Source organism: Pseudomonas sp. SK2, from assembly GCF_016772395.1.
In the GTDB taxonomy this organism is placed as follows: domain Bacteria; phylum Pseudomonadota; class Gammaproteobacteria; order Pseudomonadales; family Pseudomonadaceae; genus Aquipseudomonas; species Aquipseudomonas taiwanensis.
This window is the reverse complement of record NZ_CP061944.1, coordinates 3,598,852-3,714,194: the sequence shown is the minus strand read 5'-3', so window position 1 is coordinate 3,714,194 and position 115,343 is coordinate 3,598,852. Positions and strand designations below refer to the sequence as shown.

Annotated in this window: 96 protein-coding genes, 1 other RNA gene and 11 pseudogenes (2 of these 108 only partly in view); 71 read left to right on the top strand and 37 right to left on the bottom strand. The window is 61.0% G+C overall.

Annotated features, from left to right (window positions below; translation table 11 throughout):
- From flhF to IF103_RS16560, 13 genes are all read left to right on the top strand, one after another.
- Positions 1 to 35, top strand: the 3' portion of a protein-coding gene (flhF, locus tag IF103_RS16620; RefSeq protein WP_023381511.1) for a flagellar biosynthesis GTPase FlhF. The gene continues 1,273 nt to the left of window position 1, outside the view; 35 of the gene's 1,308 nt are visible here — the last part of the coding sequence; the start codon falls outside the window, past its left edge; it ends in the stop codon at positions 33 to 35.
- A 93-nt stretch (positions 36 to 128) separates the two neighbouring features.
- Positions 129 to 962 carry a flagellar synthesis regulator FleN gene (fleN, locus tag IF103_RS16615; protein ID WP_016393812.1) on the top strand — a complete coding sequence of 278 codons (834 nt, stop codon included), beginning with the start codon at positions 129 to 131 and terminating at the stop codon, positions 960 to 962.
- Entirely contained in the window at positions 959 to 1,699 is a 741-nt protein-coding gene (fliA, locus tag IF103_RS16610) for an RNA polymerase sigma factor FliA (RefSeq protein WP_023381510.1), read from the top strand. Before fleN ends, fliA begins: the two co-directional genes overlap by 4 nt.
- 103 nt (positions 1,700 to 1,802) lie before the next feature.
- Positions 1,803 to 2,177 carry a chemotaxis response regulator CheY gene (locus tag IF103_RS16605; protein ID WP_104881405.1) on the top strand — a complete coding sequence of 125 codons (375 nt, stop codon included), beginning with the start codon at positions 1,803 to 1,805 and terminating at the stop codon, positions 2,175 to 2,177.
- Between the two features lie 19 nt (positions 2,178 to 2,196).
- Positions 2,197 to 2,985 carry a protein phosphatase CheZ gene (locus IF103_RS16600; protein ID WP_023381508.1) on the top strand — a complete coding sequence of 263 codons (789 nt, stop codon included), beginning with the start codon at positions 2,197 to 2,199 and terminating at the stop codon, positions 2,983 to 2,985.
- Positions 2,986 to 2,997: 12 nt separating this feature from the next.
- Positions 2,998 to 5,238 (top strand): chemotaxis protein CheA, encoded by a 2,241-nt coding sequence (locus IF103_RS16595; RefSeq protein WP_202675497.1) that lies wholly within the window; start codon positions 2,998 to 3,000, stop codon positions 5,236 to 5,238.
- Positions 5,239 to 5,283: 45 nt separating this feature from the next.
- Entirely contained in the window at positions 5,284 to 6,417 is a 1,134-nt protein-coding gene (locus IF103_RS16590) for a protein-glutamate methylesterase/protein-glutamine glutaminase (protein WP_023381506.1), read from the top strand.
- Positions 6,417 to 7,157, top strand: a complete 741-nt coding sequence (locus IF103_RS16585; protein ID WP_023381505.1) for a flagellar motor protein — start codon at positions 6,417 to 6,419, stop codon at positions 7,155 to 7,157. The genes IF103_RS16590 and IF103_RS16585 overlap by 1 nt, the downstream gene beginning before the upstream one ends.
- A gap of 3 nt (positions 7,158 to 7,160) precedes the next feature.
- Positions 7,161 to 8,018, top strand: a complete 858-nt coding sequence (gene motD / locus IF103_RS16580) for a flagellar motor protein MotD (RefSeq protein WP_023381504.1) — start codon at positions 7,161 to 7,163, stop codon at positions 8,016 to 8,018.
- A 92-nt stretch (positions 8,019 to 8,110) separates the two neighbouring features.
- Positions 8,111 to 8,899 carry a ParA family protein gene (locus IF103_RS16575; protein WP_023381503.1) on the top strand — a complete coding sequence of 263 codons (789 nt, stop codon included), beginning with the start codon at positions 8,111 to 8,113 and terminating at the stop codon, positions 8,897 to 8,899.
- Positions 8,899 to 9,804, top strand: a complete 906-nt coding sequence (locus tag IF103_RS16570; protein ID WP_202675496.1) for a CheW domain-containing protein — start codon at positions 8,899 to 8,901, stop codon at positions 9,802 to 9,804. Before IF103_RS16575 ends, IF103_RS16570 begins: the two co-directional genes overlap by 1 nt.
- 40 nt (positions 9,805 to 9,844) lie before the next feature.
- Positions 9,845 to 10,324 carry a chemotaxis protein CheW gene (locus tag IF103_RS16565; protein ID WP_003254393.1) on the top strand — a complete coding sequence of 160 codons (480 nt, stop codon included), beginning with the start codon at positions 9,845 to 9,847 and terminating at the stop codon, positions 10,322 to 10,324.
- 1 nt (position 10,325) lies between these two features.
- Positions 10,326 to 10,721 (top strand): DUF2802 domain-containing protein, encoded by a 396-nt coding sequence (locus IF103_RS16560; RefSeq protein ID WP_027908246.1) that lies wholly within the window; start codon positions 10,326 to 10,328, stop codon positions 10,719 to 10,721.
- 34 nt (positions 10,722 to 10,755) lie between these two features.
- On the opposite strand, the gene IF103_RS16555 is transcribed toward IF103_RS16560, so the two are convergent.
- The 3 genes from IF103_RS16555 to fliK all read right to left on the bottom strand — a co-directional run bounded on the left by IF103_RS16555 (position 10,756) and on the right by fliK (position 15,491).
- A complete protein-coding gene (locus IF103_RS16555) occupies positions 10,756 to 13,518 on the bottom strand; it encodes a dermonecrotic toxin domain-containing protein (protein ID WP_104883419.1) in 2,763 nt (920 codons plus the stop codon).
- Positions 13,519 to 13,599: 81 nt separating this feature from the next.
- Positions 13,600 to 13,938, bottom strand: a complete 339-nt coding sequence (locus tag IF103_RS16550) for an EscU/YscU/HrcU family type III secretion system export apparatus switch protein (protein ID WP_202675495.1) — start codon at positions 13,936 to 13,938, stop codon at positions 13,600 to 13,602.
- Positions 13,935 to 15,491, bottom strand: a complete 1,557-nt coding sequence (gene fliK / locus IF103_RS16545) for a flagellar hook-length control protein FliK (protein ID WP_104881409.1) — start codon at positions 15,489 to 15,491, stop codon at positions 13,935 to 13,937. Before fliK ends, IF103_RS16550 begins: the two co-directional genes overlap by 4 nt.
- 203 nt (positions 15,492 to 15,694) lie before the next feature.
- Here fliK and ccmA point away from each other — a divergent pair, with 203 nt between their 5' ends.
- The 18 genes and pseudogenes from ccmA to IF103_RS16455 all read left to right on the top strand — a co-directional run bounded on the left by ccmA (position 15,695) and on the right by IF103_RS16455 (position 33,095).
- Positions 15,695 to 16,327: a cytochrome c biogenesis heme-transporting ATPase CcmA gene (ccmA, locus tag IF103_RS16540; protein WP_023381496.1), complete on the top strand. Its 633-nt coding sequence runs from the start codon at positions 15,695 to 15,697 to the stop codon at positions 16,325 to 16,327.
- The gene (gene ccmB, locus IF103_RS16535) at positions 16,315 to 16,992 is read left to right on the top strand and encodes a heme exporter protein CcmB (protein WP_371263234.1); all 678 of its coding nucleotides are present in this window, start codon (positions 16,315 to 16,317) and stop codon (positions 16,990 to 16,992) included. Before ccmA ends, ccmB begins: the two co-directional genes overlap by 13 nt.
- Positions 16,993 to 17,038: 46 nt before the next feature.
- Positions 17,039 to 17,803, top strand: a complete 765-nt coding sequence (locus tag IF103_RS16530; RefSeq protein WP_023381495.1) for a heme ABC transporter permease — start codon at positions 17,039 to 17,041, stop codon at positions 17,801 to 17,803.
- Positions 17,803 to 17,979 (top strand): heme exporter protein CcmD, encoded by a 177-nt coding sequence (gene ccmD / locus IF103_RS16525; RefSeq protein WP_104881412.1) that lies wholly within the window; start codon positions 17,803 to 17,805, stop codon positions 17,977 to 17,979. Before IF103_RS16530 ends, ccmD begins: the two co-directional genes overlap by 1 nt.
- Positions 17,976 to 18,431, top strand: a complete 456-nt coding sequence (gene ccmE, locus IF103_RS16520; protein WP_104881413.1) for a cytochrome c maturation protein CcmE — start codon at positions 17,976 to 17,978, stop codon at positions 18,429 to 18,431. The genes ccmD and ccmE overlap by 4 nt, the downstream gene beginning before the upstream one ends.
- Positions 18,432 to 18,442: 11 nt before the next feature.
- Positions 18,443 to 20,416 carry a heme lyase CcmF/NrfE family subunit gene (locus tag IF103_RS16515; RefSeq protein ID WP_177429864.1) on the top strand — a complete coding sequence of 658 codons (1,974 nt, stop codon included), beginning with the start codon at positions 18,443 to 18,445 and terminating at the stop codon, positions 20,414 to 20,416.
- Complete coding sequence (locus tag IF103_RS16510; protein WP_202675494.1) at positions 20,413 to 20,949, top strand: DsbE family thiol:disulfide interchange protein; 537 nt, start codon at positions 20,413 to 20,415, stop codon at positions 20,947 to 20,949. Before IF103_RS16515 ends, IF103_RS16510 begins: the two co-directional genes overlap by 4 nt.
- Complete coding sequence (locus IF103_RS16505) at positions 20,946 to 21,422, top strand: cytochrome c-type biogenesis protein (protein ID WP_023381490.1); 477 nt, start codon at positions 20,946 to 20,948, stop codon at positions 21,420 to 21,422. The genes IF103_RS16510 and IF103_RS16505 overlap by 4 nt, the downstream gene beginning before the upstream one ends.
- Complete coding sequence (ccmI, locus tag IF103_RS16500) at positions 21,415 to 22,596, top strand: c-type cytochrome biogenesis protein CcmI (RefSeq protein ID WP_202675493.1); 1,182 nt, start codon at positions 21,415 to 21,417, stop codon at positions 22,594 to 22,596. Before IF103_RS16505 ends, ccmI begins: the two co-directional genes overlap by 8 nt.
- A gap of 12 nt (positions 22,597 to 22,608) precedes the next feature.
- A complete protein-coding gene (locus IF103_RS16495) occupies positions 22,609 to 23,025 on the top strand; it encodes a hypothetical protein (RefSeq protein ID WP_023381488.1) in 417 nt (138 codons plus the stop codon).
- Between the two features lie 108 nt (positions 23,026 to 23,133).
- The gene (locus IF103_RS16490; protein ID WP_023381487.1) at positions 23,134 to 24,072 is read left to right on the top strand and encodes a 2-hydroxyacid dehydrogenase; all 939 of its coding nucleotides are present in this window, start codon (positions 23,134 to 23,136) and stop codon (positions 24,070 to 24,072) included.
- 50 nt (positions 24,073 to 24,122) lie between these two features.
- Positions 24,123 to 24,911 (top strand): PhzF family phenazine biosynthesis protein, encoded by a 789-nt coding sequence (locus tag IF103_RS16485; RefSeq protein ID WP_023381486.1) that lies wholly within the window; start codon positions 24,123 to 24,125, stop codon positions 24,909 to 24,911.
- Between the two features lie 509 nt (positions 24,912 to 25,420).
- Complete coding sequence (locus tag IF103_RS16480; RefSeq protein ID WP_023381485.1) at positions 25,421 to 25,939, top strand: Hcp family type VI secretion system effector; 519 nt, start codon at positions 25,421 to 25,423, stop codon at positions 25,937 to 25,939.
- A gap of 81 nt (positions 25,940 to 26,020) precedes the next feature.
- Positions 26,021 to 26,239, top strand: a pseudogene (locus IF103_RS16475) (type VI secretion system tip protein VgrG); the annotation flags it as partial.
- A 50-nt stretch (positions 26,240 to 26,289) separates the two neighbouring features.
- A complete protein-coding gene (locus IF103_RS16470; RefSeq protein ID WP_202675492.1) occupies positions 26,290 to 31,005 on the top strand; it encodes an RHS repeat-associated core domain-containing protein in 4,716 nt (1,571 codons plus the stop codon).
- On the top strand, positions 31,002 to 31,589 hold the full coding sequence (locus IF103_RS16465; RefSeq protein ID WP_202675491.1) for a hypothetical protein: 588 nt from the start codon (positions 31,002 to 31,004) through the stop codon (positions 31,587 to 31,589). Before IF103_RS16470 ends, IF103_RS16465 begins: the two co-directional genes overlap by 4 nt.
- A 193-nt stretch (positions 31,590 to 31,782) precedes the next feature.
- Positions 31,783 to 32,271, top strand: a pseudogene (locus IF103_RS16460) (RHS repeat-associated core domain-containing protein); the annotation flags it as partial.
- A 242-nt stretch (positions 32,272 to 32,513) separates the two neighbouring features.
- Positions 32,514 to 33,095, top strand: coding sequence for a hypothetical protein (locus tag IF103_RS16455; protein WP_202675490.1), 582 nt, complete (start codon positions 32,514 to 32,516; stop codon positions 33,093 to 33,095).
- On the opposite strand, the pseudogene IF103_RS24955 reads toward IF103_RS16455, so the two are convergent.
- A pseudogene (locus IF103_RS24955) lies at positions 33,092 to 33,269 on the bottom strand (IS5/IS1182 family transposase); the annotation flags it as partial. The gene IF103_RS16455 and the pseudogene IF103_RS24955 overlap by 4 nt on opposite strands.
- Before the next feature lie 45 nt (positions 33,270 to 33,314).
- On the opposite strand from IF103_RS24955, the gene IF103_RS24950 reads away from it, so the two are divergent.
- From IF103_RS24950 to IF103_RS16335, 22 genes and pseudogenes are all read left to right on the top strand, one after another.
- Positions 33,315 to 33,428: a toxin C-terminal domain-containing protein gene (locus tag IF103_RS24950; RefSeq protein ID WP_252189408.1), complete on the top strand. Its 114-nt coding sequence runs from the start codon at positions 33,315 to 33,317 to the stop codon at positions 33,426 to 33,428.
- Positions 33,429 to 33,698, top strand: a complete 270-nt coding sequence (locus IF103_RS16445; protein WP_202675489.1) for a hypothetical protein — start codon at positions 33,429 to 33,431, stop codon at positions 33,696 to 33,698.
- 410 nt (positions 33,699 to 34,108) lie between these two features.
- Positions 34,109 to 35,926, top strand: a pseudogene (locus tag IF103_RS16440) (RHS repeat-associated core domain-containing protein); the annotation flags it as partial.
- 80 nt (positions 35,927 to 36,006) lie between these two features.
- Positions 36,007 to 36,381, top strand: a complete 375-nt coding sequence (locus IF103_RS16435; protein WP_202675488.1) for a hypothetical protein — start codon at positions 36,007 to 36,009, stop codon at positions 36,379 to 36,381.
- Positions 36,382 to 36,580: 199 nt separating this feature from the next.
- Complete coding sequence (locus IF103_RS16430; RefSeq protein ID WP_202675487.1) at positions 36,581 to 36,811, top strand: hypothetical protein; 231 nt, start codon at positions 36,581 to 36,583, stop codon at positions 36,809 to 36,811.
- Between the two features lie 366 nt (positions 36,812 to 37,177).
- Positions 37,178 to 37,990: pseudogene (locus tag IF103_RS25440) on the top strand (RHS repeat domain-containing protein); the annotation flags it as partial.
- 4 nt (positions 37,991 to 37,994) lie between these two features.
- Positions 37,995 to 38,258, top strand: a complete 264-nt coding sequence (locus IF103_RS16420; protein ID WP_104881424.1) for an immunity protein TriTu family protein — start codon at positions 37,995 to 37,997, stop codon at positions 38,256 to 38,258.
- A gap of 44 nt (positions 38,259 to 38,302) precedes the next feature.
- Positions 38,303 to 38,674: pseudogene (locus IF103_RS25435) on the top strand (RHS repeat-associated core domain-containing protein); the annotation flags it as partial.
- Between the two features lie 354 nt (positions 38,675 to 39,028).
- Complete coding sequence (locus IF103_RS16410; RefSeq protein WP_202675485.1) at positions 39,029 to 39,619, top strand: hypothetical protein; 591 nt, start codon at positions 39,029 to 39,031, stop codon at positions 39,617 to 39,619.
- Positions 39,620 to 40,545: 926 nt separating this feature from the next.
- Positions 40,546 to 42,009: pseudogene (locus IF103_RS16400) on the top strand (RHS repeat-associated core domain-containing protein); the annotation flags it as partial.
- A gap of 344 nt (positions 42,010 to 42,353) precedes the next feature.
- The gene (locus IF103_RS16395) at positions 42,354 to 42,683 is read left to right on the top strand and encodes a hypothetical protein (RefSeq protein WP_202675484.1); all 330 of its coding nucleotides are present in this window, start codon (positions 42,354 to 42,356) and stop codon (positions 42,681 to 42,683) included.
- Between the two features lie 429 nt (positions 42,684 to 43,112).
- Positions 43,113 to 44,456: pseudogene (locus IF103_RS16390) on the top strand (RHS repeat-associated core domain-containing protein); the annotation flags it as partial.
- 11 nt (positions 44,457 to 44,467) lie between these two features.
- Positions 44,468 to 44,851 carry an Imm10 family immunity protein gene (locus IF103_RS16385; RefSeq protein ID WP_104883426.1) on the top strand — a complete coding sequence of 128 codons (384 nt, stop codon included), beginning with the start codon at positions 44,468 to 44,470 and terminating at the stop codon, positions 44,849 to 44,851.
- A 133-nt stretch (positions 44,852 to 44,984) separates the two neighbouring features.
- Positions 44,985 to 45,710 (top strand): annotated as a pseudogene (locus IF103_RS16380) (RHS repeat-associated core domain-containing protein); the annotation flags it as partial.
- Between the two features lie 349 nt (positions 45,711 to 46,059).
- Positions 46,060 to 46,389: a hypothetical protein gene (locus tag IF103_RS16375; RefSeq protein ID WP_023381482.1), complete on the top strand. Its 330-nt coding sequence runs from the start codon at positions 46,060 to 46,062 to the stop codon at positions 46,387 to 46,389.
- 383 nt (positions 46,390 to 46,772) lie between these two features.
- Positions 46,773 to 47,999, top strand: a pseudogene (locus IF103_RS16370) (RHS repeat-associated core domain-containing protein); the annotation flags it as partial.
- Between the two features lie 353 nt (positions 48,000 to 48,352).
- On the top strand, positions 48,353 to 48,952 hold the full coding sequence (locus tag IF103_RS16365; RefSeq protein ID WP_202675483.1) for a hypothetical protein: 600 nt from the start codon (positions 48,353 to 48,355) through the stop codon (positions 48,950 to 48,952).
- Between the two features lie 580 nt (positions 48,953 to 49,532).
- Positions 49,533 to 49,943: an Imm44 family immunity protein gene (locus IF103_RS16355; protein ID WP_202675481.1), complete on the top strand. Its 411-nt coding sequence runs from the start codon at positions 49,533 to 49,535 to the stop codon at positions 49,941 to 49,943.
- Between the two features lie 201 nt (positions 49,944 to 50,144).
- Positions 50,145 to 50,630: pseudogene (locus IF103_RS16350) on the top strand (RHS repeat-associated core domain-containing protein); the annotation flags it as partial.
- An 81-nt stretch (positions 50,631 to 50,711) separates the two neighbouring features.
- On the top strand, positions 50,712 to 51,119 hold the full coding sequence (locus tag IF103_RS16345; protein WP_023381474.1) for a GFA family protein: 408 nt from the start codon (positions 50,712 to 50,714) through the stop codon (positions 51,117 to 51,119).
- Between the two features lie 86 nt (positions 51,120 to 51,205).
- Positions 51,206 to 51,544: an FKBP-type peptidyl-prolyl cis-trans isomerase gene (locus IF103_RS16340; RefSeq protein ID WP_023381473.1), complete on the top strand. Its 339-nt coding sequence runs from the start codon at positions 51,206 to 51,208 to the stop codon at positions 51,542 to 51,544.
- A 49-nt stretch (positions 51,545 to 51,593) separates the two neighbouring features.
- Positions 51,594 to 52,787 carry a D-amino acid dehydrogenase gene (locus IF103_RS16335; RefSeq protein ID WP_027907564.1) on the top strand — a complete coding sequence of 398 codons (1,194 nt, stop codon included), beginning with the start codon at positions 51,594 to 51,596 and terminating at the stop codon, positions 52,785 to 52,787.
- A 94-nt stretch (positions 52,788 to 52,881) separates the two neighbouring features.
- Here the strand turns inward: IF103_RS16335 and IF103_RS16330 are convergent, their stop codons facing one another.
- The 3 genes from IF103_RS16330 to IF103_RS16320 all read right to left on the bottom strand — a co-directional run bounded on the left by IF103_RS16330 (position 52,882) and on the right by IF103_RS16320 (position 56,132).
- Positions 52,882 to 53,622: an aspartate/glutamate racemase family protein gene (locus IF103_RS16330; protein ID WP_202675480.1), complete on the bottom strand. Its 741-nt coding sequence runs from the start codon at positions 53,620 to 53,622 to the stop codon at positions 52,882 to 52,884.
- Positions 53,623 to 53,638: 16 nt separating this feature from the next.
- Positions 53,639 to 55,171, bottom strand: coding sequence for an NCS1 family nucleobase:cation symporter-1 (locus tag IF103_RS16325; protein WP_023381470.1), 1,533 nt, complete (start codon positions 55,169 to 55,171; stop codon positions 53,639 to 53,641).
- A gap of 523 nt (positions 55,172 to 55,694) precedes the next feature.
- A complete protein-coding gene (locus tag IF103_RS16320) occupies positions 55,695 to 56,132 on the bottom strand; it encodes an Lrp/AsnC family transcriptional regulator (RefSeq protein WP_023381469.1) in 438 nt (145 codons plus the stop codon).
- A gap of 133 nt (positions 56,133 to 56,265) precedes the next feature.
- On the opposite strand from IF103_RS16320, the gene IF103_RS16315 reads away from it, so the two are divergent.
- Together IF103_RS16315 and IF103_RS16310 are read left to right on the top strand one after the other, a co-directional pair.
- Positions 56,266 to 57,162 (top strand): DMT family transporter, encoded by an 897-nt coding sequence (locus IF103_RS16315; RefSeq protein ID WP_104881428.1) that lies wholly within the window; start codon positions 56,266 to 56,268, stop codon positions 57,160 to 57,162.
- A 110-nt stretch (positions 57,163 to 57,272) separates the two neighbouring features.
- On the top strand, positions 57,273 to 58,199 hold the full coding sequence (locus IF103_RS16310; RefSeq protein WP_104881429.1) for a class I SAM-dependent methyltransferase: 927 nt from the start codon (positions 57,273 to 57,275) through the stop codon (positions 58,197 to 58,199).
- Positions 58,200 to 58,221: 22 nt separating this feature from the next.
- On the opposite strand, the gene IF103_RS16305 is transcribed toward IF103_RS16310, so the two are convergent.
- Together IF103_RS16305 and IF103_RS16300 are read right to left on the bottom strand one after the other, a co-directional pair.
- A complete protein-coding gene (locus IF103_RS16305; protein WP_023381466.1) occupies positions 58,222 to 59,220 on the bottom strand; it encodes a sulfate ABC transporter substrate-binding protein in 999 nt (332 codons plus the stop codon).
- Between the two features lie 217 nt (positions 59,221 to 59,437).
- Positions 59,438 to 60,259 carry an ion transporter gene (locus IF103_RS16300; RefSeq protein ID WP_023381465.1) on the bottom strand — a complete coding sequence of 274 codons (822 nt, stop codon included), beginning with the start codon at positions 60,257 to 60,259 and terminating at the stop codon, positions 59,438 to 59,440.
- Between the two features lie 145 nt (positions 60,260 to 60,404).
- On the opposite strand from IF103_RS16300, the gene IF103_RS25430 reads away from it, so the two are divergent.
- Positions 60,405 to 61,151 carry an RHS repeat-associated core domain-containing protein gene (locus IF103_RS25430; protein ID WP_081669699.1) on the top strand — a complete coding sequence of 249 codons (747 nt, stop codon included), beginning with the start codon at positions 60,405 to 60,407 and terminating at the stop codon, positions 61,149 to 61,151.
- On the opposite strand, the gene IF103_RS16290 is transcribed toward IF103_RS25430, so the two are convergent.
- The 6 genes from IF103_RS16290 to gcl all read right to left on the bottom strand — a co-directional run bounded on the left by IF103_RS16290 (position 61,136) and on the right by gcl (position 68,582).
- Entirely contained in the window at positions 61,136 to 62,011 is an 876-nt protein-coding gene (locus IF103_RS16290) for an urea transporter (RefSeq protein WP_104883430.1), read from the bottom strand. The two genes, IF103_RS25430 and IF103_RS16290, sit on opposite strands and share 16 nt — an antisense overlap.
- Before the next feature lie 174 nt (positions 62,012 to 62,185).
- The gene (gene pyk, locus IF103_RS16285; RefSeq protein ID WP_023381462.1) at positions 62,186 to 63,601 is read right to left on the bottom strand and encodes a pyruvate kinase; all 1,416 of its coding nucleotides are present in this window, start codon (positions 63,599 to 63,601) and stop codon (positions 62,186 to 62,188) included.
- Positions 63,598 to 64,872 (bottom strand): glycerate kinase type-2 family protein, encoded by a 1,275-nt coding sequence (locus IF103_RS16280; RefSeq protein ID WP_023381461.1) that lies wholly within the window; start codon positions 64,870 to 64,872, stop codon positions 63,598 to 63,600. The genes pyk and IF103_RS16280 overlap by 4 nt, the downstream gene beginning before the upstream one ends.
- Positions 64,873 to 65,027: 155 nt before the next feature.
- On the bottom strand, positions 65,028 to 65,918 hold the full coding sequence (locus tag IF103_RS16275; RefSeq protein WP_023381460.1) for a 2-hydroxy-3-oxopropionate reductase: 891 nt from the start codon (positions 65,916 to 65,918) through the stop codon (positions 65,028 to 65,030).
- A gap of 51 nt (positions 65,919 to 65,969) precedes the next feature.
- Positions 65,970 to 66,752 (bottom strand): hydroxypyruvate isomerase, encoded by a 783-nt coding sequence (hyi, locus tag IF103_RS16270; RefSeq protein ID WP_104883431.1) that lies wholly within the window; start codon positions 66,750 to 66,752, stop codon positions 65,970 to 65,972.
- Positions 66,753 to 66,806: 54 nt separating this feature from the next.
- On the bottom strand, positions 66,807 to 68,582 hold the full coding sequence (gene gcl, locus IF103_RS16265; protein ID WP_023381458.1) for a glyoxylate carboligase: 1,776 nt from the start codon (positions 68,580 to 68,582) through the stop codon (positions 66,807 to 66,809).
- Between the two features lie 257 nt (positions 68,583 to 68,839).
- Between gcl and IF103_RS16260 the strand changes: the two genes are divergently transcribed.
- On the top strand, positions 68,840 to 69,280 hold the full coding sequence (locus IF103_RS16260) for a GlcG/HbpS family heme-binding protein (RefSeq protein ID WP_023381457.1): 441 nt from the start codon (positions 68,840 to 68,842) through the stop codon (positions 69,278 to 69,280).
- A gap of 91 nt (positions 69,281 to 69,371) precedes the next feature.
- Here IF103_RS16260 and IF103_RS16255 read toward each other — a convergent pair whose 3' ends face one another.
- A complete protein-coding gene (locus tag IF103_RS16255; protein WP_023381456.1) occupies positions 69,372 to 69,983 on the bottom strand; it encodes a TetR/AcrR family transcriptional regulator in 612 nt (203 codons plus the stop codon).
- Between the two features lie 132 nt (positions 69,984 to 70,115).
- Between IF103_RS16255 and IF103_RS16250 the strand changes: the two genes are divergently transcribed.
- On the top strand, positions 70,116 to 71,030 hold the full coding sequence (locus IF103_RS16250) for a DUF808 domain-containing protein (protein ID WP_104883432.1): 915 nt from the start codon (positions 70,116 to 70,118) through the stop codon (positions 71,028 to 71,030).
- A 96-nt stretch (positions 71,031 to 71,126) separates the two neighbouring features.
- On the opposite strand, the gene IF103_RS16245 is transcribed toward IF103_RS16250, so the two are convergent.
- From IF103_RS16245 to puuE, 7 genes are all read right to left on the bottom strand, one after another.
- A complete protein-coding gene (locus tag IF103_RS16245) occupies positions 71,127 to 71,909 on the bottom strand; it encodes an outer membrane protein OmpK (protein ID WP_104881434.1) in 783 nt (260 codons plus the stop codon).
- A 355-nt stretch (positions 71,910 to 72,264) separates the two neighbouring features.
- Positions 72,265 to 73,050, bottom strand: a complete 786-nt coding sequence (locus IF103_RS16240; RefSeq protein WP_104881435.1) for an outer membrane protein OmpK — start codon at positions 73,048 to 73,050, stop codon at positions 72,265 to 72,267.
- 135 nt (positions 73,051 to 73,185) lie between these two features.
- Positions 73,186 to 74,541, bottom strand: coding sequence for a nucleobase:cation symporter-2 family protein (locus IF103_RS16235; protein WP_104881436.1), 1,356 nt, complete (start codon positions 74,539 to 74,541; stop codon positions 73,186 to 73,188).
- 198 nt (positions 74,542 to 74,739) lie between these two features.
- Positions 74,740 to 76,068 (bottom strand): urate hydroxylase PuuD, encoded by a 1,329-nt coding sequence (locus IF103_RS16230; RefSeq protein ID WP_027907559.1) that lies wholly within the window; start codon positions 76,066 to 76,068, stop codon positions 74,740 to 74,742.
- 43 nt (positions 76,069 to 76,111) lie between these two features.
- Positions 76,112 to 76,615, bottom strand: a complete 504-nt coding sequence (locus IF103_RS16225) for an ureidoglycolate lyase (RefSeq protein WP_012315446.1) — start codon at positions 76,613 to 76,615, stop codon at positions 76,112 to 76,114.
- A 107-nt stretch (positions 76,616 to 76,722) separates the two neighbouring features.
- A complete protein-coding gene (uraD, locus tag IF103_RS16220; RefSeq protein ID WP_023381448.1) occupies positions 76,723 to 77,238 on the bottom strand; it encodes a 2-oxo-4-hydroxy-4-carboxy-5-ureidoimidazoline decarboxylase in 516 nt (171 codons plus the stop codon).
- Positions 77,238 to 78,164 (bottom strand): allantoinase PuuE, encoded by a 927-nt coding sequence (gene puuE / locus IF103_RS16215; protein WP_023381447.1) that lies wholly within the window; start codon positions 78,162 to 78,164, stop codon positions 77,238 to 77,240. Before puuE ends, uraD begins: the two co-directional genes overlap by 1 nt.
- 397 nt (positions 78,165 to 78,561) lie before the next feature.
- On the opposite strand from puuE, the gene uraH reads away from it, so the two are divergent.
- Positions 78,562 to 78,915, top strand: coding sequence for a hydroxyisourate hydrolase (gene uraH, locus IF103_RS16210; protein WP_023381446.1), 354 nt, complete (start codon positions 78,562 to 78,564; stop codon positions 78,913 to 78,915).
- A 562-nt stretch (positions 78,916 to 79,477) separates the two neighbouring features.
- Here uraH and IF103_RS16205 read toward each other — a convergent pair.
- The gene (locus tag IF103_RS16205; RefSeq protein WP_023381445.1) at positions 79,478 to 80,827 is read right to left on the bottom strand and encodes an NCS2 family permease; all 1,350 of its coding nucleotides are present in this window, start codon (positions 80,825 to 80,827) and stop codon (positions 79,478 to 79,480) included.
- A gap of 282 nt (positions 80,828 to 81,109) precedes the next feature.
- Between IF103_RS16205 and IF103_RS16200 the strand changes: the two genes are divergently transcribed.
- The 3 genes from IF103_RS16200 to IF103_RS16190 all read left to right on the top strand — a co-directional run bounded on the left by IF103_RS16200 (position 81,110) and on the right by IF103_RS16190 (position 87,891).
- Positions 81,110 to 81,865, top strand: coding sequence for a GntR family transcriptional regulator (locus IF103_RS16200; protein ID WP_023381444.1), 756 nt, complete (start codon positions 81,110 to 81,112; stop codon positions 81,863 to 81,865).
- A 192-nt stretch (positions 81,866 to 82,057) separates the two neighbouring features.
- Positions 82,058 to 82,756, top strand: a complete 699-nt coding sequence (gene aqpZ, locus IF103_RS16195; protein ID WP_023381443.1) for an aquaporin Z — start codon at positions 82,058 to 82,060, stop codon at positions 82,754 to 82,756.
- A gap of 113 nt (positions 82,757 to 82,869) precedes the next feature.
- A complete protein-coding gene (locus tag IF103_RS16190; RefSeq protein WP_202675479.1) occupies positions 82,870 to 87,891 on the top strand; it encodes a dermonecrotic toxin domain-containing protein in 5,022 nt (1,673 codons plus the stop codon).
- Positions 87,892 to 87,898: 7 nt separating this feature from the next.
- On the opposite strand, the gene guaD is transcribed toward IF103_RS16190, so the two are convergent.
- From guaD to xdhA, 4 genes are read right to left on the bottom strand one after another with little or no spacing between them, the layout of a single operon-like run.
- Positions 87,899 to 89,203: a guanine deaminase gene (gene guaD / locus IF103_RS16185; protein ID WP_023381441.1), complete on the bottom strand. Its 1,305-nt coding sequence runs from the start codon at positions 89,201 to 89,203 to the stop codon at positions 87,899 to 87,901.
- A 10-nt stretch (positions 89,204 to 89,213) separates the two neighbouring features.
- Complete coding sequence (gene xdhC, locus IF103_RS16180; RefSeq protein WP_104881439.1) at positions 89,214 to 90,059, bottom strand: xanthine dehydrogenase accessory protein XdhC; 846 nt, start codon at positions 90,057 to 90,059, stop codon at positions 89,214 to 89,216.
- A gap of 45 nt (positions 90,060 to 90,104) precedes the next feature.
- Entirely contained in the window at positions 90,105 to 92,501 is a 2,397-nt protein-coding gene (gene xdhB / locus IF103_RS16175; protein ID WP_023381439.1) for a xanthine dehydrogenase molybdopterin binding subunit, read from the bottom strand.
- Positions 92,494 to 93,948, bottom strand: a complete 1,455-nt coding sequence (xdhA, locus tag IF103_RS16170; protein WP_023381438.1) for a xanthine dehydrogenase small subunit — start codon at positions 93,946 to 93,948, stop codon at positions 92,494 to 92,496. Before xdhA ends, xdhB begins: the two co-directional genes overlap by 8 nt.
- Before the next feature lie 269 nt (positions 93,949 to 94,217).
- On the opposite strand from xdhA, the gene IF103_RS16165 reads away from it, so the two are divergent.
- From IF103_RS16165 to IF103_RS16140, 6 genes are all read left to right on the top strand, one after another.
- Positions 94,218 to 94,877 carry a GntR family transcriptional regulator gene (locus IF103_RS16165; RefSeq protein ID WP_023381437.1) on the top strand — a complete coding sequence of 220 codons (660 nt, stop codon included), beginning with the start codon at positions 94,218 to 94,220 and terminating at the stop codon, positions 94,875 to 94,877.
- A 3-nt stretch (positions 94,878 to 94,880) separates the two neighbouring features.
- On the top strand, positions 94,881 to 98,369 hold the full coding sequence (gene smc / locus IF103_RS16160; RefSeq protein WP_104883435.1) for a chromosome segregation protein SMC: 3,489 nt from the start codon (positions 94,881 to 94,883) through the stop codon (positions 98,367 to 98,369).
- A gap of 204 nt (positions 98,370 to 98,573) precedes the next feature.
- A complete protein-coding gene (gene zipA, locus IF103_RS16155; RefSeq protein ID WP_104881441.1) occupies positions 98,574 to 99,455 on the top strand; it encodes a cell division protein ZipA in 882 nt (293 codons plus the stop codon).
- Positions 99,456 to 99,518: 63 nt separating this feature from the next.
- Positions 99,519 to 101,849 carry an NAD-dependent DNA ligase LigA gene (gene ligA, locus IF103_RS16150; RefSeq protein WP_202675478.1) on the top strand — a complete coding sequence of 777 codons (2,331 nt, stop codon included), beginning with the start codon at positions 99,519 to 99,521 and terminating at the stop codon, positions 101,847 to 101,849.
- 183 nt (positions 101,850 to 102,032) lie between these two features.
- Positions 102,033 to 102,129, top strand: an RNA gene (gene ffs / locus IF103_RS16145) — signal recognition particle sRNA small type.
- A 231-nt stretch (positions 102,130 to 102,360) separates the two neighbouring features.
- Positions 102,361 to 102,864, top strand: a complete 504-nt coding sequence (locus tag IF103_RS16140) for a hypothetical protein (RefSeq protein ID WP_202675477.1) — start codon at positions 102,361 to 102,363, stop codon at positions 102,862 to 102,864.
- 102 nt (positions 102,865 to 102,966) lie between these two features.
- Here the strand turns inward: IF103_RS16140 and IF103_RS16135 are convergent, their stop codons facing one another.
- Positions 102,967 to 103,734, bottom strand: coding sequence for a substrate-binding periplasmic protein (locus IF103_RS16135; RefSeq protein WP_023381420.1), 768 nt, complete (start codon positions 103,732 to 103,734; stop codon positions 102,967 to 102,969).
- A gap of 125 nt (positions 103,735 to 103,859) precedes the next feature.
- Here IF103_RS16135 and dnaX point away from each other — a divergent pair, with 125 nt between their 5' ends.
- From dnaX to recR, 3 genes are all read left to right on the top strand, one after another.
- Positions 103,860 to 105,872 carry a DNA polymerase III subunit gamma/tau gene (gene dnaX / locus IF103_RS16130; protein WP_027907554.1) on the top strand — a complete coding sequence of 671 codons (2,013 nt, stop codon included), beginning with the start codon at positions 103,860 to 103,862 and terminating at the stop codon, positions 105,870 to 105,872.
- 64 nt (positions 105,873 to 105,936) lie between these two features.
- Complete coding sequence (locus tag IF103_RS16125; RefSeq protein ID WP_023381418.1) at positions 105,937 to 106,272, top strand: YbaB/EbfC family nucleoid-associated protein; 336 nt, start codon at positions 105,937 to 105,939, stop codon at positions 106,270 to 106,272.
- Positions 106,273 to 106,361: 89 nt separating this feature from the next.
- On the top strand, positions 106,362 to 106,964 hold the full coding sequence (gene recR / locus IF103_RS16120; protein WP_023381417.1) for a recombination mediator RecR: 603 nt from the start codon (positions 106,362 to 106,364) through the stop codon (positions 106,962 to 106,964).
- A gap of 98 nt (positions 106,965 to 107,062) precedes the next feature.
- Here recR and IF103_RS16115 read toward each other — a convergent pair whose 3' ends face one another.
- The 8 genes from IF103_RS16115 to ccoG all read right to left on the bottom strand — a co-directional run.
- Positions 107,063 to 107,611, bottom strand: a complete 549-nt coding sequence (locus IF103_RS16115; RefSeq protein WP_023381416.1) for an adenine phosphoribosyltransferase — start codon at positions 107,609 to 107,611, stop codon at positions 107,063 to 107,065.
- A gap of 55 nt (positions 107,612 to 107,666) precedes the next feature.
- The gene (gene fnrA, locus IF103_RS16110) at positions 107,667 to 108,401 is read right to left on the bottom strand and encodes a Crp/Fnr family transcriptional regulator FnrA (protein ID WP_015271145.1); all 735 of its coding nucleotides are present in this window, start codon (positions 108,399 to 108,401) and stop codon (positions 107,667 to 107,669) included.
- Positions 108,402 to 108,585: 184 nt separating this feature from the next.
- Positions 108,586 to 109,968 carry an oxygen-independent coproporphyrinogen III oxidase gene (hemN, locus tag IF103_RS16105; protein WP_023381415.1) on the bottom strand — a complete coding sequence of 461 codons (1,383 nt, stop codon included), beginning with the start codon at positions 109,966 to 109,968 and terminating at the stop codon, positions 108,586 to 108,588.
- Between the two features lie 161 nt (positions 109,969 to 110,129).
- A complete protein-coding gene (locus tag IF103_RS16100) occupies positions 110,130 to 110,813 on the bottom strand; it encodes a sulfite exporter TauE/SafE family protein (protein WP_027907552.1) in 684 nt (227 codons plus the stop codon).
- Complete coding sequence (gene ccoS, locus IF103_RS16095; protein ID WP_202675476.1) at positions 110,806 to 111,018, bottom strand: cbb3-type cytochrome oxidase assembly protein CcoS; 213 nt, start codon at positions 111,016 to 111,018, stop codon at positions 110,806 to 110,808. The genes IF103_RS16100 and ccoS overlap by 8 nt, the downstream gene beginning before the upstream one ends.
- Before the next feature lie 13 nt (positions 111,019 to 111,031).
- A complete protein-coding gene (locus tag IF103_RS16090; protein WP_202675475.1) occupies positions 111,032 to 113,476 on the bottom strand; it encodes a heavy metal translocating P-type ATPase in 2,445 nt (814 codons plus the stop codon).
- Positions 113,477 to 113,598: 122 nt separating this feature from the next.
- The gene (locus IF103_RS16085) at positions 113,599 to 114,126 is read right to left on the bottom strand and encodes a FixH family protein (protein WP_023381411.1); all 528 of its coding nucleotides are present in this window, start codon (positions 114,124 to 114,126) and stop codon (positions 113,599 to 113,601) included.
- 15 nt (positions 114,127 to 114,141) lie between these two features.
- Positions 114,142 to 115,343 carry the 3' portion of a cytochrome c oxidase accessory protein CcoG gene (gene ccoG, locus IF103_RS16080; RefSeq protein ID WP_104881444.1) on the bottom strand. It continues 214 nt past the right edge of the window, so 1,202 of the gene's 1,416 nt are visible here — the last part of the coding sequence; the start codon falls outside the window, past its right edge; the stop codon is at positions 114,142 to 114,144.

The following is a 115,343-nucleotide window of genomic DNA, read 5'->3' as shown; positions in this document are numbered from 1 at the left end:
CTGATCTCTATCACAACCCTCGGCGAGCGGGTTGATGATGCAGCGTGTGCACAGTACCTACACCAAGGGGCCCGCAGAATTGCCTCCCGTGGGGTTTGGGTCCAAGCGAGACAAGGTAAACAACAGACATGGGTAGCATGCATCCCGTACAGGTGATCGCCGTAACCGGTGGCAAAGGTGGCGTCGGCAAGACTAACGTTTCAGTGAACCTGTCCCTGGCGCTGGCTGAGCTTGGTCGGCGGGTCATGCTGCTGGACGCCGACCTGGGCCTTGCCAATGTCGACGTACTGCTGGGCCTGACGCCCAAGCGCACCCTGGCCGATGTAATCGAGGGGCGTTGCGAGCTGCGCGATGTCCTGCTGCAAGGCCCAGGCGGTGTGCGGATCGTGCCAGCGGCCTCAGGCACGCAGAGCATGGTGCACCTGGCGCCTGCCCAGCATGCAGGGCTTATCCAGGCATTCAGCGAGATCGGCGACAACCTCGACGTGCTGGTGATCGACACTGCTGCGGGTATTGGTGACTCGGTAGTCAGCTTCGTGCGCGCCGCCCAGGAAGTGCTGCTGGTGGTGTGTGACGAGCCGACCTCGATCACCGACGCCTACGCGCTGATCAAGCTGCTCAACCGTGACTACGGCATGAACCGTTTCCGTGTGCTGGCCAACATGGCGCAGAGCCCGCAGGAAGGGCGCAATCTGTTCGCCAAGTTGACCAAGGTCACCGATCGCTTCCTTGACGTCGCCCTACAATACGTCGGCGCCGTGCCGTATGACGAATGCGTGCGCAAGGCAGTTCAGAAACAGCGCGCCGTGTATGAAGCCTTCCCGCGGTCCAAGTGCGCCCTGGCGTTCAAGGCCATTGCGCAGAAGGTCGACAGCTGGCCGCTGCCGGCCAACCCCCGCGGGCACCTGGAATTCTTCGTCGAGCGTCTGGTGCAGCCCACCAGCGCAGGGCCGGTCCTATGAACGCGAGCGGTTTCAAGATGTACAGCAGGGCGTCCAAGGATGCCCAGTACGAACTGGTGGAGCGGTATGCGCCACTGGTCAAACGCATCGCCTACCACCTGCTGGCCCGTCTGCCAGCCAATGTCCAGGTGGAGGACCTGATCCAGGCCGGCATGATCGGCCTCCTGGAAGTGGCCAACAAATACGACGCCAGCAAGGGCGCAAGCTTCGAAACCTATGCGGGTATTCGAATCCGTGGCGCGATGCTCGACGAGGTGCGCAAGGGCGATTGGGCGCCGCGTTCCGTGCACCGAAACACGCGCATGGTCAGTGACGCGATGCGGTCTGTTGAAGCCAGAACAGGTCGCGACGCTAAAGATCACGAAGTTGCTGCCGAACTTCAATTGAGTCTCGATGATTACTACGGGATTTTGAACGATACCCTGGGCAGTCGCCTGTTCAGCTTCGACGACCTGTTGCAGGACGGCGAGCACGAAGGGTTGCACGAGGATGGCGCCAGCGGCCAGATCGAGCCGTCGCGCGATCTGGAGGACGAACGCTTCCAGGCTGCCCTGACCGATGCGATCGCCAACTTGCCGGAGCGTGAGCGGCTGGTGCTGGCGCTGTACTACGACGAAGAGCTGAACCTCAAGGAAATCGGTGAGGTGCTTGGGGTCAGCGAATCGCGTGTCAGCCAGCTGCACAGCCAATGCGCGGCGCGCCTGCGCAGTCGTCTTGGGGAATGGCGGGCACGTTGAGCCTGGGGTCGTTGCAGTCGTTTCACGTTGTACCGAATTGATTGAATGCGTGCTCGGGGCCGAGCGCGTTTGAGACTGCTTGGAGGTCTAATTGAACAAAGACATGAAAATCCTCATCGTTGACGACTTTTCGACGATGCGGCGGATCATCAAGAACCTGTTGCGTGATCTGGGTTTCACCAATACCGATGAAGCCGACGACGGCACCACGGCGCTGCCGATGCTCGAAAGTGGCCATTACGATTTCCTGGTGACCGACTGGAACATGCCGGGCATGTCCGGAATCGACCTGTTGCGCAAAGTGCGCGCCCATGATCGCCTCAAGGGTATGCCGGTGCTGATGGTGACCGCCGAAGCCAAGCGCGACCAGATCATCGAAGCGGCCCAGGCCGGCGTCAATGGCTACGTGGTCAAGCCTTTCACTGCCCAAGTGCTCAAGGAAAAGATCGAGAAAATCTTCGAGCGCGTTAACGGCTGAGGCACGTAAGGGGGGCGCCATGGAACCATCACATACGTCTTTGGGCGAGTTCGAATCGACCCTGAAGAAACATGCCGAGGAGTTGGTCGAGAGCCTGGAACGGGGACGTTTCGGCGATGCGGTGCAGCTGATCCATCAGCTGAACCAGACCCGCGACCGTGGCTTGTATCAGGAAGTCGGCAAGCTCACCCGCGAGCTGCACAGCGCGATCGTCAGCTTCCAGATCGACCCGCGCATGCCGCAGGCCGAGGAGGTCTCGCAGATCACCGACGCCACCGAGCGCCTGTCCTACGTGGTCAAACTCACCGAGGGTGCGGCCAACCGCACCATGGACCTGGTGGAGCAGAGCACGCCGGTACTCAACGAGCTGTCCGCCGAGGCCCAGGCCCTGAGCGTTGACTGGCAACGGTTCATGCGCCGCGAGGTGGCAGCACCGGAGTTTCGTGAGCTGGTCAAGCGCGTCGACAGTTTCCTGACGCATAGCGCCGACGGGAACCGCAAGGTCGCCGGCCACCTCAACGATATCTTGCTGGCTCAGGACTATCAGGACCTGACCGGCCAGGTGATCAAGCGGGTAACCGCGCTGGTCACCGAAGTAGAAAGCAATCTGCTCAAGCTCGTGCTGATGGCCAGTCAGGTCGACCGTTTTGCCGGTATCGAACATGACCACCAGCAGCTGCGCGCTGAAAAAGATCAAGAAAAACATCCAACCCGGGGTGAAGGTCCGCAGATTCATGCCGATAAGCGTGAAGACGTCGTGTCCGGTCAGGACGATGTCGATGATCTGCTGTCCAGTCTGGGTTTTTAGGGAGCACGTTTAATGAGCTTCGGCGCCGATGAAGAAATCCTTCAGGATTTCCTGGTAGAAGCCGGCGAAATTCTTGAGCAACTGTCCGAGCAACTGGTCGAGCTGGAAAGCCGGCCTGACGATGCTGACCTGCTCAATGCGATCTTTCGCGGTTTTCACACTGTAAAAGGGGGCGCCGGCTTCCTTCAGCTCAATGAGCTGGTGGAGTGCTGCCATATCGCGGAGAACGTGTTCGACATCCTGCGCAAAGGTGAGCGCCGGGTCGATGCGGAACTGATGGACGTGGTCCTGGAAGCCCTGGACACGGTCAACAGCATGTTCGGCCAGGTGCGCGAGCGCAGCGAGATCACGCCAGCCACGCCTGAACTGCTGGCGGCGCTCTCGCGCTTGGCCGAGCCGGCCGGGGCCGAGGTCGCCGCGCCGGTGGTCGAAGCCGCGCCGGTGGCCGAACAGGCCGTCGCCGAAGCCGATATCACCGACACCGAATTCGAACAACTGCTCGACTCGCTCGATGCCGTGAAAGCCCAGGCCGAGGCCGCTTCCGAGCAGCTGCAGGGCGAAACGCTGACCGGCAGTGGCGATGAAATCACCGATGCCGAATTCGAATCGTTGCTCGATCAGTTGCACGGCAAGGGCCAGTTCTCGCCCGAGCTCGCCGCCACCGAGCCGCAAGCGGCGGCCAGCGCACCGGCGAGCGATGAAATCACCGACGAAGAATTCGAGTCGCTGCTCGATCAGTTGCACGGCAAAGGCTCGTTCCAGGCCGACGCTTTGCCTTCGGCAGCCGCGCCCGCAGCCCAGCCCCCAGCGGCATCGGCAACTGCCAGCGGTGACGAGATCAGCGAACACGAGTTCGAAGCGCTGCTCGATCAGTTGCACGGCAAAGGCAAGTTCTCGGGTGAAAGCGTCGCCGCAGAGGCACCTGCCGCTGTCGCAGCGCCGGTAGCGGCCAAGGCCGAGAGCCAGCCGGCAGCCAAGCCGGCCCCGGCTGCTGCGCCCGTCGCTGCACCTGCGGCGGCCGCCAAGCCTGCAGCCCCTGCCCGCAGCCCAGCGCCTGCCGCCGACAAGCATGCGGCCAGCGAAGCGGAGACCACCGTGCGGGTCGACACGGCGCGTCTGGACGAGATCATGAACATGGTCGGCGAACTGGTACTGGTGCGTAACCGCTTGGTGCGCCTGGGCCTCAATAGCGGCGACGAAGCCATGTCCAAGGCCGTGTCGAACCTCGACGTGGTCACCGCCGACTTGCAGACCGCGGTCATGAAAACCCGCATGCAGCCGATCAAGAAAGTCTTCGGCCGCTTCCCGCGCCTGGTCCGTGACCTGGCTCGCCAGCTCAAGAAAGAGATCAACCTGGAGCTGGTCGGCGAAGAGACCGACCTGGACAAGAACCTGGTCGAGGCCCTGGCCGATCCGTTGGTGCACCTGGTGCGCAACGCCGTCGACCACGGCGTGGAAATGCCCGACGAACGCGAGGCCGCAGGCAAGGCCCGGACCGGCCGGGTGGTGTTGTCCGCCGAGCAGGAAGGCGACCACATCCTGCTGTCGATTTCCGATGACGGCAAGGGCATGGACCCGAGCATCCTGCGTGCCAAGGCCGTGGAAAAGGGCCTGATGGACAAAGACGCGGCCGATCGCCTGAGCGAGTCGGACTGCTACAACCTGATCTTCGCCCCAGGCTTCTCGACCAAGACCGAGATCTCCGACGTGTCCGGCCGTGGCGTGGGCATGGACGTGGTGAAGACCAAGATTTCCCAGCTCAACGGCTCGATCAACATCTTCTCGGCCAAGGGCCAGGGCTCGAAGATCGTCATCAAGGTGCCGCTGACCCTGGCGATCATGCCGACCCTGATGGTGATGCTGGGCAACCAGGCGTTCGCCTTCCCGTTGGTCAACGTCAACGAGATCTTCCACCTCGACCTGTCGCGTACCAACGTGGTCGACGGCCAGGAAGTGGTGATCGTGCGCGACAAGGCATTGCCGCTGTTCTACCTCAAGCGCTGGCTGGTCCAGGACCAGGTGCACGAGGAGCAGCGCGAAGGCCATGTGGTGATTCTTTCGGTCGGTACTCAACGTATCGGCTTCGTGGTCGACCAGTTGGTGGGCCAGGAAGAGGTGGTGATCAAGCCGCTGGGCAAGATGCTGCAGGGCACACCGGGCATGTCCGGTGCCACCATCACCGGTGACGGGCGCATTGCGCTGATTCTCGACGTTCCGAGCATGCTCAAGCGTTACGCCGCCCGGCGTTATTGATTTCGGTGGCGCCGCCTGGCGGTTGCGCCACCTAATGGAGTGTTTATGGCAGTCAAGGTCCTGGTGGTGGATGATTCCGGTTTCTTCCGCCGCCGCGTTTCGGAAATCCTTTCGGCGGACCCGACGATCCAGGTCGTCGGTACCGCGACCAACGGCAGGGAAGCGATCGACCAGGCACTGGCGCTCAAACCCGATGTCATCACCATGGACTATGAAATGCCCATGATGGATGGCATCACCGCGGTACGGCACATCATGCAGCGTTGCCCGACGCCGGTGTTGATGTTCTCCTCGCTGACCCACGAAGGCGCCCGGGTTACCCTCGACGCGCTGGATGCTGGCGCGGTGGATTACCTGCCGAAGAATTTCGAAGACATTTCCCGCAATCCGGAAAAGGTCAAGCAACTGCTCTGCGAGAAGGTCCATACCATCTCGCGCAGCAACCGCCGCCTTGGCAGCTACGCAAGCCAGGTGCCGGTCACCGCGCCAGCCCCAGCAGCCATTGGCCACGCGCCAACCAGCAGTCTTGCCAGCCCCACGCCGGCACGTCCCGCTGCGCCAGTCCGTCCAGCCGCGACGGCACCCGCAGCTGCCCATTCGCCAGCGCCCAAGCGCAAGCCCTACAAGCTGGTCGCCATCGGCACCTCCACCGGTGGACCGGTCGCGCTGCAGCGGGTGTTGACCCAGCTGCCGGCCAGCTTCCCGGCACCGATCGTGCTGATCCAGCACATGCCGGCCGCCTTCACCAAGGCGTTCGCCGAACGTCTGGACAAGCTGTGCAAGATCAGCGTCAAAGAGGCCGAGGACGGCGACATGCTGCGCCCAGGCCTGGCTCTGCTGGCCCCAGGCGGCAAGCAGATGATGATCGACGGACGTGGCACGGTGAAGATCCTGCCGGGCGACGAGCGTCTGAACTACAAGCCCTGCGTGGACATCACCTTCGGTTCGGCGGCCAAGTCCTATGGCGACAAGGTGCTCTCCGTGGTGCTCACCGGCATGGGTGCCGACGGTCGCGAAGGGGCGCGCCTGCTCAAGCAGGGCGGCAGCACGGTGTGGGCCCAGGATGAAGCCAGCTGCGTGATCTATGGCATGCCAATGGCCATCGTCAAGGCCAATCTGGCTGATGCGGTGTACAGCCTGGATGAGATCGGCAAGCACTTGGTCGAGGCCTGCGTCTGATGGATGTTCTAAGCCTGATCGGCCTGATCCTGGCCTTCGTCGCCATTGTCGGCGGCAACTTCCTCGAAGGTGGCCATGTTGGTGCCCTGCTCAACGGCCCGGCGGCGCTGATCGTGTTGGGCGGCACCCTGGCGGCGGCGTTGCTGCAGTCGCCATTGTCGGCATTCAAGCGGGCGCTGCAGATCCTGCGCTGGATTTTCTTCCCGCCTCGGGTCGACCTGCCTGGCGGTATCGACCGTGTGGTGAACTGGAGCCTGACCGCGCGCAAGGAGGGCCTGCTGGGCCTGGAAGGCGTGGCTGATGCCGAGCCGGACCCTTATGCCCGCAAAGGGTTGCAGCTGTTGGTGGATGGCGCCGAGCCCGAGTCGATCCGCAGCATCCTGGAGGTGGACTTCCTGACCCAGGAAAGCCGCGATATCCAGGCCGCCAAGGTCTACGAAAGCATGGGTGGCTATGCGCCGACCATCGGTATCATCGGTGCGGTGATGGGCCTGATCCATGTAATGGGCAACTTGGCCGACCCGTCGCAGCTGGGCAATGGCATCGCGGTCGCGTTCGTCGCGACGATCTACGGTGTGGCCAGCGCCAACCTGATCCTGTTGCCGATCGCCAACAAGCTCAAGTCCATCGTCATGCGTCAGTCGCGCTATCGCGAGATGCTGCTCGAAGGCTTGCTGTCGATTGCCGAAGGTGAAAACCCACGCTCCATCGAGCTGAAGCTGCAAGGCTTCATGGAGTAACCCATGCGTCGCCGTCGTCATACCGAGGAACACGAGAATCACGAACGCTGGTTGGTGTCATACGCCGACTTCATCACCTTGCTGTTCGCTTTCTTCGTGGTCATGTATTCGATTTCCTCGATCAACGAGGGCAAGTACAAGGTCATCTCGCAAGCGTTGCTGGGGGTGTTCAACGACCCTGAGCGGAGCATGAAGCCGATCCCCATCGGCGACGAGCAACCGCTGAGCGTCAAGCCTGCCGAACCGCTGATCAAAGACAGCGAGCAGACCGATGCGGGCCTCGCGCAGACCAACAGCGACCCGCTCAAGACCATCAGCGACGATGTGCGTGATGCCTTTGGCGACTTGATCAAGTCCGACCAGATGACGGTGCGCGGCAACGAACTGTGGGTGGAGATCGAGCTGAACTCCTCGCTGCTGTTCGGCAGTGGCGATGCCATGCCCAGCGACAAGGCCTTCGACATCATCGAGAAGGTGGGGCGCATCCTCAAACCGTTCGCCAACCCGGTGCATGTCGAGGGCTTCACCGACAACCAGCCGATCCGTACCGCGCAATACCCGACCAACTGGGAACTGTCGTCGGCCCGGGCGGCCAGCATCGTCCGGCTGTTGGCCATGGAAGGCGTCAATCCCGCACGCATGGCCTCGGTAGGCTATGGCGAGTATCAGCCTGTGGCCACCAACGACACCGCCGAGGGGCGTGCGCGTAATCGTCGGGTGGTATTGGTGATTTCCCGCAACCTTGAAGTGCGTCGCAGCCTGACCGGTTCAGGCAGCGCCAACGCCACGCCGGACGCTGCGTTGCGCCGCGCTGGCACACAAAGTGCACCGGCAACACCAGTAACGGCGGCGGGGCAGTGAATCGTCAATTCTCTGTCACCGCTAGCCCTGTAGGAGCCGGCGAGCCGGCTTCCACGGGGTTTCTGCGGCATCAATGAGTCTAGAGTTGTCCTATGAGAGTCTGGGCAGTAGCCAATCAAAAAGGTGGCGTCGGCAAGACCACCAGCACCATTGCCCTGGCCGGCCTACTGGCCGAGGCGGGCAAGCGCGTGGTCGTGGTCGACCTCGACCCGCACGGCTCGATGACCAGTTACTTCGGGCACAACCCCGATGCGCTGGAGCACAGCTGCTACGACCTGTTCTTGCACAAGGGCACGGTGCCTGAGGGGCTGCCGGGGCAATTGCTGCTGCCGACCAGCGACGAGCGTATTTCGCTGCTGCCATCGAGCACCGCGCTGGCGGTGCTGGAGCGCCAGTCGCCGGGGCAGAGTGGCCTGGGCCTGGTCATCGCCAAGAGTCTGGCGCAGCTGTGGCAGGATTTCGACTTTGCCTTGATCGACAGCCCGCCCTTGCTCGGCGTGCTGATGGTCAACGCCCTGGCCGCGAGCCAGCAACTGGTCGTTCCAGTGCAGACCGAATTTTTGGCCGTCAAGGGCCTGGAGCGGATGATCGGTACCTTGGCGATGGTCAACCGCTCACGTAAGCAAGCCTTGCCCTATCAGATCGTGCCGACCCTGTTCGACCGTCGTACCCAAGCTTCGCTGGGTACCCTCAAACTGCTGCGCGATACCTACGGGGAGCATGTCTGGCAAGGCTATATCCCGGTCGATACGCGCCTGCGCGATGCCAGCCGCAATGGCGTCACGCCTTCGCAGTTCGATGGCAAGAGCCGCGGCGTTATCGCCTATCGGGCACTGCTCAAGCACTTGCTGACCTACAAATCCGCATTGCAGGTGGCCTGATGACGCAACATGCCCAGCCAGTCAGCACCCGGCCACAACTGGCCCTGCAATCCTATCTTGATGGCCTGCTGCAGGAAGCCACCGAGGTAGAAGACATTCACGAAGCGCCGGCCGCCAAGGTGGCCGACGCGCAGCCCAGCGACGAATTCGCCGCTGCCGTACGCGAGGAGCAGGCCCGGGATGCGCGGCAGCAGCCGGCACCAGCAGCGCTAGCCAGCGTCGCCCCCAGGCCATTCGCCGAGCCGAAGGCCAAGGTCTTGCCAACGGTTTTGCCGGTCGAGGCGCCGGTTGTCACCGTGGTCGAGACCGAAGTGGTGGCCGAAGCCAGCGTTCCGGTCCTGACCGAGTCGGCCGTCGAGCCGGTGGCACCGTTGGTCGATGTGCATCTGCCAGCGCCGAACCTGCCCGTACCACCTGCCACCCTCGACGGAAGACCCGCCTGGGCGGCCGAGCCGTTCGAGTGCTTGCTGTTCGACGTGGCCGGCTTGACCTTGGCGGTACCCCTTGTCTGCCTAGGCTCGATCTACAGCCTGGGCGGTCAGGAGTTGACGCCGTTGTTCGGCCAGCCGGACTGGTTCCTCGGGATCCTCAGCTGCCAGGCGGGCAACCTCAAGGTGCTGGATACCGCACGCTGGGTGATGCCTGATCGCTACCGCGATGATTTCCGTCAGGGCCTGCAGTACGTGATTTCCGTCCAGGGCTACGAATGGGGGTTGGCCGTGCACCAGGTCAGCCGTTCCCTGCGTCTGGACCCGGCCGAAATCAAGTGGCGCAGCCAACGTGGCCAGCGCCCCTGGCTGGCTGGCACGGTGATCGAACACATGTGTGCTTTGCTCGACGTCGCCGAACTGGCTGAGTTGATCGCCAGCGGCGCCGTGAAGCAGATGCACGCTAAACATAAATGACAGAACACACCGCCGTTGGCGGATTTCGAGGGGTAGGGGAATGAAAAAGTCGTCCGCACAGGGTTCTGAAGATCCGATTCTGCAGTGGGTAACCTTCCGTCTGGATAACGAGTCCTACGGCATCAACGTCATGCAGGTGCAGGAAGTCCTGCGCTACACCGAGATCGCCCCGGTGCCAGGTGCCCCGAGCTACGTACTGGGTATCATCAACCTGCGCGGCAACGTGGTGACGGTGATCGACACCCGTCAGCGCTTCGGCCTGATGCCTACCGAGGTCACCGACAACACCCGTATCGTGATCATCGAGGCCGACAAGCAGGTGGTCGGCATTCTTGTCGATAGCGTTGCCGAAGTGGTCTACCTGCGCCAGTCTGAAATCGAAACCGCGCCAAACGTCGGTAACGAAGAGTCGGCCAAGTTCATCCAGGGCGTATGCAACAAGAACGGCGAACTGCTGATTCTGGTCGAGCTGGACAAGATGATGACCGAGGAAGAGTGGTCCGAGCTGGAGAACATCTGAGTTGATTTTCGAGGTTGCTGTCATCTTCCTGGCGCTGCTCTGGGCGTTGAGCCTGTGGTTCTTCCTCAACTACAGCAAGCGTCAGCGTGAACTGGCTGCCCAGCAGGCCCAGGGCGATGCACTGCGCGACCAGCGCATCAAGGACCTGGCCAAGCGCCTGGACGATTACCAGAACGTCACCGTGCGCATGGGCGAAGCGATCCACGAAATCCGTGCGGCCGTGGCGACCCTGCCTGACCGGCTGGAGCGGCTGGAGCAGCGTGATCCCAGCAACGTCACCTTCACCCAGGCCGCCAAGCTGGTGGGCATGGGGGCGAGCGTTGCCGAGTTGACCGAGACCTGTGGGCTGACCCAGGCCGAGGCGGAGCTGATGAGCAAGCTGCACCGCACCGAGTGATACAGGGAGGCGACCGAGAGGTCGCCTTCTTCGTTCAGTGGCTGATCCAGGATTGCGCGCTGCCAACCCGCGCGAACCGCCCAAGGGGCGTCAGCGCGCGCTCGGCGGTGCTCCAGCGTTGAACGTCGACATAGGCACGGCCGTTGATGACCGGCAGTTTCATCAGCCTTTCGATCTGCCGCAGTCGGTAGAGGTCTGGCAGCAAGCGGTCGATCACATCGTTCATCATTGCCGGCCCGGTCAGTTGGCTCAGGCGTCGCGTGTAGGCGTGGAATGCCTCCGGGTCCTGGGCGCGGTCGGGCCTGACGCGGTAGAAGTCAGGATGGCGTTGGTAGCGGGCATGCATCTCCTCGGAAATGGCCAGCAGCGTCGGATTGCCAGGGTGGCTTCCGATCATGCTGGTGTTGTATTGAATTTCCATGTCGAGCAGGTTGTTGCTCAGGGGAGGGTGCAGCAACAGCCCATCATCGGTAGTGGCTAGCACGACATCGTCCAGGGTTTGCGCGGTGCATGCGTCGGTGCCTATGCATCCGGAATGCTGCCCACCCGCCTCGAGCAGCTCATCGTCGACATCCATGTAAAGACCACCCTCCTGATACAGCATGGGATAGCGCAGCACGTCCGAGGCTGAGCTGTAGTTGGTGGCGACGCCGCCATTGCCCTCCAGTGCAGCTCGATACTGCGGGTAATGCTTGCTGGTGCTGAACGTCTGAAAGAACGGCTGCTCCTCGAGCGGTTCCACCCGCAAGCCAGGGGCGTTCTCGGTCAGCTGGCGGAAGTTTTGTTCATAGACCTGGGGATGGGCGTTGGAAAGGAACAAGCGGTACTGGTACTGAGTGCTGTTCAAGCGCCTGGCGTTTCTGGCGAGGTTTTCCACCAGGTTCGGGGCGATCACCTTGTCGCCGACCCACAGCGACGAAATCTTCTTTGGAATCGGGCGTGCGCCAATTGGTGTGTCGGGGATGTGCAGCGGCAACTGCAAGTCTACGCCAAGTCTGCGCAGCGTGGCCATGCGCATGTCGTCGGTCACATGGCGTGGGCCAGGCATGACCCGACGCACCAACGGATCACCTGGGCGGGCTTCATACACAGTCGGCTCGACACTGTTCAGTTCGCTTTTTTCGACGAACACATCGAACTCGATATCGTAGACAAGGTCGAGCTCTACCAGGTAGCCATCGACGGCATAGCTGCCAGTGATGACTTGTGTCTTGGTCGCCCAGTCCACCGAACGACCGACCGGAAAGACCTCTGCTGCAGGCAATTGCTCTGCACGCGCTGGTCCAGCCTCGAAGAACGGCGCCACGTCCAGTTCCGGCAGGTGCGGCGGATCCATGGGGCTGAGTGGGTATCCCCACTGCTCGTTGACTCGCACCGGTCTGACGAAATCGCCCGATTTGAAACTGAACAGCTTACCGCCCTGGGATGCTGCATGCGCTACTGCGGGCGCGGCGTTCAATAGCCCCCAGGCCACACTGCCGACACCGGCTTGCTTGGCCCGAAGGGATCTGCCGTTGATAGCCCGATCCAGACCCAGGGCAATCTGTGCGATGCCCCCTACGGCCAGCAAGGGTGCCAGCCCTGGCACCACGAAAGTGAGGGGGGCCACGAAGTTGAGGGTGGCGTTCAGGTAACTGGCCCATTTGGACTTGGTCACCTCAGCGTTGCTGGTGATCATGAAATCGGCATCGTCATAAGTGCGTTGACGCTGGCGCTCGGCCAGCGCCTGGAACAGGTCGCCGGTGATCCTCGGGTTGTACTTGCCTGGTCGGTAGTTGACGTAGGTGCGCGGCGGCCAGCGACCGTCATCGTTGAAGTAACCATGTTCCGGGGGAAGCCTGTGGTTGAGCGGGTAGACCCCCAGCCCTTCCAGGGCGGTGTCCAGGCCGCTGAAGTCGATACCTTGAGGGCCATCGGCCAAGCGAAAGTGTCGTTTCAGGGCCTGGCGGCTGGCGGCATTCCTGCACTGCTGGCCCACCCAGTCCTTGAGCAGCTCTTCACTGGCGAACTCCAGCAGAGGCGAGCTGTTGCCGGGTGCATAGAGCAGGGTCAGGTCGGAGCTGGCGTCGTTGAGGTACAGCAGGTCGGTGGCGGCATAGCCATAGATGTTCAAGGTGCTCAGGCGCAAGCCCTTGCCACGGGGAATCAGGCCTGCGGCGCGCCAGGCGAGCTTGCGTGCTGCATCGCTGAGGCTGCCTTCAGCAATCTGCTTGTTGCAGGCGGCGATGAAATTGAGTTTGCAGCACAGGCGGTAGCCTGGCAGATGGTCCCGCCAGTACGCATCCAGCAATGCCGTGTAGCGACTGTGGAAATCCAGCGCCTCGATGTGACGTTGCAGTGCTTCGGCACGCACGTCGAGCAGTGTCGAGTGGTCGTAACGGGCGGGTGTGGTGCGCCTGAACAGGCCGTTGAACACCTGGTACCACGCGCCGTTATCGGTCAAGGGTTGCGCTGGTAACCGATCGACGATAGTAATCGGGCCATCGCCAGGAAGCTTGCCGGCCCACGGCTGGTTGAACAGCCCACCGAAAAAATCGTTGTTGGTCTCGCCTTGCCAGTTCATCAGCACGGCCTGAGTGAGGCTTATGCATTGCACGACAACGGCCTGGTAACTGGCGACGCCATCTGGATGGACATGCAGCGTTACCACATCGACCTGATCAGGGTCGAGGTCCACACCTTGTGCCGATAGCCAGTCGCCAATCGCGCGGCTGGCCTCGCGATCGGGTCGAGGAACAGTGGCCAGATGGTCGCGTACGAACTGGACGCCGGCAGTGTTGATCCGAGAGCTGGGCATGTCGATCTCCGTGGCTGTGAAAAGCCATAGCATCGACCGACTCAGCGCCAGCGCAACGGTAGATAATGCTTGCCCGACAACTCAGTGGCCTGGAGCAGGCAGGCCCGGCAGCACTTCGGTCACGTCACGCTCGCCCGGAGGAGAATCGTCGAAACCATAGGGCACCTTGCCGCGCAGCTGCCAGGCAAAGGCGATGATCTCAGCGATCGTCAGGTACAGTGCCTCGGGAATCTGCTCGCCCAACTCCAGGCGTGCCAGCAGGCGCACCAGTTCGGCGTTCTCGTAGATCGGTACTTCGTGTTCGCGGGCCAGGGCGAGAATGGCCTCGGCCAGTTCGTCTTCGCCCTTGGCGCTGAGGGTAGGGGCGTTTTGGCCGTCATAGCTCAGGGCGATAGCCTGGCGTGATTGCGGGTAGCTCATGCGGTTTCGTCCACCCAACGTTGTTCGACGCGGGTACGTGGCCCGTGCGGTGGAATGCCCGGGTGGCACTCCAGGTCGCCGACATCCACGCCACGCGCCAGAAGGCGCGCGCGCAGCTCACCCAGTTGACTGTCGATCAGCTGGGCGGTCCGCTCACGTTCTGCCCACAATTGCCCGCAAAGCCGGCCCCGGCTCAGTTGGGCCTGAACCTGCAAGGGCCCCAATGGGGCAAGGTCGAAGGCCAGCTCGATACGCCACAAGGCTTCACCCAGGGGCTGCGGCTCGCGCTGGCGGTCGGCTTGCTGCTGCGGGGTTTCCTCGCGTTGCAGCTTCACCTGCAAAGGAATGAACTCCTGGCCGTGACGGACCGGGATTTCAGTCTGCCAGGTGGTCTGCAGGTTGCCATTTTCCAGGTTGCCGGTTTGTTGCAGGCTGCTCAGTGCATGGCTCTGCACTCGCGAGATGGCGGCTGCGGCCAGGCGTAGCAGCTGTTGCAGGTCGCTTTCGTCCTCCATCGCCTGCATCAGCCGAGAAGGCAGCGGAAAGGCCCCAGGTGGCGGTTTTGGCGTGACACGCTCAAGCATGCCCAGGGCACCACGGGCGACGGCGGGCATGACCTGGGCCAGTGTCGAGGCGCTGGTCGAAGGCGCGATGGGCGCTTGCGCGGAGGCTTGCGCCACCAGCCTGACCAGTTGCGCCTTGAGGTCCGTGGCCACGCCGGCGGGCTGCCCGCTTAGCAGTTTCGCTTCAAGAAAGGCGCCGCTGTTGCCCAGCGCCTGGGCGATGGCTTTCACATCCCCGAGCTGACGCACTTCAGGCAAGTTGGCCAGCACGCGCTCGGCGATGGCGCGTACCTCGCCATTGCTGCCAGGGTCGCGGGTGATCTGCTGCAAGGCGTTGAGCAGGCCTGGCAACGAGGCCTGGCGGCTTTGCTGGGTGACGAGTTGCTGGGCAATGCTCAGTTGATCCTGACGACCGCTCAGGGGTACGAACTTCAGCGACTGGTCACCCTGCACCAGCGCGCTCAGCAGGCTGCCCACCGGTAGCGGGCGAGGGCTGTCGATGGTCAGGGTGGCCCCGGCCTGGGCACTGTTGAGCAGGCTCACCAGCGAGCGGAAGTTGGCCGTCTGACCCGGAGCCTGTGGCAAGGGCTGATTGGTCAGCACCTTGCCTTGCAGCAGAGTACCGACCGGCACCTTGCTGGTGTCCAGGCGGGTGAGGGTGGCGATATTGCTGGCACCGGCCTGCTGCACCATCACCGCCAGGCGATTGCTCTCTGGCTGGCTCACGGTGATCTGGCTGCCCTGGGGCAGTGGCTGGCTGGCGCTGGCCTGCACCTGGGTCTGGTTGCCGTTGGCCTGAAGAATGCGCAGCACCAGTTGGAAGTCCTGGCCCACCTGGCGCAACGAAACCACCTCGGCCTGCGCGGTCTCGCCTGGCTTGAGCAACCCCGGCTGGGCTTGCAGCAGGCTCAGCAGTTCGCCGGTCATGGCCGCTTTGATCGCTTGCGGGTTGATCGCGGTTTGTGTGCCGAGACTATTGATTTCAGTCATGATTGTATACAACCTGTCGAACCCGCCCTCTTGGCAGCGAGGCGCCGCATGTAATAATGCCGCTCGTCCGCCACTGCCAGTATAACGGCAGCGAGGCGGGCGACTTGAGACTCCGGGGTCAGGTTCGGTGTCGTCTCCATCGCGGGTTCACCCGTGAAGAAGACGACACCGAACAGGATCCCGAAACTGGATAAGGCGAACCTGTGACCCTTCACCTCCAAGCCGTGGGCCTTGCCTGCGAGCGCGACCTGCGCCTGCTGTTCGAGCACCTGCATTTCGAACTGCGGCCTGGCGACATGCTGCAGATCAGCGGCCCCAACGGCAGCGGTAAGACCAGCCTGCTGCGCCTGCTGGCCGGGCTGATGCAGCCTACTGCCGGGCAGATTCTGCTGGGTGGCAAGCCATTGGCCGAGCAGCGCCATGCCTTGGCCAGCATTCTGTTGTGGATTGGTCACGCCGCTGGTATCAAGGACCTGCTGACCGCCGAGGAAAACCTCACCTGGTTGTGCGCCTTGCACCGACCGGCCAGCGAGGAGGCCATCTGGAATGCGCTGGAGGCCGTCGGCCTGCGCGGTTTCGAAGACGTGCCCTGCCATACCCTGTCCGCAGGGCAGCAGCGGCGGGTGGCCCTGGCCCGGTTGTACCTCGACAGCCCAGCGCTGTGGATTCTCGACGAACCCTTCACGGCTTTGGACAAGCAGGGCGTGGCGCAACTGGAGGCGCACCTTGCGGCCCATTGCGAGCAGGGCGGTACAGTGGTGCTCACCACTCACCACACCCTGGAGCGCAAACCCTCCGGCTACCGAGAACTGAACCTGGGGCAATGGGCGGCATGAGTGTATTCATCCTGTTGTTGCGCCGAGAAGCGCGTCTGCTGTTTCGCCGCCCGGCCGAGTTGGCCAACCCGCTGGTGTTCTTCGCCATCGTCGTGGCGCTGTTTCCGCTGGCGGTAGGCCCTGAAAGCCAATTGTTGCAAACCTTGTCGCCAGGTCTGGTCTGGGTCGCGGCGCTGCTGGCGGTGTTGCTGTCGCTCGATGGCCTGTTCCGCAGCGATTTCGAGGATGGCTCGCTGGAGCAATGGGTGTTGTCGCCGCATCCCCTGGCCATGCTGGTGCTGGCCAAGGTACTGGCGCACTGGATCTTTTCTGGGTTGGCGCTGGTATTGTTGGCGCCACTGCTGGCGTTGATGCTGGGCCTGCCGAGCCACTGCCTGCCGGTGCTGCTGGGTTCTCTGCTGCTGGGTACTCCCGTGCTGAGCCTGCTGGGCGCGGTGGGGGCTGCCTTGACCGTCGGGCTCAAGCGAGGTGGTTTGCTGCTGGCGTTGCTGATTCTTCCGTTGTATATCCCAGTATTGATCCTGGGCAGTGGTGCGTTGCAAGCGGCGTTGCAGAATATGCCGGCAACCGGCCATCTGCTCTGGCTTGCCAGCCTGACTGCCCTGGCAGTGACATTGGCACCCTTTGCGATCGCCGCCGGCCTCAAGATCAGCGTCGGCGAATAACGAGTCCCGGGCTTTCAAGCCCGGCAAATACCCTGGATGTACCCTGATGAAAATAAGCTGGACGTGGTTCCACAAGCTGGGCTCCCCAAAATGGTTCTATGCCATCAGCGGTCGAATGCTGCCGTGGCTGACCGTCTCCGCCATCTTGCTGCTGGTCACCGGCGTGATCTGGGGATTGGCCTTCGCCCCGCAGGATTACCAGCAAGGCAACAGCTTCCGCATCATCTATATCCATGTACCGGCGGCCATGCTGGCGCAGTCCTGCTACGTGCTGTTGGCAGTGGCCGGGGTAGTGGGGCTGGTGTGGAAGATGAAGCTGGCCGATGTCGCGCTGCAGTGCGCAGCCCCCATTGGCGCCTGGATGACCGCCGTGGCGCTGGTTACTGGGGCCATCTGGGGCAAGCCGACCTGGGGTAGCTGGTGGGTGTGGGATGCGCGGCTGACGTCGATGCTCATCCTGCTGTTCCTGTACTTCGGCATCATCGCCCTCGGCCAGGCGATCAGTAACCGTGACAGCGCGGCCAAGGCGTGCGCGGTGCTGGCCATTGTCGGAGTGGTGAACATCCCGATCATCAAGTACTCGGTGGAGTGGTGGAACACCCTGCACCAGGGCGCCACCTTCACCCTGACGGAAAAACCGGCGATGCCCGCCGAGATGTGGTTGCCCCTGTTGCTCACGGCGCTGGGCTTCTACTGCTTCTTCGGTGCCGTGCTGCTGCTGCGCATGCGCCTGGAAGTGCTCAAGCGCGAGGCGCGGGCCAGTTGGGTACGTGAAGAAGTCCTGAACAGCCTGGGTCGGAGGGTGGCGTGATGAGCTTTGCTTCATTCGGCGACTTCCTCGCCATGGGTCATCATGCCCTGTACGTCTGGTCGGCATACGGCATCTGCGTGGCGGTGCTGGCGGTCAATGTCGCCATGCCCTTGCTGGCCCGTCGCCGCTACCTGCAAGAAGAGGCGCGCCGTCTGCGCCGGGAGAACAACCAGTGAATCCGCAGCGCAAGAAACGCCTGTTGCTTATCCTCGGCCTGCTGGTCGGTGTCGGCGTTGCCGTCGGCTTTGCCTTGAGCGCCCTGCAGCAGAACATCAACCTGTTCTATACACCGACTCAGATCGCCAACGGCGAAGCACCGCTGGACACACGCATCCGTGCCGGTGGCATGGTGGAAAAAGGCTCGGTGCAGCGTTCGTCCGACTCGCTGGACGTACGTTTCGTGGTCACCGACTTCAACAAGTCGGTGCCGATCACCTACCGCGGCATCCTGCCTGACCTGTTCCGCGAAGGGCAGGGCATCGTTGCCCTGGGCAAGCTCAATGCCGACGGTGTGGTGGTGGCCGACGAGGTGTTGGCCAAGCACGATGAGAAATACATGCCGCCGGAAGTCACCAAGGCACTGAAGGAAAGCGGCCAGGCCGCCACTGGTGCGGAGTCCAAGCCATGAATGCGGCGTTGGTGATCCCTGAGCTGGGACAATTGTCGATGATCCTGGCGATCTGCTTCGCCGTCGTGCAGGCCAGTGTGCCGTTGTTGGGGGCCTGGCGTGGCGACAGCCTGTGGATGAGCCTGGCGCGCCCGGCGGCCTGGGGGCAGTTCGCGTTTCTGGCGTTCGCTTTCGCCTGCCTGACCCACGCCTTCATGACCGACAATTTCTCGGTCGCCTATGTGGCCAGCAACTCCAACAGTGCCTTGCCCTGGTACTACAAGTTCAGCGCGGTGTGGGGTGCCCATGAGGGCTCGTTGCTGTTGTGGGCGCTGATTCTCGGTGGCTGGACCTTTGCCGTATCGGTGTTCTCGCGGCAACTGCCGCACGTGATGCTGGCCCGGGTACTGGCGGTGATGGGCATGATCAGCGTCGGTTTCCTGTCATTCCTGATCATCACCTCCAACCCTTTCCAGCGTCTGCTGCCGCAGGTGCCGACCGACGGACGCGACCTCAACCCGTTGCTGCAGGACTTCGGCCTGATCGTCCATCCGCCGATGCTGTACATGGGCTATGTCGGCTTCTCGGTGGCATTCGCCTTCGCCATTGCCGCTCTGCTGGGTGGCCGTCTCGATGCGGCCTGGGCACGCTGGTCGCGGCCCTGGACCATCGTTGCCTGGGCGTTTCTCGGGGTGGGTATCACCCTGGGATCGTGGTGGGCCTACTACGAGTTGGGCTGGGGCGGCTGGTGGTTCTGGGACCCGGTGGAGAATGCCTCGTTCATGCCGTGGCTGGTGGGTACGGCGCTGATCCATTCGCTGGCGGTGACCGAAAAACGTGGTGTCTTCAAAAGCTGGACGGTACTGCTGGCCATCGCCGCGTTCTCCCTGAGCCTGTTGGGAACCTTCCTGGTCCGTTCCGGGGTGCTGACCTCGGTGCATGCCTTCGCCGCCGACCCGTCCCGAGGCGTGTTCATCCTGATCTTCCTGCTGTGCGTGGTCGGCGGTTCGCTGACCCTGTTCGCCCTGCGCGCACCGGTGGTGAAAAGCCAGGTCGGCTTTGCCCTATGGTCGCGCGAGACATTGCTGTTGGCCAATAACCTGATTCTGGTGGTGGCAGCCTCGATGATCCTGCTGGGTACCTTGTACCCCCTGGTGCTCGACGCGCTGACCGGGGCCAAGCTATCGGTCGGCCCCCCTTACTTCGATGCCTTGTTCCTGCCCTTGATGGCGTTGCTGATGGTGGTGCTCGGCGTCGGCGTGGTGGTGCGTTGGAAGGACACCCCTGGCACGTGGCTGGTCAGCATGATGACCCCGGTGTTGATCGGCAGCGCAGTGCTTGCACCGGTTGCGGGCCTGATCGTCGACGACTTCGACTGGCCGACCTTGAGCGCCTTCGCCCTGGCGTCCTGGGTTGTGCTGGCTGGCCTGCGCGATATCGTCGACAAGACCCGTCACAAAGGCCTGGTCAAGGGCATGCGCGGCCTGAGCCGCAGCTATTGGGGCATGCAGCTGGCGCACCTGGGCCTGGCGGTCTGCGCCCTGGGCGTGGTGCTGTCGAGCAACAACAGCGCCGAGCGCGACCTGCGCATGGCTCCGGGCGAGAGCATCGAGCTGGGCGGTTATCACTTCCTTTTCCAGGGCGCCAAGCACTTCGAGGGCCCTAACTTCATCTCCGACAAGGGTACGGTGGTGGTGTCCCGCGAGGGCCGCGAGATCACCACGCTGCACCCTGAAAAGCGCCTGTATACCGTGCAGCAGTCGATGATGACCGAAGCCGGTATCGATGCCGGTTTCACCCGTGACCTGTACGTTGCCTTGGGCGAGCCGCTGGAGAACGGCGCCTGGGCCGTGCGTGTGCACATCAAGCCTTACGTCCGCTGGATCTGGCTGGGCGGTCTGCTGACCGGTCTGGGCGGATTGCTGGCGGCCCTGGACCGACGTTACCGCGTCAAGGTCAAGACCCGGGTGCGTGATGTCCTGGGCGTGTCTGGAGCAGCTGTATGAAGCGTTGGATCATGGTAGTACCCCTGGCGGTGTTCCTGCTGGTGGCGGTGTTTCTCTACAAGGGGCTGTTCCTCAAGCCCGACGAGCTGCCTTCGGCGATGATCGGCAAGCCGTTCCCGGCGTTCTCCCTCGCCTCGGTGCAAGGCGATCGCAATCTCACCCAGGCCGATCTGCTTGGCCGCCCGGCGCTGGTCAACGTCTGGGCGACCTGGTGCCCATCGTGCAAGGTCGAGCACCCGTACCTGAACCAACTGGCCCAGCAGGGTGTGGTGATCCATGGGGTCAACTACAAGGACGACAATGCCGCCGCGCAGAAGTGGCTGGCGGAGTTCCACAACCCTTACCAGCTCGATATCCGTGACCAGCAGGGCACGCTGGGGCTGGACCTTGGTGTGTATGGCGCACCGGAAACCTTCCTGATCGATGCCCAGGGCATCATCCGCTACAAGCACGTCGGTGTCGTCGACGCGGCGGTCTGGCGTGAGCAACTGGCGCCGCTGTATCAAGGGCTGGTCGATGAGGCCAAGCCATGAGGCGCTGGCTTGCAGCCGCCGTGCTGGGCATGAGCCTGGCCGGCGTGGCCAAGGCGGCCATCGACACCTACCAGTTCCGCGATGAGGCAGAGCGCGAGCGTTACCAGCAACTGACCAAGGAATTGCGCTGCCCCAAATGCCAGAACCAGGACATCGCCGACTCCAACGCACCGATTGCCGCTGACCTGCGCCGCGAAATCTTCCGCATGCTGGGCGAGGGCAAGAGCAACCAGCAGATCATTGACTTCATGGTCGACCGCTATGGCGATTTCGTGCGCTATAAGCCGGCGCTCAGTGGGCGGACCTGGCTGCTGTGGTTTGGCCCTGGGATTCTGCTGGCCGGTGGCTTCGTGGTATTGGCGGTGATGGTCCGTCGACGCCGCGACCCTGCCGCGCAGGGTGCCAAGGAGCTGTCCGTCGAAGAACGCGAGCGTCTCGCCAAACTGCTGGATAAAGAACAGACCCATGACTGAATTCTGGCTTAGTGCGGGCCTGCTGCTGCTCGCCGCCCTCGGCTTCTTGCTGATTCCGATCCTGCGTGGCCGCCGTCGCCAGCAGGAAGAAGACCGTACCGCACTGAACGTGGCCCTGTATCAGGAACGGGTCGCCGAACTGGCTGCCCAGCAGGCGGCCGGTGTGCTCGATGAAACGCAGTTGGCCAGTGGGCGTGACGAAGCGGCCCGTGAACTGCTGGCTGACACCGAAGGTGGCGAGGCGCAGCGTCAGGGCTATCTGGGCAAAGCCTTGCCGTTGCTGGCGGCGGTACTTGTTCCCGTAATGGCATTGGGGCTGTACCTGCACTTTGGTGCAGCGGACAAGGTCGAGTTGACTGAGGAGTTCGCCGAGGCGCCCAAGACCCTGCAAGAGATGACCTCGCGCCTGGAGCGCGCTGTCCAGGCCCAGCCAGACTCTGCCGAGGGCCTGTACTTTCTGGGCCGTTCCTATATGGCCGAGCAGCGCCCAGCCGATGCAGCGCGTACCTTCGAGCGTGCCGTAGCCTTGGCCGGGCGCCAGCCCGAGTTGCTCGGCCAGTGGGCCCAGGCGCTGTACTTTGCCGCCGACAAGCAATGGAGCGCGCCATTGCAGGCGCTTACCGACGAAGCACTGCAAGCCGATCCGAAGGAAGTGACCAGCCTGGGCCTGCGAGGCATCGCGGCGTTCGAGGGCGAGCGCTACCAGGAAGCCATCGACTACTGGCAGCGACTGCTTGCCCTGTTGCAGGAGGGTGATGCCTCGCGCGCGGCTCTGCAGGGCGGCATCGACCGCGCCGCCGAGCGGCTCGGTGGCAAGCCCGCCGCACCCGTGGCAGCACGGGTGAAAGTGCGTGTGGAGCTGGCCGCTGCGCTCAAGGACAAGGTCAAGCCTGACGACACGGTGTTCATCTTCGCCCGTGCCCTGAACGGCCCACCGATGCCTCTGGCGGCCAAGCGGGTGACGGTCGCGCAGTTACCGATCGAAGTGGAGTTGTCCGACGCCGATGCGATGATGCCGCAGATGAAACTGTCCGACTTTGCCGAAGTCAAACTGGTTGCCCGTGTCTCACGTGCCGGCCAACCGACCCGCGGCGAGTGGATCGGCCAAGGCGCGCCATTGGCCAAAGGCACCCAGGCTACCCAGCACCTGATCATCGACAGCCCCGATTTGTAAGAGAACCACGCCATGCACAGCACCGTCCGCCTGACCCTGATCACCCTGGCCCTGGGTTTGTCTGCGTGTACGGTGCACGAGCCGTACGAGCAGCCCGAACCTCGCATCGAGACGCCGCCGCACCAGGGGCCGGCGGTAAAGCCATTGCCGGGTAGTCGACCGTCTACCCAGCCGAGCAAGCCGGCGTCGATACCCAAACCGATGCCGCGCACCTCCGCGAGCTTCGCGCCGCCACCGGGCGGTGCCAGCCACTGGGACCCGAAACTGGGTGTATACGTGCTAGAGAAAAAACCTAATACCTTCTACAGACAGCGCACCTATTACCGCTGGGATGGGGGCTGGAGCTGGTCGCTGAGCCCTGATGGGCCGTGGCAGGAAACCGACAGCAGTGGTGTGCCCGGCGGTCTTGGCAGGGCATTCGCCCAATAGGCCCTTGGGGCAAACCACCATTACAGTACAGTTGAACCTCGATTTATCGATTGACTGTACTGTACGGTAACTCCGCATAATGCCCCTTTGAACGAACTCGGAGGCGGCATGAGCAAAACAGTTCTGGTACTGGTGGAGACCGTCGACGATTACCTGCCTTTGCTGGAAGAGGCAGGCTATCGGCTGATCCGAGCCCCGTCGCCCTCGCTACGTGCCGATGCCATCGCCAACCATGCCCATGAGATCGACGCGGTACTCACCCGTGGCCCGCTTGGCTTGACCGCCGCCGAGATCGACACGCTACACCAGCTGCGGATCATCTGCGTGATCGGTGCCGGCTATGAGCAGGTCGACCTAGCCGCCGCCGCCGCGCGTGGTATTACCGTCACCAATGGCGCCGGAGCCAACGCCACGGCAGTCGCCGACCATACCTTGGCCATGCTGCTGGCGCTGCTGCGCGATATCCCTCGCGCCGACGCCGGTACCCGCCGAGGCGAATGGAACCGGGTAATCAGCCCCTCGGTCAGCGGCAAACGCCTGGGCATCCTCGGTCTCGGTGCAGTCGGGCAAGCGATTGCCAAGCGTGCCCACCTGGGCTTTGACATGAGCATCAGCTACCACAGCCGCACGGCTCGCCAGGACGTGCCCTACGCCTGGTTCGACAGCCCACTGAGCCTGGCCCGGGACGTGGACATTTTGGTGGTCGCCACGCCGGGGGGCGCCACTACCCGACACCTGGTCGATGCCCAGGTGCTGGAGGCGCTGGGGGCCGAGGGCTACCTGGTTAACATCGCCCGTGCCAGTGTGGTGGATACCCAGGCCTTGGTCGCAGCACTCGAGCGCGGGCAGATCGCCGGTGCCGCGCTGGACGTGTTCGATGACGAGCCTGCCGTGCCCGATGCGCTCAAGGCCCTCGGCAACACCGTGCTGACGCCCCATGTAGCTGGCCTGTCGCCGGAGGCCGCGCGGGATACTGTGTCCCTGGTATTGCGCAACCTGCAGGCCTTCTTTGCCGGCGAGCCCGTGCTGACGCCGGTGCGCCAGTAACCTTCGCTTTCGATTCCGCCCGGCGGTGACCGGGCCTCAAGGAGTGTTTGATGCAACTCGAGATATTCCAGGTCGATGCCTTCAGTGCTGAGCCTTTCGGGGGCAACCCAGCGGCGGTGATTCCGCTGGATAGCTGGCTGCCGGACGACAGGCTCCAACGCATTGCCGAAGAGAACAACCTATCCGAAACCGCTTACTTCGTCCGCAATGGCGAGACGTACGACCTGCGTTGGTTCACCCCGGCGGTCGAGGTCGATCTGTGCGGGCATGCCACGCTGGCGTCGGCCTATGTGCTGTTCGAGCAATTGGGCGAACAGGCACAAGTGCTGCGCTTCAATACCCGCAGCGGCGAACTGCGGGTCAGCCGTGGCGCCGACGGACTGCTGGCGATGGACTTTCCGGCCAGGCAGCCGGTCGCGGTGGACACCCCCGCAGGTTTGCTGCAAGCCCTGGGTCTGAACGTAGCGGGGCAGCTTTACCGCAGTGATGACTTCGTGCTGATGATCGATGACGCTTCGCTGCTTGAACCGCTCAAGCCAGATTTCGTCGCATTGTCAGCCTTCGATGTACGCGGTATCGCTGTCACTGCTCCGGGTCGTGGCTATGATTTCGTCACTCGATGGTTCGGCCCGCGGGTCGGAGTCAACGAGGACCCGGTCACGGGTTCGGCCCACACCTCGCTGGCGCCGTTGTGGGCCGAACGCCTGGGCAAGACCAGTCTGAGCTGCGAGCAGGGCGGGGCACGCAAGGGTCAGCTGCATTGTGAAGTGCCTGGCAATGGCCGGGTGATCATCAGCGGCCGGGCGGCGCTCTACCTCAAGGGTCGCGTGTTCATCTGACTGGCAGACCGCACCGTTCCTGAAAGTGCAAGCCATCCCTGAGCGGATTTATCCGCGATGCGCCGCGCGGGCGGCGCTTTTTTCCCGGCAGGCACCCGGCAGCCTTCGAATGGCCGTTCGTCGGGAGTGCGGGCTCTCGTAGAGTCCCATTCTCCGCCCCTCCCGAGATCACCCGTATTGGCCTGCTTCCTGTCACCTGACTTTCCAGTCAACTGCGCAAGAAGTTGCGCACTCAAATGTGGATAAACCTGTGCACACATTCCTGTAGGCCTTGAGAAATATGGCGTACAGGCAACTGCGCAACTTTTTGCACACCACTGCGCAAGAAGTTGCGCACTTTTCCCGTGGTTTTTTCCGAAAAAGCTCCCCGATTTTCAGCGTGGATCGCTGCAGGCCTTGATCTACAAGGCTTTTCCTCAAGTTGGCACGACTTTTGTCATATCAAGATCCGATTGACCGGCAATTAGCTGCCGAAAAAGGCACTTATCCACAGCAAGGAGAGCAGCACCATGGCAACACCCGCGTACATGTCCGTCACCGGCGAAAAACAAGGCCTGATCACCGCTGGCGCGTTCACCGCCGATTCGGTGGGCAACACCTACCAGGAAGGCCACGAAGACCAGGTGATGGTCCAGGGCTTCGACCACCAGGTGATCATCCCCCGTGATCCGCAGTCCGGCCAACCGACCGGCCAGCGCGTGCACAAACCGGTGAAGATCACCAAGGTCTTCGACAAGGCCTCGCCACTGCTGCTGGCGGCCCTGACCTCCGGTGAGCGCATGACCAAGGTCGAGATCAAGTGGTACCGCACCTCGGCCGCCGGCACCCAGGAGCACTACTACACCACCGTCCTGGAAGACGCGATCATCGTCGACATGAAGGACTACATGCACAACTGCCAGGACCCGGCCAACGCCCACTTCACCCACCTGGAAGACGTGTACTTCACCTACCGCAAGATCACCTGGACCCACGAGGTCTCCGGGACTTCCGGTTCCGACGACTGGCGCGTTCCGGTCGCAGGCTAAACCTGGATCACACCGCTGCCTGCCGCGTTCGCGCGGCGGGCTGCGGTCGTTTTCACTACGTTTTCCTAAAGGAGGACAGGGATGTTTGCCGCCGCGAACCAGACCCATTTCAGCTTGCACATCGACGGCCTGGAGCACGATTTCCAGGTCCTCGCCTTCAACGGCACGGAAGCCATCAGCCACGCCTATGCCATTGACCTCGAGCTGGTCAGCGAACGCCCTTCGCTGGACCTGGAACGCCTGCTGCACAAACCCGCTTTCCTCCAGCTCGGCGATGCCGGCCGTGGCCTGCACGGCCTGAGCCCTCCCGCCAACCCGGCCAAGCGCCCGCTGGGCAGTGAGGTGCTGGCATGAGTGGCGAATCCAAGCAACGCGAAGCGCAAGTCGCGGTCGCCCCGCTCAACACCATCGACGCCAAGGACGTGGGCCGCGGCGCCGCCGCCTTCGACGCCTGGTTGCAGTCGGTCAGCAGCGGCTACGTCACCCTCGAACGGATCAAGACCGTGGCCGGTGCCTTGCCGGTGGTGGGCAACATCATGGCCCTGGTCGACGCCCTGGGCGATGTGGTCACCCTGGTCAAGAGCAAGCACCGCCAGGTGCTCGACTGGGTCAGCCTGGGCATCAACCTGATCGGCGTATTGCCGGCGCCGCCGACCATGGCAGCCGCCCGCATGAGCTTGCGCCCGACCTTGTTCCTGGTCCGCCAGGAGCTGCGCAACAGCGCCAAGATGCTGCTGGGCGACTCGCTGATCACGGTGCTGATGGGCCACCTCAACGCCACCATCGCCGGGACCCTCGACGACTTTGTGACCCAGGCACAGCCAAAGATCGCCGGCATTCTCAAGGACGCGGGCGATCTGGGTACCAAGGTGACTGGCGAAATTGCCACGGGCCTGGAGAAAGTCGTGCTCGGCCAACTCGACGCCCAGGGCGACAAGGCGGCGGCGAGCAAGCAGATGGCAGCCGCCAGCGACCAGTTGCTCAACGACCCCAAGGCGGCGATCAGCAACTTCTTCGGGGCGGTGCACAGCGCCTGCAAGGCGGCTGGTAAAGGCATGGCCAACAGCGCTACCAGCAAGCTGATGCCCGATGACATCAAGAACAGCGTGCTGGCCAATACCGGGCAGCTGCGAGCGCTGGGCGGGGAAATGGCCACGCAGCTGAACAAGCTGTCCGATCCTGCGACGCAGATGAGCATCGGCTGGATGCTGACGGTGCTGGGTGGGGCGGTGGCAGGCTTCCGCAGCCGCCACAAGAACGGCCAGCCAGGGGTGGCCAAGCCGGATACCGTGACCAAGGTGGAGCGGGAGCAGAGCAAGGGTGAGCTTGCTGTCGTGGGTAAACAGGCCCCGGCCGAGCAGACCCCAAGCCCCAAGCGTCCACCGTGCCCCGCTGAACCGAAGGCCCGTACCGGCCACAGCATCAGCTTCTCGCTGGGCTCGGAATTCATTCAGCACACCGATTTCAGCTTGCCTGGCCCATTTCCCATCGAGTGGGAGCGGATCTACCACTCGCGCCTGGCCGAGTACGACCAGGGCAGCCTGGGCGCTCGTTGGGTAACCGAGTTCACCACCCGCATCGACATCGTCGGCAAAGGCGTGCTGTTCCACGACTTCGACGGCCGCAGCCACGCATTCGAGCTGCCCAAGGTCGGCAAGGCGCTGTTCAACGCCATCGAAGACTTGCTGCTGGTGCGCAGCACCGACAGCGAACTGGTGATCTGCCGTGGGTTCGTGCGCAAGGAATACTACCTGCGCGTGGGCGATCGTTATTACCTGCGCAAGATCCTGCTGGAGAACGACGCCGGCTGCATGCTGCATTACGAGCATCGCCACGACGGCCGCCCGGTGCTGTCCGACATCATCACCTTCCAGGGTGATGCGAAGAACGTCCTACGTCACCTCGGCACCCTGATCGATGATCACGGCCATATCAAAGGCCTGTGGGAAATGCGCGACGGTCAGCCGCTTCGTCAGCTGTGCGCCTACCACTACGACGACCAAGGCGACCTGATCGCGGCCCAGGACGAGAACGGCGCCGCCTGGCATTACCAGTATCAGCACCATCTGGTTACCCGCTACACCGACCGCACCGGGCGCGGCATGAACCTGGAATGGGAGGGCAGCAGCGCCCAGGCCAAGGCCATCCATGAATGGGCCGACGACGGCAGCTACGACACGCGTCTGGCGTGGGACGAGAACATCCGCCTGACCTACGTCACCGACGCTCACGGCCAGGAGACCTGGTACTACTACGATATCCAGGGCCACCTGTATCGCATCCGCTACCCGGACGAACGCTCCGAGTGGCTGTTCCGCGATGAGCGCAAGAAGCTCCTGCGCCACGTGCACGCCGATGGCAGCGAAGACCGCTACGACTACGACGATCAAGGCAGCGTCATTCGCCATATCCGTGCCGACCACAGCAAGACGCACTTTGCCTACGACGACCGTCGTCACCCGATCAAGATCCGCGACGCAGAAGGCGGCCTGTGGCTGCGTGATTACGACCGGAAAGGCAACCTGGTCGAAACCACCGACCCGCTGGGCAACAAGACCGAATTCGCCTACACGCCTTCGGGCCTGGTGAAGGCGATCAAGGATGCCAACGGCAACGAGAAGAAGCTGGCGTACAACGCGGCGGACCAGCTGATCGAGTACACCGACTGCTCGGGCAAGACCAGTCAATGGGAGTACGACGACGTCGGTCGTCTGGTGCTGTTCACCGATGCGGCGGGCAACAAGACCACCTACGCGTACAAGGCCGGTCAGCTGGCGAAAGTCACCCACCCCGACAACACCGAAGAGCGTTTCGAACGCGATGCCGAAGGCCGCCTGTTGGCCCACGTCGACGCGCTGGACCGCTGCACCACCTGGTCCTACGACGCGGCCGGCAAACTGGTCGAACGGGTCGACGCCAACGAGCACACCTTGCGCTACCGCTGGGACAAGCTGGGCCGCCTGATCGGGCTGGAGAACGAGAACGACAGCAAGGCCACGTTCCTGTACGACCCGGTCGGCCGCCTGCTGGAAGAAAAGGGCTTCGATGGTTTGGTCACCCGCTACCAGTACGACCCGGACAGCGGTCGACTGGCCAGCACCCAGGTCGGTCAACGCCGGATCGACATCACCTTCGATGCCGTCGGGCGTCTGGCCTCGCGCACGGCCCGCCAGGGCGACCAGCGCCAGGAAGAAACCTTTGCCTACGACGGCAACGGCAAGCTGATCCAGGCCATCAATGCCGACAGCAAGCTGCAATGGTTCCATGACGAAGCGGGCAACCTCACTCGCGAGCATCAGTACTACCTCAAGACCGCTGTGCCGATGGTCGCGGTGTGGAGGCACGAGTACGACGCGCTGAACCTGCGCACGGCGACGATTCGCCCCGATGGCCATAAGGTCAGCACGCTCACCTACGGCAGCGGTCATGTGCTGGGCATGACCCTTGACCAGCATGAGCTGCTGGCCTACGAGCGCGATGCTCTGCACCGTGAGGTGGTCCGGCACCAGGGCAACCAGCTGATGCAGACCCAGGCGTGGGACCCGGCGGGTCGCCTGCAGGCGCAATGGCTGGGTAGCCACGACGGCAAGTCCACGTTGCTCAAGCGCCAGTATCAATACGATGCCGTCGGCCAGCTGACCGACATCCACGACACCCGCCGTGGTCACCTGGCCTATCAGTACGACCCGGTGGGCCGCCTGCTGCAAGCCACCAGTCGCCTGGGTGTCGAGACCTTCGCCTTCGACCCGGCCGGCAACCTGCTGGACCAGAAGACCCAGGAACTCAACCGCCCGCTGGAAAGCGACCCGCGTCGCAACAAGCTGATGGACAACCTGCTGCGCGAGTACGCCGGCACGCATTACCAGTACGACGAACGCGGCAACCTCATCCACCGCCTGCACAACGGCGACAAGGCCCGCCTGACCTGGGACCTGTTCGACCGTCTGGTCCGCTTCGACGATGGCAAGCTCAGCGTGGCGTACAGCTACGACGCGCTGGGCCGTCGCCTGCACAAACACTCGACCGCGCATCACTACGACGATCCCCGTGCGGGCAGCGGCTGGAACCAGATGCAACGCGCCAAGCGCCAGCGCGAACTGGGTTGCGGTTACACCCTGTACGGCTGGGATGGCGACAACCTCGCCTGGGAAAGCTCGCCACCGCAGGACGAAGGCGAGACCGGGCGGACGGTGCATTACCTATACGAACCGGACAGCTTCGTGCCCGTCGCGCAGGCCCTGCGCAAGGCACCGATTCGCCTGTTACGGCAGCCGGACTGGCGTGGACGCGAATACGACATCGACCAGGACCCGCTGTGGCAACACGAAGTGAAGCCGCAGCCGATCGATGCGATTGCCTGGTACCAGTGCGATCACCTCGGTACGCCGATGGAGCTGACCGACCACCACGGAGAGGTGGCGTGGGCGGGGCAGTACAAGGCGTGGGGTGACGTGCGCGAGGTGCGTTCGGACTGGGCCAAGCAGGTTGGGATGAGCAACCCGATTCGCTTCCAGGGGCAGTACCACGATCATGAGACCGGGCTGCATTACAACCGGTATCGGTACTATGATCCGAGGGTTGGGCGGTTTGTGAGCCAGGACCCGATCAGCTACGGCGGCGGTTTAAACCTGTTCGAGTATGCTGCTAATCCAATTGACTTGATGGACCCTTTGGGTCTAGCCAAAAGTAAATACAATGTGGGAGCCAACACCGCTGGTAAAGATGTGCTCGCCCGTGGCGTGCATGTGAATGTTGATGGGCCAGGGTTGCCCAGAAAAGGTGGACATATCACATTGCAACCTGATGCTGATGGAAAAAGCGTAAAGCTTGCGCCTGCTGATAAAGCTACTAGAGATATGTCACCTTCTCAATGGCGTAATGCATGTGAATCCATCTCAGAACATCTTGAGGACTCGAAAAATGTAGATCGACTTGCTAAGTCGGCGCAGGCAGGTATTGATGAAAACCCTAAGTCCAATCGTGTGGGCGAGCTTTCACAGGTCAAGGGTATTTTACAAGCACATCACGACAATGGAACAAATCCGATCAAGAGGCAAGGCGGATGAATTACCTAGAATGTAATGCTCAAGAGCTATGCTTGAAGTATGTGATGAATGCCTCAAATATCGTTCCTAAGATTTTTGCTCTGCCGAGCTTCAGTGCGGCCGATCTTAAGTCAGAAGGTTTTGATATGATTGGCGATTGCGATGACTTTCACCTCTATGAAAAGAGTTTTCTGGCTATCCATTTTAAGCGGTCCGTTGATGTTACGCTGAAAAGATATTTTTTCAATGAAAAAGAAAGCGGTTGTGGAATTTCCCTGTCGCCGGGGGTGCGATTAGCCCCCTTGCTGAAAAGGCTTTTTTTGCAGGATGTAAGCTTGGAGTGCTACTTTTTTGAGAACATGCTTGATGGGGCATTGGTGATCGATTGTTGCTCGGTAATGAGGTTTTCTATTAATCGCGCAGGGACAGCGTATGAGGTTCGAGAGTTGGAGTCGGGTCAAGGTTCTTATAGTGAAGGCGCTGCTGTGAGTTCGATAAGACGGTCCATGTCCCCTCTTTCGAAAATGGTGGAGGATGGTCGGGGTAAGGTTGCTGTTTTTCATCGATTGGTTAATTATTTTGAGAGTCGGCAGACTTTGCGATAGCTGGATGGAACGATCTTCCGGGGATCAATTTGATAGCCATCATCTATCTCAAATGGAAAGCGAAAACGTGTGAAATCCTGGCGGCAGCGCTTGGGCAATCCCACCGCTCCAGGATGAAGGGTCAGTAATACGCCGGTTATGCGTGCGGATCCTCGGGGCCTTTGGGATGCTCCCCCTTCTCCGATCTGCCAAGTATTACCTGTACGAACCGGACAGCTTCGTGCCCGTCGCGCAGGCGCTGCGCAAGGCACCGATTCGCCTGTTACGGCAGCCGGACTGGCGTGGACGCGAATACGACATCGACCAGGACCCGCTGTGGCAACACGAAGTGAAGCCGCAGCCGATCGATGCGATTGCCTGGTACCAGTGCGATCACCTCGGTACGCCGATGGAGCTGACCGACCACCACGGAGAGGTGGCGTGGGCGGGGCAGTACAAGGCGTGGGGTGACGTGCGCGAGGTGCGTTCGGACTGGGCCAAGCAGGTTGGGATGAGCAACCCGATTCGCTTCCAGGGGCAGTACCACGATCATGAGACGGGGCTGCATTACAACCGTTATCGGTACTATGAACCGAGGGTCGGGCGGTTTGTGAGTCAGGACCCGATTAGCTACGGCGGCGGTTTAAACCTGTTTGCCTATGCGCCGAACCCTGTGGAGTGGATTGATCCATTCGGTCTTTCCATGTGCTTCTTGGATAACCCTAAGAAGAAAGTGAATAGTGCAGAGGTAGGGGATATCGTCAGGACGCCATCAACCCATCCTGAAGACTTTGTGAAGCTCAGGGGGGAGACTATAAGAATAGTAAGACGAATGAGATATGGAGCAAGAGTGATACGTCTCATAGCGACAAGCAAGGCGAGTGGAAGGTTGGTATAGGAAGATCTGAGCCAGAGCGAAAGAAAAAATAACAGTAGGGATGAGTGATGCAAAAGTTATCAAAATTGAAAAATAGCTTTTCGTTAAGCGATATCAATTTCGGCGGATTTAGTGCTTCGGCTAATTGGGTGGGGTATTTTGAAAAGAAACATGGTTTCTCGCTCTCGCTGGTAGATGAGGCTGTTTCACTATTTGAGGGCTTTTTTGGGTCAAGCAATGAAAGGGTTGTGATTCTTACCGCGCTTTCGTTCGATGACAAAAGAGAGAAAGATAAGGAGGTAATCAGAAGGTATCAGCGTATTTATGAAAAGATGAAATCTAGGCGATTGCTTTTGCCAATGTCTAACGAGTATGAAGGTTTTAGGTTTGGGGAAGCTCCCTTGGTCGCAAGCTCTCTAAGCTTTAGTCTTGATTATGCTGACTTCATTGATCTTTCAAGGTTGATGATGTGTTACTCGGGTGTAATAGGATGTCAGTGTTTCTATATTAATCCATCCTTGAGTGTTGCAATTTATCCTCATGAAGATGTGGGCTATGGTTGTATTGCCTTGAATGGAAATGAGAAGGTGTGTCGTGAGTTTCTGACACGTTGTTCAGGAAGTGATAGATTTAAAGTTGTCCTGGATTAGTCTCTGTACGAAGAGAGATGTCGCAAACACCGCATGAAACAATGCCAGCGAGACTTTGGTCGCATAGCTTTTCGCGAGTTTGTCGAAGCGTGTCACGATGCGGCGGTTTTCTTTCAGGCAGCCAAACATGCGCTCGATGATGTTGCGTTGTCGGTACTTGGACCTATAAAAAAGGTTCTTCACGGAATCCCGGGAAAGATAGAAACAAGAACGCCGGATGTGGATAAACATAACGGTGGGGTTTGGAAAGGTGCGGACAGTGTTAAAAAACTCGGCAGCCGAAGGACGCGCTCCGGGACCTATGATATAGACTTGAATAGAATTGGTGATTAAATGGGTAATTCGTACAGAGTCACTAAATATAAAGGGGGTGGCAGCGCTGGTGGTTTGTCTTCTCCCGAAAGTGAATGGACAAGTTACTTGGATGTTGGCGCTAAGGTCGGCCTCGAAGAATATTTGATTATTGAAGGTCAGTACGTAGGGTTTGTCCGAGACGTGTGCAAGCTTTCACACGTGGATCGGTTGGAAGTCCAAGAGCTGGAGGTATTCGTCGAAGAAACTAATTACAAAGATGGTCAGAAAATCGTTTACCAGATGCGCTGAATGTGGTGAGAGAGGTTTTGCGTGAGCAGATATGGTGTAAGCTTGTCTCTGAGAAGGTAGAGTTCCATTTTGGTTATGATTTTTATATGTATGTCATATGCCCCTTTGAGCTGCCGGAGCTATTTAAAGGGGTGCCCACGGAGTTAAATGTCGAGGATTTTGAGTCGCCTTATATATAGGGCCTTTCGCCCCATCGTAGTTCTGTGGCCGCGGCGGGACTGTCAGTGTGTAAATTTCTATTTGGTCGCCTGCAATAAGCCACCGCCCCTAGTGTTCTGTCTCAAAAAAAATTTTCTATTTGACTACTCTTCCAGGGTCAGCCAGGACGTGGGGTGGTGTTATGAGTTCGCAAGAAATCGTGCTCAGTGATGATGAACAACTACGATATCCAGGGCCATCTGTATCGCATCCATGACGAAGCGGGCAACCTCACTCGCGAGCATCAGTACTACCTCAAGACCGCTGTGCCGATGGTCGCGGTGTGGAGGCACGAGTACGACGCGCTGAACCTGCGCACGGCGACGATTCGCCCCGATGGCCATAAGGTCAGCACGCTCACCTACGGCAGCGGTCATGTGCTGGGCATGACCCTTGACCAGCATGAGCTGCTGGCCTACGAGCGCGATGCTCTGCACCGTGAGGTGGTCCGGCACCAGGGCAACCAGCTGATGCAGACCCAGGCGTGGGACCCGGCGGGTCGCCTGCAGGCGCAATGGCTGGGTAGCCACGACGGCAAGTCCACGTTGCTCAAGCGCCAGTATCAATACGATGCCGTCGGCCAGCTGACCGACATCCACGACACCCGCCGTGGTCACCTGGCCTATCAGTACGACCCGGTGGGCCGCCTGCTGCAAGCCACCAGTCGCCTGGGTGTCGAGACCTTCGCCTTCGACCCGGCCGGCAACCTGCTGGACCAGAAGACCCAGGAACTCAACCGCCCGCTGGAAAGCGACCCGCGTCGCAACAAGCTGATGGACAACCTGCTGCGCGAGTACGCCGGCACGCATTACCAGTACGACGAACGCGGCAACCTCATCCACCGCCTGCACAACGGCGACAAGGCCCGCCTGACCTGGGACCTGTTCGACCGTCTGGTCCGCTTCGACGATGGCAAGCTCAGCGTGGCGTACAGCTACGACGCGCTGGGCCGTCGCCTGCACAAACACTCGACCGCGCATCACTACGACGATCCCCGTGCGGGCAGCGGCTGGAACCAGATGCAACGCGCCAAGCGCCAGCGCGAACTGGGTTGCGGTTACACCCTGTACGGCTGGGATGGCGACAACCTCGCCTGGGAAAGCTCGCCACCGCAGGACGAAGGCGAAACCGGGCGGACCGTGCATTACCTGTACGAACCGGACAGCTTCGTGCCCGTCGCGCAGGCGCTGCGCAAGGCACCGATTCGCCTGTTACGGCAGCCGGACTGGCGTGGACGCGAATACGACATCGACCAGGACCCGCTGTGGCAACACGAAGTGAAGCCGCAGCCGATCGATGCGATTGCCTGGTACCAGTGCGATCACCTCGGTACGCCGATGGAGCTGACTGACCACCACGGAGAGGTGGCGTGGGCGGGGCAGTACCAGGCGTGGGGTGACGTGCGCGAGGTGCGTTCGGACTGGGCCAAGCAGGTTGGGATGAGCAACCCGATTCGCTTCCAGGGGCAGTACCACGATCATGAGACCGGGCTGCATTACAACCGGTATCGGTACTATGATCCGAGGGTTGGGCGGTTCGTGAGTCAGGACCCCATTAGTTACACCGGAGGTTTAAATCTATTCGCTTATGCTCCGAACCCTGTGCAATGGACAGACGCATTAGGCCTTGGACGCTCCCTTTGCGATCGTATGAAGAAGGGAGATCCAGATGGTAAAGGTAACTTCCGGGGAGGATCTTATGGCGGTACGACTACAAGAGGTGTTGAGTCCCATCATATGCCAGCTGACAGCGTTAGTCCTATCAAACGCAGTCAAGGCCCAGCTATCCAAATGGATCCAAGTGATCACGCTCGTACAAGTAGTCATGGCAGGCAAGGTAATGCGGGTAAAGCGTATAGGGCAGAGATACAGCAGATGATTAATTCTGAAAACATGCGAGGAACTATGGCAATGGAGATCCGGGATGTTCGCCGAGTGGCTTCCGAATCGGGGCAACCTAGAAAATACAATGTGGCTATGCAAGAAGTGCTGGCTTACTCCAAGTGTCAAGGATATTGGGTGAAAAAATGATTATGAATGAGCAAGAGCTTTCTAGGTGGAAGCAGAAACTACAGTCACTTGATCCTTATGAGTCTGAGGCAGACTGTAGCATGTTTTTCAAACTTCTCGATGAGGTGCAAGGGCGCACCAATGAAGAGGTTATTAGTGTGCTACTAGATACATTCACTAATGCTGATGATTATGGGGTGCAGGAGAGGGTGTTAATTGTCTTGGACGGGTCGGATCCTATAGAGTTTGCTAGCGAACTTTCGAAAGGGTTTGAAAGGCTTCTGGCTAGATCGAGTGAGAAAGAATGGCCGTTGATTTTGCTTGGGCGAGTGTTTAATACTGGGGATTCCAATTGGATCGTGCCAATAACTGATGCTGCGCGATCAAATCCAGTTCTACGAGATTTCTTACGAAGTGATGATTTTTTGGCGGGGTACCCAGAGGTTAAGGCAATATTGAATAAGGCGGGAGTTTAGTTATGCAGGGTATCTGAATACTTGAGGATAGGTAGGTATACGGAAAAGTTTTACGAAGTTAATAATGTCAGAATGAGCGTGGAGGTCACCGGCAGTCAGAGAGAAATGCATGCTTGGCAGCATGAGAAAATTCTACAGTGCAAAGCCGCGAATGGCGGGAATAGGCCGCCTTTAAATAAGGGCGACTATTGAGGGGGGTATGTTGCTAGGGATGATCAGTGAGTTGCATGCGCTCGTAGGTGATGCGGAGCATGTTGCGCGCAATAAAATGAAGCCGGGTATGGTGAAGTTGCTGGAAGGTGTTGTTCTTGAGTGCGGTGCTGAAAAACTGACTTTTATTGCAGTTGTGATGTCTGATGAATTAGTAGCTTACTATCCTGAGGTTAAACGCTGTCACAAGGCTAGAAAAACTGTAGAGGCGCGCGTGTAGATTCCTTATTATGAGTTTAAGGATGCAAACAGCACTCGGCAGATGGGTATGTTGCTCGATGCGCTAGTGTCCTGTCTCGGAAATAAGCTGTTCACTTTTGGCGGCGTCCTGGGCTTTCGGCCTGCGTTGCCACTCCTCGCCATAGCCCTGCTATGACTCGTCGCGGCGCCTTTGCCGAACACCCAGGCCACTCGCCAAAAGAGAACGTATTTCCGAGACAGGACACTAGATCGTGCGCTGGTTATGATTGGTGAGATAAGAAGCTTAAAGCTAACGGCCGCTGATTCTCATGTGCTAAAGGAGGCGGTTGGAAAAGCAAGAGTGCAATTAAGTTCCACTTGAAGCCGAGCTTCACCAAGCCGCACTTACCTGTACGAGTCGAGCAGCCTCATGCTCGTAGCGAAAGCCTTGGGCAAGGTACCGATTCGCCTGTTATGCCAGCCGGACTGGCGTGGACGCGAATACGACATTGATCAGGACTCGCTGTGGCAGCACGAAGTGAAGTCGCAGCCGATCGATACCATTGCCTGGGACCAGTGCGATCACCCGGGTACGCCGATGGAGCTGACCGACCACCACGGAGAGGTGGCGTGGGCGGGGCAGTACAAGGCGTGGGGTGACGTGCGCGAGGTGCGCTCGGACTGGGCCAAGCAAGTTGGGATGACCAACCCGATTCGCTTCCAGGGGCAGTACCACGATCATGAGACCGGGCTGCATTACAACCGGTATCGGTACTATGATCCGAACATCGCGAAATTCATCTCCCGAGATCCGATAGGGCTATTGGGAGGAACAAACCTTTACCAGTATGCGCCGAATCCACTGATCTGGATCGATCCGCTGGGACTATCAAGCGTAACAGTTGGTCGTTGGATGGGGCCTTCCGAGTACGATCAAATGACTAGTGCTGGGAGGGTTGTGCAAAGTTATACAGGTACAACACATGTTGTATCTCCAGTCAGTATTGAAGCTTTTGGAAAGCAGGCAAAGCCCGGAACTAAGTATTTTGAGTTCAATGTGCCTGAGGCGTCTCTCATTAAAACTAATGAGGGCTGGGCAAAAAATGTGGGTCCCGACTCACTAGAGGTAAGGCTTGCTAAGAGGAAGGCTAATCCTATACCGGAAATGCCATTTGCAGAAGGCTTTAGAGTCAAAGCACATAAACAGAAGATGGAATAATTAAATGTTCATAGAGATATTGGCTTGGCTTGATGTTAACTCAAAAAGAAAGCTGGAGCTGAATGAAAATGAATTAAGCTCAAGTGCTGTTATCAATATTGATGATGAGTGTAATTTGGCGAGATTGACATTGTGGGATGATGATAGTTGTGTCATTGAGGCTGTCAATGTCGATACAGGTAGCTACATAATTAACGAGCGTTACGAAATAAAGGATCTGCAGGGGTTTATTGACGTTTTCGGGAAGTTTAATGCGGTATTGAAGTAGGTAAGGTTTTTTGCTTTAGCGGATTTGGGTGCTTGGTCGCGGCCCCGCTGTGGCAGCACGAAGTGAAACCGCAGCCGATTGATGCGATTGCCTGGTATCAGTGCGATCACCTAGGCACGCCGATGGAGCTGACCGACCACCACGGAGAGGTGGCGTGGGCGGGGCAGTACAAGGCGTGGGGTGACGTGAGCGAGGTGCGTTCGGACTGGGCCAAGCAGGTTGGGATGACCAACCCGATTCGCTTCCAGGGGCAGTACCACGATCATGAGACCGGGCTGCATTACAACCGGTATCGGTACTATGATCCGAGGGTTGGGCGGTTTGTGAGCCAGGATCCGATCAGCTACTTTGGCGGGTTGAGCCTCTATGCCTATACACTGAATCCGTTGCATTGGGTTGACGCATTAGGGCTTGCACCGACACCATTAAATCAACCTGGTTATACTGTCTACGGACTTTACGAGCCTAAGGCGACTAAGCCGTATTATGTAGGGCACACGATGCAGGCAGAAAGTGTGCGAGAGGCACAGCACGCGAATACAGGAAGACTCGGGGAGGCAAAGTTAGTGCCAATAGCCAAAGATTTGACTTATACGCAGGCTAAGGGGCGGAGCAATATTATCGAGAAGTGTATGATACTAAGACTGGTTTCCCTGGTAATGTGATTGAGCCGATAAATAAATCAAGGACAGACGAGCGCGGCCTCTCTCATGTGGCTGAATACAATAAGCTCAAGGCTGGTTCTGTTTGTGAGTTCTAGGTGGGATTGTATGAAGCAGCTAAAGTCGGACGTGAAACCTGGAAGTATTTTTTATATACCTGCATTGAATCGTGATAAGCAGTCTGGATTTGTGCTTGCTCGATTTATTGAGCATGTGGAGTCAAATGCAGGTTTTTTGATTGAGGTGTTTTCAAAGTTTTACTCATTGCCACCGAAATCTCTTTCGGAAGTCGAAATGAGTGGGAGACTTTTTAGGCCAATACTGTGCTCATTGCGTTTTTCAGAAATACCTCGCTGGAAGGTGTTGTTTGAGGATTTACAGTATGAACCGTCTTCATCGGGGTATGCTGATATAGTGCTTGAGTATCATTCTGATCTCTGGATTGGCGGAAATATGATCAAGAAAAAACTGACTGATCAAGGATTTTCCCAAGGAGCTAATGCTTTGGAGTGGGCCACCTGCTGGCGCATGCATCACATTGTGTTTAGAGTGAATGCTTGTTTGGCAGGTTATTTTGAGCCAGAAGAAGCATATGATGATGCTAAGCTGCCTGAGTCTATGCAGATTGGAAATAAGGAAGCGGGTAACGTCGTAGTTTTATTGGCAAGAAAAATTGATGATTTTTTTAAGGTTTTGTAAAAAGATAAGCAGACCCTGGCCAGCGATGCATCAAAATCACTTTTGAATCTGTAGGTCGAATGGCCCCACCTACAGCCGGTTAAGGAAACTCCAATCAAGTTTGGCCGAGCTCACAATGAGCAACATCTCGACCGCGTCAAACCCATTTTTCAGCCGTCAGTCGGGTCAAAACCAGAGCTTTGCTCTGGTTCTGACCCGCTACAGGGGCACCTCTCCCGCAGCGCTCAATCACTGCCGGCGCACCATCCTCAGGTTCGACAGCGCAAACAACGTCGTCAGTTGTGCTGTGTTCTGGGCCAAGCCACGAAAGCGAGTCTTGAATGGCTCACGCTTGCGTACTGTCGAAGTCACGCTCGCATGGACGACATCTTCCAGGCCATCCAGCGCCCAATTCGCGAGTACCGGAGAGATGATTCCCCCCTGTGGAGTTCCTGGCTCCGTGGCGAACAAGGCTCCCTGATCTACATACCCCGCTCGAAGCCATTTGCGCAGAACTACCTTAGCGCCTCCAGTGCGTGTTCTTCTTTGGTCGCGCGGAATCTGATCCGCTAAATTGGTGATTTTACCGTGCAAGGTTTAGATATACGAACTGGTAGCTATATCGAGACTCCAAAAATTAAGAGAAAGGTTTAAGCAAGTATTTGGTTTTCTTGTCGTTCATAGCTACCCCGAGAAGAAACGCTGCGGCGCCCGTGAGTTTGAGGGTGGCTAGAAAAGTCGTTCTGCGACCACCCGACACGCGTCGTCGTTGAGGTGAATTTGCTGAATTCCGGCGATCGCACGGCGCAGCCAGGTATCGGCAATTGCGCGATGTTCGTCATTCGTGCCGGCTAGCGCCGCCGCCGACAATTGTCGAATTCCGGCGCTGGCCGTCGCGCTGTCGTCGGCGTCGTTTGCAGTGGAAATATCGTGCTGGCCCAAAACGCAAGCTGATCCAGGCCATCAATGCCGACAGCAAGCTGCAATGGTTCCATGACGAAGCGGGCAACCTCACTCGCGAGCATCAGTACTACCTCAAGACCGCTGTGCCGATGGTCGCGGTGTGGAGGCACGAGTACGACGCGCTGAACCTGCGCACGGCGACGATTCGCCCCGATGGCCATAAGGTCAGCACGCTCACCTACGGCAGCGGTCACGTGCTGGGCATGACCCTTGACCAGCATGAGCTGCTGGCCTACGAGCGCGATGATCTGCACCGCGAGGTCGTGCGGCACCAGGGCAACCAGCTGATGCAGACCCAGGCGTGGGACCCGGCGGGTCGCCTGCAGGAGCAATGGCTGGGTAGCCACGACGGCAAGTCCACGTTGCTCAAGCGCCAGTATCAATACGATGCCGTCGGCCAGCTGACCGACATCCACGACACCCGCCGTGGTCACCTGGCCTATCAGTACGACCCGGTGGGCCGCCTGCTGCAAGCCACCAGTCGCCTGGGTGTCGAGACCTTCGCCTTCGACCCGGCCGGCAACCTGCTGGACCAGAAGACCCAGGAACTCAACCGCCCGCTGGAAAGCGACCCGCGTCGCAACAAGCTGATGGACAACCTGCTGCGCGAGTACGCCGGCACGCATTACCAGTACGACGAACGCGGCAACCTCATCCACCGCCTGCATAACGGCGACAAGGCCCGCCTGACCTGGGACCTGTTCGACCGTCTGGTCCGCTTCGACGATGGCAAGCTCAGCGTCGCGTACAGCTACGACGCCCTGGGCCGTCGCCTGCACAAACACTCGACCGCGCATCACTACGACGATCCCCGTGCGGGCAGCGGCTGGAACCAGATGCAACGCGCCAAGCGCCAGCGCGAACTGGGTTGCGGTTACACCCTGTACGGCTGGGATGGCGACAACCTCGCCTGGGAAAGCTCGCCGCCGCAGGACGAAGGCGAAACCGGGCGGACCGTGCATTACCTGTACGAACCGGACAGCTTCGTGCCCGTTGCGCAGGCGCTGCGCAAGGCACCGATTCGCCTGTTACGGCAGCCGGACTGGCGTGGACGCGAATACGACATCGACCAGGACCCGCTGTGGCAACACGAAGTGAAGCCGCAGCCGATCGATGCGATTGCCTGGTACCAGTGCGATCACCTCGGTACGCCGATGGAGCTGACCGACCACCACGGAGAGGTGGCGTGGGCGGGGCAGTACAAGGCGTGGGGTGACGTGCGCGAGGTGCGCTCGGAGTGGGCCAAGCAGGTTGGGATGAGCAACCCGATTCGCTTCCAGGGGCAGTACCACGATCATGAGACCGGGCTGCATTACAACCGGTATCGGTACTATGATCCGAGGGTCGGGCGGTTTGTGAGCCAGGATCCGATTAGCTACGTTGGTGGTTTCAACCTCTATGAGTATGTTCCGAACCCTATTGATTGGATCGATCCGTGGGGACTGAAGCGGATCAAGAATGCGATTGATGGGGATCGCCGCCATCAGGAATTCAATGCGGAAATTAAAACTCAGCATCCAAATGCGACTATTCAGAGTGAGTGTTATCTGCGGGATGCAAGCGGGAAATCTGTCAGGGATCCTGAAAGCGGTGAGCGGCGTAGGGTGGACACGGCTGTTATTGAGAATAGGCAGGCAACGACTTATGAGGTAACAAGTTTGACTGCTGATAAATATGATCAGCAAATGAAAGAAGGTCGAATTCTCACGAGTGGTGGGACATTTATTTGAGATAGAACTACTGGGAAGCTGGTGCCGGTTGCAGGGTTGTCTCAAGTAGAAAGGAGGTTGTAATGACAAGTGACTATCCAGTTTGGGATATCGATGTGTTGATTTCGGCCTATAGGAGTGCTCCGGACTGGCAGAAAAATATTGAGCTATCGACGGAGAATCTCTTCATTTTTATGGAGCGTAATGGTCTTCTGAAATGCCGAGTTACTGATGAGGAAGGGTGGGTTGTGAAGCGTGTGATCATGAAAAGCGAGATTACTGAGGAAGGCAATAAACTTGTTGAAGGGCCTAAAAGCGCTGTAAGTCGATGGGCTAAATCAAAAGGTAGATTTAATGATCCTGGGAATATCAGTGCGCTGGAGAAAGCCTTGGCCGAAATTAGAAAGTCATAGAGGGTTCAGAGGGCGGGCTTGAACTTTGAATAATAGGTTTTTAGCTCGCCTTTCTGTGCTTTTTGGTAGGCGGTTTCAGAGGCTGAGTGCAACACCCGACTATTGAGTTAAGGATGGGCTTTCATGGTGCTTGGCTATCATTGCCGTCATCATTTCGATACGGAGACGCTGAACAATTAGCCATTTCTTACCGTCCCCATTTTTCAAGCCGGTTTTTCCAACCTACTGGCCTTACTCTGTGTTTCTTGGGCCGATTTCTACCCTGATTTTGCTGAGTTAGCGGGCCAGCCCCGCCTTTTAGACGGACTTATCCCGCCGTCCGTTGCAAATACCGCTTGGCCAGTACCAGATTGGCCAACCCAAACAGACTGAACAACTGCGCCGTATTCTTTTCCAGTCCATTACGACACCGAAGAGCGTTTCGAACGCGATGCCGAAGGCCGCCTGCTGCAAGCCACCAGTCGCCTGGGTGTCGAGACCTTCGCCTTCGACCCGGCCGGCAACCTGCTGGACCAGAAGACCCAGGAACTCAACCGCCCGCTGGAAAGCGACCCGCGTCGCAACAAGCTGATGGACAACCTGCTGCGCGAGTACGCCGGCACGCATTACCAGTACGACGAACGCGGCAACCTCATCCACCGCCTGCACAACGGCGACAAGGCCCGCCTGACCTGGGACCTGTTCGACCGTCTGGTCCGCTTCGACGATGGCAAGCTCAGCGTGGCGTACAGCTACGACGCGCTGGGCCGTCGCCTGCACAAACACTCGACCGCGCATCACTACGACGATCCCCGTGCGGGCAGTGGCTGGAACCAGATGCAACGCGCCAAGCGCCAGCGCGAACTGGGTTGCGGTTACACCCTGTACGGCTGGGATGGCGACAACCTCGCCTGGGAAAGCTCGCCGCCGCAGGACAAAGGCGAGACTGGGCGGACCGTGCACTACCTGTACGAACCGGACAGCTTCGTGCCCGTTGCGCAGGCGCTGCGCAAGGCACCGATTCGCCTGTTACGGCAGCCGGACTGGCGTGGACGCGAATACGACATCGACCAGGACCCGCTGTGGCAGCACGAAGTGAAACCGCAGCCGATCGATGCGATTGCCTGGTACCAGTGCGATCACCTCGGTACGCCGATGGAGCTGACTGACCACCACGGAGAGGTGGCGTGGGCGGGGCAGTACAAGGCGTGGGGTGACGTGCGCGAGGTGCGCTCGGAGTGGGCCAAGCAGGTTGGGATGAGCAACCCGATTCGCTTCCAGGGGCAGTACCACGATCATGAGACCGGGCTGCATTACAACCGGTATCGGTACTATGATCCGAGGGGCGGGCGGTTCGTGAACCAGGACCCGATCAGCTACGGCGGCGGTTTAAACCTGTATGCCTATGCGCCGAACCCTGTGGAGTGGATTGATCCACTGGGGCTCAACAAATTCGGCAGTGGCAAAGGCGTTCACACTGCAGTGGTAAATGTGCATGATGCTGAAGGTCAACACAACATTGTCTCATGTGTTCTTTACAGTGGAAACATGACTGAGGAAGAAAGAGCCTTAGGATTTCCAAGAAGTTCTCTGGCCACACATACGGAGGCTAGAGCAGTAAAACAGATACCACTGCAGCAGGGGGATGTTATGGTGATTGATGGGCAGTACCCTCCATGTCCTTCGTGCAAAGGTAAAATGAACAAGGCTTCAGCAACGTCAGGAGCAATAATCAAGTATACCTGGTCAGAAAACGGTGAAACTAAAACATGGATCGCCGGTAAAGGGCGGTAACGAGGGTGACTATGGACAAAAAGTTTTCAGCAAATACCTTTCATGCGGATCATGAGTATGATGTGTTAACGGTCGGCCTTGCAGATGATTCTGAGGATCCAGTGGACTTTATTATCCTCCAAAGATCTGATGAGGTGGATGAGCAGGATCAGGAGTTAGGGCTGGATACTTACTATGTTGAAATTGGAAACCCTGGCGTTGCAGGTTATGGGGGGGTGGACAGAGTAGAGATTTTTTCAGATAGAATTATTTTTAACTTTGTAGGCTCTTGTGATTGGGTTAAGCCTATAAAGGCAATTGAGGTGAATACTTCTGGGGTTTCAGAAGATGTGAATGACATATATAGCGCTTTGAGCAAAATCTTCCATGGGGATACGCCTCTCGTTCGTTTTTAATGACTTTTAAAATGAGGCGGCGTTTGGTAATTGGAACACAGCGCTAGTTAAGCCACCAGGAGGAAAAACTGCGCTGCTCAGACTCATTTTTTAACTATTTCGGGGGCTTACAGTCAGAGTTGGTGCCAGGTGCTTCGACGATGGCAAGCTCAGCGTCGCGTACAGCTACGACGCCCTGGGCCGTCGCCTGCACAAACACTCGACCGCGCATCACTACGACGATCCCCGTGCGGGCAGTGGCTGGAACCAGATGCAACGCGCCAAGCGCCAGCGCGAACTGGGTTGCGGTTACACCCTGTACGGCTGGGATGGCGACAACCTCGCCTGGGAAAGCTCGCCGCCGCAGGACGAAGGCGAGACCAGGCGGACGGTGCATTACCTATACGAACCGGACAGCTTCGTGCCCGTTGCGCAGGCGCTGCGCAAGGCACCGATTCGCCTGTTACGGCAGCCGGACTGGCGTGGACGCGAATACGACATCGACCAGGACCCGCTGTGGCAGCACGAAGTGAAGCCGCAGCCGATCGATGCGATTGCCTGGTACCAGTGCGATCACCTCGGTACGCCGATGGAGCTGACTGACCACCACGGAGAGGTGGCGTGGGCGGGGCAGTACAAGGCGTGGGGGGAAGTGCGCGAGGAGCGTTCGGAGTGGGCCAAGCAGGTTGGGATGACCAACCCGATTCGCTTCCAGGGCCAGTACCACGATCACGAGACCGGGCTGCATTACAACCGGTATCGGTACTATGATCCGAGGGCTGGGCGGTTTGTGAGCCAGGACCCGATCAGCTACGGCGGCGGTTTCAACCTCTATGAGTATGTTCCGAATCCTATTGATTGGGTTGACCCATGGGGATTGGCACGTATAAAAAATGCTGTTGAGGGTGACAGGAGGCATAAAGAGTTCAACGCGGAACTGCTCCAGAGTAATCCAGATGCAAATATTCAGAGTGAGTGTTATTTGCGCGGGGCTGATAAAAGGTCTGTCACAGACACTGACACGAAAGAGCGTCGGCGTTTGGATACAGTAGTCATTGAAAATGGTCAAGCAACTGTGTATGAGGTTACAAGCATGACCGCTGATAAACAGGCGCAAATAGAGAAAGAAGCGAGGATTCGAGCCAAAGGGGGAACGTTTGTGAAGGACAGGACTACAGGCGACCTAGTGCCAGTTGTTGGTGTTTCAAAAGTTGTGAGGAGACCTTGACATGGATGATTATACCCTTTGGGATATAGACGAAATTATTAGTGCGTACTCAGAGGTGCCGGAGTGGCAGGTGCGCACAGAAGAAGGCTTTCGATATTTATTTAAATTTTTGCAAGACAATGGTTTGGTTGTTTGTGAGTTGGTTGATGATAAATTGTCTTTTGTCAAGAGGGTCGTCAAGGTGAGTGAAGTGACTGATGAAGGACGAAAATTAGTAAGCGGTGCGAAGAGCCCTTATCTCCGCTGGATAAAATCTAAAGCGAGAGATAGCGTCCCGCCGGATATGAAAATCTTAGAGAAGGCATTGGTAGAAATCAGGTCAGCTAGTTGATGATGAGTAGTTGCTACGATTGAATTGAGCGGTAGCGCATTTTAAGGGTTGGGCGAATTTTTTGCATTCAAACATACTAATGCTAGTTTTTGGCGGCGGGACGCATCGATCTAACAAGTTATTTTTCCAAGAGGACATTTGTTGGGATAATATCTGCGCGGCAGGATTGTCGCACAGAAACTTGACCTAGTTTATTGTCAAGTAGTGTCAGACCTGCTTGTCAGGTGTCCGCCAAGGTCCTCTAGTTCGCTTCGACAAAGCAAGTTAGCGCGAACAGCAAGTCGCCCTCGCGCCCCTAAATACCGTGTTACTTGCCTGCAAGCGGTCAGCAGCTACGTCATTCTCCTATAGTGGGCAACATCATGGCCCTGGTCTGCAATAAGACCGCTGTGCCGATGGTCACGGTGTGGAAGCACGAGTACGACGCGCTGAACCTGCGCACGGCGACGATTCGCCCCGATGGCCATAAGGTCAGCACGCTCACCTACGGCAGCGGTCATGTGCTGGGCATGACCCTTGACCAGCATGAGCTGCTGGCCTACGAGCGCGATGCTCTGCACCGTGAGGTGGTCCGGCACCAGGGCAACCAGCTGATGCAGACCCAGGCGTGGGACCCGGCGGGTCGCCTGCTGCAAGCCACCAGTCGCCTGGGTGTCGAGACCTTCGCCTTCGACCCGGCCGGCAACCTGCTGGACCAGAAGACCCAGGAACTCAACCGCCCGCTGGAAAGCGACCCGCGTCGCAACAAGCTGATGGACAACCTGCTGCGCGAGTACGCCGGCACGCATTACCAGTACGACGAACGCGGCAACCTCATCCACCGCCTGCATAACGGCGACAAGGCCCGCCTGACCTGGGACCTGTTCGACCGTCTGGTCCGCTTCGACGATGGCAAGCTCAGCGTGGCATACAGCTACGACGCGCTGGGCCGTCGCCTGCACAAACACTCGACCGCGCATCACTACGACGATCCCCGTGCGGGCAGCGGCTGGAACCAGATGCAACGCGCCAAGCGCCAGCGCGAACTGGGTTGCGGTTACACGCTGTACGGCTGGGATGGCGACAACCTCGCCTGGGAAAGCTCGCCGCCGCAGGACGAAGGCGAGACCGCGCGGACCGTGCACTACCTGTACGAACCGGACAGCTTCGTGCCCGTCGCGCAGGCCCTGCGCAAGGCACCGATTCGCCTGTTACGGCAGCCGGACTGGCGTGGACGCGAATACGACATCGACCAGGACCCGCTGTGGCAGCACGAAGTGAAGCCGCAGCCGATCGATGCGATTGCCTGGTACCAGTGCGATCACCTCGGCACGCCGATGGAGCTGACCGACCACCACGCAGAGGTGGCGTGGGCGGGGCAGTACAAGGCGTGGGGTGACGTGCGCGAGGTGCGTTCGGACTGGGCCAAGCAGGTTGGGATGAGCAACCCGATTCGCTTCCAGGGGCAGTACCACGATCATAAGACCGGGCTGCATTACAACCGGTATCGGTACTATGATCCGAGGGTTGGGCGGTTTGTTAGTCAGGATCCTATTCGTTATACCGGAGGGCTAAACCTCTTCGCGTACACGCCGAACCCAATATTTTGGGTCGACACACGAGGCCTCACTCCAACGCCGCTTAATGAACCTGGCTATATCGTTTATGGGCTTTATAAACCAGATAACGAGATGCCTTAATATATTGGACATACTAAACAAGATCCGCTTAAGCGAGAGGCTCAGCATGCTCAGTCAGGCCGGTTAGGTAATGCAGCGTTGAAACCAGTCTTAGAAGGCCTTACTTATACACAGTCGAAGGGGCAGGAGCAGTACTATCGAGAGGTTTATGATACAAAAACCGGGTTCCCAGGGAATATCATTGAACCGATTGATAAGTCTAGGCAAGACGAGCGTGGTAGATCGCATGTCGCCGAATATGAAAGAATCAAATCAAAAAATACTTGTGAGCTTTAAGGTGTAAGATGATGAAGCTTTTAAGGAATGATGCCCAAGCCGGCGATATTTTCTACATTCCAGCGATCACCCCAGCAGGTGAGGTTGGGTTTGTATTAGCTAGGTTTATCGAACATGTTGAGCATAATGCAGGGGCTTTAATAGAGGTTTTTAAAAAATTTTATCGTGAGCCGCCGAAAACTTTGGGGCAAGTGGATATGGCAGGGCGTCTTTTTAGGCCAATTTTATGCTCCATGCGATTTTCTGAGATACCTAGATGGCGAATTTTGTTTAGGGATGAAGCCTATGATAGATTGGTTTCGAATTATAGAGATATAACGCTGGAGTATCATTCTGACTTTAGGGTTGGTGGGGTGCGACACCCTAAGCCAGTAAGTGAGCATGGGTACGCAAGTTGTAGCCCTTACGAGGCCGCCACATGCTGGCGAATGCATCATATTGTGTTCAGAGTTAACGCTCATCTGGCTGGGTATTTTGGTCCGAATGACAGTTGTCGAATGAGTGAGATTCCAGAGGATATGAGAATTGGGAACGAGGTTGCGGAGCAAAAAGTTTTAGGTTTGGCCAAAGAGGTTGATGGGTTGTTTAAGAAATGGGCAAAAAAATAGCTCATCATTTGTAGGGTGCTGATTTCAATTTGCGGTCGAGGAGCTTAGCTCCTTGGCTGCATTACAAACGTTATCGCTGCCGCGAACCGAGGGATGGTAGTTGGTTTCTCAAGATCCGATTAGTTGCCCGGGTGGCTTAAATCTCTCCGCCTAACGTAGCTGTTATGTGCTCGGCATGACCATTGACTAGGCTCTGTACGAAAAGCCTTGATACTCGGTGATGCTGCGTTGAAAACCGCCTCCGAATGCTCATTTGCAACCCGTAAACTCCGCTTCCTCGGCTGTTTTCGCCTTGCCTGACCTTCGTCTCAAGACTTTTCATACAGACCCTAAGCCTGCTATCGGTTACACATTGAGAGATGCGGATACTGATGAAGTAATGAAGTATGGTGAAACGATACACGGAGAGCGGCGGCATACTCAGAAATATCTATCTGAAAACAACGTTTACATGCAGCGAGAGGCGGGTGGAACAAAAAGAGAAATGCACGCTTGGCAAAATCAGAAGATTATTGCATATAAGGCGGCGCACGGTGGGAAGAGACCGCCACTCAATAATAGTGATTATTAGAGGGTTTTTATGATTTTTCATTCTTCAAGTGAGCAGGGTATTTTGGTTGGTCCGGGTGCGCAGGTCGCCCGGAGGAAGGTGGCGGCTGTCATGTCTGATCTACTCGAAGACGTTACTCTTGAGTGTGGGGCGGGTACATGGAGCTATATCTCAATAATGATGCCGGACGACATTGTAGATAGCTATCCTGAAGTCAGAAAATATCATAAGCAGCGAAGCGTTATTGAAGTGCGTGTGCAGCTCCCGTTTTATGATTTCAAAGATGCAGATGATGTTGGAAAGGTTGGATTTATGCTTGAGGGATTAAGTCGTTCAGTTGATCTGATGGTTGGTATAAAAAGTCTAAAAATGCCCGATTCCGACGCTGATCTTCTTAGGGGTGTCGTCGACCAGGCTAAGCATAAGCTCGGAATCGCTTAGATGTCTCAATATGGTGTCTGGCCGGCTATTTGTACAGGTCGAAGGATTAGGTCCTGATGGAGTCGGGGTTTCTAGCGCGAAACATCCAAACGCCTCAATTCACAGTGAGTGCTATTTGAGAGATGCTACTGGCCAGTACCAGATTGGCCAACCCAAACAGACTGAACAACTGCGCCGTATTCTTTTCCAGTCCACTACGACACCGAAGAGCGTTTCGAACGCGATGCCGAAGGCCGCCTGTTGGCCCACGTCGACGCGCTGGACCGCTGCACCACCTGGTCCTACGACGCGGCCGGCAAACTGGTCGAACGGGTCGACGCCAACGAGCACACCTTGCGCTACCGCTGGGACAAGCTGGGCCGCCTGATCGGGCTGGAGAACGAGAACGACAGCAAGGCCACGTTCCTGTACGACCCGGTCGGCCGCCTGCTGGAAGAAAAGGGCTTCGATGGTTTGGTCACCCGCTACCAGTACGACCCGGACAGCGGTCGACTGGCCAGCACCCAGGTCGGTCAACGCCGGATCGACATCACCTTCGATGCCGTCGGGCGTCTGGCCTCGCGCACGGCCCGCCAGGGCGACCAGCGCCAGGAAGAAACCTTTGCCTACGACGGCAACGGCAAGCTGATCCAGGCCATCAATGCCGACAGCAAGCTGCAATGGTTCCATGACGAAGCGGGCAACCTCATTTGATCCGGCTCGCCGGCAATGAAGCCGGTACAGGCATCTATACTCACCTGCCCAGCCTCCGTCCAAAGGACTGCACCCATGGCCCTCGAAAAACAAGGCACGTGCCTCTGTGGTGCCACCCGCCTCAGCGTCACGGTCGACAACACCCATATCAGCGCCTGCCACTGCAGCATGTGCCGCAAGTGGACCGGAGGTCCGCTGCTGGTGGTTCACTGCAGCCAGCCACCGACATTCGAAGGACGCGCTCCTAGCGTCTACGACTCTTCTGAGTGGGCACAGCGCGGTTTCTGTGGCCAGTGCGGCACGCACCTGTACTACCGACTCAAGGCAAACGACTTTTATGCGGTGCCGGTCGGTTTGCTCGATGGCGATGAGACCTGGGATTTCGACCTGCAGATTTTCGTCGAACAGAAACCAGCCTGGTACTGTTTCGCCAATCAGACCAAGGAGCTGACCGGCGAGCAGGCCTTCGAACAGCTCGGCTGACCCGTACCGTGCAATACTCGCGAGCTTGCCAAACCACTGCATTCCTGAGAAAAGGGCGGCTTTGATTTTTACCGTTGGAGCATGCCATGAGCAGCGAACTGCAGATCATCGACCTTGAACAAGGCGACGGCAAAGCCGTGGTCAAGGGCGCATTGATCACCACCCAATATACCGGCTGGCTGGCCGACGGCAGCGAGTTCGACTCATCGTGGTCGCGTGGCAAGCCGTTTCAGTGCGTCATCGGCACCGGCCGCGTGATCAAGGGCTGGGATCAAGGCCTGATGGGCATGCGCGTTGGCGGCAAACGCAAGTTGCAAGTGCCGGCCCATCTGGGCTACGGCGAGCGTAGCGTTGGCGCGATTCCGCCGAACTCGGACCTGACGTTCGAGATCGAGTTGCTGGAAGTGCTGACGCGGGATGATTGATACCTAGGCAATCGCGCAATTGGATTCGGATGTCTGGCAAGGAAGCGGCATGAGCCAACGAGTAACGATAATCGGCGGTGGGGTGATTGGCCTGGCGACGGCCTATGCGTTGGTGCGCGAGGGCTTGTCGGTCGACCTGATCGAAGCACGTGACAGCCTGGCCAGTGCCACGAGTTTTGCCAATGGCGGGCAGCTGTCCTATCGCTATGTCGCGCCGCTGGCCGATGCGGGGGTGCCCTGGCAGGCACTGGGTTGGTTGCTTCAAGGAGACTCGCCCTTGCGCCTGCGCTTGCGACTGGACTCGGCGCAATGGCGCTGGCTGGCCGCGTTCATGCTGGCCTGTCGGCGTTCGGTGAACCGGCGCAATGCCCACGTGCTGCTGGATTTGGCCCTGCACAGCCAGGCCGCGCTGCAGCGCTGGCGTGAGGAAGACGGACTGGCGAATTTTGCCTGGCGGCGCAATGGCAAGCTGGTCGCTTTTCGTAGCGAGCGCGCTTTTACCCTTGGGCGTGATCATCTGCTGGACCCAACACGCCAGCAGGTGCTGGGGGCCACAGAACTGCGGGCGCTCGAGCCGTCACTGCTCGAAACACCTTTCATCGGGGGGGTGTATACGCCAGATGAGGAGGTCGCCGATTGTCATCGTTTTTGCCAACGACTGGCCGAGCGTCTACGTGCCTCGGGGTTGTGCCGTTTTCTACTGGGCAAGCCGGTTAGCCGCTTGATCAGGCGCAATGATAAGGTGATCGGGTTGCAACTCGGTCATGAGCAGTTGGACGTGGAGCACCTGGTTTTATGCGCGGGGTATCGCAGCCCAGGGCTGGCTTTGCCAGGGTTGAAACTGCCGATCTATCCACTGAAGGGCTACAGCCTGACCGCGCCGATTGCGCCGAGCCATCGAGCGCCACAGGTGAGCATCACCGACTATGAGCGCAAGATCGTGTATGCACGGTTGGATGAGCAACTGCGCGTCGCGGCGATGGTGGATATCGTTGGGTTCGACGAGTCCGTGGATGCGCGCAGGTTTCAGAGCATGCTTCGGATGGCCCGCAGCACGTTGCCTGGGGCGGCCGATTATGGCCAGGCGGTGGAGTGGGCGGGGATGCGTCCTGCGACACCGACCGGGGTGCCGATCATCGGTGCAACGGTTTATCGCAACCTCTGGTTGAACCTCGGGCATGGGGCCTTGGGCTTTACCTTGGCCTGCGGTAGCGGGGAGCGGCTGGCGCGGATGTTGGTTTGAAGGTTACCGGCCCTATCGCCGGCAAGCCGGCGCCAATGAGATGCCAGTAGGCGCCGGCTTGCCGGCGATAGGGCCAGTACCGACAGCCGATCTGTCAGCGCCCGAGCCGCATCGGCCAACCCACCACCTTCTTCACCCGCGGCGTCGCGTAGGTCCGCACCTTGGACGTGCTCAACCCCATCCGCACCAGCGATTCGGCGATGGTCAACGCCGCGCTCACACCATCGACCACCGGCACGCCGGTGCGCTGGCGGATCTGCTCGTCGAGCCCGGCCATGCCGCCGCAACCCAGGCAGATCACCTCGGCCTTGTCCTCGCGCACGGCGCGTTCGGCCTGCTCGACGATAGCCTCCACTGCACGCTGCGGGTCGGCCTCCAGCTCAAGCACTGCCAGGCCACTGGCGCGCACCGACGCACAGCGGTCGTACAGCCCGGAAAGCTTCAAGCGGTCTTCGATCAGCGGCACGGTGCGGTCCAGGGTGGTGACCACCGAATACGCATGGCCCAGGTACATCGCGGTGCTGGCGGCGGCATCGGTGATGTCCACCACCGGCACGTTCAGCAGCTCTTGCAGGCCTTCGCGGCCATGCTCGCCGTAGCCAGCCTGGATCACCGCATCGTAGGGGCCTTCATAGGCCAGCACGCGGTCCATGACCGCAATGGCGGCCAGGTAGCTCTCGAAGTTGCCTTCCACCGATTCGGCGCCGAACCAGGGGGTCAGGCCGACGATCTCGGTGCCGGGCGCGGCCACGCTGCGAGCCTGTTCGGCGATGGCCTCGGTGATGGCCTCGGTGATGGCTTCGGTGGTGTTGACGTTGGCGATCAGAATACGCATGGACGATCCTCCTTGATCAATGGCTGCTGTGGTCGACGGCGATGCACTCACCGCTGACATCGTGGTATTGGCCGTTGCGCGGCGCGATCAGCAGATAGAGCGCGGCCGCGATGCCGGCGCCGATCAGCCAGGAGAAGGGCGCGATGCCATGGAAGTTGGGCACCAGGGCCAGGACGATGGCCAGCAGTGCGGACGGGGTGAAGGCGGCAACGGCGCGTAGATTGATGCCCTTGCTGTAGTGGTAGGCGCCGGTCGGGTTCTCGCTGTAGAGCTCCGGCACGTTGATGCGGCCTTTGCGCAGCAGCCAGTAGTCGGCCATGATCACGCCGTACAGTGGGCCGAGCAGGGCGCCGAGGCCAGACAGGAAGTACACGATCACAAGCGGGCTGTTGTACAGGTTCCACGGCAGGATCAGCACCGCCAGCGTGGCGCTGATCAGCCCGGCGCGGCGGAAGTTCAGGTGGCGTGGGGCCAGGTTGCTGAGCACGAACGCCGGGGCGACGAAGTTGGCCATGATGTTCACCGCCACGGTGACGATCAGGAAGGCCAGGCAGCCCAGTACCAGGAACGGAGTGTTGGGGATACTGGCGACGATCTGGGTCGGGCTGTCGATGATCTGGCCATTGATCTGGAACTGCGCGCCACACAGCACCACGGTGATGGCGGCGAACACCAGGATGTTCACCGGCAGGCCCCAGAAGTTGCCCACGCGGATGGTCTTGCGGCACGGCGAAGAGCGAGCGAAGTCGCAGAAGTTCAGCACCAGGGTGCCATAGATCGCCAGCCACAGCGCACCGCCAGCGAAAATGTTGCGCCACATCTCGTAGCCGGACAGCGGTTCGGCCACCGACCAGGCGATGCGAGCGTCGGCCTTGAAGTACATGAACACGGCCAGGGCCGCGACCGTCAGCAGGATCACCGGGCCGGCGAAAGCCTCATAGCGGCGAACCATCTCCATGCCGTAGGCGAGGATCACCAGTTGCACCAGCCAGATCGCCACGAAGCATACCCAGCCCAGGCTCGACAGCCCCAGGATGCTATCGTGGTCGTAGGCCGCCAAGTGCGGCCAGACGGCCGTCAGCAGCACACGCAGGACCACCGATGCGAGATAGGTCTGGATGCCGAACCAGGCGATGGCAATGACCGCGCGGATCAGTGCCGGAATCTGCGCGCCATGGATGCCGAAGGCGATACGGCTGATGACCGGGAAAGGCACGCCGGTTTTCTGTCCCATGTAGCCGGACAGGTTCATGAAGAAGTACACCAGCGCCGCACCGATCGCCAGCGACAGGAGGATTTGCCAGCCACCCAGGCCCAGGGCGAACAAACCCATGGCAAAGGAATAATTGGCGATGTTGTGCACATCATTTGTCCACAACGCGAAGATACTGTACCCGCCCCAGCGCCGACCCTCGGCTCGCGTCGGAGCCAAGTCCCGATTGTGCAGGCGTGGGCTGAGTTCGATTGCCGGCGCACCACCGGCAACAGGGGAGGGAGGGTTGGCGCTGGCAACGGATAGTTCAGGGGCAAGGTCGAGGCTGGTACTCATTCCGGCAGGCTCCTGATGCGCGTGGACTGCGATGAGCGGGCATGCGCACGGGCTCGCCATCTCGTCGGTGCAGCGTTGGCATCACTGGGTTCTGGGCGCGACAGACGGGTTTGGACCGGCGTCGCGGGTTATTGTGTATTTATGTTTTGCATCGTTTGTATACAAAGCACAAGCACACAAAAGCGAGTTCCGTGCCAGGCAAAAGTCAACGCCAGGAATGATGCTTAATAGAAGTAACGAAACTGAGCCGTAACTTGATGAAAATAAAGATTTATAAGTTGACCAGTTGAACAGTTTTAATTTTTTTCAGCACTAGTTAGTTGATCGAGTGGTCAAATTCAGGGGTTGGTGTTGTGTAACGTATTGGGGCGTTACTTAATAAAGTGCACACAAAAATGGCACCTATGGTTACATTATTGTGTACAAAAAATAGTCAGGTTTTGCGGTGGCCTTTTCAACGGCAGCCGGCTCCTGCAGGTTCGCCGTCGTCCGCCGAGGGCCGGCTGGCGGGCGATGAGGATGCTCATTCCATGGGCGGCAGCCGCCGTTTCACCGGACTTTTCTTGATGATCGCGGTGTTGGTCTCAGCCAGCACATTGATACGGTCGAGCACAGTGTCGAGCTGCTCCATCGAGCGCACATGCAGCCGGGCGATGAAGCAGTCTTCACCGGTGACCTTGTCGCACTCGGTGAACTCGGGAATGGCGATGATCTGGCGCTCCACCTCTTGCAGCTGCCCCGGCAACGGGCGGATGCGTACGATGGCCTGTAACTGGTAACCGAAGCAGCGCGGGTCGACGTCCACGGTGTAGCCACGCAACACACCGCGCTCTTCGAGGCGGCGCAGGCGTTCGCTGACGCTGGGGGCCGACAGGCCGCTGAGCTGCGCCAGCGCCTTGAGCGAGCGGCGGGAGTCCTCCATCAAGGCGTTGATCAAGCATTGGTCGATGGCGTCGGTCATTTTTGCCTCGTAAGGTTTTCTTGAGATCTTGCCTTGATAGTAAAGGCGTTCTCATAGATTTGCCTTGGATAACCGCTGGAAGGTCATCGTTCGCCCTCTGCATACTGTCGCCATCGTCAACCGGAGGTGTGAGATGGACAGTTCACTACGCCGCGGCTCATTGGAAATGGTCGCCGCCATGCTGATTTCGGGAACCATTGGCTGGTTCGTGCTGGTGTCCGGGCAACCGGTGCTGGAGGTGGTGTTCTGGCGCTGTGTGTTCGGCACCGGCACGTTACTGGTGATTTGCGCGGCGTTCGGTTTTCTCAGGCCGGGAGTCATCAGCCGTACTGCCGTTGTGTTGGCGATTGCCAGTGGGGTGTCCATCGTTGGCAACTGGGTGTTGCTGTTCGCGTCCTATTCGCGAGCTTCCATCGCCATCGGCACAGCGGTGTACAACGTGCAGCCCTTCATGCTGGTGGGGCTGGCGGCACTGTTCCTAGGTGAGAAAATCACCTTGCCCAAGGTGACTTGGCTCAGTGTGGCGTTCCTGGGCATGTTGGCTATCGTCAGTGCCCACGGTGCGGGGCAGGCCAGCGGTGATCAGTACCTGCTCGGGATTGCCCTGGCTTTGGGCGCAGCGTTGCTCTATGCCATCGCTGCGTTGATCATCAAACGCCTGAGCGGCACGCCGCCCCACCTGATTGCGTTGATCCAGGTGGCCACTGGGGTACTGCTGCTGGCGCCCTGGGTGGGGATGGGTGGGTTGCCTGGCGAGCCTTCGGCGTTGGGTAGCCTGGTGACCTTGGGCATCGTTCACACCGGGCTGATGTACGTGCTGCTGTACAGCGCGATCCAGCGTCTGCCCACGGCATTGACTGGGGCGTTGTCGTTCATCTACCCGATTGCAGCGATCCTGGTTGACTGGGTGGCCTTCGGGCACCGGCTGGCGCCGTTGCAATGGTTGGGTGTGGCGTTGATTCTGCTGGCGGCGGCGGGGATGCAGCAGGGGTGGTGGTTCCGTTCGGCGCAGGTCGCGGTAAAAGATTGAGGTGCGTTGCCGACCGTTTCGCGGGTAGGTAGCGGTCCTGTGGCAGCGGGTTTACCCGCGAAGCGGTCGGCAGCGGTAGAATGGCCCCTTTTATTCGCTTGCGACCCGCCATGACTTCGCCGATCCACACCCTCGAACAGCATCTGCTCAGCGCCCTTGACCCAGCCCCCCAGGAAACCCGTCGCCTGTTCCATGGCCGTGGTCGGTGCTGGCCGGGCCTGGAGCAGATCACGGTCGACTGGTTGCAAGGCGTGCTCTCGGTTGCACTGTTCCGCGAGCCGCCTGAAGGTCAGCTCGCGGAACTGCAAGCCATGCTGCAAGCGCTTGCCGAACGCCCACAGTGGACAGGCCAGGCCATTCTCATTCAGCACCGTTATCTGCCGGACAGCCCTGGCCAGTGGCTGGTGGGCGAACCTTGCCAACAGCGCGAAGTGATCGAGGACGGTTTGACCTACCTGCTCGACCTCGGTGTGCGGCAGAACAACGGACTGTTTCTGGACATGCGCTACGGCCGGCGCTGGGTGCGCGAACAGGCCGCCGGCAAGCGGGTGCTGAACCTGTTTGCCTATACCTGTGGTTTCTCCGTGGCGGCCATTGCCGGCGGGGCCCAGCAGGTGGTGAATCTGGACATGGCCAAGTCCGCTTTGTCCCGCGGCCGCGACAACCACCGGCTCAATGGCCACGATGCTTCACGGGTGGCATACCTGGGGCATGAGTTGTTCAAGTCGTGGGGCAAGGTGCGCAAGTACGGGCCGTATGACCTGATCATCATCGATCCGCCTACCTTCCAGCGTGGGAGTTTCGTACTGACCCAGGATTACGCGAAGATCCTGCGGCGTTTGCCTGAGATGTTGAGCGAGGGCGGCACTGTGCTCGCCTGTGTCAACGACCCGGGCATTGGGCCGGAGTTTCTCATTCAAGGGATGGCCGAACAGGCGCCGAGGCTGCAGTTCGTGGAGCGGCTGGACAACCCGCCGGAGTTTCCGGATGCGGACCCGGCGGGTGGGCTGAAGGCACTGGTGTTCCGTCAGGGATGACGGTGTCAGGGCCTGCAATCGGTTATTGGCCAGTGTAGATCTGGTCGAACACGCCACCATCGTTGAAGTGGGTCTTCTGGACTGTGCGCCAGTCACCGAAGGTCTTCTCCACCGAGAGGAAGTCGACTTTCGGGAAGCGGTCGGTGTACTTGGCCAGTACCGTGGCGTCACGCGGGCGCAGGTAGTTCTGCGCGGCGATTTCCTGGGCCGCTGGCGACCACAGGTACTTCAGGTACTCCTCGGCCACGGCTTGGGTGCCTTTCTTGGCCACTACCTTGTCCACCACGCTGACTGGTGGTTCGGCTTCGGCCGACACACTTGGGTAAACCACTTCGAACTGGTCGCGGCCAAATTCGCGGGCGATCATCTCCGCCTCATTCTCGAAAGTCACCAGCACATCGCCGATCTGGTTGGTCATGAAGGTGGTAGTCGCGGCGCGGCCACCGGTGTCGAGCACCGGTGCCTGCTTGAACAGCTTGCCGACGAAATCGCGGGCCTTGGTTTCGTCACCCCCCTGCTTGAGCACGTAGCCCCAGGCCGAGAGGTAGGTGTAGCGGCCGTTACCCGAGGTCTTGGGGTTGGGCACGATCACCTGCACGCCGTCCTTGAGCAGGTCGGGCCAGTCTTTCAGTGCCTTGGGGTTGCCCTTGCGCACGATGAACACGGTAGCCGAAGTGAACGGCGCGCTGTTGTTCGGCAGGCGGGTCACCCAGTTGTCCGGCACCAGCTTGCCGTTGTCGGCCAGGGCGTTGATGTCGGTGGCCATGTTCATGGTGATGACATCGGCCGGCAGGCCATCGATCACCGCACGTGCCTGCTTGCTGGAACCGCCGAAGGACATCTGCACGTTGACCTTCTCTTTGTGCTCGGCTTCCCAGTGCTTCTGGAAGGCCGGGTTGTAGTCCTTGTAGAAGTCGCGCATCACGTCGTAGGACACGTTGAGCAGGGTGGGGGCGGCCTGGGCGAGGTTGCCCAAGGCCAGGCCTGCGGCGAGCAGCGAGGCGGTGAAGAGTCTTTTCACGTTGCTTCCTTGTTCTTGAAGATTATCGGGGCAGATTGCCAGCGACTATAACGGGTGGGTTTGTAGGGGTTAAAGAACAAAAACGACTTTGGTTATGCTTTTGCCAGTGCCGGCCTCTTCGTGGGTAAACCCGCTCCTACAGGGGCCGCGCGCAGTTTGGGCCTGTGGTGATCCTGTGGGAGCGGGTTTACCCGCGAAAGTGTCGGTCCAGGCAACCTCATTGTTTGGGAAACAGCACATTCCCACACCGGGAACAGAACGCCGCGCCATGCTCATGGCTCTTCTTGCTGCAGGTCGGGCAATCGTGCTGCAGTTGCTCCCCGCGCATGGCATTGGCCAGTTCGGCGGTAAAGATCCCGGTTGGCACGGCGATGATCGAGTAACCAATGATCATCACCAGGGACGACACCACTTGCCCCAGCGGCGTCTTCGGCACGATGTCGCCAAAGCCCACCGTGGTCAGGGTAACGATGGCCCAGTAAATGCCTTTGGGAATGCTGGTAAAGCCATGCTCGGGTCCTTCGATCACGTACATCAAGGTGCCGAACACCGTGACCAGGGTCGACACGCTGACCAGGAACACGATGATCTTCTGCTTGCTGCCCCGCAACGCCTCGATCAGGTAATGGGCCTGCTTGAGGTAGGGGCTAAGCTTGAGCACCCGGAAGATCCGCAGCATCCGGATCACCCGAATGATCAGCAGGTATTGGGCATCGCTGTAGTACAGCGCGATGATCCCCGGCACGATCGCCAGTAGGTCGACCAGGCCATAGAAGCTGAAGGCATAGCGCAAGGGTTTGGGCGAGCAGTACAGGCGGGTGAGGTACTCGGCCAGGAAGATCGCGGTAAAGCCCCACTCGATGCCGGCCAGCAGGCCGGCGTAGCCCTGATGCACCTCGTCGATGCTGTCAAGGATGACGGTGACCAGGCTGGCCAGGATGATCAGCAGGAGGATCTTGTCGAAGCGCCGGCCGGCTACGGTGTCGGTCTGGAAGACCATGATGTAGAGGCGTTCGCGCAGGGATTGCGGGGTGAACATGGCTTAAATTCCGAGGGCGAAGCAGTAAGCCTAGAGGGTCTTTGGTGAAGGGTGCAACGAGTGAACTGGTAAAACTGCTAGTTACCTGGAGAGTTCAGGTCAGAGCAAGATTGGGAATCTCGAAAATAAAGCTGAGCGAACGGCTATGACAGCAATGGCGATACAGACAGCTTCGTATACCGCTTATGGGCATTTGTGGGCAATGTCTGGTGCTTCGCTGGGGTTCAATGGCGAGCTGAGAGACCGGGTATTGCACGGCTATGCATTGGGCAATGGGTATCGCTTTTATATCCCTACGCTTATGCGCTTTTGCAGCGAGGATGCGTTGAGCCCGTTTGGAGAGGGCGGGCTAAATGCCTATTGCTACTGCGAGGGCGATCCGATTAATCGCTCTGACCCGTCAGGTCGGGCTGGCACTGGGCTCAAGGGTGAGTTTATTCGCCTGAACATACCGCAGGCGTTCAGATCTCTGGTTAAGACATATTTTAAAAGCAACCCATCTAAGACCTCCTATCACCTTGGTCTTGGTGAGGCAGGTTACTTGATTAAGAAGTCGCCAACTGGGCAATTAACAGCAGCTCGAATTCTTGGCTTGGGTGCCACCCATGAGCGATGGATGCAATCTCAAACTCTTAATCGAGCCCTACAAAGTGAAAACAGTGGGCTGATTGAGAGTAATAAGGCCCTTGTGCTCAAGGTCAACGCGTTGGAACAGTACCTGCGTCGTAACAAGCCTGAGCCTCCACCGCCTCCAAGACTTCCGCCGCCTCCGTCGCGAAGGCCTCCACCGCTTCCGCCAAGAAAAGTTGATCTGGCGCTCAATCCAGCTCATATCCGGCAGCCGTCAGAACGAGTGTCTGGACTGCCAGAAGACAGTCAGTTCGGCAGTTGATGTGCGGTGTTTTTCTGCTTTCTGTGATCTCGGTATTCAGCCACATGCATTAGCCAGCAGGCCACCACAAACGGCGCGGTCAGGCCGGGCACCGGTAGCAGCTTGAACAGCGCTTGCAGCAACAGGGCCAGGGCGATGGCCAGCAGCGTTACCCACGGCTTTTCACCTTGCCTGCTGAAGGCCAGTGCCGCCAGCGCGGCGTTGAAACCGTACAGGCCCAGCCACGCGGCTTGCGCTTGGTCGGCGAGCAGTGCAACGCCGCCGCCGATGGCCGAGCCGAGCACCGCCCACATTGCGGCATAAGGGTTGGCGATGAACATGCCGACGATGATCAGCAAGCCAGCCAGCGGCTGGTCGAGCAGGAAGATCTGGCCCACACCGCGCGCCAACGCGTACAGCGGGTCGGCCTCGACGAAGCCGCTGGGTGAGGGGCTGGCGATCAGCAGTGTGGCCCAGCCCAGCAGCACGAAGGGTGCAGTGTAGGCGACCAGCAGCTTGCCGCCGCGCTTGCGCCACTGGTGGGTGATGATGCTGGACAGGCCGCCGGCGGCGATGATCAGTGGCGGCAGGATGGCTGACCAGGGCAGCACGGCGGTGATCAGGATGCCGATCAACACGCCGTTGTAGCAGTACAGCCCGGCCTGGCGGTCGGCACGGTCGTAGCCGCGGGCTTGCGCGGCGAGCAGCCCGGCCAGGGCGCCGAGCAGGGCACCACCGACCAGGTTCGGGGCGGTCAGCAGTATGGCCAGCAGGCAGCACAGGCCGCACAGGGGGTTGCGCAGCAGCAGCACCTGGCTGAAGCCGTTGAGCAGCGCCGTGGCCCAGTCAGGGCACGGGTTGACGAAATTTTTGGTGTACATCGGGGCAGTCAGTGAGGTTGATGGGAGGGCGGTGGGCCTCTTTTGGGCCTCGGTTTTCCGCATGTCTTTTGTATTTGTGTATGGGGAGGGCTTTGCCCTCCATCGCAGGCTTCGCCAGCTCCTACAGGGGTATCGCGAAAATCCTGTAGGAGCCGGCGTGCCGGCGATGGGCTGTCAGATCAAGGTCTCGATCCGCAGCGTGTTAGTCGACCCAGGCTTGCCGAAAGGCACGCCGGCAGTGATCAGCAACGTGTCGCCACGGCTGGCCATGCCTTGCGCCTGGGCAATCTCCAGTGCGGTCGAGCAGATCTCATCCACTTGGCGCAGGCGGTCGTTGACCACCGAGTGTACGCCCCAGGCTACGCTCAGGCGCCGCGCGGTGTTCAGGTTCGGTGTCAGGTTGAGGATCGGTGCCCGTGGCCGCTCGCGTGCCGCGCGCAGGGTCGAGGCGCCCGACTCGCTGTAGTTGACCAGCACCGCTACCGGCAGGATGCCGCTGATACGGCGGATGGCGCAGCTGATGGCGTCCGACACGGTGGCCTCGGCCTTCGGCCGGCCAACGTCGAGCTGGGCCTGGTAGTCCGGGCCGTTCTCCACCTGGCGGATGATTTTGCTCATCATCTGCACGGCTTCCAGCGGGTAGTCCCCCGAGGCGGTCTCGGCCGACAGCATCACCGCATCGGCACCTTCCGCCACGGCGTTGGCCACGTCGGTGACTTCGGCACGGGTCGGCGCGGGCGAGAAGCGCATGGATTCGAGCATCTGCGTGGCCACCACCACCGGTTTGCCCAGCTGGCGGCAGGTGCCGATGATGCGCTTCTGGATCTGCGGCACGCTTTCGGCCGGCACTTCCACACCCAGGTCGCCACGGGCCACCATGATCGCATCCGCAAGCTCTGCGATGGCTTGCAGCTGTTCGACTGCCGATGGCTTTTCGATCTTGGCCATCAGGTAGGCGCGATCGCCGATCAGCTGGCGCGCTTCGACGATGTCCTCAGGGCGCTGCACGAACGACAGGGCCACCCAGTCCACACCCAGCTCCAGGCCGAAGGCCAGGTCGCGGCGATCCTTTTCGGTGAGTGGCGAGAGGTCGAGCACCGCTTGCGGCACGTTGACACCCTTGCGGTCGGACAGCTCGCCACCGGCCAGGACTTCGGTGTCGATGGCATCGCTGTGCTTGGCGGTCACGCGTAGGCGCAGCTTGCCATCGTCCAGCAGCAGGTCCATGCCCGGTTCAAGGGCTGCGATGATCTCTGGGTGCGGCAGGTTGACCCGACGGCTGTCGCCCGGGGCCTTGTCCAGGTCCAGGCGCAGCGCCTGGCCGCGTTGCAGTTGGACCTTGCCTTCGGCAAAGCGGCCGACACGAAGCTTAGGCCCTTGCAGGTCCATAAGGATGCCCAGCGGATAGTTCAGCTGCTGCTCGACCTCACGAATCCACTGATAGCGCAGGGCGTGGTCGGCATGCTCGCCGTGGCTGAAGTTGAGTCGAAAGATGTTCACCCCGGCTTCGACCAGCTGGCGGATGTCGTCGATGCCTTTGATCGCAGGGCCGAGGGTGGCGAGGATCTTAACTTTTTTATCAGGCGTCATGATTGGGCAGTCTCGAGAATCAGGATGGCGCGGAAGTCGTTGACGTTGGTGCGGGTCGGCTCGGTGACGATCAGCGCATCCAGCGCGGCGAAGTAGCCATAGCCGTTGTTGTTGTCCAGCTCGTCACTGGCCGACAGGCCCAGCGCCTCGGCGCGGGCGTAGCTGCTCGGGGTCATGATGGCGCCGGCGTTTTCTTCCGAGCCATCGATGCCGTCGGTGTCGCCGGCCAGGGCGTACACGCCCGGCAGGCCTTTGAGGCTTTCGGTGAGGCTCAGCAGGAATTCGGCATTGCGCCCGCCACGGCCGTTACCGCGTACGGTCACGGTGGTCTCGCCGCCGGAGAGAATCACGCAGGGCGCCTTGAGCGGTTGGCCATGCTGGACGATCTGTCGGGCGATACCGGCATGCACCTTGGCCACTTCGCGCGATTCGCCTTCCAGGTCGCCGAGGATCAGCGGGCTGAAGCCTGCCTGGCGAGCTTTGACCGCTGCGGCCTCCAGTGACTGCTGGGGTCTGGCGATCAGTTGGAAGTGGCTGCGTGCCAGGGCCGGGTCATCGGCCTTGACCGTTTCCGAGGCCGGGTTGTTGAGCCAGTCGATGACGGCCTTGGGGGCTTCGATGTTGTAGCGCTTGAGGATGGCCAAGGCATCGGCCGAAGTGCTCGGGTCCGCCACGGTGGGGCCGGAAGCGATGACCGTGGCCAGGTCGCCCGGCACGTCCGAGATGGCATAGGTGTACACGGTGGCCGGCCAGCAGGCCTTGGCCAAGCGACCGCCCTTGATCGCCGACAGATGCTTGCGCACGCAATTCATCTCACCGATGGTAGCGCCGGACTTGAGCAGTGCCTTGTTGATCTGTTGCTTGTCGGCCAGGGTCAGTCCCTCGGCCGGCAAGGCCAACAGGGCGGAGCCGCCGCCGGATAGCAGGAAGATGACGCGGTCGTCTTCGGTCAGGTCGCTGACCAGATCGAGCACGCGCTTGGCCACGGCGAGGCCGGCGGCATCGGGGACCGGGTGGGCGGCTTCGACCACCTCGATCTTCTGGCAGTTGGCGCCGTGGCCGTAGCGAGTCACGACCAGCCCGGAGACTTCGCCCTGCCAGCTCTTTTCGACCACTTCGGCCATGGCGGCTGCGGCCTTGCCGGCGCCGATGACGATGACCCGACCGCTACGGTCGGTGGGCAAGTAGGGTTCGAGGACTTGGCGCGGGTGGGCGGCGGCGATGGCTGTGTCGAACAGCTCGCGGAGAAGTTTTTGCGGATCGACCGACATGGCAGGCTCCCAATTGTTTTTGTTCTGCAGAATCGAAAACGCCCCTGGAACTGCCTCCGTGCAGGCCGAACCAGGGGCGGGTGTTGCTCGGGTCACTGCCTGGCCTGTGGTCGCAGGTCAGGCAGCGTGTGCTTCATCGCGAGCTACGCTCGCTCCTAGAGGTCGCGGATCGAGAAGTTGGCCATGTGCTCCAGGCCCTTGATCAGCGCGGAGTGGTCCCAGTTGCCGCCGCCCAGCGCCACGCAGGTGCTGAATACTTGCTGGGCATTGGAGGTGTTGGGCAGGTTGATGCCCAGTTCCTTGGCGCCTTGCAGGGCCAGGTTCAGGTCCTTCTGGTGCAGGTTGATGCGGAAGCCTGGGTCGAAGGTGCCTTTGATCATGCGCTCGGCGTGCACTTCAAGGATCTTCGACGAAGCGAAGCCGCCCATCAGAGCTTCACGGACCTTGGCAGGGTCCGCGCCGTTCTTGGCAGCGAACAGCAGGGCTTCGGCAACGGCCTGGATGTTCAGGGCGACGATGATCTGGTTGGCGACCTTGGCGGTCTGGCCGTCGCCGTTACCGCCGACGCGGGTGATGTTCTTGCCCATGGCTTCGAACAGCGGCAGGGCGCGCTCGAAGGCTTTCGGGCAGCCACCGACCATGATGCTCAGGGTCGCGGCCTTGGCGCCGACTTCACCGCCGGATACCGGCGCGTCCAGGTAGGCAGCGCCGGTGGCCTTGATCTTCTCGGCGAAGACTTTGGTCGCGGTGGGCGAGATCGAGCTCATGTCGATCACTACCTTGTTTGGACCTACGCCCTCGACAACGCCGTTCTCATCGAACAGCACGCTTTCGACCTGTGGGGTGTCCGGCACCATGACGATGATGAACTCGGCTTCCTGGGCCACTTCCTTCGGGTTGGCCAGGGCCACTGCGCCAGCGGCGATCAGGTCGGCAGGGGCGGCGTCGTGGTGGGTGGAAACGAAGATGCTGTGACCTGCTTTTTGCAGGTTCTGGGCCATGGGTTTGCCCATGATGCCGGTGCCGAGGAAACCGATTTTAGCCATGAGAAATTACCTCTTTTATATTTGTTCGCATTCCCGGTGGGAGCAAAGGATTCAGATCGCGTTGTGCGTTTTCAGCCAGCCCAGGCCAGCTTCGGTGGTGGTCAGCGGCTTGTACTCCGCGCCCACCCAGCCCTGGTAGCCGATGCGGTCCAGGTGCTCGAACAGGAAGCGGTAGTTGATCTCGCCGGTACCGGGTTCGTTGCGGCCCGGGTTGTCGGCCAGCTGGATGTGGTTGATCAATTTCAGGTTGGCTTCCAGGGTGCGAGCCAGGTCACCTTCCATGATCTGCATGTGGTAGATGTCGTATTGCAGGAACAGGTTGTCGCTACCCACCTCGGCCTGGATTTCCAGGGCTTGCTGGGTGTTGTTCAGGTAGAAGCCTGGAATGTCGCGGGTGTTGATCATTTCCATGACCAGGCGAATACCGGCGGCCTTGAGCTTGTCGGCGGCGTAGCGCAGGTTCTCGACGAAGGTCTTGCGCACAGTGGCGCAGTCCGGACCTTGCGGGCGAATGCCGGCCAAGGCGTTGACCTGGGTGTTGCCCAGCACCTTGGCGTACTCGATGGCCTTGTCGACACCTGCACGGAATTCTTCGACCCGATCAGGGTGGCAGGTGATACCGCGCTCGCCCTTCGACCAGTCGCCCGCTGGGAGGTTGAACAGCACCTGGGTCAGGCCGTGGGCATCGAGCTGCTGCTTGATTTCGGCAGCGCTGAAGTCGTACGGGAAGAGGTATTCGACGCCGCTGAAGCCAGCGTCGGCGGCAGCCTTGAAGCGGGCCAGGAAGTCCTGTTCGGTGAACAGCATGGACAGGTTGGCAGCGAAGCGAGGCATGAGTGGTCTCCTTGCGATGAAGGCCCCCAGTTCAAGCCTGGGGGCGTCAGGCGATCAGTCCAGCAGCGAGATGGCGGTCGGTGCGTCGTTGCCGACCAGGGCGAGGTCTTCGAACTCGTTGACCGCGTTGATCTCGGTGCCCATGGAAATGTTGGTCACACGCTCGAGAATCACTTCGACCACCACCGGCACGCGGAACTCTTCGGCCATCTTCTGCGCCTTGAGTAGGGCAGGGGCGATCTCGCCCGGCTCGAACACGCGAATGGCCTTGCAGCCCAGGCCTTCGACCACGGCGACGTGATCGACACCGTAGGTGGCGGCGTCGGTGGCGTTGATGTTCTCGAACGCCAGTTGTACACAGTAATCCATGTCGAAGCCACGCTGAGCCTGGCGGATCAGACCCAGGTAGGCGTTGTTCACCAGCACGTGGACGTATGGCAGGTTGAACTGCGCGCCCACGGCCAGTTCTTCGATCATGAACTGGAAGTCGTAGTCACCCGACAGCGCAACCACTTTGCGCTTTGGATCGGCCTTGACCACACCGAGGGCGGCAGGGATGGTCCAGCCCAGCGGGCCGGCCTGGCCGCAGTTGATCCAGTGGCGTGGCTTGTAGACGTGCAGGAACTGCGCGCCAGCGATCTGCGACAGGCCGATGGTGCTGACGTAGCAGGTGTCTTTGCCGAAGACCTGGTTCATTTCTTCGTAGACGCGCTGCGGCTTGACCGGCACGTTGTCGAAGTGGGTCTTGCGCTGCAGGGTGGCCTTGCGCTCCTGGCAGTCTTCCAGCCAGGCTTTGCGGCATTTGAGCTTGCCAGCGGCTTTCCACTCGCGGGCAACTTCCAGGAACACGTCCAGCGCCTTGCCGGCATCGGAAACGATCCCCAGGTCCGGGGTGAACACGCGGCCGATCTGGGTTGGCTCGATGTCGACGTGGATGAACTTGCGGCCTTCGGTGTAGACGTCGACGGAACCGGTGTGGCGGTTGGCCCAACGGTTACCGATACCGAACACCAGATCGGATTTGAGCAGGGTGGCGTTGCCGTAGCGGTGCGAGGTCTGCAGGCCGACCATGCCGACCATCTGTGCGTGGTCGTCCGGGATGGTGCCCCAGCCCATCAGGGTCGGGATCACCGGCACGCCGGTCAGCTCGGCGAACTCGACCAGCTTGTCGCTGGCATCGGCGTTGATGATGCCGCCACCGGCCACCAGCAGCGGGCGCTCGGCGTCGTTGAGCAGGGCCAGGGCCTTTTCAGCCTGTACGCGGGTAGCGGACGGCTTGTGGACTGGCAGCGGCTCGTAGGCGTCGATGTCGAATTCGATTTCGGCCATCTGCACGTCGAACGGCAGGTCGATCAGCACTGGGCCTGGGCGGCCGGTGCGCATTTCATAGAAGGCCTTCTGGAAGGCGTAAGGCACCTGGCCGGGTTCCAGAACGGTGGTGGCCCACTTGGTGACCGGCTTGACGATGTTGGTGATGTCGACGGCCTGGAAGTCTTCCTTATGCAAGCGGGCACGCGGCGCCTGGCCGGTGATGCAGAGGATCGGGATGGAGTCGGCCGAGGCGCTGTACAGGCCGGTGACCATGTCGGTGCCGGCAGGGCCGGACGTACCGATGCACACGCCGATGTTGCCCGGATTGGCGCGGGTGTAGCCCTCGGCCATGTGGGAGGCGCCTTCGACGTGACGAGCGAGGACGTGATCGATGCCACCGACTTTCTTCAGGGCCGAGTACAGCGGGTTGATGGCTGCCCCCGGGATGCCGAACGCGGTATCTACACCTTCACGGCGCATGACCAGAACGGCTGCATCGATTGCTCTCATTTTGCTCATGGTTTGTGCCTCATTGATTTTGTAATTGTATACAACTTGCTTTGTGCCAGAGTGTATTCACGCCTGGCGGCTCAGGTCAATGGATTTTCATCGGGGCAGTTCGCTTTCGTTCGAGCGCCCGTGAAAACGGCTGTTTGCGTGATCGCATACGATCGTATCAAATTATTGTATACAAAAATATTAGCGGTTGTGTTCTATTTGTCCCATCGGTTTTCAACTGCCCTCAGGGCTTCTCACAACAAGAAGAGGACCTTTCCATGAACGCTTTGAACCTCAAAGCCGCTGTCAGCCTGGTGAACGCCGCGCTGGCTGCGGGCCGCAAGATCAATTCCGCGCCGCTGACGGTGGCGGTGCTGGACGCCGGCGGGCACCTGCTGGCGTTGCAGCGCGAAGATGGGGCGAGCCTGATTCGCCCGGAGGTAGCCATGGGCAAGGCATGGGGCGCGATTGCGCTGGGCAAGGGCTCGCGTTTGCTGGCGTTGGATGCGCAGCAGCGCCCAGCGTTTTTCGCGGCATTGAATGGGTTGGGTGAGCGGCCGGTGGTGCCGGCTCCAGGTGGCGTGCTGATTCGTGATCAGGACGGGAAAGTGCTGGGGGCGGTAGGGATCAGTGGAGATACGTCGGATATCGACGAGCAGTGCGCGATCAGTGCGATCGAAGAGATCGGGTTGAAGGCGGATGCCGGGGTAGCTGCCTGAATCTCGATTGCCGGCTCTGACCTATTCGCGGACAAGCCTGCTCCCACAGAGACTGTAGGAGCGGGCTTGTCCGCGAATGGCGCCAGGTGGTTCAGGCCACCTCAGGCTCACAGCCTTTGAGTACCATCCGGATGATAGTCTCCGCCGCCGCGTCATAATCGCTGTCGGCCAGCTTGGCCTTGCCGGTCACCGCCGAGATCTGCCAGTCGAAGTCGGCATAGGTCTGGGTCGCGGCCCAGATGCTGAACATCAGGTGGTGCGCATCCACATGGGCGATCTGCCCACGGTCGATCCAGCGCTGGATGCACTCGATGTTGTGGCGTGCCTGCTCGTTCAATTGCTCTACCTGACTCGGCGACAGGTGCGGTGCGCCATGCATGATCTCGCTGGCGAACACTTTCGAAGCGTGCGGCAGGTCGCGGGAGATGCGGATCTTCGAGCGAATGTAGGAACTCAGCACTTCTCTGGGGTCGCCATCGGCATTGAACGGCGTCGACGCCTGCATGATCGGGGCGATGATGCTTTCCAGGACCTCGCGGTAGAGGTTGTCCTTGGACTTGAAGTAGTAATACACGTTCGGCTTGGGCAGGCCGGCCTTGGCCGCGATATCGCTGGTCTTGGTGGCGGCGAAGCCCTTGTCGGCGAATTCCTCGCTGGCCGCGCGCAGGATCAGTTCCTTGTTGCGCTCGCGAATGGTGCTCATTGTCGGGGCTCTTCCTCGTGTCTGGCCACCTCTAAGAGGGATCGGGCATGGTAGCACCGGCCCCAATGGGCGCTCAAGGCAGCGACTTTCGGCTAGAATCTGGCCCATTCAACTTATTCGGAACCGGCAATCATGGCAGGAAGCAGTCTACTGGTGCTGATCGACGACATCGCCACGGTGCTCGATGACGTCTCGGTCATGACCAAGGTCGCGGCGAAGAAGACTGCGGGCGTGCTGGGTGACGACCTGGCGCTCAATGCCCAACAGGTCACTGGCGTACGTGCCGAGCGAGAGATCCCTGTGGTGTGGGCGGTGGCCAAGGGGTCGTTGGTCAACAAGCTGATCCTGGTCCCTGCGGCGCTGCTGATCAGTGCGTTCATTCCATGGGCGGTTACGCCGCTGTTGATGGTCGGCGGCGCCTACTTGTGCTTCGAGGGTTTCGAGAAGCTGGCGCACAAGTTCCTGCACAGCAAGGAGGAGGACGCCGCCGGGCACGATGCGCTCAAGGAGGCGGTGGCCGATACCAACGTCGACTTGGTGGCGTACGAGAAGGAGAAGATCAAGGGCGCGGTGCGCACCGATTTCATTCTGTCGGCCGAAATCATCGCCATCACCTTGGGTACCGTCGCCGATGCGCCGCTGACCCAGCAGATCATCGTGCTGTCGGGCATTGCCATCGTCATGACCATCGGCGTGTACGGGCTGGTGGGCGGTATCGTCAAGCTCGATGACCTGGGGCTGTGGATGACTCAGAAAACGTCGCGCATGGCCCAGGCTATCGGCAATGGCATCCTGCGCGCGGCGCCTTACATGATGAAAAGCCTGTCGGTGATCGGCACCGCGGCAATGTTCCTGGTCGGCGGCGGGATCCTGGTACACGGCATCGCGCCGTTGCATCACGCCATCGAAGCGTTCAGTGAAGGGCGCGGTGGGGCGCTGACCGGCGCGTTGCTCAATGGTGTGGCCGGCGTGGTGGCGGGGGGCGTGGTATTGGCAGCGGTCGCGGTGGCTGGGAAGCTGTGGCGCGCTGTCCGGCCTTCGCGCTGAGTGGCATGGATCGCCGGCAAGCTGGCTCCTAAGGGTTATGTCCAATGACAGTGGGAGCTCGCTTGCCGGCGATGGGCCGCAATGCGGCCCCGATGATCAGAAGTGAACCTTGACCAGGAAGCTTGCAGTGTTCTGGTCGGTGGTGAACGCATCGGAATCCTTGATCCCGTACTTGTTCTTCCAGTAGTCGTACTCGAAGCCGACGTACAACTGCTTCTCGCCCAGGTGCAGGGCCTTGCCCAGATCGTATTTCACCTGCGGGTTGAAGTGCAGGTTGGCGTGATACTCGCCGCGGCGATTCTCATCATTGTCGACTACCCAGTCCATGAAGCCGTCGATCAGGATGTCGGACGAGCCCACGGGAATGGTGTACGACCAAACCGGGGTGATCTGCCAGACATTGTCACCGGCGCGGCTGCCGTCGGTGGTGCGCTGGTAGAAGTTCAACTGGAAGTAGTCGAAGCCTGGAATATCCAGGTCGAAGCCTGGGCCGATCAGGTACGACTCGCTGTCCCCTTCGCCGAACTCATAGGTCATGGCCAGCAGCACGTCCTTGACCGGGCCGAACTCCAGCTTCTGGTCGAAGATCTTGCCGAACGACAGGCGAGGGCTGATCTCGCCGTAGTAGGTGTTCGGGCCATTGTTGGCGTCCGTCTTGCCCTGGTAGAAGATCTTGTCGACGAAGATGAAGTTGTCGCCGTACTTCCACGCGTCCGCGTGCTCGAAGGTGACGGTTTGCTGGATCTCTGGGTTGACCTTGAAGTTCTTGCCCCACAGATAGGTGAGGCTGTTGTTCTGCCACTGCAGCAGGTCACCGGCGAAGGAGGTGCCGCAGGCCATTAGGCCGCCCGCGAGAATCAGGCTGTTGATGGTACGCATTGCGAGTGTCGCTCCCTTGATTGGATTGTTGTCAGCGCGTGGTGTTGGCGCTTTTTTTTGTCTTTTGAGTCAGTTTTTTTCGATTAGCCACAGTTGTTTGGCAAGAGCTGCGCCAACTTTTCCGGGTTGGACGCAACCATCCTGCTCGACGTCTTTCTGAACGGATGAAAAGGGTATTTCAGGCTGGCAACACGTTGGCCAACCGCCCGAATTCATTGACTGAGCGGTCAGTAAACGCAGGCAGAATCCATCCTGCCTTGATCGAGGGGGCGCGCAGATTACTCACTTGCGCGCCTTGTCTCAAGTGCTCCGTCCTGGAGCACAGTGATACAAACTTGGGCGTTTGGTCAGCTTCTTAGAAATGCACTTTCACCAGTGCGCTGAACACGCTCTGGTTGCTCTGCACATTGCCTTGGCTGTCAATGCCGTACTTGTCCTTCCAATAGCTGTACTCGAAGCCTACATAGAGCTGCTTGGCGCCGAGGTTCATGGCCTTGCCCAGGTCATACTTGACCTGCGGGTTGAACTGCAGGTTGGAATGGTAGGTGCCGCGTCGGGTCTGGTCGTTGTCCACCACCCAGTCCATGTAGCCGTCGATCAGAATGTCGGATTTGCCGGCGGGGATGGTGTAGGAGAACGTCGGTGTGATCTGCCAGACATTGTCACCTGGGCGGCTGCCTTCGGTGTTGCGCAGGTAGAAATTGAGGGTGAAGTAGTTGAAGCCGGGAACGTTCAGGTCGAAGCCCGGACCGATCAGGTAGGCTTCGTTGTCGCCTTCGCCACGCTCGTAGGTCATGGCCAGCAACACGTCCTTGATCGGGCCGAACGCGAAGCTCTGGCCAGTGATCTTGCCTAACGACAGGCGCGGGCTGAACTCACCGTAGTAGGTGGTCACGCCTTTGCTGGGGTCGGCCTTGCCGTTGTAGAAAATCTTGTCGACGAAAAGAAACGTATCGCCGTACTTCCATTTGTTGGCGTGCTCGAACGTGATCGTCTGCTGGATGTCTGGGTTGACCTTGAAGTCCTTGCCGTACAAGTAGGTCAGGCTTTCGCCATGCCACTGCAGCCATTCGCCTGCGTGCGTCGGAAGGGTAGCCAACAGGCTGCTGCCCAGCAGCAGGGACGAGGTGATGCGTTTCATGTTGTGATTCCCGGACTTATTGTTTTTGTTAGCGTTTTTTCGGCGCACAAGCGCCCCGGGCGGCCCATTCCGGCGGGCCGACGGTGGAGGTCGTTGCTTGCTTGAAAAAGGGGCGGCAGCATGCCGCCCCCTGGTTCAATGCTGGTGACAGGCGTCGTTGTGCACCGCCCGATCAGCACCCCCGAGGATGTTGAACAGTAGGTTCAGCACGAGCGCACTGACCGTTGCCATGGCGATCCCGCTGTGGGTGATCGGTTCCATCCAATGGGGCATCTGCGCGAAGAACTCCGGGCGGACCACGGGGATCAGACCGAAGCCGACGCTGACCGCAACCAGCAACTGGTTGCGACGGTCGCCGATGTCCGCTTCCTGGAGAATCTTGATCCCGGTGGCGGTGACCATGCCGAACATGGCAATGGACGCGCCGCCCAGCACCGCGGGCGGGATCGAAGCGATCAGGAAGGCCGCCTTGGGCAGCAGGCTCAGCAGAATCAGCAGCGCGCCTGCCACCACGGTGACGTAGCGGCAGCGTACGCCAGTCATCTGCACCAGGCCGATGTTCTGGGCGAAGGATGAATGGGTGAAGGTGTTGAAGAAGCCTGCCACGAACGACGCGCCGGCATCGCACAACAGGCCGCGACGCAGCATGCCGGGGGTGACTTCGCGGTCGGTGACCTTGCCCAGGGCCAGGAACATGCCGGTGGACTCGACGAAGATGATCACCACCACCAGGCACATGGACAGGATCGGCGCCAGGCTGAAGGTCGGCATGCCGAAGTGCAGCGGGGTAACGACTTGCAACCACGGAGCTTCGGACAGGCCGGACAGGTCGACCATACCGATCGAGCCGGCCAGGATGTAGCCCAGGCCCATGCCCACCAGCACGGAAACGTTCACCCAGAACCCGCGCATGAAGCGGTTGATCAGCAAGATCACTGCCAGCACCAGGCCGGCCACCAGCAGGTAGATCGGCGAGCCGAAGGTTTGCGCTTCGTGCCCACCGCCGGCCCAGTTGACCGCGACCGGGAACAGCGAGAGGCCGATGGAAGTGATCACCGTACCGGTGACCAAGGGCGGGAAGAAGCGCACGACCTTGGACATGAACGGCGCGATCAGCATGCCGAAGAACCCGGCGGCGATGGTCGCCCCGAAGATCCCTTGCAGGCCGACGCCGGGCATGCCGGCCATGGCCACCATGCTGCCGACGGCTGCGAAGCTTGCGCCCATCATCACCGGCATGCGGATGCCCACTGGGCCGATCCCGAACGACTGGATGATCGTGGCGACGCCGGCAACCAGCAGGTCGGCGTTGATCAGGAAGGCGACTTCTTCGCGAGACAGCCCGGCAGCCTGGCCGATGATCAAAGGCACGGCAATCGCGCCTCCATACATCAGCAGAACGTGTTGCAGGCCTACCAGAATCAATTGGAACAGGGGCAGAGGCTGTCGCGGCGGCGCAACGGGAATGTACGCCTTGCGTGACTCGGACATGCAGCACCTCGAGTTTTGTTTTTATTCTCGGATCCAAGCGCCGGGCTGCAGGCGGCAGGTCTTCAGAAGAAGACCTGGGGTTCCCGCATGAGGCCCGAGCGCTCGATGCTTGCGTATTGCCTTGAAACCGAGGCCGGGTTCACCGGCCTCTTCGCGGGCGAGCCCGCTCCCCAGGAGGCGTGGGGTGTGCCCGTTGGATCAGTTGACCGGCGCGCCCTTGGCGATCCAGTCACCGACGAGCTTGCGCTCTTCCACGGTCATCTGGGTGATGTTGCCCAGTGGCATGATCTGGCTGGCGACCGCTTGCGCCTGGATGCGCGCGGCTTGGGCCTGGATCTGCTGTGGGGTGTCGAACATCACGCCGGCAGGGGCGGCGCTGAACAGTGGGCTGGTCGGCTTGGACGAGTGGCACACGGTGCAGCGTTCCTGGATGACGGTATGGATCTTTTCGAATCCATCGGTCACGGCCTGGGCGGTGGCCTGGGCCGGGGCTTGCGCAGCCGCCGCAGGCGCTTCGGCGGCCTTGGCGGCCTCCTCGGCACGCTTCTCGGCTGCGGTTTTCCCGCCGACAGCGGTTTCCGGCAGAGGCTGGTACTCGATCTTCGCCGCGGCTTGCTCAGGCGCTACAGCCATCGGCTTGGGACCGGTGACGTAGGCCAGGCAGATCATTGCCAGGGCACCGACAGGCAGGGTCCAGGCGTACTTATTGCTGTCATGGCGGGTGTTGAAATAGTGACGGATCAGTACCGCGGCCACTGCGATCCCAGCCAGGATCAGCCAGTTGTATTGGCTGCCATAGGTGCTCGGGAAGTGGTTGCTGATCATGATGAACAGCACCGGCAGGGTGAAGTAGTTGTTGTGGCGCGAACGCAGCAGGCCCTTGGCCGGCAGAACCGGGTCAGGGGTGGTGTTGTTTTCGATCGCGGCCACCAGCTGACGCTGGGCCGGCATGATGATCCGGAACACGTTGCCGACCATGATGGTGCCGATGATCGCGCCGGTATGCAGGTATGCCCCACGGCCGCTGAATACCTGGCTGAAGCCGAAGCAGGCGGCGATGATCAGCACGAACAGCACGGCACCGAGCAGCGCAGGCTTTTTACCCAGGGGCGAGTCGCACAGGAAGTCGTAGATGAACCAGCTGGCGATCAGCGAACCGATACCGATGGCCACGCCCTCGGCACCGCTCAGGGTGCTGCCAGGGGCCAGCAGGTACAGGGCTGGGTTCCAGTAGAACACCACGCACAGCAAGGCGATACCGGACATCCAGGTGAAGTAGGCTTCCCATTTGAACCAGTGCAGGTTCTCGGGCATTTTCGGCGGTGCCAGCTTGTACTTCTCAAGGTGGTAGATACCACCGCCGTGGATGGCCCATAGGTCACCCGACAGCCCCTCGCGCGGATTGCTCCGGTTCAGGTTGTTTTCAAGCCAGACGAAGTAGAACGATGCACCGATCCAGGCGATACCGGTGATCATGTGAACCCAGCGAATGCTCAGGTTCAGCCATTCGTGAAGGTGTGCTTCCACAGTATGTACCTCTGCCGGTCACCGAACGATGACCGACCTTTTCTTATTGGTGGGGATTGAGGATCAGCATCTGTTCCTCGGTGAAGTAATGCTCGTCGCAGTTGTTGCCGGAACCACTGCGATCAACCACCAGGAAGTCATCCCGCTTTTCGATCGTCAGCACCGGGTGGTGCCAGACGCCGCGATGGTAATTAACGCCCTGCCTGCCATTACTGCGGAAGGCTCGGACCAAGCCTGATACAGGTGCATCGCCAACGGGCGCGACCACGATCAGAAAGGGGTTGCCGAGCAGCGGGATGAAAGCCTGGCTGCCCAGCGGATGGCGTTCCAGCATGCGCACGGTCAGCGGCATGTCCAGCGCGTCGGCGCGGAAGATGCTGATGATCGCTTTGTCTTCAGGCTCTGCGGTCTCGACCGTGGCGAGCTTGTGAAAGCGCATGGTCGAGCCGTTGTTGATCATGAAGTGGTCGCTGCCGTCGGTTTCGATCACGTCACCGAAGGGGGCGAAGGCTTCTTTGGTCAGGGGCTCGATCATCAGGGTGCGCATGCGGTTATCTCTTCTATGTTCGTTGTTCTTGAATAGGTGGACCGGCTTGCAGGCCAGGCCCTGGGTACGGACGCGTCACGCACTCGGGCCACGGCTGCGCTCGGTCCTTAAAGCTGCAGCAGGCGGAACAGGGCAATCAGGTTGATCTGTGCCAGGGCTTCCTTGAACTCTGCTTCGGCATCGTTGTGAATGCGTTTTTCGAACGAGGCCAGGATCTGGTGCCGGTTGCTGCCTTTAACCGCCATGATGAACGGGAACTGGAACTTGGCTTTGTAGGCATCGTTCAGTTCGGTGAACCGGGCGAACTCCTCGGCGGTGCACTGGTGAATGCCGGCACCGGCTTGCTCGTTGGTGCTCGATTCGGTCAGCTCGCCCTGGATGGCGGCCTTGCCGGCCAGGTCCGGGTGAGCGTTGATCAGGGCCAGTTGCTCTGCGTGGCTTGCGCTGAGCAGGATATCGCTCATGCGCTGGTGCAGGGCTTCGATCTCGTCCAGCTCACCCAGCTGGCCGAGGTCGTAGGCCTTTTCGGCAACCCACGGCGAGTGCTCGTAGATGTCGGCGAAGGCCTCGACGAAGGCGTCACGGTCCAGGGTGGAGGGCTTGAGGGTCTTGAAGGCAGTCATCAGGCGTTCTCTTTCTTGTACGGGTGGGTGGCGTGCCAGTGGCGGGCGATATCCACGCGACGGGCGAACCAGACCTGCTCATGGCTCTTGGCGTAGTCGACGAAGCGCTTGAGCGCAGCCAGGCGCGCCGGGCGACCGACCAGGCGGCAGTGCAGGCCGATGGAGAGCATCTTCGGCGCTTCGGCGCCTTCGGCATACAGCACGTCGAAGGCATCCTTGAGGTACTGGAAGAACTGCTCGCCGCAGTTGAAGCCCTGCACCTGGGTGAAGCGCATGTCGTTGGTGTCCAGGGTGTAGGGGATCACCAAGTGCGGTTTGCCGGTGGGGTTGTTTGGCTCCCAGTAGGGCAGGTCGTCGTCATAGGTGTCGCTGTCGTAGAGGAAGCCACCTTCCTCCATCACCAGGCGACGGGTGTTTGGGCCGGTGCGGCCGGTGTACCAGCCCAGCGGGCGCTCGCCGGTCAGCTCGGTGAGGATGCGGATGGCTTCGAGCATGTGCTCGCGCTCCTGGGCCTCGTCCATGTACTGGTAGTCGATCCAGCGGTAACCGTGGCTGCAGATCTCGTGGCCGGCCTCGACCATGGCGCGGATGACGTCCGGGTGGCGCTGGGCGGCCATGGCCACGGCGAAGATGGTCAGGGGTACGCCGCTGTCCTTGAACAGCTTGAGCAGGCGCCAGACACCGGCGCGGCTACCATACTCGTACAGCGACTCCATGCTCATGTTGCGCACACCCTGCAGTGGCTGGGCGGCAACCATTTCGGAGAGGAAGGCTTCGGACTCTTTGTCACCGTGCAGGATGTTGCGCTCGCCGCCTTCTTCGTAGTTGAGCACGAAAGACAGCGCGATACGGGCGTTGCCCGGCCATTGCGGGTGAGGTGGGTTGTTGCCGTAACCGATCAGGTCGCGAGGGTAGTCAGCGCTCACTGCAGTCTTCCTTCTTGTGCGTTTGTGCGGGGGTGGGCGGGCCGCGTCGGGATGTCGCACCACCGGATGGGCTGATTGTATACAACTTCTGAAATCTTTTGTAAGCCTGTTTTTCCGCATTTCTTCCCATTTGTCGCATGAGCCTTGCCGGTTAAGTCTTTGCAAGAAACCTGCCCACTTGGTCAGTTAATGACGTTGACGTCTGCGCTGGGCCTGTATTTGCGACTGGTGGCCGGTTTGTCGGGGCGCAGGGAGGAGGGCGAAGGAAGGGTTTAGAAAATTGTGTACAATCTTTCGTGAAAATGTCTTAATGACTGCATTCCCGCATACGGCGAGGTCCATTTTGGTGCCATGCCGAGTATTTTCTGCCCACGATCTGCACAAGAGGCGACAAGCAATGGGACGTTTGACCACACACGTACTGGATGCCGCGCACGGCTGCCCAGGCAGCTCGATCAAGGTCGAGCTCTATCGCGTAGAAGGCCAGCAGCTGGAGCTGGTGAACACTGCGCTGACCAACAGCGATGGGCGGGTCGACGCACCGTTGCTGCAAGGCGACGATTACCGTACCGGTGTCTATCAGTTGCAGTTCAGTGCGGGCGCTTATTACCGTGCTCGCGGCGTGCAGTTGCCGGAGCCGGCGTTTCTGGATGTTGTTGTGCTGCGCTTTGGCATCGACGAGAAGCAGGAGCATTACCACGTGCCGCTGTTGATCTCGCCGTATAGCTATTCGACCTATCGTGGAAGCTAGTGGGTCGCTAGGAGAATCTTCGTAGGTCCTTGGCCCGCTCTCACACTGGCGGGCTTTTTTTCGTCTGCAGAAAAAGAGGGTGGCGTGTGGTGTCGGGCGCGGATGTGGGTGGGCTTGAAATCGAGCGCCGCCTGCGCGGCGCATCGCGAGCAAGGCTCGCTCCTACCGAGCCATGCAGCAAAGCGGGCGTGCGCCTCAAGCAGGAAGACCGACCTGAAACAGACGTAGGAGCGAGCTTTGCTCGCGATGCGCCGCGCGGGCGGCGCTCGATCTTGCAATTGCTAGAAAGCTCAAGCCAAGCTACCGGAACCTGGGGCATACCCTTCGGCCACGGTGAAAAAAGAGGAGGGTGGCGTGTGGTGTAGGGCGCGGATTTGGGGTGGGCTTGAAATCGAGCGCCGCCTGCGCGGCGCATCGCGAGCCATGCAACACAGCGGTCGTGCGCCTCAAACAGGAAGACCGACCTGAAACAGACGTAGGAGCGAGCTTTGCTCGCGATGCGCCGCGCGGGCGGCGCTCGATCTCGCAATCGCTAAAAAGCTAAAGCCAAGCCATTCACGAATTAAAGAAACACGAACTTGGCAATGAAAATCGCGCACAGTACCCAAAGGCTGGCAGAGATTTCCTTGTACTTGCCAGTGCCTGCCTTCAATGCCACATAGCTGATGAAGCCCAGGGCAATACCATCGGCGACCGAGAAGGTCAGCGGCATCATGATCACGGTAACGATCGCTGGAATGCTGTCGGTGGCTTCATCCCAGTGAATGTGCGCCATGCTGCCCATCATCAGCATCGCTACATAGATCAGTGCACCAGCAGTGGCATAGGCAGGGATCATCCCGGCCAGTGGCGCGAAGAACATCGCGGCGATGAACAGGACGCCGACGACCACTGCAGTCAAGCCAGTACGGCCACCCGCCGCGACACCCGCGGCACTCTCCACGTAGCTGGTCACAGGTGGCACGCCGACCACCGCTCCGAACACACTGGAGGCACTGTCGGCCTTCAGGGCCTTCGACAGGTTTTCGATACGCCCATCCGCTGCCACCAAGTTGGCCCGCTGGGCTACGCCCATCAGGGTGCCGGCGGTGTCGAACATGTGCACGAAGAGGAACGCCAGTACCACGCTGATCATGCTGACGTTGAACACGCCCGCCACATCCATGGCCATCCAGGTGGGTGCCAGGCTCGGTGGCATCGACATCACGCCACCGAACTTCACCAGACCCAAGCCCCAGCCAGCGACGGTGACGCCGATGATGCTGATCAGGATGGCGCCGAACACCCGCTTGTAGCTGAGGATGGCGATCATCAGGAAGCACACCGCTGCCAGCAGCGGACCAGGCTCATGCAGCGAGCCGAGCTTGATCAGTGTGGCCGGGCTGTCGACGATGATCCCTGCGGTCTTGAGGCCGATCAGTCCGAGAAACAGTCCGACCCCGGCACCCATGGCATGTCGCAGGCTCACTGGGATGCTGTTGAGCAACCATTCGCGAACCTTCGACAAGGTCAGGAACATGAACAGCACGCCCGAGACGAACACGGCCCCGAGCGCTGTTTCCCAGTTATAGCCCATGGTCCCGACCACGGTGTAGGTAAAGAAGGCGTTAAGCCCCATGCCCGGTGCCAGGCCCACCGGCCAGTTGGCGTAAAGGCCCATCAGCAGGCAGCCGAGGGCGGCGGCGATGCAGGTGGCGACGAAGGCCGCGCCATGGTCGATACCTGCGTCGGCCATGATGTTGGGGTTGACGAAAATGATGTACGCCATGGTGATGAAGGTGGTCACCCCGGCGATCAGCTCGGTTCGGACAGTGCTGCCGTGTTGCTTGAGTTTGAAAATCCGCTCCAGCCAGCTCGTTTCGAGCGGCGGCGCGAGATCCAGCGTAGGGGCTTCGGATTTGCGGCTTTCCACAGCGAGTACTCCTCAAGTCTTTCTTGTTGTTGTGGAGCCTTCGTCCTGCGCAAAAGCGCTTGGCGGCTCCAAGAGGGAAGGCAGACGTCCGACCGTTTGTTGACTTATGGGTCAAGAAGTTGCTCGCTGGATTATCCTTTTGTGTACAAAGAATGCAAATAATGTTTTATCTTTTGTGTGCACAAACTGTCGCTCGATGGCTATATAGCGAAAAGGCCACCTGCAGAAACGGCTCAGCCTGTGTACAATGGCGCCATACTTTCCTTCGTGCCTCGAGAGCCCATGAACGAACAGCTGCAACCTCTGAAGAAACCTGCACGCGCTGGCAAGGCTGGCCGCAGTGGTACCCAGGACGACATCGTCTATGCGCACATCTTCGAGGCGATCCTCGAGCAGCGTCTGGCACCGGGCACCAAGTTGAGCGAGGAAGCGCTGGGCGAGATCTTCGGTGTCAGCCGTACCATCATTCGCCGCGCGTTGTCGCGCCTGGCCCATGAAAGTGTGGTGCTGCTGCGACCCAATCGCGGCGCGGTGGTGGCCAGCCCGACGGTGGAAGAGGCGCGTCAGGTGTTCTTCTCGCGGCGTATGGTCGAGCGCGCTATCACCGAACTGGCCGTGCAGCACGCTACCGCCGAGCAACTCAATGAGCTGCGCCAGATGGTGCGTGAAGAGCGGGACAGCTTCTCGCGCGGCGACCGGGGTGCGGGTATCCGTCTTTCCGGCGAGTTCCACCTCAAGCTGGCCGAAGCGGCTGGCAATGCCCCGCTGGTGAGCTTCCAGCGCAGCCTGGTGTCCCAGACCTCGCTGATCATCGCCCAGTACGAAAGCGGCAACCGTTCGCATTGCTCGTACGACGAGCACATGCAGTTGATCGACGCCATCGAGGCGCGCGATGCCGAGCAGGCAGTGAGCCTGATGATGCACCACATGGACCACATCGACAGCAAGCTCAACCTGGACGAGGAGAGTGCCTCGGACGACTTGCATGCCGTGTTTTCGCACCTCCTGAAAAAGCCCAAGGCCTCCGTCAAGGGCTGATCCTTCCCGCGCCGGTCTCCTGAGTTTTCTCCAGCGCCGCGCCGTCCGAGAGGGCGCGGCCTCGTGTCGCGCAGCGGTCCCGTGGCCTTGACTGGCCATTAACCCAAGGTCTGCTAAATTCTTGTGGGCAAACCTTCATCAAGCAGTTGGGCTTGCGCATTCATTGCGTTCAACTACTTGAGGAAAGGAATCATGAGCATCTCCCTGGGTACACGTATGGGCGCCGAACTGGTCGGCACCTTCTGGTTAGTGCTTGGCGGCTGTGGCAGTGCAGTACTCGCAGCCAGTTCCCCCATCGGCATTGGCGTGCTTGGTGTCGCTTTCGCCTTCGGCCTCACCGTGCTCACCATGGCGTTCGCCATCGGCCATATCTCCGGCTGCCACCTCAACCCTGCCGTGTCGTTCGGGCTTGTGGTGGGTGGGCGCTTTCCGGCCAAGGAACTGCTGCCTTATGTGATCGCCCAGGTGATCGGCGCGATCCTGGCGGCGGCGGTGATTTACTTCATCGCCAGTGGCAAGGCCGGTTTCGAACTGGCATCTGGTCTGGCTTCGAACGGTTATGCCGATCACTCGCCCGGCGGCTATTCGCTGGCGGCCGGCTTTGTCAGCGAAGTGGTGATGACGGCGATGTTCCTGGTGGTCATCATGGGCGCCACCGACGCACGCGCACCGGCAGGCTTCGCCCCTATCGCCATCGGCCTGGCCCTGACCCTCATTCACCTGATCTCGATCCCGGTGACCAACACCTCGGTCAATCCCGCACGCAGTACCGGCCCGGCATTGTTCGTCGGCGGCTGGGCCTTGCAGCAGTTGTGGCTATTCTGGCTGGCACCGTTGATTGGCGCTGCGATCGGTGGTGCGCTGTACCGTGGCTTGGCCCGCGAGCCATAAAGCCGGTTTGCAGGCTGGGGGCGCAGGGGCGCCGATGGGCTGTGAATATGAATGTACCGCTTTTCGACGGTCCCCCTGCGCAGACTGGTGGCTCTTCATAAGGAGCTACCTACATGACTTTACCGGCCGAATTGTTCGATGCCGTACCCCTCGACAGCGTTGAATCGACAAGCGCCCCCGACCCGGTCCTGGAGCAGGCCAGGGTGCAACTGCATGCACTGCTTGCCGATGCGCCCGATCCCGTGGACTGGCTCAACCAGGCATCGGTTGCACGGCGGGCCAGGTCGGCTGGCGATACGCAATGGCGGCAACGTTTGCCCGCTGGGCTCGATTTGCAGGCAGGGCACATCGAGTCCGCCGAACCGCAGTGGTTCAGCGTGCTGGAGGAAGCCCTGGAGGCCCAAGCGCAGGTTTATGCCGACCTGTTGCCATTAGGCAGTTTGCCGGACAGCTACCCCGAGCGTCTGCGTGACCGTTACCGGGCACAGCACCTTCAGCGGCTGTTGGACTGTTTCGGCGCGACGGCGCCAGCGCGACAGGCACTGGCGCCTTGGATAAGCCTGCAAAGCACCCGGCATAAAGCGACCGAGCAGGCGCGTCAGGCGCTGACGGGGGAAGGGCCGTGGCGCGAGTCGGGGCCATTGCAAGCAGCAATCCTCGCGGCCATGGATGCCGAGGCAAGCCTGCAGGTGCTTGAAGGGCAAATCACACATCAGGCTCGCGACCAATTGTTCTCGCCCGATGATCAGCACCCCGTGCAGTGGCTTTCGGTGCAGGTGGGTGAACAGCCACTGCCTGGGGTGTGGGCGATGGTCCAAGCCAGTGCATGGGCCTCTGGCTTGCTCGATGCCCCCCTGCTGGTCTGGGTTCATGGCGAAGGCGGAGGGCTGATTTGCCTGGAGGCCCAGGTACAACTGCGCGAGCGCCTGGCCTTCACCCTGGCCAACGCACGCCTGCCAGTATCCTCGCTGGTTCCCGAGGATGAGGCTCAATTGCAGTTCGTGCCCGCTCCGCAAGGCCTCACCGGTCTTGTACAGGACCTGCTGGATCACTGGTCGGGGCAGTTGGGGGACGCTCCGCCAGCCAATGGCCCGCTGGCACAACTGACGCCCGATCAGGAGGCCGAGCGGCGTCGGGAGCTTGCCCGCACGGCGCTGTCGATGCCGGTCGACAGTTGTCGGCAGGCGGCGGTGGCGGTGCTCGAGCAACTGTGGGCAGCCGATACGTTGGCCCAACACCTGCCACAGTGGCTGCTGGCGCGAAGCGAAGATGAGCGCGAGCTCTTTGCCGCCTGGCTGAGGGAGTACCAACAGGCAGCCTGGGCGCTGGAAGATTGGCTTGAAGAACAATTACCGCCATTTGTCACATTCGCCGGTCAGTTGCTCTGCGATCGAATCCAGCAAGACCTGCGCATTACGCTGACCCCTGACACCGTGCTGCTGCATCGGCCGGTGTCGGTCGGCTTTCACTGGTTGGGCGAAGGTACAGTCATCGAGCCCTTCCCTGGCGGCGAGTTCGGCTTTTCCGGCGCTCCATTACACGCGGCGCAGGCGTCGATGACATGGGTGGCAAGCGACGAATGGGAGGATGTGACGGTCGCGCAACTGGCTTGCGAAGGCTTCGATGGCCAGGACGACGCCGAGACTAGAAGCCTGCAGATGGCCCAGTGGCGGGTAGCGGGCATCTCGGCGAAGTATCTGTCCGACACCTTGGTCTCGCTCGACCCGCTGAGGCAATTCGAGACTACTCTGGCTGTGACATTCGACCCGTCGCAGGAGGCAGATATCCAGCGCTTGCGTCGACCTTACAGACTCGAACTGCAACTGTTGGCCCGCGTACAACACTGGCGTCAGGCGCTCAGCCAACCTGCCGTGGACATGCTGGACACCGCGGCGCAGGTGACTTCAACTGCGGCACTGGCGCAAGCAAGGATGCGAGTTCACTGGTTGACCATCAACAGCAACCAGGCCCTGGGTAGCGAAATCCGCGGCGCCGGTGCGCTGGTCAGGACCGATTCAGGCCTAACCGTGCTGGTTTTGCCCGGTGCGCCAGAAGACATCAATTTGATCGAGCGCGATAGCCTTGAACAGGCGTTGGCTCATCTGCGGCTGGCCATCCGCACCCGCACGGATGTAGCCGACTATGTTGCGCAGCGCTGCACCGACGACCCTGACCGGCTCCTGAGCTATTTCCGCCAGGCGGCCAGCAAGGGCTATGACGGCTTCTTGAATGCCCCAGCGGCAATCGACCAGACGCTCATCGGCCTGCAGCTGACGGACCGGCGTAACCGCCTGATGAGTCTGGCGCGCCAGCAAGGGCGCAATCAGCTGGGTATCAGGATCAGCCGTGACCAGCAGGCGCATGAGCGCCACATCGGTTATCTCAGGGCTGGCCTGGCGATAGTGCCGGGTGTGAACGTGGTCGTCGCATTGCAGGATATCCAGCACAGTGTCCAGGCCATCGGTAGCGCCTGGCGGGCACGGGATGCCGACTCATTGGGTTGGGCTGCGCTGAGCGTGGCGGGTGCCGTGGCCGACATCCTGCTAACCGCCGTTCCTGTCGCCGGTGGGCTGTGGAGCCTGCGCCGGGCCGTGCGCCTGCGCCTGCGGCAACTCAGCGCCAGCCGCCCGCTGGCCGGCTATGAGGTACAACCACGACTGCGCGGCGCGACTCGCTTGCAGGGGGGCGACGAGGGGCTTTGGCTGCATGCCGGCCAGCAGTACATCCAGCAGGACGGTCGCCTCTATGCCGTCTACCGGCGAGCCGGGGAGCACACGCTACGCTTGCGTGCCACCACCATGCGGCGCTACGAGGCGCCAGTGCGCAGGGAGGGTGGGCGTTGGGTCGTGCATGCCGAGGTCGGCCTGCGCGGTGGCGGCGGCAAACTGACCGAATCGGAAGGGCTGCTGAAATATGCGGGGCCGCGAAGCCGGCACCAGCCGTTCGCCGGGGCAAGCCCGCAGACCGCCTTGGCGCGGGGACGGCGCATCCTCGCCAACTACGCCTTTCGAAGTGAAGAGCAGCGGGTGGAGTTCGTATTGTCCTACCTGGCCGATGGTGTCGCGCCAGCCTGGTCGCGTACCTACCTCATTGGCCCAGGCAGCTCGGCGGGTGTGCCGGTCACCAGGCCTTCCCAGCCCTGGCAGCAGTGGCGTTGGGCGCTTCATGGCGAAGACCGTGTGATCGCAAGGTCCGGGGGCGAAGTCAGTGTACATTTCGGGGGGCAGTCGGATACCTCGGCGCTCGGTGTGCGTGTCGAGGGTAACTATTACCCAATACTTGAAGGGTCGGCCTCCAGTCGGGTGCGTTTCATCGTCCAGCCGGGCTGGCAGCCTGAACGGCTGGTCGATCTCGATGACGGGATCGCACAAGGGTTCGGACCGGTGCGGGTCCGACTGGGGCAGCACGCCGCCGAGGCGCCTGAAGTGTTGGGTGGTTTTGCCGAAACCTTCGGTGCACGGCTTGCCCGGCGTTATCCCTTGATGAATGCCAACGCCCGGCAGGTAATGGGCGAGACGTTGTTCAGGAATGCCCGGCGCCGCCATGGATGGAGTTCGATCACGCTGGAGGATCTGGATCACTGGCTGGATGATGCGACCTCCGAGCCGCTGCGGATAATCGACGAGCGCATCGTCGACAATCTGCAAGTGGCGGTCAACCGAGACGTCCTCGGCACCCAGACGTACGAGTGGCGCTGGATGCTCGCGCGTCCCGAAGCCGATGCGCTGCGCAGCGCTGTGGGGCAGCCGACCTTGCAGCCATTCCAGGCAGGCATCAGGCGGGCCATCGTCGACCGAGGTTACCGGATTCTCCAGGAGGGTGGCCACCAAGGGCGTTGCCTGTTCATCTTCGTGAGGCCCGGGCATCGGGAGGTGTATGTGCTGCTGCAGCATCTGGCGCTGGGGCGGGTATCGCTGATGGGGCGCAACGGCATGGTGCTGTTCGGTGAAGTCTGGCTGGACGAACTGATCTCCCGCTTGACACTGCCGGTCGCTGCCGCGCTGCGCACGGCCCGCCAGCAACGATTGCTGCGGCCAGTGCTGGGCGGCGTGCACTTCGAGGGGCCGCACACCACCGAATTGGTCTGGCAGCGTATCCATTTCCAGCTGCGCGAGAATCCCACGGTCCCGCAAGGACGGAGCTGGCGACACAGCTCGCGTGAGCTCACGATGGCGGACATCGAGCGAGTACCAGGCTCAGGGCTTTATGGAGCCGAAGGCGAAGCGTTGGTCCAAGGGGTCGCTATCGAAGGGCGCTGGGTGCCGATCTTTCCGGTGGAAAGCAACAGCGCCATTGTGCTTACCCGGACGCAGCAGCTACCTGCACCGTTGCGTTTCGATGACCTGCAACGCTGTGTGCGTCAGCGCTACGGCGAACAGCCCTGGTTGGTGGTGCGTAACCAGCAGGGGTGGTCGGTGCGGCGGGCGCTGTTCACCCTGCCGTTGGATTACCAGGTTAGCCGTGCGCGTCCAGGTTTGGCCCAACAGAGTGCGCAGAACGTCGCCCGTACGGTATTCGAAGGGTTCCAGGGCAGCGAGCATGCGCGGTTGTTGCACCTTGAGCAGGTGCTCAATGGCTGGTTGGGAGATACCCGCGCCCTGGGTGATCTCGCCGACCCGCTGTTGTTGCTCGCGCCGCAGCGGCCCTTGCAGCTGGAGGGGCAGAGGGGGTGGCGGTTGACGCTGGCGCTGGATGCTCCGGCAGCCAGGCCTCCGGTGTACTACCTGCGAGCCGTGGATGCCCACAGCCAGCAATTGCTCGGCACTGTCAGTGGCAGACGCATGCGCCAGCACGCCATCAACGTGGTCGACGATATGCTCAGGCGTTATGGATTGAGCCACCAGCAGCGTATCGGCAATGTCGTCCAGTATGGGCAGTCGTCGACAGGCAGGGTCTACCTCGTGCTGGTGGCCGTCAGCGAAGAGGCGGTTATCGATGTGGCCCCGGACCTGGGAGGATCAGTGCTGTCCCAGGCTTGGCTGGCGCAGTGGCACACGCAGATCGGCGCGCAAGCGCGCCAGGCTCTGCAGCAGGCGATCGAGCAAGGACGTCTGGTTCGCTTGCTGGTGACCTTGCGCGTAGGGGCAGGGCCTTACAGTGGCCAGGTCGCGGTGACGCGCCTGGCCGATTTCTGATCGCGCCTCAGCGCTGGTGCACGCAACGACCGGCCGCGTAGGTTTCCCGCACGGTGCGGTCGTCGCCCAGGGTGGTGAGGACGAACAGGGTCTCTTCGATGCTGTTGGACTGTTGGATACGGTAGTCCAGCAGCGGCGTGGCCTTGTAGTCGAGCACCACGAAGTCGGCATCGTTGCCTGGGCGCAGGCTGCCGATGCGGTCGTCCAGGCGCAAGGCACGGGCACCGCCGAGGGTCGCCAGGTACAGCGACTTGTAGGGGTGCAAGCGAGCGCCCTGCAGTTGCATCACCTTGTAGGCCTCGTTCAGGGTAGTGAGCAGCGAGAAGCTGGTGCCGGCGCCGACATCGGTGCCCAGGCCAACGTTGACCTTGAAACGCTCGGCCTGGGGCAGGTTGAACAGGCCGCTGCCCAGGAACAGGTTGGAGGTTGGGCAGAAGGCGATCGCCGAGCCGGTTTCTGCCAGACGCTGGCACTCGTCGTCACACAGGTGCACGCCGTGGGCGAACACCGAGCGCTCGCCCAGCAGTTCGAAGTGGTCGTAGACGTCCAGGTAACCCTTCTGCTCAGGGAACAACGACTTGACCCAGTCGATTTCCTTGAGGTTCTCCGACAGGTGCGTGTGCATGTACACGCCGGGGTGTTCCTTGAGCAGTTGCCCCGCCATGGTCAGTTGTTCCGGGGTGCTGGTAGGGGCGAAACGCGGGGTGACCGCGTAGTGCAGGCGGCCCTTGCCATGCCAGCGTTCGATCAATGCCTTGCTTTCGCTGTAGCTCGACTCGGCGGTGTCGGTCAGGTAGTCAGGCGCATTGCGGTCCATCATCACCTTGCCGGCGATCAGGCGCAGGTCCAGACGCTCAGCTTCTTCGAACAGCGCGTTGACCGATTCCGGGTGCACGCTGCCGAACACCAGGGCGGTGGTGGTGCCATTGCGCAGCAGCTCCTTGAGGAAAATCTTCGCCACCTGGTCGGCATGGGCCTTGTCGGCAAACTGCTTCTCGCAGGGGAAGGTGTAGGTATTTAGCCAGTCCAGCAGCTGTTCGCCGTAGGAACCGATCATGCCAGTCTGCGGGAAGTGGATATGGGTGTCGATGAAGCCTGGGGTAATCAGGGCATCCTGGTAGTGCACCACCTCGATGTCGGCGTCCAGGGTCGGCAGCAGCTCGCTGGCATGGCCAACGGCGCTGATGCGGCCATCATCGATTACCAGCAGGCCATCCTCGTAGTATTCGTGGGAGGCGTCCAGGCCAACTTCGGCCGGGTCGGCGATGCTGTGCAGGATGGCGGCGCGGTAGGCTTTACGGGTAGCAGTCATAAAACGCTCGTCAAAGGGCTTGGCTGCGCCGTGAAGGCGGCAGCAACTGGGCAATGGGGCCGGCATTGGCGGCAGCGTCGTGCTGGCCGAAGCAGGCGTTGTAAGTGGCAATGATTTCCCCGGCTATGGACACGGCGATCTCGATCGGCAGCTTGCCTTTGACCTCGGCCAGGCCCATCGGGCAGCGCATGCGTGCCATGACGGCGTCGTCATAGCCGCGCTCGCGCAGACGGTGCTCGAACTTGGCGCGCTTGGTCTTCGAGCCGATCAGACCAAACCAGGTGAAATCGTTGCGCTTCAGAATGGCGGCGGTCAGTTCCAGGTCGAGCTGGTGGTTGTGGGTCATGACGATGCAGTAGCAGCCTGCTGGCAGCTCTGCCACCTCGTCGACCGGTTCCTCGCTGACGACCTTGGTCACACCGTTAGGGATGACCTCGGGAAACTCCTGCTCGCGTGAGTCGATCCAGCGTACTCGGCAGGGCAACGCGGCGAGCAAGGGTACCAGAGCGCGGCCGACATGGCCCGCGCCGAACACAGCGATCTGCGCCTGCACCGCGGCCATGGGTTCGAACAGCAGTACAGTGACGCCGCCGCAGCACTGGCCGAGGCTGGCGCCCAGGCTGAAGCGCTCCAGATGCGGGGTCGTGCGTTGCGCTTCGAGCATCTGCCGGGCGATGTGCAGGGCCTTGTATTCCAGGTGGCCGCCACCGATGGTGTCGAACAGGCCGTCGGCGCTGACCACCATCTTCGAGCCTGCGTTGCGTGGCGTGGAGCCGCGCTCTTCGATGATGGTCACCAGCACGCAGGCTTCGCCACGGGATTGATGGTCGGCGAGGGCGTTGATCCATTGGTGCATGATCCAATTCCTCTTCAGGTAGCTCGGCCCGCTTTGGGGGCGGTGTTACTGAGTCTCTGTTTCCAGTTGCGGTTCGGCCGGTTGCGTGGCCACCGCCCTGCGCATCTGCTCACAGCCCCACAACACCCGCTCCGGCGTCGCTGGCGCGTCGATGTTCGGCTGCTCGCGGTAGTCGGCGATGCTGGCTACGGCATCCTTGATCGCGCACCAGGCAGCGATGCCGAGCATGAACGGTGGCTCGCCCACGGCCTTGGAGTGGAACACGGTGTCTTCCGGGTTCTTGCGGTTCTCCACCAGCTTCACGCGCAGGTCCAGCGGCATGTCGGCCACTGCCGGTATCTTGTAGCTGGCCGGGCCGTTGGTCATCAGCTTGCCCTTGGCGTTCCACACCAGTTCCTCGGTGGTGAGCCAGCCCATGCCCTGGATGAAGCCGCCCTCCACCTGGCCGATGTCGATGGCCGGGTTCAGCGAGTCACCGACGTCATGCAGGATGTCGGCGCGCAGCATCTTGTATTCGCCGGTCAGGGTATCGACGATCACCTCCACGCATGCCGCGCCGAAGGCGAAGTAGTAGAACGGCCGGCCACGCGCCTGGCTGCGGTCGTAGTAGATCTTCGGCGTACGGTAGAAACCGGTGCTCGACAGCGAAACCTGGGCGAAGTACGCCAGCTGAACCAGTTGCTCGAAACTGACGATCTGGTCGCGCACCCGTACATGGCCATTGCGGAACTCGACGTCTTCCTCGGTCACCTGATAGTGGCGTGCGGCGAATTCGGTGAGGCGCTTCTTGAGGATTTCGGCGGCATTCTGCGCCGCTTTGCCATTGAGGTCGGCGCCGCTGGAGGCGGCGGTCGGCGAGGTGTTGGGCACCTTGTCGGTATTGGTGGCGGTGATCTGGATACGGCTGAAGTCGACCTGGAACACCTGGGCGACCACCTGGGCGACCTTGGTGTTCAGACCCTGGCCCATTTCGGTGCCGCCGTGGTTCAGGTGGATGCTGCCGTCGGTATAGATGTGGATCAGCGCACCGGCCTGGTTGAGGAAGGTGGCGGTGAACGAAATACCGAACTTGACCGGGGTCAGCGCCAGGCCCTTCTTCAGGATCGGGCTGTTGGCGTTGAAGCGGCGGATCGACTCGCGACGCTCGGCATAGTCGCTGCTGGCTTCCAGTTCGGCGGTCATCTCTTCGAGCATGTTGTGCTCGACCGTCTGGTAGTAATGGGTGACGTTGCGCTCGGTCTTGCCGTAGTAGTTGGCTTTGCGTACCTCCAGCGGGTCGCGACCCAGGTGGCGGGCGATGTGGTCCATCACCTGCTCGATGGCGACCATGCCCTGCGGACCGCCAAAGCCACGGTAGGCGGTGTTGGAGGCGGTGTTGGTCTTGCAACGGTGGCCGTGCACGGTGGCATCGCCCAAGTAATAGGCGTTGTCGGAGTGGAACATGGCGCGGTCGACGATCGAACCGGACAGGTCCGGGGAGTAGCCGCAGTTGCCAGCCAGGTCGAAGGTGATGCCATGCAGGCGGCCGTCATCGTCGAAGCCCACGTCGTACTCGACGTAGAACGGGTGACGTTTGCCGGTCATGGTCATGTCTTCGACGCGCGGCAGGCGCATCTTGGTCGGCTGGCCGGTCAGGCGGGCGATCACCGCGCACAGGCACGCCGGGCTGGCCGCCTGGGTTTCCTTGCCTCCGAAACCGCCGCCCATGCGGCGCATGTCGAGCACGATCTTGTTCATCGGCACGTCCAGCACTTCGGCGACCAGCTTCTGCACCTCGGTGGGGTTCTGGGTCGAGCAGTAGACGATCATGCCGCCATCTTCGGTAGGCATTACCGAAGAGATCTGGGTTTCCAGGTAAAAGTGCTCCTGGCCGCCGATGTGCAGGGTGCCTTGCAGGCGGTGCGCAGCGCTGGCCAGGGCTGCGGCCGAATCGCCACGCTGGTGGGTGTGGCTGTCGAGCACGAAGTGCTTCTTGCGAAACGCTTCGACCACATCCAGCACTGGTTCCAGGTCTTCGTACTCGATGATGGCGGCCATGGCCGCACGGCGCGCGGTGTCGAGGTCGCGGGCGGCCACGGCGAGTACCGGTTGGCCGAAGAACTCGACCTTGTCGATGGCCAGCAGCGGGTCACCGGCAACCACCGGGCCGATATCCTTCAGGCCGGGAATGTCTTCGTGGGTAATGGCGATGCGCACACCTTCGAAGGCATAGCAGGGCGTGGTGTCGATGCGCAGGATGCGTGCGTGGGCGCGGTCGGACGTGCGGGCATACACGTGCAACTGGTTGGGGAACTCCAGGCGATCGTCGATGTACACCGCCTCGCCGGACACATGCTTGTCGGCACTGTCGTGCTTGATGCTGCGGCCAACACCGGTGGTCAGGTCCTGGCGGAACAGTTCGGCCATCTCGGCCTGGCTCTTGGCTGCGTGATGGTTAGACATAAGCGGTCACCCGGGTCTCGATGTATGGCGATTGCTGTTCGATGAAGTACTTGCGCAGCAGGTTCTGCGCGGTCAGCAGGCGGTACTCCTTGCTGGCACGGAAGTCGCTGAGCGGGGTGAAGTCCTCGGCCAGCGCCTGGCAGGCGCGTTCGATGCTGGCCTGGTTCCAAGGCTTGCCGCGCAGTGCGGCTTCGCAGGCCCGGGCACGCTTGGGAATGGCGGCCATCCCGCCGAAGGCAATGCGCACACCGCTGACCACGCCATTTTCGATGCTCAGGTTGAACGCCCCGCACACGGCGGAGATGTCGTCGTCCAGGCGCTTGGACACTTTGTAGGCGCGGAACGCCCAGTCAGCGCTGGCGCGGGGCACGATGATCTTCTCGATGAACTCGCTGTCCTGGCGTGCGGTGATGCGGTAGTCGATGAAATAGTCTTCCAGTGCCAGAGTGCGCTGGCGCTGGCCTTGACGCAACACGATCTGCGCGTCCAGGGCGATCAGCAAGGGTGGCGAGTCGCCAATCGGCGAGGCGTTGCCAATGTTCCCGCCCAGGGTGCCCTGGTTGCGGATCTGCAGCGAGGCGAAGCGGTGGAGCAGGGCGCCGAAGTCAGGGTATTCCTCGTTGAGCGCGCCGTAGCAGTCGGTGAGCGGGGTGGCGGCGCCGATTTCCAAGTGGCTGGCGGTTTTCTCGATGCGCTTGAGTTCGGCGACGTGGCCGACGTAGATCATCACCGGCAAGGTCTTGTGGAACTGGGTGACTTCCAGCGCCAGGTCGGTACCACCGGCCAGCAGGCGTGCCTCGGGGTGGGAACTGTACAAGTCGGCCAGGTCGGCCACGGTCAGCGGCACCAGGCAGCGCTTGTCGCCACTGTTGAGCTCGCCGGTCTGGGTCGGGGCAATGGCTTTGAGGCGGCTGATGGTCTGGGCCTGCTGGGCATCGAACTGGTCCCGGCAGGGCTGGGCGCAGCTCTGCTGGGCCGCGTCGAGAATCGGGCGGTAACCGGTGCAACGGCACAGGTTGCCAGCCAGTGCTTCCTGCGCCTGGTGCAGGTCGTGGCCTTCGCTGTTCTTTTGCAGGGCGAACAGCGACATGACAAAACCAGGGGTGCAGAAGCCGCACTGCGAACCGTGGCAGTCGGCCATGGCCTGTTGCACGCTGTGCAGCTTGCCCTGGTGCTTGAGGCCTTCGACGCTGATGAGCTGTTTGCCGTGCAGCGACGAAACGAACGTCAGGCACGAGTTGAGGCTGCGGTAGCGCAAGGTGTCGTTGCCGGCAGCGTCCTGGGTCAGTTCGCCGACCACCACGGTGCAGGCGCCGCAGTCGCCACTGGCGCAGCCCTCCTTGGTGCCGGGTTTGCCCAGGTGCTCGCGCAGGTATTGCAGCACCGTCATGTTCGGGTCCAGGGCGTGCTCACTACGCAGCTCCTGATTGACGAGAAACTGGATCACGGGGAAGGCCTCGCAATGGTTTTATTGTTGTTCGGGCGGACTCTAAGCAGGGCTGACCTGAAGGTCAATATTTTTCTGACTCAAAGGTCAGGAAATTATTCATTCCTACGCCGATTCCACCGAACCCGTCCTTTTCCTAAGCATAGATCGGGCCGTCATCGAGGGCATTGGGCGATGCCAACAAAGGCTGTAGTCCCCCTGCTCGATTGGGCTGCAAGTGCGCTACAATCCCGCCCTTGTCTCCAGTTCAATGATTCTGAAGGAAAACCATGACGTTCAAGGCGCCGGACAGCCTCTCAGAGCAGATTGCCGACTACCTGGCCGAGCGGATCATCCGTGGCGAACTCGCGCCGGGAGAACGTATCCAGGAGCAGAAGGTCACCCAGGCGCTCAATGTCAGCCGTGGCTCGGTGCGTGAGGCCCTGTTGATCCTCGAACGTCGGCATCTGGTCGCGATCTTGCCGCGTCGTGGTGCCCATGTGACCGAACTGGACGAACGCAGCGTGCGCAGCCTGTGCACCTTGATGAGCGAGTTCTACATCCTGCTGGGCAACGCGGTTGCGCAGAAATGGCGCGTCGAGAGCGACCTGTTGCCATTCTTGGGCATTCAGCAGCGCCTGCAGCAAGCGTGCGCCAACAAGGACATCAAGACCTTCGTCGCCGAAAGTTTTGCCGTGATGCGCGCGGCCTACCCGTTTGCTGACAACCCGTTCCTCCAGGAAACCGTCGAGAACCTGCAGCCGGCCATGAGCCGTGCCTACTACCTGTCACTGGATCAGCGCCAGGCCAACATGAACGACTACCTGGAGCTGTTCGCCCGCTTGCTCGACGCCGTGGTCGCCCGAGACCTGCCGCGCATTCGCGAAGTGCTTACCGCCTACGGCCAGCGTAGTTGCGAACTGGTGCTGGCTGCGTTGGCCCGAGTCTGACCGATGCGCCTAAAGTGCATTCGCCTGGCCGGGTTCAAGTCGTTCGTCGACCCGACCACGGTCAACTTCCCCAGCAACATGGCGGCCGTGGTCGGCCCCAACGGCTGTGGCAAGTCCAACATCATCGACGCGGTGCGTTGGGTGATGGGCGAAAGTTCGGCGAAGAACCTGCGTGGCGAGTCGATGACCGATGTCATCTTCAACGGCTCCACCAGCCGCAAGCCTGTCAGCCAGGCCAGCATCGAACTGGTGTTCGACAACAGTGACAATACCCTGGTGGGCGAATACGCCGCCTATGCGGAGATTTCCATCCGTCGCAAGGTGACCCGCGACGGGCAGAACACCTATTACCTGAACGGTGCCAAGTGCCGTCGGCGTGATATCACCGATATTTTTCTCGGCACCGGCCTGGGCCCGCGCAGCTATTCGATCATCGAACAGGGCATGATCTCCAAGCTGATCGAGGCCAAGCCCGAGGAGCTGCGCAATTTCATCGAGGAAGCCGCTGGCATATCCAAATACAAGGAGCGCCGCCGCGAGACCGAGAACCGCATTCGCCGCACCCAGGAAAACCTGGCGCGCCTGACCGACCTGCGCGAAGAACTGGAGCGCCAGTTGGAGCGCCTGCATCGCCAGGCCCAGGCCGCCGAGAAATACCGCGAGTACAAAGCCCAGGAGCGCCAGTTCAAGGCGCGTTTGTCGGCTTTGCGCTGGCGCGACCTAGATGCCCGCGTGCGCCAGCGTGAAGGGGTGATTGGCGATCAGGACGTCGCCCATGAGGCGTTGGTGGCCGAGCAACGCAATGCCGACGCCGCCATCGAGCGCCTGCGCGACGGTCATCACGAGCTGTCCGAACGCTTCAACCAGGTCCAAGGGCGTTTCTACTCGGTGGCCGGCGATATCGCCCGGGTCGAGCAGAGCATTCAGCACGGCCAGCAACGCCTTCGTCAGTTGCAGGACGACCTCAAGGAGGCCGAGCGCACGCGACTGGAGACCGAGTCGCACCTGGGCCACGATCGCACCCTGCTGGCCACGCTGGGCGAAGAGCTGGACAGGCTGCTGCCCGAGCAGGAGCTGACCCTGGCCGCGGCCGAGGAGGCTGCCGCCATCCTGGAAGAAGCCGAGCAAGGCATGCACGGCTGGCAAGAGCAGTGGGACAGCTTCAATACCCGCTCTGCCGAACCTCGGCGCCAGGCCGAGGTCCAGCAGTCGCGTCTGCAGCAGCTTGAAGCCAGCCTGGAGCGCCTGAGCGAACGCCAGCGCAAACTGACCGAGGAAGGCGAGCAGCTGGGCGCCGACCCGCAGGATGCCGACATGCGGGCCTTGAGCGAGCAGTTGGCAGGCAGTGAAGTACAGCTTGAAGCGCTGCAGTTGGCGGAAGAGCAACTGGTCGACAGCCTTGAGGGCGTGCGTGAGCAGTTGCAGCAGGCGACCCAAGCGCAGCAGCAGGCGCAGGGCGATCTGCAGCGGCTGGGCGGACGCCTGGCCTCGCTCGAGGCATTGCAGCAGGCCGCCCTCGAACCAGGCGCAGGCATTGCGCAGTGGTTGAGCGAACAAGGCCTGGCGCACCAGCCCCGGCTGGCCGAGGGCTTGCGTGTCGAGCCGGGTTGGGAGCTGGCCGTGGAGACGGTGCTCGGAGCTGACTTGCAAGCGGTGTTGGTCAATGACTTCGCCGGGCTTGATTTCACGCACCTCGAGCAGGGCGAGCTGCGTTTGCTGCTGGCCGACGAGGAGGGTGCGCGCCCGGCCGGCAGCCTGCTGGACAAGGTCGAAGGTCGTACCGACCTGGCTCCGTGGCTGGCCCAGGTCAAGCCGGTGGAGGACCTCGCGCAAGCCTTGGCCCTGCGCGCCTCCCTGGGCGAAGGTCAGAGCTTGGTGAGCCGCGACGGCTACTGGGTGGGCCGGCACTTCCTGCGCATCAGCCGTGGTGGAGACGCCCAGGGTGGTGTGCTGGCCCGTGGCCAGGAAATCGAGCGCCTGGGCTTCGACCAGGCTGAGCAGGAGGCGGCGCTCGAGGTGCTCGAACAACGGTTGCAGGCCCTGCGCGAGCAGCAACTGGACCACGAAGAGCAGCGAGAGCAACTGCGCCGCCGCACCCAGGAGCAAACCCTACAGCACGGCGAGCTCAACTCGCGCCTGTCGGCCGCCCGTGCGCGTGCCGAGCAGTTGGAACTGCGCCGCGGCCGCTTGCACGAAGAGCTGGTCGAGTTGCAGGAGCAACGCGCCGTGGAGCATGAGCAATTGGGCGAAGCGCGCCTGTTGCTGCAAGAGGCGCTGGACCTCATGGCACAGGACGCCGAGCAGCGCGAAGCGCTGATGGCCCGGCGCGATACCTTGCGCGAGGGTCTCGACCGTGTGCGACAGGAGGCCCGTCAGCACAAGGACCATGCCCACCAACTCGCCGTGCGCCTGGGTTCGTTGCGCGCCCAGCACGACTCCACTCGCCAGGCTCTGGAGCGTCTGGAGCAGCAGGCTGCGCGCCTTGGCGAGCGCCAGGAGCAATTGAGCCTCAATCTGGAGGAGGGCGAAGCGCCGCTCGAAGAACTGCGTCTGAAGCTGGAGGAGTTGCTGGAGCGGCGCATGAGCGTCGACGAGGAAATGCGCCAGGCGCGTCTGCACATGGATGAGGCCGACCGCGAACTGCGAGAGGCCGAGAAGCGCCGTACCCAGGCCGAACAGCAGGCACAGTTGCTGCGTGGCCAGTTGGAGCAGTTGCGCCTGGAGTGCCAGGGCCTGGACGTGCGCCGCAAGACGCTGCAGGAGCAACTTCTGGCCGATGGCTATGATTTGCAGGGCGTGCTCGCCACGTTGGAACCCGAGGCCAGCGAGCAGGGCACCGAGCAGGAGCTTGAGCAGTTGGAGGCGCGGATCCAGCGCCTGGGCGCGATCAACCTGGCGGCGATCGAAGAATACGAGCAGCAGTCCGAGCGCAAGCGCTATCTGGATGCTCAGGACGCCGACCTGGTCGAAGCTCTGGAGACCCTGGAGAACGTCATTCGCAAGATCGACAAGGAAACCCGCAACCGCTTCAAGGATACCTTTGATCAGATAAATGCCGGATTACAGGCGCTTTTCCCAAAAGTTTTCGGTGGCGGCAGCGCGTATCTGGAACTGACGGGCGAAGATTTACTCGATACAGGGGTGACGATCATGGCGCGTCCGCCGGGCAAGAAGAACAGCACCATCCATTTGCTGTCCGGCGGCGAAAAGGCACTGACCGCATTGGCGCTGGTGTTTGCCATCTTCAAGTTGAACCCCGCACCGTTCTGCATGCTCGACGAAGTCGATGCACCGCTGGACGATGCCAACGTCGGGCGCTACGCCCGTTTGGTCAAGGACATGAGTGAAAGCGTGCAATTTATCTACATCACCCACAACAAGATTGCCATGGAGATGGCCGATCAATTGATGGGGGTGACCATGCATGAGCCTGGGTGCTCACGTCTTGTTGCAGTTGATGTGGAGGAGGCTCTGGCCATGGTCGACGCCTGATGAGCGAAGATAGGGCAGAATGTGTGGGCAAATGCCCCCGTCATGTGCGACAGACGGTGTAAAGTTGTCTTTGGTCGTGCTAGCTTAATGTCACTCGTTTTTTGCGTGGGTAAAACGCCTGTCAGAACATAGAGTTGGCGCCACGTGTTAAAGGGCTTTGAACCCTTTGTTTTCAAGCATATTTTTATAGAGGCACGGGATTACATGGAAATCGGTCTGCGCGAGTGGCTGATCGTCATCGGCATCATTGTCATCGCCGGTATTCTTTTCGACGGCTGGCGCCGCATGCGCGGCGGTAAAGGCAAGTTGAAGTTCCGTCTGGATCGCAGCTACTCCAACCTGCCGGACGACGAAGGCAGTGCCGAGGTGCTTGGCCCATCGCGGGTACTGGACACCCACAAGGAGCCGGAGCTGGACGAGAGCGACCTGCCTTCGGTCAGTGCGCCCGAGCGTGAGCGTGAGCGCGAACCCAAGCCTGCCAAGGCCAACAAGCGCGGCAAGCGTACCGCGCAAGCCCAACAGGGTGACCTGAACCTGGTTGCCGAGCAGCGCGAGCCCGACCTGTTCGACGATGCCGATGAAGGTCTGGCCGCCGACAACAATCGCAACAGCGGTTTTGCTGCCAGCGGCAACGCGGCCAAAGAGCTGCCACCTGTCGAAGAGGTGCTGGTGATCAGTGTCATCTCCCGTGACGAAGGTGGTTTCAAGGGGCCGGCGCTGCTGCAGAACATTCTCGAGAGCGGCCTGCGCTTCGGTGAAATGGATATTTTCCACCGTCACGAAAGCATGGCCGGTCACGGCGAAGTGCTTTTCTCGATGGCCAACGCGGTCAAGCCAGGCGTCTTCGACCTGGACGACATCGACCACTTCAGCACCCGGGCCGTGAGTTTCTTCCTCGGTCTGCCAGGCCCGCGCCATCCAAAGCAGGCCTTCGATGTGATGGTGGCCGCGGCACGCAAGCTGGCCCATGAGCTCAATGGCGAGCTCAAGGACGACCAGCGCAGCGTGCTGACCGCCCAGACCATCGAGCACTACCGCCAGCGTATCGTCGAGTTCGAGCGCCGTGCGTTGACTCAGAAGCGCTGACAGAAGGATCCAAACGAAAGAGCAGCCTGTTGGCTGCTTTTTTGCTTTGCAAGAGAGCCAAAAATGACTGCCGAAACCCGAATTCTCGAACTGCGAGCCGAGCTCGATCAGCACAACTACCGCTATTACGTGCTCGACGAGCCAAGCATCCCAGATGCCGAGTACGACCGCCTGTTCAACGAACTCAAGGCGCTGGAGGCCGAATACCCGCACCTGGTGACGCCCGACTCGCCGACCCAGCGTGTCGGTGGTCATGCCTTGGCGGCATTCAGCCAGGTCCGTCACGAAGTGCCGATGCTCAGCCTCGGCAACGCCTTCGACGAGGCCGACCTGCGCGAGTTCGGCCGGCGCGTGGCCGAAGGGCTCGATCAGTCCGGTGCGGTCGATTTCAGTTGCGAGCCCAAGCTCGATGGCCTTGCGGTCAGCCTGTTGTACCGTGATGGCCAGTTGGTGCAAGGCGCGACCCGAGGTGATGGCACCACCGGCGAGGACATCAGCGCCAACGTGCGCACCGTGCGGAATATCCCGCTCAAGCTCCAGGGCCAGGGGTGGCCTGCCGTGCTTGAAGTGCGCGGTGAGGTGTACATGAGCAAGGCCGGGTTCGACCGGCTCAACGCTGTCCAGGCCGCTGCTGGCGGCAAGACCTTCGCCAACCCACGCAACGCGGCGGCCGGCAGCCTGCGTCAGTTGGACCCGAAGATCACTGCCAGTCGCCCGCTGGAATTCTGCAGCTATGGCGTGGGGCAGGTCTCCGAGAGCATCGGCGAAAGCCACATTGGTATCCTCGAACAACTCAAGCAATGGGGCCTGCCGATCAGCCGCGAACTCAAGCACGCGGCGGGCATCGAAGAGTGCCTGGCCTATTACCACGACATCGGTGAGCGGCGTAGCAGCCTGGCCTACGAAATCGACGGCGTGGTGTTCAAGGTCAACAATCTGGCCGCGCAGCGCGAGCTGGGCTTCCGCGCCCGAGAGCCGCGCTGGGCCGTGGCCCACAAGTTCCCCGCCATGGAAGAGCTGACCGAAGTGCTGGATGTCGAGTTCCAGGTCGGTCGTACCGGTGCGGTCACTCCCGTGGCACGCCTGAAGCCGGTCAAGGTCGCCGGCGTGACCGTGTCAAACGCCACCCTGCACAACATGGATGAAATTGCGCGCTTGGGGCTGCGTATCGGTGACACGGTGATCATTCGCCGCGCCGGTGACGTTATCCCGCAGGTGATGCAGGTGGTGCTCGAGCGTCGTCCCGAAGATGCCCGTCCGGTGGAAGTGCCTAGCGAATGCCCGGTGTGCGGCTCGCAGGTCGAGCGCACCCAGTTGGTCAAGCGCAGCAAGGGCAAGGAAACCACCAGCGAGGGCGCGGTGTATCGCTGTGTCGGTCGCCTGGCCTGCGGTGCCCAGCTCAAGCAAGCGATCATTCACTACGTGTCCCGTCGCGCCATGGACATCGACGGCCTGGGTGAAAAGAGCGTCGAGCAGTTGGTGGATGAGGGGCTGATCGGCTCGCCGGCGGACCTGTACAAGCTGGCGTTCGAGCAGATCGTTGGTCTGGAAGGTTTCGCTGAGGTCTCCAGCAAGAAGCTGCTGGACGCCATCGAGGCCAGCAAGCGCCCGAGCCTTGCACGCTTCATCTATGCCTTGGGCATTCCGGATGTGGGCGAGGAGACCGCCAAGGTCCTGGCTCGCTCGCTGGGCAGCCTGGCGCGGGTTCAGAAGGCGCTGCCGCAGGTGCTGACCTACCTGCCGGACATCGGGCTCGAAGTGGCCTATGAGATTCATAACTTCTTTGAAGACGACCACAACCGCAAGGTCATCGAGCAACTGTTCGCCAGCGGCATGCAGTTGCAGGACGAGGGCGAGGTGGCAGCGGAGTTCGCGGCCAGCACCACCTTGGCCGGCATGATCGCCAAGCTCGATATCGCCTCGGTCGGCCCGACGGGGGCGGAAAAGCTGGTGGCCAAGCTCGACAGCCTGGACAAGATCATCGAAGCCGACGGCATCGACTTGCGCCAGGTCTTGAACACCAAGCAGGCCGATGCAGTGCGCGAATTCTTCCGCGACGAGGCCAACCAGAAGCTTGCACGGGCTCTCGAGGCTCAGTTGCTGGAGTTCGGCATGCACTGGAGCAATGAGAAAAAAGTTGCCGAAGGGCTGCCGCTGGCCGGTCAGACCTGGGTGCTGACCGGGACCCTGGAGCGCATGAGTCGCGACATCGCCAAGGAAAAACTCGAAAGCCTGGGCGCCAAGGTAGCCGGCTCGGTGTCCGGCAAGACCCATTGCGTGGTTGCCGGTCCCGGTGCCGGTTCCAAGCTGGCCAAGGCCAGTGAGCTGGGGGTGAGGGTGCTGGATGAGGATGCATTTGTTGCGTTCTTGGCCGATCAGGGTATTGCTATCTAGGGGCCTGCCGTGATCCTGGGGCGCCGCGGCCCGTGTAGCGGCCGGCTTAGCGGCGACGAGTCAGGCGCGTCAGGACAAGTCATTGAGAAATGATGACTTTTTCTCGCCGCAGAGGTTGTAAGTTCGCCCCAGACCGGTACAATGGCGCGGCTCGTCACATGGCGAGCCGCGTAGTGGTGGCCCCATCGGTCCCCCCGCATTGATTAACCGTTAACCCGGTCAGGCCCGGAAGGGAGCAGCCGTAGCGGTGACATCGAGTGCCGGGGTGTGGCTGGTGGGGCCGCCTCCATTACGCAAGTCCTTGAATTCTCAAGGATTTCTCGCTCCAGCATCCCCAGAGTCGAACAACGTATTGGTACGCCCCAGTGGTGGTCGCTGAGCGGCTGCTATCGCCTGTGCGTCGCGATAGGTTGCGTGGTTGATTTAGATCAGTTTCGGGTGTGCGGCCAGGATTAGATTGGACAGTGGCGCTCCACTCCCTACCCTGACCTTGCGCGCAAGGAGCTGAACCATGAAAGCCTCCAAATTCGCCGTTATCGCTTTGGCAGCAGTGTTTTTCCCGGCGCTGACCTATGCCCAGCAGGACGCTGGCGTCGCCAAGCCGGCCGAGCAGTCCATGAGTGTCGAGAAGTTCGATCAACAGATGGCCAAGGCCCAGGAAAATCTGAAGAAGATGCAGGAGCAGATGAGCCTTATCCAGAAAACCACCGACCCTGCTCAGCGGCAGAAGCTGATGCAGGAGCACCAGGCAATGATGCAGCAGAGCATGCAGATGATGTCCGGGATGTGGGGTGCGGGCATGATGGGATGCTGTGCAGGCGGCAAGATGGGCGGGCCTATGATGGGCGGCGGCCACAAGATGGGCTGGGGGCAAATGGGCAGCCATTACTCGCAGATGACGCCCGAGCAGATGAAGCAGCATCAATACATGATGGACAGGTACATGGGCATGCAGCAGATGATGATGGAGCAGATGATGCAGCATCAGCAACACATGGCTGCGCCGTCTCGCTGAGCCCAGAGCAACCCCTCTGGCATCCCGGTGGCTGATCTCTTCTTGGTAGAGGGGGTATGGCGCAGCCGTGCCCCAATCAAGGCGAGCCCAGTGCCCACCGCATCAAGGTAGAGCCGCCGAGGCGTCTCCCGGATATTCCACGGCCCCATACCGCCGGGTGATCCGTTCGATCTCTCCCGATTGCTTCATCCTCACCAGCGCCCGGAGCAACCCCTGGGTCGGTATCGCCGGATCATTGCGCACCATGCAGCCTAGGGACTGCTCTTCCAGCACGGCCACTGCCTTTAGGTGCTGCTCGGCCGGCAAGCGTTGGTTGAACCACTGCAGTGACATCAGGTTGCTCACCGCATGCCGATAGCGACCCGCCTCGAGCTTCTGCAGCACCAGCACCTGGTTACGGCTGTCTTCACGGTGCAGGCGCTGCTGCTTGAACAGGGGCTCGAGCGAGGCATAGGTGTACCCCAACACCGTGCCGATGGCTTGCGGTGGCAACTGCTCCACACTGGCAGGGCTGCGCTCGCCGGGGCGGCCGACCAGCACATCGCGCTGGGTGAACAGAGGAATGCTCCAGACGAAATCTCCAGGGCGGTCATTGAACCACAGGGTGCTGACGTAACAGCGCACGTCGATATCGCCGTCGTTCATCGCCTGCTGCAAGCGTAGGCGGGCCATCAGGTGGTATTCAGGGCGGACACCGGCTTCGCGGGCCAGGGCCTGCATCAGGTCGTACAGCATGCCCTCCACCGGCCGACCCTTTTCGGTACGAATCAGCGGCATGCTCCAGCTCTCGACGACGGAGAAGCGCAGCACTGGCTGCTCGGCCAGGCTGTGGGTGGTCCAGAACAACAACAGGGCCAGCAGTCTTCGCAAGGGCTTTCCTCCCGGAACTTCCTGCGCCAGTTCCTTAGCTTAGACGAACCGCGCAGGGTGCAATTTTGCCCCCGCTCCGCTAGGATTAGCGATCCTTCGCTCGATCAGGCTACGATGGTTTTTCGATGAGTTATCAGGTTCTTGCACGTAAATGGCGTCCGCGCTCGTTCCGCGAAATGGTCGGCCAGACCCATGTGCTCAAGGCCTTGATCAACGCGCTGGACAATCAGCGCCTGCATCACGCCTACCTGTTCACCGGCACCCGCGGGGTCGGCAAGACTACCATTGCGCGCATCATAGCCAAATGCCTGAACTGCGAAACCGGCATCACGTCCACGCCTTGTGGCACCTGTTCGGTGTGCCGTGAGATCGACGAGGGCCGTTTCGTCGACCTGATCGAGATCGACGCCGCCAGCCGAACCAAGGTGGAAGACACCCGCGAACTGCTCGATAACGTGCAGTACGCGCCAAGCCGCGGACGCTTCAAGGTCTACCTGATCGACGAAGTGCACATGCTGTCCACTCACTCGTTCAACGCCTTGCTCAAGACGCTGGAAGAGCCGCCGCCCTACGTCAAGTTCATCCTGGCCACCACCGACCCGCAGAAGCTGCCGGCCACCATCTTGTCGCGTTGCTTGCAGTTCTCGCTGAAGAACATGAGCCCCGAGCGGGTGGTCGAGCACCTGAGTCACGTGCTCACGGCCGAGAACGTGCCGTTCGAGCCGGATGCGCTGTGGTTGCTCGGACGTGCCGCCGATGGCTCGATGCGCGACGCCATGAGCCTTACCGACCAAGCCATCGCCTTCGGTGAGGGTAAGGTGCTGGCCGCTGACGTGCGTGCCATGCTCGGCAGCCTTGACCATGGCCAGGTCTATGGCGTGCTCCAGGCGTTGCTGGAAGGCGATGCCCGTGCCCTGCTCGAAGCGGTGCGCAACCTGGCCGAGCAAGGGCCGGACTGGAGTGGCGTACTGGCTGAAATGCTCAATGTGTTGCACCGGGTGGCCATCGCCCAGGCTTTGCCAGAGGCGGTGGACAATGGCCAGGGCGATCGTGAGCGAGTGCTGGCCCTGGCGGCGGCGTTGCCCGCCGAGGACGTGCAGTTCTATTACCAGATGGGCCTGATCGGCCGTCGTGACCTGCCGTTGGCGCCGGACCCTCGGGGCGGCTTCGAGATGGTGCTGTTGCGCATGCTGGCGTTCCGTCCGGCCGATACCGACGATGCGCCGAAACCGGTACTAAAGCCGGTGGGGATCAGCCAGGCCACAGCTGATTCTGCGAAACCGGTGGCAGCGGCGGCGGTTGCTGTTGCGTCGCCCGTTGTCGAGGCGCCGCCGGCGCCTGCGGTCGAGCAGGTGGTCGCGGAGCCGGCGCCGGAAGCTGAGCCAGAAGTGGCTCATTCGGAGCCTGCACCTGTAGAAGAGGTTGTCGACCTGCCGTGGGAGGAGCCCGCGGCCCAGCCAGCTCCGAAGGCCATCGAGCCCGTTCCGGCGCCTGTGCCTGTGAAGCCCGAGCCACCAAGCGCACCGCCAGCCTTCGAGGCGCCACCGTTCGATCCGAATGCCTATGCTCCAGCAGGCATGGACCGTGATGATGAGCCGCCGATGGACGACGACTACTATGCTGGCGACAGCGAGCCGATGGGCTTCAGCTACCTCGACGAATTGGCCGAACACGTTCAGGAAGACCAGCCTGTCGCAGCCCCAGAGCCGTTGCCTGCTGCCCAGCCAGCCACCGGTCTGGCCTTGCAATGGCTGGAATTATTCCCACAGTTGCCTGTCTCCGGTATGACAGGCAACATCGCGGCAAACTGTACGCTGATCGCGGCAGACGGTGATGACTGGCTGTTGCACCTGGATCCCGGGCAGGGCGCGCTGTTCAACAGCACTCAGCAGCGCCGCTTGAACGAAGCGCTCAACCAGCACCTGGGGCGTACCCTGAACCTTAGGATCGAGTTGGTGCGCCCCGAGCAGGAGACGCCCGCCCAAGCCGCATCGCGCAAGCGCGCCGAGCGCCAGCATGAGGCGGTGGTGTCGATCGAGCAGGACCCCTTGATCCAGCAGATGATCAAACTGTTCGGTGCCACGGTCCGGCACGATACTATTGAGCCTGTAGACGCCCTGGTCAGCCAGGGCCAGTAACGGATAACCATGCGCCCGGCCACCCGTCGGGCTGCATCACACGACCCAATCGAGGTATACCCCCATGATGAAAGGTGGCATGGCCGGCCTGATGAAGCAGGCCCAGCAGATGCAGGAAAAAATGCAGAAGATGCAGGAAGAGCTGGCCAACGCCGAAGTCACCGGCCAGTCCGGTGGCGGCTTGGTGAGCGTGGTGATGACCGGTCGTCACGACGTCAAGCGCGTCAGCATCGACCAGAGCCTGATGTCGACCGACGCAGACGACAAGGAAGTGCTCGAAGACCTGATCGCGGCCGCGCTCAATGACGCCGTGCGCAAGGTCGAGCAGAACAGCCAGGAAAAAATGGGCAGCATGACGGCCGGCATGCAGTTGCCGCCGGGCTTCAAGATGCCGTTCTGATCGGGCTCTTGCGTCAAATTGGGGAGCAACGGCCGCTGGGTCGTTGCTCCCTTGTTCGTTCTGTTTCTTGAATTCACAGGCCTGCACACATGAGCTTCAGCCCCCTGATCCGCCAACTGATCGACGCCTTGCGCATTCTGCCGGGTGTCGGCCAGAAAACTGCCCAGCGCATGGCCCTGCAACTGCTTGAGCGCGACCGCAGCGGTGGTACCCGCCTGGCGCAAGCTCTGAGCCAGGCCATGGAAGGTGTGGGTCATTGCCAGCAGTGCCGTACGCTCACCGAGCAGGCACTGTGTCCGCAATGTGCCGACCCACGTCGCGACGATACCCAGCTGTGCGTGGTGGAAGGACCGATGGATGTGTATGCGGTCGAGCAGACCGGCTACCGCGGCCGGTACTTCGTGCTCAAGGGGCATTTGTCTCCACTGGATGGCCTGGGGCCAGAGGCGATCGGCGTGCCGCAGTTGATGGCGCGCATCGAAGAGCAGGGGACGTTTACCGAGGTGATCCTGGCGACCAACCCTACGGTGGAAGGGGAGGCGACGGCCCATTACATCGCGCAGTTGCTAGCCGAGAAGGGCCTGGTGGCCTCGCGCATTGCCCATGGCGTGCCGCTGGGTGGCGAACTGGAGCTGGTGGATGGCGGGACGCTGGCCCATGCCTTCGCCGGGCGCAAGCCGATTTCGTTGTGATCTGACACGGGCTTGCCCGTGTTCGCGGGTAAGCAGGCTCCTACAGGTACGGCGGTGATCCGGACAGTGTGGGAGCCGGCTTGTCGTGGTGCCCCGACTCAGTATTCGCTCAGCGAGAACTCGGTCAGGCAGAAGGTCGGCACCCCAGCCGCCTGCAGCTTGCGCGAGCCTTCAAGCTCCGGCAGGTCGATGATCGCCGCCGCCTCGAACACCTGCGCGCCAGTGCGACGTACCAGGTTCGCCGCTGCCAGCAGCGTGCCGCCGGTCGCGATCAGGTCATCGAAGATCAACACCGAATCACCCTCGCACAGGCTGTCGGCGTGCACTTCAAGGAAGGCTTCGCCGTACTCGGTCTGGTAACCCTCTGACAGTACGTCGGCCGGCAGCTTGCCCTGCTTGCGGAACAGGATCAGGGGTTTGTTCAACTGGTGGGCGATGATCGAGCCGATCAAAAAGCCGCGTGCATCCATCGCGCCGATATGGCTGAACTCGGCCTCGACATAACGCTCGATGAACTGGTCGGCGACATAGCGCAGCCCGCGCGGCGACTGGAACAAGGGGGTAATGTCGCGGAAGATCACGCCCGGCTTGGGGAAGTCCACTACCGGGCGGATCAGGGCTTTGAGGTCGAAGGCATCGCTGTGCATTGTTGCAGGTATCCTGGGAAAACGAATGCGCAAGTATACCTCGTTAGCTGCGACCTCAGGCCTCCATTGCACCACCGGCCAGCGCGCAAAGCTGGATCGGGTCGAGGATGTGCACTTCCTTGCCCTCGGCGCGAATCAGGCCGTTCTGCTGGAAGCGGGTGAACACCCGCGACACGGTTTCCACGGCAAGGCCCAGGTAGTTGCCGATTTCATTGCGCGACATGCTCAGGCGGAACTGGTTGGCCGAGTAGCCACGGGCGCGGAAGCGGGCGGACAGGTTGACCAGGAAGGTGGCGATGCGCTCATCGGCGGTTTTCTTCGAGAGCAGCAGCATCATCTGCTGATCGTCGCGGATTTCGCGGCTCATCACCCGCATCAGCTGGCGGCGGAGCTGTGGAAGCTGCACCGAAAGCTCGTCGAGGCGCTCGAACGGGATTTCGCAGACCGAGGTGGTTTCCTGGGCCTGGGCCGACACCGGGTACGCCTCGGTGTCCATGCCCGACAAGCCGACCAGCTCGCTGGGCAGGTGGAAGCCGGTGATCTGCTCTTCGCCACTGTCGCTCAGGCTGAACGTCTTGAGGGCGCCGGAGCGTACTGCATAGACCGAACCGAAATTGTCCCCCTGTCGGAACAGGAATTCGCCTTTCTTCAGCGGCCGCCCACGCTTGACGATTTCATCCAGTGCATCCATGTCTTCCAGATTGAGCGAAAGAGGCAGGCACAGAGGGGCCAGGCTGCAATCCTTGCAATGGGCCTGGTTGTGGGGGCGCAGTTTGACTGGCTCGGACATTTGAATCGATCCTTGTGGGAAACACACATAAGCCGTAAGGGTAACTCACGGCATAGGTTGTAGGCCAGTGTGCGCAGTTGTGGTGCGAACTGGTGCAGCCTAGGCGGGGTATGCCTTGGCTCGCGATCTGCCCATAGTGTCCCTGGCAAGGTAGGTTGTCCATGTGGTAATGCGACTCGTCTGTTCAGATGACCCGTGAAAAGCGTTGGTGGTTGTGCAGGGTCAGATAGGCGTCGAACACCATGCACACCGAGCGCGCCAGCAGGCGGCCTGCCGGCAGGATACGGATCCCTTTGTCGTCCAGGCGGATCAGGCCGTCCCGCTGCAAGGTCAGCAGCTGTGGCCAAAGGTCATTGAAGTACCCACGAAAATCGATGGTGTAGGCCTGTTCGATGGGCGCGAAGTCAAGTTCGAAGTGGCAGATCAGCTGCTGGATCACTGCGCGGCGCACGCGGTCGTCCTGGTTGCACAGCAGGCCGCGCTGGGTGGCCAGCTGTGCATTGGAAAGGGCGTCCTGATAGGTGTTGAGGTCGCTGCTGTTCTGGCAGTACAGGTCGCCGATCTGGCTGATGGCCGAAACTCCCAGGCCGATCAGGTCGCAGTGTCCATGGGTGGTGTAACCCTGGAAGTTGCGCTGCAGGGTGCCTTCTTCCTGGGCGATGGCCAGTTCGTCGTCGGGCAGGGCGAAGTGGTCCATGCCGATGTAGCGGTACCCGGCGGCGGTGAGCTGGTCGATGGTGGCGTGGAGCATTTCGAGCTTGGCGGCGGGGCTGGGCAGGTCGTTGCTGTCGATGCGCCGTTGCGGCATGAAGCGCTCGGGCAGGTGGGCGTAGTTGAACACCGACAGGCGATCGGGCTGCAGGCGGATCACTTCCTCGACCGTGCGGGCGAAGCCTTCGGGGGTCTGCTTGGGCAGGCCATAGATCAGGTCCAGGTTCACTGAGCGGAACTGCAGGGTGCGCGCCGCTTCGATCAAGGTGCGGGTCTGCTCCAGGCTCTGCAGACGGTTGACGGCCCGTTGCACGGCCGGGTCGAGGTCCTGGACGCCCAGGCTGACACGGTTGAAGCCCAGCTCGCGGAGTAAGCCCATGGTGGACCAGTCGGCCTCGCGTGGGTCGATCTCGATGCCGTAGTCGCCCGAGTCGTCGTCCAGCAGGTGGAAGTGCTGGCGCAAGGTGGCCATAAGCTGGCGCAATTCCACATGGCTGAGGAAGGTCGGCGTGCCGCCGCCGAAGTGCAGCTGTTCAACACGTTGTTTAGGGTCCAGGTGGCAGGCGATCAGTTGGATCTCCTGCTCCAGGCGCTGCAGGTAAGGCGCGGCACGGCCGCGGTCCTTGGTGATGACTTTGTTGCAGGCGCAGTAGTAGCAGATGTTGGCGCAGAACGGCACATGCACATAGAGCGACAGCGGGCGCACGGCTCGGCGGCTTTCGCGCAGGGCGTGCAGCAAGTCGAACGAACCCACTTCGCTGTGCAGTTGCACGGCGGTCGGGTAGGAGGTGTAGCGTGGTCCGGCCAGGTCGTAGCGGCGGATCAGGTCGGAATCCCAACGTAGGTCGTCGAGCATGTGGGCAGTCCCCGGAAAGAGCAGCAGTGTCCGGAGTCTAGGGGCGTCTGTAGGAAACTGTGTTGATTTGTATCAAGGGCCATGGGGGCGCGTCGTGCGGCCTACTTGCCCGCGAGCTCGTTCCTACAGTGTCAGCGCGTTCCCGCTGGGGCTGCTGACGATCAATGCCCCATGAGCCAATGCTGATGTGGCCCGGGCAAGGTCCACAGGCCAAACACGATCACCAGTACACCGCCGGCCACACGCACACTGCGTCGTCGCAACAGCCCGTTCACACGTTCTGCCGCCAAACCCGTGGCCAGCAGCACCGGCCAGGTGCCGACTCCGAATGCCAGCATCAAGGCTGCGCTGTAACCGGCATTGCCTTGGCTGGCCGACCACAGCAAGGTGCTGTACACCAGACCGCACGGCAACCAGCCCCACAGTGCCCCCAGCAGCAGGGCGCGGGGTACGCTGGAGACGGGCATCAGGCGTGAGGCGACTGGCTGGATATGCCGCCACAGGCCACGCCCCAGCGCTTCGATACGGGTCAGTCCACTCCACCAGCCGGCCAGATACAACCCCATCGTTATGAGCAGCAGCGCTGCCATCACCCGCAACGCCAGGGCGGCAGGGCTGCTGGCCACGGCCCAGCCGGCCAGGCCCAGCAGCAGGCCGGCACAGCCATAACTGAGAATCCGGCCCATGTTGTAGGCCATTAGCAAACGCAGGCGACGACCGCGCTGTTCTGGCGGAATCGCCAGAGTCAGGGCGCCCATCAGGCCGCCACACATGCCCAGGCAGTGGCCGCCGCCGAGCAGTCCCAGCACCAGTGCCGAGCCCAGCAGGGGAAGCAGTTCAGGCACGGGAAGGTGGTTCCTTGTCGTCGATATGCGCCTCGTCGCCCTTCACGGCAGCCTGGTGACGGGGGTCCTGGTCGTCGAAAAGAATGCTGTGGGCCGGGCTTTCGAGGTCGTCGTACTGGCCGCTGTCCACCGCCCAGAAAAAGATGGACACCGCCACGCCAACGAGCAGCAGGGCGGCCGGGATCATGACATAGAGGGCTGGCATGGTGGGCTCCTGGTCAGGCCGTGGCGGGTTGCGGATGGCTGCTGGCGGCCGGCCTGCCTGGCAGCCGGGTCAGGCGCAGGGCATTGAGGACCACGATCAGCGAGCTGACCGACATGCCGATGGCGGCCCATACCGGAGTGATCCAGCCGAGCGCGGCGAACGGCAACATGAGGCCATTATACAGCGTTGCCCAGAGCAGGTTTTCGATGATGTTGCGGCGAGTGCGGCGAGCCAGGTCGAAGGCCTGCACCAAGGCCTGCAGGCGGTTGGACAACAGCACGGCATCAGCGCTGGTTTTCGCAAGGTCCGTGGCGCTGCCCATGGCGATGCTGATGTCGGCGGCAGCCAGCACCGGCACGTCGTTGACCCCGTCACCCAGCATCAGCACCTTGCAGCCTGCTGACTGCAGTGCCTTGAGGCGGTCCAGCTTGTCGTCCGGACGCAGACCACCGATGGCCTGGTCGATGCCCAGTTGCGCGGCCACTTCGGCGACCATCGGTGAGCTGTCGCCGGACAGCAGCAGGGTGCGCCAGCCGCGAGCCTTGCAGGCGGCCAGCAGGTCAGCGGCGTCCTCGCGCAGGCGGTCGTCCAGGCCAAACCAGGCCAGCGGGCCTTGGCGATCCCCCAGCAGCAGCCATTGGCCGCGGGGCTCTGGGACGCCGGGGATCTCGGCGCCGCTCAGGGCGCAGACGAAGGTGGCCTGGCCGATCCGCAGTCGCTGACCGTCCACCCGTCCTTCCAGGCCAAGCCCAGGCACGGTCTGCACGTCGTCGGCCGACCGGGCGGTGCGGCCGAAAGCGCGGGCGATGGGGTGTTCGGAGCGGTTTTCGAGGGCGGCCGCCAGGGCCAGGCAGCGGTCGGCGGGCAGTGAGCCCAGCGGGCGGATGCTGCGCAGCGCCAGGCGGCCTTCGGTGAGGGTGCCGGTCTTGTCGAAGATCACCGTGTCGATCTGGTTCAGGCCCTCCAGCACATGGCCACGGGTCACCAGCAGGCCAAGTTTGTGCAGGGTACCGGTAGCGGCGGTCAGGGCGGTGGGGGTGGCCAGGGACAGTGCGCAAGGGCAGGTCGCCACCAGCATGGCCAGGACAATCCAGAACGCCCGGCTTGGGTCCAGGTGCCACCACCACAGTCCGATGGCCACCGCCGCTACCAGGCTGAACAACAGGAAGCCTTGCGAGGCGCGGTCGGCGATTTCCGCCAGGCGCGGTTTTTCCGTCTGCGCCCGCTCCAGCAGGCGGACGATGGCCGACAGCCGGGAGTCATGCCCCAGGGCCTCGACCTGCACGTTCAGGGTGCTCTCGACGTTCAGGGTGCCGCCGGTCACCCGCTCGCCCGGCTTACGGGGTTGAGGCAGGTATTCGCCAGTGAGCAGCGATTCATCGACACTGGAGCGGCCTTCGACGATGCGCCCGTCGGCGGGAATCACCGCGCCGGGAAGGACCTGCACGGTGTCGCCGCATTGCAGCTCTGCGAGCAGAATGCGCTCGGTCTTGCCACTGGCATCCAGTCGCAGGCATGACGCCGGCAGCAGGTTCACCAGCTGGGCAGTCGCCGCGGCGGTACGCTCGCGGGCGCGCCGTTCGAGGTAGCGGCCAGTGAGCAGGAACAGCGCGAACATGCCGACGGTATCGAAGTACAGCTCGCCGCTGCCGGTGATGGCGGTCCAGATCCCAGCGCCGAAGGCCAGGGCGATTGCCAGCGAGACCGAAACATCCATGGTCAGGTGACGGGTGCGCAGGTCTCGCGCGGCCCCTTTGAAGAGCGGCGCGCAGCTGTAGAACACGATGGGAATGGTCAGAAACAGCGCCACCCAGCGCAGGATGGTGTGCAGTTCGGGTGACAGGTCGATGTTGAATTCCGGCCAGGTGGCCATGGTCGCCATCATCGCCTGGAACCATAGCAGCCCGGCCACACCCAGGCGGCGCAGGGCGCTGCGGTTTTCCTGGGCCAGGCGTTCGGCGGCCTGGTCGGGCTGATAGGGGTGGGCGGCGTAGCCGATCAGGCGCAACTCGGCCAGCAGGCGCGACAACGGTAGCTGGTGGTCATCCCAGCTCAGCAGCAGGCGGTGGTTGGACAGGTTCAGCCGCGCCTCGGCGACTCCAGGCAGACTGCCCAGGTGTTTTTCGATCAGCCAGCCACAGGCGGCGCAGCTGATGCCCTCGACCAGCAAGGTGGCCTCGGCCAGTTCCCCAGCATGGCGAACGAAGGTCTGTTGTACGTCGTTACGATCGTATAGCGCCAGCTCATCCTGCAACTGCTTTGGCAGCGCTTCGGGGTTGGAACTGCTGTCGCTGCGGTGTTGGTAGTAATGCTCCAGGCCCCCCGCAACGATGGACTCGGCTACCGCCTGGCAACCGGGGCAGCAGAACTGCCGCGATTGCCCAAGGACCACGGCAGTGAATCGACTGCCGGCGGGGACGGGCATGGCGCAGTGGTAGCAAGGGGTGGGGTGGGTCATCTTGGGGCAGTCTTATGTCTTGACAGGGTTGGGGCTGCTTCGCGGCCCTTTCGCGACACAGGGCCGCTCCCACGAATGATCGCGCGCAACGCTCAGAGCGCCCCCGGTCGTGTGCCGGGTCATTACTGGTGCTCGGCCCCTTGCAGGGCCTCGTCGCCCAGCTGCAAGGTCAGGCCATGCTCCACCTTCTCTTCTTCGAACAAGCGCCATACATGCTCGTCCTGGCTGCCCAGCAATTCGACGAAACGCCGTCCATCGACCTTGTCATCCAACTGGCCGATATAGCGCCCGACCTCGGCACGGCTCAGCAGCACCTTGCGGTCCTTGTCCGGTTGGGTGGGTGAAATCAGGTTCAGTTCCAACTGCTGCGGATCACTGTTGCCAGTCAGGCGCACCTCGACTTCGCCGGTCAACTCATCCAGGTGCACACTGGCCTTGAGGTTGAGGGTCTGGGCCAGCAGTTCGCGGTCCAAGGAGCGATTGATGCCTTTACCTGCCTCGTAGTAGTTGTCGTTGACCAGGTTGTCCGGGTTGCGCACGGCGATACTGACCATGGTCAGGCTCAGGCACACCGAGGTGGTGAGGATGCCGATGATGATCCAGGGCCAGAGGTGCTTGTACCAAGGGCTGGCGGCGGTGGCGGCAGGCATTTTTGTGGTTCTCTCTCAGCGGATCTGGGGGCCGATGAAGCGGCTCTTGGCTTCAACCTCGCTGGCGCTGTCGTCGGCGCTCTTGAGGATGAAAGTGATTTCGTTGGTGGTCGATGGCAGTTTCTCGGGTGCGACCGACAACTGCACCGGCAGGCTGACGATATCGCCTGCGGCCACACGTATTTCGCGCTGGCCTTCGAGCCTCAGGTCCGGCAGGCCAGCGGCATCGAGCACATACACATGGTCGCGCTGGTCCTTGTTCATCACCTTGAGGCTGTACACGTTCTCGATCCGGCCCTGGGCATTCTCGCGGTACAGCACCCGGTCCTTGCTGACGTCGAATCCGACCAGCGAACGGGTGGCGAACGCCGTGGCCAGGGCGCCGATCATGATCAGCAGCACCACGGCGTAGCCGATCAACCGTGGGCGCAGCATGTGGGTCTTCTGACCCGAGAGGTTGTGCTCGGTGGTGTAGCTGATCAGGCCCCTGGGGTAGTTCATCTTGTCCATGATGCTGTCGCAGGCGTCGATGCAGGCGGCGCAGCCGATGCACTCGATCTGCAGGCCGTCACGGATGTCGATACCGGTAGGGCAGACCTGGACGCACATGGTGCAGTCGATGCAGTCGCCCAGACCCTGGGCCTTGTAGTCGATATCCTTCTTGCGCGGGCCGCGGGTTTCGCCGCGTCGCGGGTCGTAGGAAACGATCAGGGTGTCCTTGTCGAACATCACGCTCTGGAAGCGCGCATAGGGGCACATGTACACACAGACTTGCTCACGCAGCCAGCCGGCGTTGCCGTAGGTGGCCAGGGTGAAGAAGCCGACCCAGAAGTAGGCCCAGCCATCGGCTTGGCCTGTGAAGAATTCAACGGCCAGTTCGCGGATCGGCGAGAAATAGCCGACGAAGGTCATGCCGGTGACGAAACCGATCAGCAGCCACAGGCTGTGTTTGGCGAACTTGCGCAGGAATTTGTTGCCGCTCATCGGCGCCCTGTCGAGCTTCATGCGCTGGTTGCGGTCACCCTCCGTGACTTTTTCGCACCACATGAAGATCCAGGTCCACACGCTTTGCGGGCAGGTGTAGCCGCACCACACCCGGCCGGCGAACACAGTGATGAAGAACAGGCCGAAGGCAGCGACGATGAGGATCCCCGACAGCAGGATGAAATCCTGCGGCCAGATGGTAGCGCCGAAGATGTAGAACTTGCGCTCCGGCA

Bases quoted from the DNA above. Each gene is read 5' to 3' on its own strand.
- fleN (WP_016393812.1), top strand. From the start codon at position 129: ATGGGTAGCATGCATCCCGTACAGGTGATCGCCGTAACCGGTGGCAAA.
- fliA (WP_023381510.1), top strand. From the start codon at position 959: ATGAACGCGAGCGGTTTCAAGATGTACAGCAGGGCGTCCAAGGATGCC.
- IF103_RS16605 (WP_104881405.1), top strand. From the start codon at position 1,803: ATGAAAATCCTCATCGTTGACGACTTTTCGACGATGCGGCGGATCATC.
- IF103_RS16600 (WP_023381508.1), top strand. From the start codon at position 2,197: ATGGAACCATCACATACGTCTTTGGGCGAGTTCGAATCGACCCTGAAG.
- IF103_RS16595 (WP_202675497.1), top strand. From the start codon at position 2,998: ATGAGCTTCGGCGCCGATGAAGAAATCCTTCAGGATTTCCTGGTAGAA.
- IF103_RS16590 (WP_023381506.1), top strand. From the start codon at position 5,284: ATGGCAGTCAAGGTCCTGGTGGTGGATGATTCCGGTTTCTTCCGCCGC.
- IF103_RS16585 (WP_023381505.1), top strand. From the start codon at position 6,417: ATGGATGTTCTAAGCCTGATCGGCCTGATCCTGGCCTTCGTCGCCATT.
- motD (WP_023381504.1), top strand. From the start codon at position 7,161: ATGCGTCGCCGTCGTCATACCGAGGAACACGAGAATCACGAACGCTGG.
- IF103_RS16575 (WP_023381503.1), top strand. From the start codon at position 8,111: ATGAGAGTCTGGGCAGTAGCCAATCAAAAAGGTGGCGTCGGCAAGACC.
- IF103_RS16570 (WP_202675496.1), top strand. From the start codon at position 8,899: ATGACGCAACATGCCCAGCCAGTCAGCACCCGGCCACAACTGGCCCTG.
- IF103_RS16565 (WP_003254393.1), top strand. From the start codon at position 9,845: ATGAAAAAGTCGTCCGCACAGGGTTCTGAAGATCCGATTCTGCAGTGG.
- IF103_RS16555 (WP_104883419.1), bottom strand. From the start codon at position 13,518: ATGCCCAGCTCTCGGATCAACACTGCCGGCGTCCAGTTCGTACGCGAC.
- IF103_RS16550 (WP_202675495.1), bottom strand. From the start codon at position 13,938: ATGAGCTACCCGCAATCACGCCAGGCTATCGCCCTGAGCTATGACGGC.
- fliK (WP_104881409.1), bottom strand. From the start codon at position 15,491: ATGACTGAAATCAATAGTCTCGGCACACAAACCGCGATCAACCCGCAA.
- ccmB (WP_371263234.1), top strand. From the start codon at position 16,315: ATGGGCGGCATGAGTGTATTCATCCTGTTGTTGCGCCGAGAAGCGCGT.
- IF103_RS16530 (WP_023381495.1), top strand. From the start codon at position 17,039: ATGAAAATAAGCTGGACGTGGTTCCACAAGCTGGGCTCCCCAAAATGG.
- ccmD (WP_104881412.1), top strand. From the start codon at position 17,803: ATGAGCTTTGCTTCATTCGGCGACTTCCTCGCCATGGGTCATCATGCC.
- IF103_RS16510 (WP_202675494.1), top strand. From the start codon at position 20,413: ATGAAGCGTTGGATCATGGTAGTACCCCTGGCGGTGTTCCTGCTGGTG.
- IF103_RS16505 (WP_023381490.1), top strand. From the start codon at position 20,946: ATGAGGCGCTGGCTTGCAGCCGCCGTGCTGGGCATGAGCCTGGCCGGC.
- ccmI (WP_202675493.1), top strand. From the start codon at position 21,415: ATGACTGAATTCTGGCTTAGTGCGGGCCTGCTGCTGCTCGCCGCCCTC.
- IF103_RS16495 (WP_023381488.1), top strand. From the start codon at position 22,609: ATGCACAGCACCGTCCGCCTGACCCTGATCACCCTGGCCCTGGGTTTG.
- IF103_RS16490 (WP_023381487.1), top strand. From the start codon at position 23,134: ATGAGCAAAACAGTTCTGGTACTGGTGGAGACCGTCGACGATTACCTG.
- IF103_RS16485 (WP_023381486.1), top strand. From the start codon at position 24,123: ATGCAACTCGAGATATTCCAGGTCGATGCCTTCAGTGCTGAGCCTTTC.
- IF103_RS16480 (WP_023381485.1), top strand. From the start codon at position 25,421: ATGGCAACACCCGCGTACATGTCCGTCACCGGCGAAAAACAAGGCCTG.
- IF103_RS16470 (WP_202675492.1), top strand. From the start codon at position 26,290: ATGAGTGGCGAATCCAAGCAACGCGAAGCGCAAGTCGCGGTCGCCCCG.
- IF103_RS16465 (WP_202675491.1), top strand. From the start codon at position 31,002: ATGAATTACCTAGAATGTAATGCTCAAGAGCTATGCTTGAAGTATGTG.
- IF103_RS16455 (WP_202675490.1), top strand. From the start codon at position 32,514: ATGCAAAAGTTATCAAAATTGAAAAATAGCTTTTCGTTAAGCGATATC.
- IF103_RS16445 (WP_202675489.1), top strand. From the start codon at position 33,429: ATGGGTAATTCGTACAGAGTCACTAAATATAAAGGGGGTGGCAGCGCT.
- IF103_RS16435 (WP_202675488.1), top strand. From the start codon at position 36,007: ATGTTTTTCAAACTTCTCGATGAGGTGCAAGGGCGCACCAATGAAGAG.
- IF103_RS16430 (WP_202675487.1), top strand. From the start codon at position 36,581: ATGTTGCTAGGGATGATCAGTGAGTTGCATGCGCTCGTAGGTGATGCG.
- IF103_RS16420 (WP_104881424.1), top strand. From the start codon at position 37,995: ATGTTCATAGAGATATTGGCTTGGCTTGATGTTAACTCAAAAAGAAAG.
- IF103_RS16410 (WP_202675485.1), top strand. From the start codon at position 39,029: ATGAAGCAGCTAAAGTCGGACGTGAAACCTGGAAGTATTTTTTATATA.
- IF103_RS16395 (WP_202675484.1), top strand. From the start codon at position 42,354: ATGACAAGTGACTATCCAGTTTGGGATATCGATGTGTTGATTTCGGCC.
- IF103_RS16385 (WP_104883426.1), top strand. From the start codon at position 44,468: ATGGACAAAAAGTTTTCAGCAAATACCTTTCATGCGGATCATGAGTAT.
- IF103_RS16375 (WP_023381482.1), top strand. From the start codon at position 46,060: ATGGATGATTATACCCTTTGGGATATAGACGAAATTATTAGTGCGTAC.
- IF103_RS16365 (WP_202675483.1), top strand. From the start codon at position 48,353: ATGATGAAGCTTTTAAGGAATGATGCCCAAGCCGGCGATATTTTCTAC.
- IF103_RS16355 (WP_202675481.1), top strand. From the start codon at position 49,533: ATGATTTTTCATTCTTCAAGTGAGCAGGGTATTTTGGTTGGTCCGGGT.
- IF103_RS16345 (WP_023381474.1), top strand. From the start codon at position 50,712: ATGGCCCTCGAAAAACAAGGCACGTGCCTCTGTGGTGCCACCCGCCTC.
- IF103_RS16340 (WP_023381473.1), top strand. From the start codon at position 51,206: ATGAGCAGCGAACTGCAGATCATCGACCTTGAACAAGGCGACGGCAAA.
- IF103_RS16335 (WP_027907564.1), top strand. From the start codon at position 51,594: ATGAGCCAACGAGTAACGATAATCGGCGGTGGGGTGATTGGCCTGGCG.
- IF103_RS16330 (WP_202675480.1), bottom strand. From the start codon at position 53,622: ATGCGTATTCTGATCGCCAACGTCAACACCACCGAAGCCATCACCGAG.
- IF103_RS16325 (WP_023381470.1), bottom strand. From the start codon at position 55,171: ATGAGTACCAGCCTCGACCTTGCCCCTGAACTATCCGTTGCCAGCGCC.
- IF103_RS16320 (WP_023381469.1), bottom strand. From the start codon at position 56,132: ATGACCGACGCCATCGACCAATGCTTGATCAACGCCTTGATGGAGGAC.
- IF103_RS16315 (WP_104881428.1), top strand. From the start codon at position 56,266: ATGGACAGTTCACTACGCCGCGGCTCATTGGAAATGGTCGCCGCCATG.
- IF103_RS16310 (WP_104881429.1), top strand. From the start codon at position 57,273: ATGACTTCGCCGATCCACACCCTCGAACAGCATCTGCTCAGCGCCCTT.
- IF103_RS16300 (WP_023381465.1), bottom strand. From the start codon at position 60,259: ATGTTCACCCCGCAATCCCTGCGCGAACGCCTCTACATCATGGTCTTC.
- IF103_RS25430 (WP_081669699.1), top strand. From the start codon at position 60,405: ATGACAGCAATGGCGATACAGACAGCTTCGTATACCGCTTATGGGCAT.
- IF103_RS16290 (WP_104883430.1), bottom strand. From the start codon at position 62,011: ATGTACACCAAAAATTTCGTCAACCCGTGCCCTGACTGGGCCACGGCG.
- pyk (WP_023381462.1), bottom strand. From the start codon at position 63,601: ATGACGCCTGATAAAAAAGTTAAGATCCTCGCCACCCTCGGCCCTGCG.
- IF103_RS16280 (WP_023381461.1), bottom strand. From the start codon at position 64,872: ATGTCGGTCGATCCGCAAAAACTTCTCCGCGAGCTGTTCGACACAGCC.
- IF103_RS16275 (WP_023381460.1), bottom strand. From the start codon at position 65,918: ATGGCTAAAATCGGTTTCCTCGGCACCGGCATCATGGGCAAACCCATG.
- hyi (WP_104883431.1), bottom strand. From the start codon at position 66,752: ATGCCTCGCTTCGCTGCCAACCTGTCCATGCTGTTCACCGAACAGGAC.
- gcl (WP_023381458.1), bottom strand. From the start codon at position 68,582: ATGAGCAAAATGAGAGCAATCGATGCAGCCGTTCTGGTCATGCGCCGT.
- IF103_RS16260 (WP_023381457.1), top strand. From the start codon at position 68,840: ATGAACGCTTTGAACCTCAAAGCCGCTGTCAGCCTGGTGAACGCCGCG.
- IF103_RS16255 (WP_023381456.1), bottom strand. From the start codon at position 69,983: ATGAGCACCATTCGCGAGCGCAACAAGGAACTGATCCTGCGCGCGGCC.
- IF103_RS16250 (WP_104883432.1), top strand. From the start codon at position 70,116: ATGGCAGGAAGCAGTCTACTGGTGCTGATCGACGACATCGCCACGGTG.
- IF103_RS16245 (WP_104881434.1), bottom strand. From the start codon at position 71,909: ATGCGTACCATCAACAGCCTGATTCTCGCGGGCGGCCTAATGGCCTGC.
- IF103_RS16240 (WP_104881435.1), bottom strand. From the start codon at position 73,050: ATGAAACGCATCACCTCGTCCCTGCTGCTGGGCAGCAGCCTGTTGGCT.
- IF103_RS16235 (WP_104881436.1), bottom strand. From the start codon at position 74,541: ATGTCCGAGTCACGCAAGGCGTACATTCCCGTTGCGCCGCCGCGACAG.
- IF103_RS16225 (WP_012315446.1), bottom strand. From the start codon at position 76,615: ATGCGCACCCTGATGATCGAGCCCCTGACCAAAGAAGCCTTCGCCCCC.
- uraD (WP_023381448.1), bottom strand. From the start codon at position 77,238: ATGACTGCCTTCAAGACCCTCAAGCCCTCCACCCTGGACCGTGACGCC.
- uraH (WP_023381446.1), top strand. From the start codon at position 78,562: ATGGGACGTTTGACCACACACGTACTGGATGCCGCGCACGGCTGCCCA.
- IF103_RS16200 (WP_023381444.1), top strand. From the start codon at position 81,110: ATGAACGAACAGCTGCAACCTCTGAAGAAACCTGCACGCGCTGGCAAG.
- aqpZ (WP_023381443.1), top strand. From the start codon at position 82,058: ATGAGCATCTCCCTGGGTACACGTATGGGCGCCGAACTGGTCGGCACC.
- IF103_RS16190 (WP_202675479.1), top strand. From the start codon at position 82,870: ATGACTTTACCGGCCGAATTGTTCGATGCCGTACCCCTCGACAGCGTT.
- guaD (WP_023381441.1), bottom strand. From the start codon at position 89,203: ATGACTGCTACCCGTAAAGCCTACCGCGCCGCCATCCTGCACAGCATC.
- xdhC (WP_104881439.1), bottom strand. From the start codon at position 90,059: ATGCACCAATGGATCAACGCCCTCGCCGACCATCAATCCCGTGGCGAA.
- xdhB (WP_023381439.1), bottom strand. From the start codon at position 92,501: ATGTCTAACCATCACGCAGCCAAGAGCCAGGCCGAGATGGCCGAACTG.
- IF103_RS16165 (WP_023381437.1), top strand. From the start codon at position 94,218: ATGACGTTCAAGGCGCCGGACAGCCTCTCAGAGCAGATTGCCGACTAC.
- smc (WP_104883435.1), top strand. From the start codon at position 94,881: ATGCGCCTAAAGTGCATTCGCCTGGCCGGGTTCAAGTCGTTCGTCGAC.
- zipA (WP_104881441.1), top strand. From the start codon at position 98,574: ATGGAAATCGGTCTGCGCGAGTGGCTGATCGTCATCGGCATCATTGTC.
- ligA (WP_202675478.1), top strand. From the start codon at position 99,519: ATGACTGCCGAAACCCGAATTCTCGAACTGCGAGCCGAGCTCGATCAG.
- IF103_RS16140 (WP_202675477.1), top strand. From the start codon at position 102,361: ATGAAAGCCTCCAAATTCGCCGTTATCGCTTTGGCAGCAGTGTTTTTC.
- dnaX (WP_027907554.1), top strand. From the start codon at position 103,860: ATGAGTTATCAGGTTCTTGCACGTAAATGGCGTCCGCGCTCGTTCCGC.
- IF103_RS16125 (WP_023381418.1), top strand. From the start codon at position 105,937: ATGATGAAAGGTGGCATGGCCGGCCTGATGAAGCAGGCCCAGCAGATG.
- recR (WP_023381417.1), top strand. From the start codon at position 106,362: ATGAGCTTCAGCCCCCTGATCCGCCAACTGATCGACGCCTTGCGCATT.
- IF103_RS16115 (WP_023381416.1), bottom strand. From the start codon at position 107,611: ATGCACAGCGATGCCTTCGACCTCAAAGCCCTGATCCGCCCGGTAGTG.
- fnrA (WP_015271145.1), bottom strand. From the start codon at position 108,401: ATGTCCGAGCCAGTCAAACTGCGCCCCCACAACCAGGCCCATTGCAAG.
- hemN (WP_023381415.1), bottom strand. From the start codon at position 109,968: ATGCTCGACGACCTACGTTGGGATTCCGACCTGATCCGCCGCTACGAC.
- ccoS (WP_202675476.1), bottom strand. From the start codon at position 111,018: ATGCCAGCCCTCTATGTCATGATCCCGGCCGCCCTGCTGCTCGTTGGC.
- IF103_RS16090 (WP_202675475.1), bottom strand. From the start codon at position 113,476: ATGACCCACCCCACCCCTTGCTACCACTGCGCCATGCCCGTCCCCGCC.
- IF103_RS16085 (WP_023381411.1), bottom strand. From the start codon at position 114,126: ATGCCTGCCGCCACCGCCGCCAGCCCTTGGTACAAGCACCTCTGGCCC.